Origin of the sequence: Sphingomonas sp. SORGH_AS_0438 (assembly GCF_031453475.1) — a bacterium.
In the GTDB taxonomy this organism is placed as follows: Bacteria; Pseudomonadota; Alphaproteobacteria; order Sphingomonadales; family Sphingomonadaceae; genus Sphingomonas.
In genome coordinates, this window is the sequence record NZ_JAVIZS010000001.1 from 1,999,093 (window position 1) to 2,110,763 (window position 111,671).

General features: G+C 68.6%; 105 protein-coding genes, 1 tRNA gene, 3 pseudogenes and 1 riboswitch (2 of these 110 only partly in view). Of the genes and pseudogenes, 41 read left to right on the plus strand and 68 right to left on the minus strand.

What is annotated here, in order from left to right; translation table 11 throughout:
• The 5 genes from QE452_RS09225 to QE452_RS09245 form a co-directional block, all read left to right on the plus strand.
• A protein-coding gene (locus tag QE452_RS09225) for an HdeA/HdeB family chaperone (protein ID WP_309658065.1) crosses the window boundary here: on the plus strand, nucleotides 1–119 show its 3' portion. Its footprint begins 277 nt before the window's first position; the window shows 119 of its 396 coding nt (coding positions 278–396); its start codon lies off the left edge, out of view; the stop codon is at nucleotides 117–119.
• 110 nt (nucleotides 120–229) lie between these two features.
• Nucleotides 230–583, plus strand: a complete 354-nt coding sequence (locus QE452_RS09230; RefSeq protein WP_309658064.1) for an ArsC/Spx/MgsR family protein — start codon at nucleotides 230–232, stop codon at nucleotides 581–583.
• 178 nt (nucleotides 584–761) lie between these two features.
• Nucleotides 762–1,100: a P-II family nitrogen regulator gene (locus QE452_RS09235; RefSeq protein ID WP_125993047.1), complete on the plus strand. Its 339-nt coding sequence runs from the start codon at nucleotides 762–764 to the stop codon at nucleotides 1,098–1,100.
• Between the two features lie 88 nt (nucleotides 1,101–1,188).
• On the plus strand, nucleotides 1,189–2,601 hold the full coding sequence (gene glnA, locus QE452_RS09240) for a type I glutamate--ammonia ligase (RefSeq protein ID WP_125993048.1): 1,413 nt from the start codon (nucleotides 1,189–1,191) through the stop codon (nucleotides 2,599–2,601).
• A gap of 151 nt (nucleotides 2,602–2,752) precedes the next feature.
• Nucleotides 2,753–2,838, plus strand: a riboswitch (glycine riboswitch).
• A gap of 113 nt (nucleotides 2,839–2,951) precedes the next feature.
• Nucleotides 2,952–4,349, plus strand: a complete 1,398-nt coding sequence (locus QE452_RS09245; protein ID WP_309658063.1) for an L-serine ammonia-lyase — start codon at nucleotides 2,952–2,954, stop codon at nucleotides 4,347–4,349.
• A 30-nt stretch (nucleotides 4,350–4,379) separates the two neighbouring features.
• Here QE452_RS09245 and QE452_RS09250 read toward each other — a convergent pair whose 3' ends face one another.
• The 3 genes from QE452_RS09250 to QE452_RS09260 form a co-directional block, all read right to left on the minus strand.
• Nucleotides 4,380–8,441 carry a translocation/assembly module TamB domain-containing protein gene (locus QE452_RS09250; protein ID WP_309658142.1) on the minus strand — a complete coding sequence of 1,354 codons (4,062 nt, stop codon included), beginning with the start codon at nucleotides 8,439–8,441 and terminating at the stop codon, nucleotides 4,380–4,382.
• A gap of 50 nt (nucleotides 8,442–8,491) precedes the next feature.
• Nucleotides 8,492–10,462 (minus strand): autotransporter assembly complex family protein, encoded by a 1,971-nt coding sequence (locus tag QE452_RS09255; RefSeq protein WP_309658062.1) that lies wholly within the window; start codon nucleotides 10,460–10,462, stop codon nucleotides 8,492–8,494.
• A gap of 71 nt (nucleotides 10,463–10,533) precedes the next feature.
• On the minus strand, nucleotides 10,534–10,770 hold the full coding sequence (locus QE452_RS09260) for a hypothetical protein (protein WP_309658061.1): 237 nt from the start codon (nucleotides 10,768–10,770) through the stop codon (nucleotides 10,534–10,536).
• Nucleotides 10,771–10,937: 167 nt separating this feature from the next.
• Between QE452_RS09260 and QE452_RS09265 the strand changes: the two genes are divergently transcribed.
• Nucleotides 10,938–11,108 (plus strand): hypothetical protein, encoded by a 171-nt coding sequence (locus QE452_RS09265; protein WP_164523494.1) that lies wholly within the window; start codon nucleotides 10,938–10,940, stop codon nucleotides 11,106–11,108.
• Nucleotides 11,109–11,121: 13 nt separating this feature from the next.
• On the opposite strand, the gene QE452_RS09270 is transcribed toward QE452_RS09265, so the two are convergent.
• Entirely contained in the window at nucleotides 11,122–11,745 is a 624-nt protein-coding gene (locus QE452_RS09270; protein ID WP_309658060.1) for a S24 family peptidase, read from the minus strand.
• A gap of 90 nt (nucleotides 11,746–11,835) precedes the next feature.
• Between QE452_RS09270 and QE452_RS09275 the strand changes: the two genes are divergently transcribed.
• The 5 genes from QE452_RS09275 (at nucleotide 11,836) to QE452_RS09295 (ending at nucleotide 17,134) form a co-directional block, all read left to right on the plus strand.
• Nucleotides 11,836–12,012: a hypothetical protein gene (locus tag QE452_RS09275; protein ID WP_164523495.1), complete on the plus strand. Its 177-nt coding sequence runs from the start codon at nucleotides 11,836–11,838 to the stop codon at nucleotides 12,010–12,012.
• Nucleotides 12,009–12,320 (plus strand): hypothetical protein, encoded by a 312-nt coding sequence (locus QE452_RS09280; RefSeq protein ID WP_309658059.1) that lies wholly within the window; start codon nucleotides 12,009–12,011, stop codon nucleotides 12,318–12,320. Before QE452_RS09275 ends, QE452_RS09280 begins: the two co-directional genes overlap by 4 nt.
• A 130-nt stretch (nucleotides 12,321–12,450) precedes the next feature.
• Complete coding sequence (locus QE452_RS09285; RefSeq protein WP_309658058.1) at nucleotides 12,451–14,640, plus strand: TonB-dependent receptor domain-containing protein; 2,190 nt, start codon at nucleotides 12,451–12,453, stop codon at nucleotides 14,638–14,640.
• Nucleotides 14,641–14,795: 155 nt separating this feature from the next.
• Nucleotides 14,796–15,980 carry an acyl-CoA dehydrogenase gene (locus tag QE452_RS09290; protein WP_309658057.1) on the plus strand — a complete coding sequence of 395 codons (1,185 nt, stop codon included), beginning with the start codon at nucleotides 14,796–14,798 and terminating at the stop codon, nucleotides 15,978–15,980.
• Nucleotides 15,980–17,134 (plus strand): CoA transferase, encoded by a 1,155-nt coding sequence (locus tag QE452_RS09295; RefSeq protein WP_309658056.1) that lies wholly within the window; start codon nucleotides 15,980–15,982, stop codon nucleotides 17,132–17,134. Before QE452_RS09290 ends, QE452_RS09295 begins: the two co-directional genes overlap by 1 nt.
• On the opposite strand, the gene QE452_RS09300 is transcribed toward QE452_RS09295, so the two are convergent.
• Nucleotides 17,117–18,409: a sugar MFS transporter gene (locus tag QE452_RS09300; RefSeq protein WP_309658055.1), complete on the minus strand. Its 1,293-nt coding sequence runs from the start codon at nucleotides 18,407–18,409 to the stop codon at nucleotides 17,117–17,119. The genes QE452_RS09295 and QE452_RS09300 overlap by 18 nt on opposite strands.
• A 105-nt stretch (nucleotides 18,410–18,514) precedes the next feature.
• On the opposite strand from QE452_RS09300, the gene QE452_RS09305 reads away from it, so the two are divergent.
• Entirely contained in the window at nucleotides 18,515–19,276 is a 762-nt protein-coding gene (locus tag QE452_RS09305) for a class II aldolase/adducin family protein (RefSeq protein WP_309658054.1), read from the plus strand.
• Between the two features lie 288 nt (nucleotides 19,277–19,564).
• Here QE452_RS09305 and QE452_RS09310 read toward each other — a convergent pair whose 3' ends face one another.
• From QE452_RS09310 to QE452_RS09325, 4 genes are all read right to left on the minus strand, one after another.
• On the minus strand, nucleotides 19,565–21,388 hold the full coding sequence (locus tag QE452_RS09310) for a family 43 glycosylhydrolase (RefSeq protein WP_309658053.1): 1,824 nt from the start codon (nucleotides 21,386–21,388) through the stop codon (nucleotides 19,565–19,567).
• Between the two features lie 66 nt (nucleotides 21,389–21,454).
• Nucleotides 21,455–24,544, minus strand: coding sequence for a TonB-dependent receptor domain-containing protein (locus tag QE452_RS09315; RefSeq protein ID WP_309658052.1), 3,090 nt, complete (start codon nucleotides 24,542–24,544; stop codon nucleotides 21,455–21,457).
• A gap of 321 nt (nucleotides 24,545–24,865) precedes the next feature.
• Entirely contained in the window at nucleotides 24,866–26,275 is a 1,410-nt protein-coding gene (locus QE452_RS09320; RefSeq protein ID WP_309658051.1) for a glucoamylase family protein, read from the minus strand.
• Nucleotides 26,272–27,285 carry a LacI family DNA-binding transcriptional regulator gene (locus QE452_RS09325; protein WP_309658050.1) on the minus strand — a complete coding sequence of 338 codons (1,014 nt, stop codon included), beginning with the start codon at nucleotides 27,283–27,285 and terminating at the stop codon, nucleotides 26,272–26,274. Before QE452_RS09325 ends, QE452_RS09320 begins: the two co-directional genes overlap by 4 nt.
• Before the next feature lie 158 nt (nucleotides 27,286–27,443).
• On the opposite strand from QE452_RS09325, the gene QE452_RS09330 reads away from it, so the two are divergent.
• Nucleotides 27,444–29,768 carry a glycoside hydrolase family 3 N-terminal domain-containing protein gene (locus QE452_RS09330; protein WP_309729964.1) on the plus strand — a complete coding sequence of 775 codons (2,325 nt, stop codon included), beginning with the start codon at nucleotides 27,444–27,446 and terminating at the stop codon, nucleotides 29,766–29,768.
• A 598-nt stretch (nucleotides 29,769–30,366) separates the two neighbouring features.
• On the opposite strand, the gene clpX is transcribed toward QE452_RS09330, so the two are convergent.
• The 5 genes and pseudogenes from clpX to QE452_RS09355 form a co-directional block, all read right to left on the minus strand.
• Entirely contained in the window at nucleotides 30,367–31,632 is a 1,266-nt protein-coding gene (gene clpX / locus QE452_RS09335) for an ATP-dependent Clp protease ATP-binding subunit ClpX (protein WP_125993066.1), read from the minus strand.
• 141 nt (nucleotides 31,633–31,773) lie between these two features.
• Nucleotides 31,774–32,475, minus strand: a complete 702-nt coding sequence (locus QE452_RS09340) for an ATP-dependent Clp protease proteolytic subunit (protein ID WP_309658048.1) — start codon at nucleotides 32,473–32,475, stop codon at nucleotides 31,774–31,776.
• Nucleotides 32,476–32,531: 56 nt separating this feature from the next.
• Nucleotides 32,532–33,465: pseudogene (locus tag QE452_RS09345) on the minus strand (glycosyltransferase family 2 protein).
• 72 nt (nucleotides 33,466–33,537) lie between these two features.
• The gene (gene tig, locus QE452_RS09350; RefSeq protein ID WP_309658046.1) at nucleotides 33,538–35,187 is read right to left on the minus strand and encodes a trigger factor; all 1,650 of its coding nucleotides are present in this window, start codon (nucleotides 35,185–35,187) and stop codon (nucleotides 33,538–33,540) included.
• Nucleotides 35,188–35,243: 56 nt separating this feature from the next.
• Nucleotides 35,244–35,328 (minus strand) — tRNA-Leu (locus QE452_RS09355).
• Between the two features lie 72 nt (nucleotides 35,329–35,400).
• On the opposite strand from QE452_RS09355, the gene QE452_RS09360 reads away from it, so the two are divergent.
• A complete protein-coding gene (locus QE452_RS09360; RefSeq protein ID WP_309729968.1) occupies nucleotides 35,401–35,601 on the plus strand; it encodes a hypothetical protein in 201 nt (66 codons plus the stop codon).
• A 1-nt stretch (nucleotide 35,602) separates the two neighbouring features.
• Nucleotides 35,603–35,860, plus strand: a complete 258-nt coding sequence (locus tag QE452_RS09365) for a hypothetical protein (RefSeq protein ID WP_309658044.1) — start codon at nucleotides 35,603–35,605, stop codon at nucleotides 35,858–35,860.
• Between the two features lie 46 nt (nucleotides 35,861–35,906).
• Here QE452_RS09365 and QE452_RS09370 read toward each other — a convergent pair whose 3' ends face one another.
• The 5 genes from QE452_RS09370 to gatC form a co-directional block, all read right to left on the minus strand.
• Nucleotides 35,907–36,713, minus strand: coding sequence for a hypothetical protein (locus QE452_RS09370; protein ID WP_309658043.1), 807 nt, complete (start codon nucleotides 36,711–36,713; stop codon nucleotides 35,907–35,909).
• Nucleotides 36,714–36,911: 198 nt separating this feature from the next.
• Complete coding sequence (gatB, locus tag QE452_RS09375) at nucleotides 36,912–38,378, minus strand: Asp-tRNA(Asn)/Glu-tRNA(Gln) amidotransferase subunit GatB (RefSeq protein ID WP_125993071.1); 1,467 nt, start codon at nucleotides 38,376–38,378, stop codon at nucleotides 36,912–36,914.
• Between the two features lie 72 nt (nucleotides 38,379–38,450).
• Nucleotides 38,451–38,969: a serine acetyltransferase gene (locus QE452_RS09380; RefSeq protein WP_309658041.1), complete on the minus strand. Its 519-nt coding sequence runs from the start codon at nucleotides 38,967–38,969 to the stop codon at nucleotides 38,451–38,453.
• Nucleotides 38,963–40,447, minus strand: a complete 1,485-nt coding sequence (gene gatA, locus QE452_RS09385; protein ID WP_309658040.1) for an Asp-tRNA(Asn)/Glu-tRNA(Gln) amidotransferase subunit GatA — start codon at nucleotides 40,445–40,447, stop codon at nucleotides 38,963–38,965. The genes QE452_RS09380 and gatA overlap by 7 nt, the downstream gene beginning before the upstream one ends.
• Entirely contained in the window at nucleotides 40,447–40,734 is a 288-nt protein-coding gene (gene gatC, locus QE452_RS09390) for an Asp-tRNA(Asn)/Glu-tRNA(Gln) amidotransferase subunit GatC (protein ID WP_125993074.1), read from the minus strand. Before gatC ends, gatA begins: the two co-directional genes overlap by 1 nt.
• A 105-nt stretch (nucleotides 40,735–40,839) precedes the next feature.
• On the opposite strand from gatC, the gene QE452_RS09395 reads away from it, so the two are divergent.
• From QE452_RS09395 to QE452_RS09405, 3 genes are all read left to right on the plus strand, one after another.
• Complete coding sequence (locus QE452_RS09395) at nucleotides 40,840–41,958, plus strand: DUF3089 domain-containing protein (RefSeq protein WP_309658039.1); 1,119 nt, start codon at nucleotides 40,840–40,842, stop codon at nucleotides 41,956–41,958.
• The gene (gene ruvX, locus QE452_RS09400) at nucleotides 41,955–42,419 is read left to right on the plus strand and encodes a Holliday junction resolvase RuvX (RefSeq protein ID WP_309658038.1); all 465 of its coding nucleotides are present in this window, start codon (nucleotides 41,955–41,957) and stop codon (nucleotides 42,417–42,419) included. Before QE452_RS09395 ends, ruvX begins: the two co-directional genes overlap by 4 nt.
• Before the next feature lie 186 nt (nucleotides 42,420–42,605).
• Nucleotides 42,606–42,842 carry a hypothetical protein gene (locus tag QE452_RS09405; RefSeq protein WP_309658037.1) on the plus strand — a complete coding sequence of 79 codons (237 nt, stop codon included), beginning with the start codon at nucleotides 42,606–42,608 and terminating at the stop codon, nucleotides 42,840–42,842.
• Here the strand turns inward: QE452_RS09405 and QE452_RS09410 are convergent.
• Nucleotides 42,832–43,989 carry a glycosyltransferase gene (locus QE452_RS09410; protein WP_309658036.1) on the minus strand — a complete coding sequence of 386 codons (1,158 nt, stop codon included), beginning with the start codon at nucleotides 43,987–43,989 and terminating at the stop codon, nucleotides 42,832–42,834. The two genes, QE452_RS09405 and QE452_RS09410, sit on opposite strands and share 11 nt — an antisense overlap.
• Complete coding sequence (locus QE452_RS09415) at nucleotides 43,986–44,801, minus strand: polysaccharide deacetylase family protein (RefSeq protein ID WP_309658035.1); 816 nt, start codon at nucleotides 44,799–44,801, stop codon at nucleotides 43,986–43,988. The genes QE452_RS09410 and QE452_RS09415 overlap by 4 nt, the downstream gene beginning before the upstream one ends.
• A gap of 164 nt (nucleotides 44,802–44,965) precedes the next feature.
• On the opposite strand from QE452_RS09415, the gene QE452_RS09420 reads away from it, so the two are divergent.
• Together QE452_RS09420 and QE452_RS09425 are read left to right on the plus strand one after the other, a co-directional pair.
• Nucleotides 44,966–45,880, plus strand: coding sequence for a hypothetical protein (locus QE452_RS09420; RefSeq protein WP_309658034.1), 915 nt, complete (start codon nucleotides 44,966–44,968; stop codon nucleotides 45,878–45,880).
• The gene (locus QE452_RS09425; protein ID WP_309658033.1) at nucleotides 45,877–46,392 is read left to right on the plus strand and encodes a DUF2141 domain-containing protein; all 516 of its coding nucleotides are present in this window, start codon (nucleotides 45,877–45,879) and stop codon (nucleotides 46,390–46,392) included. Before QE452_RS09420 ends, QE452_RS09425 begins: the two co-directional genes overlap by 4 nt.
• On the opposite strand, the gene QE452_RS09430 is transcribed toward QE452_RS09425, so the two are convergent.
• From QE452_RS09430 to QE452_RS09440, 3 genes are all read right to left on the minus strand, one after another.
• Nucleotides 46,393–46,869, minus strand: coding sequence for a hypothetical protein (locus tag QE452_RS09430; protein ID WP_309658032.1), 477 nt, complete (start codon nucleotides 46,867–46,869; stop codon nucleotides 46,393–46,395).
• A gap of 41 nt (nucleotides 46,870–46,910) precedes the next feature.
• Nucleotides 46,911–47,855: an NADP-dependent oxidoreductase gene (locus tag QE452_RS09435; RefSeq protein ID WP_309658031.1), complete on the minus strand. Its 945-nt coding sequence runs from the start codon at nucleotides 47,853–47,855 to the stop codon at nucleotides 46,911–46,913.
• 69 nt (nucleotides 47,856–47,924) lie between these two features.
• Nucleotides 47,925–49,616: a histidine kinase dimerization/phospho-acceptor domain-containing protein gene (locus QE452_RS09440; protein ID WP_309658030.1), complete on the minus strand. Its 1,692-nt coding sequence runs from the start codon at nucleotides 49,614–49,616 to the stop codon at nucleotides 47,925–47,927.
• 235 nt (nucleotides 49,617–49,851) lie between these two features.
• Between QE452_RS09440 and QE452_RS09445 the strand changes: the two genes are divergently transcribed.
• Nucleotides 49,852–50,316, plus strand: a complete 465-nt coding sequence (locus QE452_RS09445; protein ID WP_125993085.1) for an Lrp/AsnC family transcriptional regulator — start codon at nucleotides 49,852–49,854, stop codon at nucleotides 50,314–50,316.
• A gap of 27 nt (nucleotides 50,317–50,343) precedes the next feature.
• Here QE452_RS09445 and QE452_RS09450 read toward each other — a convergent pair whose 3' ends face one another.
• The 5 genes from QE452_RS09450 to QE452_RS09470 form a co-directional block, all read right to left on the minus strand.
• Nucleotides 50,344–50,697, minus strand: a complete 354-nt coding sequence (locus QE452_RS09450; protein ID WP_125993086.1) for a DUF952 domain-containing protein — start codon at nucleotides 50,695–50,697, stop codon at nucleotides 50,344–50,346.
• The gene (gene gyrA / locus QE452_RS09455; protein ID WP_309658029.1) at nucleotides 50,697–53,498 is read right to left on the minus strand and encodes a DNA gyrase subunit A; all 2,802 of its coding nucleotides are present in this window, start codon (nucleotides 53,496–53,498) and stop codon (nucleotides 50,697–50,699) included. The genes QE452_RS09450 and gyrA overlap by 1 nt, the downstream gene beginning before the upstream one ends.
• 137 nt (nucleotides 53,499–53,635) lie before the next feature.
• Nucleotides 53,636–53,899 carry a hypothetical protein gene (locus QE452_RS09460; RefSeq protein WP_125993088.1) on the minus strand — a complete coding sequence of 88 codons (264 nt, stop codon included), beginning with the start codon at nucleotides 53,897–53,899 and terminating at the stop codon, nucleotides 53,636–53,638.
• A 125-nt stretch (nucleotides 53,900–54,024) separates the two neighbouring features.
• Complete coding sequence (locus QE452_RS09465; RefSeq protein ID WP_309658028.1) at nucleotides 54,025–54,720, minus strand: SDR family NAD(P)-dependent oxidoreductase; 696 nt, start codon at nucleotides 54,718–54,720, stop codon at nucleotides 54,025–54,027.
• Nucleotides 54,702–55,442 carry a YaaA family protein gene (locus QE452_RS09470; protein WP_309658027.1) on the minus strand — a complete coding sequence of 247 codons (741 nt, stop codon included), beginning with the start codon at nucleotides 55,440–55,442 and terminating at the stop codon, nucleotides 54,702–54,704. The genes QE452_RS09465 and QE452_RS09470 overlap by 19 nt, the downstream gene beginning before the upstream one ends.
• Before the next feature lie 149 nt (nucleotides 55,443–55,591).
• Between QE452_RS09470 and QE452_RS09475 the strand changes: the two genes are divergently transcribed.
• Nucleotides 55,592–56,884: a hypothetical protein gene (locus QE452_RS09475; protein WP_309658026.1), complete on the plus strand. Its 1,293-nt coding sequence runs from the start codon at nucleotides 55,592–55,594 to the stop codon at nucleotides 56,882–56,884.
• Nucleotides 56,885–57,021: 137 nt separating this feature from the next.
• Here the strand turns inward: QE452_RS09475 and QE452_RS09480 are convergent, their stop codons facing one another.
• Together QE452_RS09480 and QE452_RS09485 are read right to left on the minus strand one after the other, a co-directional pair.
• On the minus strand, nucleotides 57,022–57,366 hold the full coding sequence (locus tag QE452_RS09480; RefSeq protein WP_309658025.1) for a DNA primase: 345 nt from the start codon (nucleotides 57,364–57,366) through the stop codon (nucleotides 57,022–57,024).
• Nucleotides 57,367–57,424: 58 nt separating this feature from the next.
• Entirely contained in the window at nucleotides 57,425–58,669 is a 1,245-nt protein-coding gene (locus QE452_RS09485; protein ID WP_309658024.1) for a multidrug effflux MFS transporter, read from the minus strand.
• A 105-nt stretch (nucleotides 58,670–58,774) separates the two neighbouring features.
• Here QE452_RS09485 and QE452_RS09490 point away from each other — a divergent pair, with 105 nt between their 5' ends.
• From QE452_RS09490 to QE452_RS09500, 3 genes are read left to right on the plus strand one after another with little or no spacing between them, the layout of a single operon-like run.
• On the plus strand, nucleotides 58,775–59,743 hold the full coding sequence (locus QE452_RS09490; RefSeq protein ID WP_309658023.1) for a 2-oxoglutarate and iron-dependent oxygenase domain-containing protein: 969 nt from the start codon (nucleotides 58,775–58,777) through the stop codon (nucleotides 59,741–59,743).
• A gap of 32 nt (nucleotides 59,744–59,775) precedes the next feature.
• Nucleotides 59,776–60,888 (plus strand): MBL fold metallo-hydrolase, encoded by a 1,113-nt coding sequence (locus QE452_RS09495; RefSeq protein WP_309729974.1) that lies wholly within the window; start codon nucleotides 59,776–59,778, stop codon nucleotides 60,886–60,888.
• A 3-nt stretch (nucleotides 60,889–60,891) separates the two neighbouring features.
• Nucleotides 60,892–61,173: a CsbD family protein gene (locus QE452_RS09500; protein WP_125993096.1), complete on the plus strand. Its 282-nt coding sequence runs from the start codon at nucleotides 60,892–60,894 to the stop codon at nucleotides 61,171–61,173.
• A gap of 259 nt (nucleotides 61,174–61,432) precedes the next feature.
• Here the strand turns inward: QE452_RS09500 and QE452_RS09505 are convergent, their stop codons facing one another.
• The 5 genes from QE452_RS09505 to QE452_RS09525 all read right to left on the minus strand — a co-directional run bounded on the left by QE452_RS09505 (nucleotide 61,433) and on the right by QE452_RS09525 (nucleotide 68,079).
• The gene (locus tag QE452_RS09505) at nucleotides 61,433–62,668 is read right to left on the minus strand and encodes a M20 family metallopeptidase (RefSeq protein ID WP_309658021.1); all 1,236 of its coding nucleotides are present in this window, start codon (nucleotides 62,666–62,668) and stop codon (nucleotides 61,433–61,435) included.
• Between the two features lie 11 nt (nucleotides 62,669–62,679).
• Nucleotides 62,680–64,287 (minus strand): helicase HerA-like domain-containing protein, encoded by a 1,608-nt coding sequence (locus QE452_RS09510; RefSeq protein WP_309658020.1) that lies wholly within the window; start codon nucleotides 64,285–64,287, stop codon nucleotides 62,680–62,682.
• A gap of 140 nt (nucleotides 64,288–64,427) precedes the next feature.
• Nucleotides 64,428–65,963: a Do family serine endopeptidase gene (locus QE452_RS09515; protein ID WP_309658019.1), complete on the minus strand. Its 1,536-nt coding sequence runs from the start codon at nucleotides 65,961–65,963 to the stop codon at nucleotides 64,428–64,430.
• Between the two features lie 107 nt (nucleotides 65,964–66,070).
• Nucleotides 66,071–66,934, minus strand: a complete 864-nt coding sequence (locus QE452_RS09520) for a protease modulator HflC (protein WP_309658018.1) — start codon at nucleotides 66,932–66,934, stop codon at nucleotides 66,071–66,073.
• A complete protein-coding gene (locus QE452_RS09525; RefSeq protein ID WP_309658017.1) occupies nucleotides 66,931–68,079 on the minus strand; it encodes a protease modulator HflK in 1,149 nt (382 codons plus the stop codon). Before QE452_RS09525 ends, QE452_RS09520 begins: the two co-directional genes overlap by 4 nt.
• A gap of 71 nt (nucleotides 68,080–68,150) precedes the next feature.
• Between QE452_RS09525 and QE452_RS09530 the strand changes: the two genes are divergently transcribed.
• From QE452_RS09530 to QE452_RS09550, 5 genes are read left to right on the plus strand one after another with little or no spacing between them, the layout of a single operon-like run.
• Complete coding sequence (locus tag QE452_RS09530; RefSeq protein WP_309658016.1) at nucleotides 68,151–69,083, plus strand: Mrp/NBP35 family ATP-binding protein; 933 nt, start codon at nucleotides 68,151–68,153, stop codon at nucleotides 69,081–69,083.
• 57 nt (nucleotides 69,084–69,140) lie between these two features.
• Nucleotides 69,141–69,578, plus strand: a complete 438-nt coding sequence (locus tag QE452_RS09535) for a CoA-binding protein (RefSeq protein WP_309658015.1) — start codon at nucleotides 69,141–69,143, stop codon at nucleotides 69,576–69,578.
• Between the two features lie 39 nt (nucleotides 69,579–69,617).
• The gene (locus QE452_RS09540) at nucleotides 69,618–69,893 is read left to right on the plus strand and encodes a hypothetical protein (protein ID WP_309658014.1); all 276 of its coding nucleotides are present in this window, start codon (nucleotides 69,618–69,620) and stop codon (nucleotides 69,891–69,893) included.
• Nucleotides 69,894–69,935: 42 nt separating this feature from the next.
• Entirely contained in the window at nucleotides 69,936–70,277 is a 342-nt protein-coding gene (locus QE452_RS09545) for a hypothetical protein (RefSeq protein ID WP_309658013.1), read from the plus strand.
• Nucleotides 70,274–70,681, plus strand: coding sequence for a hypothetical protein (locus tag QE452_RS09550; protein WP_309658012.1), 408 nt, complete (start codon nucleotides 70,274–70,276; stop codon nucleotides 70,679–70,681). The genes QE452_RS09545 and QE452_RS09550 overlap by 4 nt, the downstream gene beginning before the upstream one ends.
• An 11-nt stretch (nucleotides 70,682–70,692) precedes the next feature.
• Here the strand turns inward: QE452_RS09550 and QE452_RS09555 are convergent, their stop codons facing one another.
• Both QE452_RS09555 and QE452_RS09560 read right to left on the minus strand, forming a co-directional pair.
• Nucleotides 70,693–70,872: a hypothetical protein gene (locus tag QE452_RS09555; RefSeq protein ID WP_125993106.1), complete on the minus strand. Its 180-nt coding sequence runs from the start codon at nucleotides 70,870–70,872 to the stop codon at nucleotides 70,693–70,695.
• Nucleotides 70,872–71,048 carry a hypothetical protein gene (locus QE452_RS09560; RefSeq protein ID WP_309658011.1) on the minus strand — a complete coding sequence of 59 codons (177 nt, stop codon included), beginning with the start codon at nucleotides 71,046–71,048 and terminating at the stop codon, nucleotides 70,872–70,874. Before QE452_RS09560 ends, QE452_RS09555 begins: the two co-directional genes overlap by 1 nt.
• 612 nt (nucleotides 71,049–71,660) lie before the next feature.
• Between QE452_RS09560 and QE452_RS09565 the strand changes: the two genes are divergently transcribed.
• On the plus strand, nucleotides 71,661–72,215 hold the full coding sequence (locus tag QE452_RS09565; protein WP_309658010.1) for a PEPxxWA-CTERM sorting domain-containing protein: 555 nt from the start codon (nucleotides 71,661–71,663) through the stop codon (nucleotides 72,213–72,215).
• Between the two features lie 41 nt (nucleotides 72,216–72,256).
• Here the strand turns inward: QE452_RS09565 and hflX are convergent, their stop codons facing one another.
• From hflX to dusB, 7 genes are all read right to left on the minus strand, one after another.
• Nucleotides 72,257–73,543, minus strand: coding sequence for a GTPase HflX (gene hflX / locus QE452_RS09570; RefSeq protein ID WP_309658009.1), 1,287 nt, complete (start codon nucleotides 73,541–73,543; stop codon nucleotides 72,257–72,259).
• Nucleotides 73,540–74,031 carry an RNA chaperone Hfq gene (hfq, locus tag QE452_RS09575; protein ID WP_125993111.1) on the minus strand — a complete coding sequence of 164 codons (492 nt, stop codon included), beginning with the start codon at nucleotides 74,029–74,031 and terminating at the stop codon, nucleotides 73,540–73,542. The genes hflX and hfq overlap by 4 nt, the downstream gene beginning before the upstream one ends.
• Nucleotides 74,032–74,155: 124 nt before the next feature.
• The gene (locus QE452_RS09580) at nucleotides 74,156–75,529 is read right to left on the minus strand and encodes a sigma-54 dependent transcriptional regulator (RefSeq protein WP_125993112.1); all 1,374 of its coding nucleotides are present in this window, start codon (nucleotides 75,527–75,529) and stop codon (nucleotides 74,156–74,158) included.
• Nucleotides 75,530–75,533: 4 nt separating this feature from the next.
• A complete protein-coding gene (locus QE452_RS09585; RefSeq protein WP_309658008.1) occupies nucleotides 75,534–77,768 on the minus strand; it encodes an ATP-binding protein in 2,235 nt (744 codons plus the stop codon).
• Nucleotides 77,769–77,822: 54 nt separating this feature from the next.
• Nucleotides 77,823–79,238, minus strand: a complete 1,416-nt coding sequence (ntrC, locus tag QE452_RS09590) for a nitrogen regulation protein NR(I) (RefSeq protein WP_309658007.1) — start codon at nucleotides 79,236–79,238, stop codon at nucleotides 77,823–77,825.
• Complete coding sequence (locus QE452_RS09595) at nucleotides 79,235–80,317, minus strand: nitrogen regulation protein NR(II) (RefSeq protein WP_405052753.1); 1,083 nt, start codon at nucleotides 80,315–80,317, stop codon at nucleotides 79,235–79,237. Before QE452_RS09595 ends, ntrC begins: the two co-directional genes overlap by 4 nt.
• Nucleotides 80,286–81,284 (minus strand): tRNA dihydrouridine synthase DusB, encoded by a 999-nt coding sequence (dusB, locus tag QE452_RS09600; RefSeq protein WP_125993116.1) that lies wholly within the window; start codon nucleotides 81,282–81,284, stop codon nucleotides 80,286–80,288. Before dusB ends, QE452_RS09595 begins: the two co-directional genes overlap by 32 nt.
• An 88-nt stretch (nucleotides 81,285–81,372) precedes the next feature.
• Between dusB and QE452_RS09605 the strand changes: the two genes are divergently transcribed.
• Genes QE452_RS09605 through QE452_RS09615 form a run of 3 tightly spaced genes read left to right on the plus strand, consistent with a single transcriptional unit; the run spans nucleotide 81,373 to nucleotide 83,625 of the window.
• A complete protein-coding gene (locus tag QE452_RS09605) occupies nucleotides 81,373–82,524 on the plus strand; it encodes a bifunctional 2-C-methyl-D-erythritol 4-phosphate cytidylyltransferase/2-C-methyl-D-erythritol 2,4-cyclodiphosphate synthase (RefSeq protein ID WP_309658005.1) in 1,152 nt (383 codons plus the stop codon).
• Nucleotides 82,524–83,066 carry a hypothetical protein gene (locus QE452_RS09610; protein WP_309658004.1) on the plus strand — a complete coding sequence of 181 codons (543 nt, stop codon included), beginning with the start codon at nucleotides 82,524–82,526 and terminating at the stop codon, nucleotides 83,064–83,066. The genes QE452_RS09605 and QE452_RS09610 overlap by 1 nt, the downstream gene beginning before the upstream one ends.
• 7 nt (nucleotides 83,067–83,073) lie before the next feature.
• Nucleotides 83,074–83,625: a CinA family protein gene (locus QE452_RS09615; protein ID WP_405052754.1), complete on the plus strand. Its 552-nt coding sequence runs from the start codon at nucleotides 83,074–83,076 to the stop codon at nucleotides 83,623–83,625.
• On the opposite strand, the gene QE452_RS09620 is transcribed toward QE452_RS09615, so the two are convergent.
• Both QE452_RS09620 and lipA read right to left on the minus strand, forming a co-directional pair.
• A complete protein-coding gene (locus QE452_RS09620; RefSeq protein ID WP_309658003.1) occupies nucleotides 83,541–84,044 on the minus strand; it encodes a type II toxin-antitoxin system RatA family toxin in 504 nt (167 codons plus the stop codon). The genes QE452_RS09615 and QE452_RS09620 overlap by 85 nt on opposite strands.
• A 13-nt stretch (nucleotides 84,045–84,057) precedes the next feature.
• Nucleotides 84,058–85,002: a lipoyl synthase gene (gene lipA, locus QE452_RS09625; RefSeq protein WP_125993245.1), complete on the minus strand. Its 945-nt coding sequence runs from the start codon at nucleotides 85,000–85,002 to the stop codon at nucleotides 84,058–84,060.
• Between the two features lie 110 nt (nucleotides 85,003–85,112).
• Between lipA and QE452_RS09630 the strand changes: the two genes are divergently transcribed.
• From QE452_RS09630 to QE452_RS09640, 3 genes are read left to right on the plus strand one after another with little or no spacing between them, the layout of a single operon-like run.
• On the plus strand, nucleotides 85,113–86,426 hold the full coding sequence (locus QE452_RS09630; protein WP_309658002.1) for a replication-associated recombination protein A: 1,314 nt from the start codon (nucleotides 85,113–85,115) through the stop codon (nucleotides 86,424–86,426).
• Nucleotides 86,427–86,467: 41 nt separating this feature from the next.
• Nucleotides 86,468–87,268 (plus strand): RNA methyltransferase, encoded by an 801-nt coding sequence (locus QE452_RS09635; RefSeq protein ID WP_309658001.1) that lies wholly within the window; start codon nucleotides 86,468–86,470, stop codon nucleotides 87,266–87,268.
• A gap of 16 nt (nucleotides 87,269–87,284) precedes the next feature.
• A complete protein-coding gene (locus QE452_RS09640) occupies nucleotides 87,285–87,665 on the plus strand; it encodes a hypothetical protein (RefSeq protein WP_309658000.1) in 381 nt (126 codons plus the stop codon).
• Nucleotides 87,666–87,946: 281 nt separating this feature from the next.
• On the opposite strand, the gene rmuC is transcribed toward QE452_RS09640, so the two are convergent.
• The 4 genes from rmuC to QE452_RS09660 all read right to left on the minus strand — a co-directional run bounded on the left by rmuC (nucleotide 87,947) and on the right by QE452_RS09660 (nucleotide 90,843).
• Complete coding sequence (rmuC, locus tag QE452_RS09645) at nucleotides 87,947–89,383, minus strand: DNA recombination protein RmuC (RefSeq protein ID WP_309657999.1); 1,437 nt, start codon at nucleotides 89,381–89,383, stop codon at nucleotides 87,947–87,949.
• A 123-nt stretch (nucleotides 89,384–89,506) separates the two neighbouring features.
• Nucleotides 89,507–90,028: a peptide deformylase gene (gene def, locus QE452_RS09650; RefSeq protein ID WP_309657998.1), complete on the minus strand. Its 522-nt coding sequence runs from the start codon at nucleotides 90,026–90,028 to the stop codon at nucleotides 89,507–89,509.
• 32 nt (nucleotides 90,029–90,060) lie between these two features.
• A complete protein-coding gene (locus QE452_RS09655) occupies nucleotides 90,061–90,519 on the minus strand; it encodes a DUF1465 family protein (protein ID WP_309657997.1) in 459 nt (152 codons plus the stop codon).
• A gap of 126 nt (nucleotides 90,520–90,645) precedes the next feature.
• On the minus strand, nucleotides 90,646–90,843 hold the full coding sequence (locus tag QE452_RS09660) for a DUF465 domain-containing protein (RefSeq protein ID WP_309657996.1): 198 nt from the start codon (nucleotides 90,841–90,843) through the stop codon (nucleotides 90,646–90,648).
• A gap of 180 nt (nucleotides 90,844–91,023) precedes the next feature.
• Here QE452_RS09660 and QE452_RS09665 point away from each other — a divergent pair, with 180 nt between their 5' ends.
• Nucleotides 91,024–91,182, plus strand: coding sequence for a YdcH family protein (locus tag QE452_RS09665; protein ID WP_125993127.1), 159 nt, complete (start codon nucleotides 91,024–91,026; stop codon nucleotides 91,180–91,182).
• Nucleotides 91,183–91,268: 86 nt separating this feature from the next.
• Here QE452_RS09665 and QE452_RS09670 read toward each other — a convergent pair whose 3' ends face one another.
• The 3 genes from QE452_RS09670 to QE452_RS09680 form a co-directional block, all read right to left on the minus strand.
• Nucleotides 91,269–91,646 carry a PilZ domain-containing protein gene (locus QE452_RS09670; RefSeq protein WP_125993128.1) on the minus strand — a complete coding sequence of 126 codons (378 nt, stop codon included), beginning with the start codon at nucleotides 91,644–91,646 and terminating at the stop codon, nucleotides 91,269–91,271.
• 234 nt (nucleotides 91,647–91,880) lie between these two features.
• Nucleotides 91,881–92,339 carry an RNA polymerase-binding protein DksA gene (gene dksA, locus QE452_RS09675; protein ID WP_125993129.1) on the minus strand — a complete coding sequence of 153 codons (459 nt, stop codon included), beginning with the start codon at nucleotides 92,337–92,339 and terminating at the stop codon, nucleotides 91,881–91,883.
• Nucleotides 92,340–92,722: 383 nt separating this feature from the next.
• On the minus strand, nucleotides 92,723–93,238 hold the full coding sequence (locus QE452_RS09680; protein WP_309657995.1) for a host attachment family protein: 516 nt from the start codon (nucleotides 93,236–93,238) through the stop codon (nucleotides 92,723–92,725).
• Nucleotides 93,239–93,330: 92 nt separating this feature from the next.
• On the opposite strand from QE452_RS09680, the gene serS reads away from it, so the two are divergent.
• The 3 genes and pseudogenes from serS to QE452_RS09695 all read left to right on the plus strand — a co-directional run bounded on the left by serS (nucleotide 93,331) and on the right by QE452_RS09695 (nucleotide 96,505).
• A complete protein-coding gene (gene serS / locus QE452_RS09685) occupies nucleotides 93,331–94,611 on the plus strand; it encodes a serine--tRNA ligase (RefSeq protein WP_309657994.1) in 1,281 nt (426 codons plus the stop codon).
• Nucleotides 94,611–95,375, plus strand: coding sequence for a 5'/3'-nucleotidase SurE (gene surE / locus QE452_RS09690; protein WP_309657993.1), 765 nt, complete (start codon nucleotides 94,611–94,613; stop codon nucleotides 95,373–95,375). Before serS ends, surE begins: the two co-directional genes overlap by 1 nt.
• Before the next feature lie 10 nt (nucleotides 95,376–95,385).
• Nucleotides 95,386–96,505: pseudogene (locus QE452_RS09695) on the plus strand (peptidoglycan DD-metalloendopeptidase family protein).
• A gap of 7 nt (nucleotides 96,506–96,512) precedes the next feature.
• On the opposite strand, the gene QE452_RS09700 reads toward QE452_RS09695, so the two are convergent.
• The 14 genes and pseudogenes from QE452_RS09700 to uppS all read right to left on the minus strand — a co-directional run.
• Nucleotides 96,513–97,769, minus strand: coding sequence for an MFS transporter (locus QE452_RS09700; RefSeq protein WP_309657991.1), 1,257 nt, complete (start codon nucleotides 97,767–97,769; stop codon nucleotides 96,513–96,515).
• Between the two features lie 37 nt (nucleotides 97,770–97,806).
• The gene (locus QE452_RS09705; protein WP_309657990.1) at nucleotides 97,807–99,060 is read right to left on the minus strand and encodes an arsenic transporter; all 1,254 of its coding nucleotides are present in this window, start codon (nucleotides 99,058–99,060) and stop codon (nucleotides 97,807–97,809) included.
• A 332-nt stretch (nucleotides 99,061–99,392) separates the two neighbouring features.
• Nucleotides 99,393–100,844: an MFS transporter gene (locus QE452_RS09710; protein ID WP_309657989.1), complete on the minus strand. Its 1,452-nt coding sequence runs from the start codon at nucleotides 100,842–100,844 to the stop codon at nucleotides 99,393–99,395.
• A 91-nt stretch (nucleotides 100,845–100,935) separates the two neighbouring features.
• Nucleotides 100,936–101,382 carry a MarR family transcriptional regulator gene (locus QE452_RS09715; protein WP_309657988.1) on the minus strand — a complete coding sequence of 149 codons (447 nt, stop codon included), beginning with the start codon at nucleotides 101,380–101,382 and terminating at the stop codon, nucleotides 100,936–100,938.
• 612 nt (nucleotides 101,383–101,994) lie between these two features.
• Complete coding sequence (locus QE452_RS09720) at nucleotides 101,995–102,645, minus strand: GntR family transcriptional regulator (RefSeq protein ID WP_309657987.1); 651 nt, start codon at nucleotides 102,643–102,645, stop codon at nucleotides 101,995–101,997.
• A 203-nt stretch (nucleotides 102,646–102,848) separates the two neighbouring features.
• Nucleotides 102,849–103,503 (minus strand): annotated as a pseudogene (locus QE452_RS09725) (outer membrane protein).
• 369 nt (nucleotides 103,504–103,872) lie between these two features.
• Nucleotides 103,873–104,103 carry a 50S ribosomal protein L31 gene (rpmE, locus tag QE452_RS09730; protein WP_125993141.1) on the minus strand — a complete coding sequence of 77 codons (231 nt, stop codon included), beginning with the start codon at nucleotides 104,101–104,103 and terminating at the stop codon, nucleotides 103,873–103,875.
• 99 nt (nucleotides 104,104–104,202) lie between these two features.
• A complete protein-coding gene (fabZ, locus tag QE452_RS09735; protein ID WP_309657985.1) occupies nucleotides 104,203–104,679 on the minus strand; it encodes a 3-hydroxyacyl-ACP dehydratase FabZ in 477 nt (158 codons plus the stop codon).
• Nucleotides 104,676–105,323: an OmpH family outer membrane protein gene (locus QE452_RS09740; RefSeq protein ID WP_309657984.1), complete on the minus strand. Its 648-nt coding sequence runs from the start codon at nucleotides 105,321–105,323 to the stop codon at nucleotides 104,676–104,678. Before QE452_RS09740 ends, fabZ begins: the two co-directional genes overlap by 4 nt.
• Nucleotides 105,323–108,043: an outer membrane protein assembly factor BamA gene (gene bamA / locus QE452_RS09745; protein WP_309658141.1), complete on the minus strand. Its 2,721-nt coding sequence runs from the start codon at nucleotides 108,041–108,043 to the stop codon at nucleotides 105,323–105,325. Before bamA ends, QE452_RS09740 begins: the two co-directional genes overlap by 1 nt.
• 119 nt (nucleotides 108,044–108,162) lie before the next feature.
• Nucleotides 108,163–109,305 (minus strand): M50 family metallopeptidase, encoded by a 1,143-nt coding sequence (locus QE452_RS09750; RefSeq protein WP_309657983.1) that lies wholly within the window; start codon nucleotides 109,303–109,305, stop codon nucleotides 108,163–108,165.
• Nucleotides 109,302–110,459, minus strand: coding sequence for a 1-deoxy-D-xylulose-5-phosphate reductoisomerase (locus tag QE452_RS09755; RefSeq protein ID WP_309657982.1), 1,158 nt, complete (start codon nucleotides 110,457–110,459; stop codon nucleotides 109,302–109,304). Before QE452_RS09755 ends, QE452_RS09750 begins: the two co-directional genes overlap by 4 nt.
• A complete protein-coding gene (locus tag QE452_RS09760) occupies nucleotides 110,456–111,211 on the minus strand; it encodes a phosphatidate cytidylyltransferase (RefSeq protein ID WP_309658140.1) in 756 nt (251 codons plus the stop codon). Before QE452_RS09760 ends, QE452_RS09755 begins: the two co-directional genes overlap by 4 nt.
• A gap of 83 nt (nucleotides 111,212–111,294) precedes the next feature.
• A protein-coding gene (gene uppS, locus QE452_RS09765) for a polyprenyl diphosphate synthase (protein WP_309657981.1) crosses the window boundary here: on the minus strand, nucleotides 111,295–111,671 show its 3' portion. The gene runs 346 nt beyond the window's last position; only the last 377 of its 723 coding nucleotides appear in the window; the start codon falls outside the window, past its right edge; it ends in the stop codon at nucleotides 111,295–111,297.

Sequence of the window (111,671 nt, forward strand, 5' to 3'; positions counted from 1 at the left end):
ACGGCGTCGAGAAGATCGTGCCGGTGGTCGTCGACCAGTGCAAGGCACGCCCCGGCAACCACTTCCTCGCCGCAGTGCAGACCGCGCTGAAGCTGGAGCCGCCGGTCGCCAAGCGGTGATCGAACGGCATGGGCGGGCGGGCCATCGGCACCGTCCGCCCATGCGCTTTCCCGCGGCCCGATGGAGTCGCGACCTTGGCATCGCCGTCGCAGCGGCGCATAAGCCCGGCATGGCCGATCTCCACCCTCCGGCGGCGACGCTCTACCATTATCCGCGCTGCTCCAAGTCGCGCGCGGCCCTGGCCCTGTTGCAAGCGGCCGGCGCCCAAGTGACGATCATCGACTATCTCAACGATCCGCCGTCCGCCGCCGAACTGGCCCGTCTCTATGCGAGTGCCGGCATCACGCCGTCCCAAGGCCTGCGCCGCACCGAAGCGGGCGCGGCCGCACTCACCGAGGCGGACGATGCGACGATCCTGGCGGCGATGGCCGCCGACCCGATCCTGATCGAACGTCCGCTGGTCGAGACCGAGCGGGGCGTCGTGCTGGCCCGCCCGCCCGAACGCGTGTCGGAGGTGCTGTGACTGCCGCCAAACAAGGCAGCGCCACGCCGCCTGCCGCTTTATCGGGCAGCAATCGGCCCGGCCATGCTCCATCCGCCCTGTGGGCGCAGTTGGCACGACCCGTGCAATGCGCCCGCACGGGCGAGGGTTCGAACGCTCGAACGAACGAAGCTTCCATGACGATCGAGGACGCGTTTCTGTGAAAAAAATCGAAGCCATCATCAAGCCGTTCAAGCTGGATGAGGTCAAGGAAGCGCTCCATGAGATCGGCGTGTCGGGTATCACCGTCACCGAGGCCAAGGGCTTCGGCCGGCAGAAGGGGCATACGGAGCTCTATCGCGGGGCCGAATATGTCGTGGATTTCCTGCCTAAGGTGAAGCTGGAGATCGTGGTCGAGGACGCCCTGGCCGAACGCGTGGTGGAGGCGATCGCCACCGCCGCGCAGACCGGCCGGATCGGCGACGGCAAGATCTTCGTCATTCCCGTGGAGGCGGCGCTACGCATCCGCACCGGCGAGCGCGACGAAGCGGCGATCTGAACCTCATCCTCCGTCCCGGTCGCGGCCGGGGCAGTATCGTTTTCAAACACGGCCCAAGCACTTCGCTGGGGCCTAGAAGGGAAGAACCATGGCGACGACGGCCAATGACATCCTGAAGAAGATCAAGACGGAGGAGATCGAGTGGGTCGACCTGCGCTTCACCGATCCCAAGGGCAAGTGGCAGCACCTGACCATGGTCGCCAGCATCATGGGCGAGGATGAGTGGACCGACGGCCTGATGTTCGACGGTTCGTCGATCGAGGGCTGGAAGGCGATCAACGAGTCCGACATGGTGCTCAAGCCCGATCTGGACGCGGTCTATACCGATCCCTTCTCGGCGACGCCGATGCTGATCGTGTTCTGCGACGTGGTCGAGCCCTCGACCGGCGAGCTCTATGCCCGCGATCCGCGCTCGACCGCCAAGCGCGCCGAGGCCTATCTGAAGACCACGGGCATCGGCGACACCGTCTATGTCGGCCCCGAGGCCGAGTTCTTCATGTTCGACAACGTGCAGTTCGACACGAACTATGCCGCGTCCTACTTCAAGATCGACGATGTCGAGCTGCCGACCAACACCGGCCGCGAATATGAGGGCGGCAACCTCGCCCACCGTCCGCGCGCCAAGGGCGGTTACTTCCCCGTCGCGCCGGTCGACTCGGCGGTCGACATCCGCGGCGAGATGGTCACCACCATGCTCGAAATGGGCCTGCCCTGCGACAAGCACCATCATGAGGTCGCCGCCGCGCAGCACGAGCTGGGCCTGACCTTCGGCACGCTGACCCAGACCGCCGACCGGATGCAGATCTACAAGTATGTCGTGCATCAGGTCGCCCATGCCTATGGCAAGACCGCGACCTTCATGCCCAAGCCGATCAAGGAAGATAACGGCTCGGGCATGCACACCCACTTCTCGATCTGGAACGGCAAGGAGCCGCTGTTCGCGGGCAATGGCTATGCCGGCCTATCGGACATGTGCCTCTATTTCATCGGCGGCATCATCAAGCATGCCAAGGCGGTCAACGCCTTCACCAACCCGTCGACCAACTCCTACAAGCGTCTGGTCCCGGGCTATGAGGCGCCGGTGCTGCTCGCTTATTCGGCGCGCAACCGTTCGGCCTCGTGCCGCATCCCGTACGGCACGGGTCCGAAGTCCAAGCGCGTCGAGGTCCGTTTCCCCGATGCGCTCGCCAACCCCTATCTCGCCTATGCGGCGCTGATGATGGCGGGCATGGACGGCATCCAGAACAAGATCCATCCCGGCGAGGCGATGGACAAGAACCTGTACGACCTGCCGCCGGCCGAACTGGCGCAGGTGCCGACCGTCGCCGGCTCGCTGCGCGAGGCGCTCGACTGCCTGGAAGCCGATCACGACTTCCTCCTGAAGGGCGACGTGTTCTCCAAGGACCAGATCGAGGCGTTCGTCGAGATCAAGCGCGCCGAAGTCGCGCGTTGGGAAATGACGCCCAGCCCGGTCGAATACGACATGTACTATAGCGGCTGATCCCCGCGCCGGCGGCCGGGCGATCCGGCCGCCGCATCAGGATCGCACGAACCCGGTCGACGCCCCCGCGCGTCGGCCGGGTTCGTCATGTCCGGGCCAGCGCCCGCATGATGCCGCTTGACCCCGCCCCCCGGCCCGGCCGATAGCCCGGTGCGTCGATGTGGGAGAGACCGGGCAACCGGCGCCGAAGGAGCAACCGCCCCGGAAACTCTCAGGCAAAAGGACCACATGGGCGACGGACATCTGGAGAGAGGCATGGGGCGTTCCCCGTGTCCGCCGACGGGATAGCGATCTCAGGCGCAAGGGACAGAAGGGGCATGGAAGGCCGGAACCACCGGCGAGAGGATGCCATGCACGCCGACGTCACCACTGCCGCCCCGCTCGACCGCGACATCCATCGGCCGATCAGCGTCGCCGAACTGTTCACCATCGGCATCGGCCCGTCCAGCTCGCATACGGTCGGCCCGATGCGTGCCGGCTTCGACTTCGCGCAGCGTGCGCTGGGGCAGGATTCGCCGCCGGTACGCGTCACCTGCGACCTGTACGGTTCGCTGGCGCTGACCGGACGCGGCCATGCGACCGACACCGCCACGATCCTGGGGTTGGCGGGCTGGGAACCGGAGCGAATCGATCCCGACGATGCCCCAACGATCCTCGACCGGATCGAGCAGGAGACGCGGATGATGCTCGGCGGCCGGATGCCGATCGCCTTCGCGGCGGGCGACATCGTCTTCCATCCGCGCGAGTTCCTGCCGGAACATCCGAACGGCCTGACCTTCACCGCCACGCTGGCCGACGATACGGCCTATACCGAGACCTATTTCTCGATCGGCGGCGGCGCGATCCTGCGGAAGGGCGCGGGCGTGGCGGCGGTCAACATCGCGGTGCGCCACCCCTTCTCCTCCGGCGCGGACCTGCTCGCGATCGGCGACGCGACCGGCCTCACCGTCGCCGACATCGTCCGCGCCAATGAAGAGGCCTGGCGTTCCCCCGCCGAGACCGACGCCTTTCTCGACGCGGTGCGCCAAGCGATGAGCGCCTGCATCGATCGCGGCATCGCGCAGGACGGCGTGCTGCCCGGCGGCCTGAAGGTGCGCCGCCGCGCCCGGTCGCTCTCCGCCAGCCTGACCGGCGAGCGGCCGGGCGGCAATCCAGCCGAGGTGTTCGAATGGGTCAGCCTCTGGGCGCTGGCGGTCAATGAGGAGAATGCGGCGGGCGGCCGCGTCGTCACCGCCCCGACCAATGGCGCGGCCGGTGTGCTGCCCGCCGTGCTGCGCTTCTACGAGACGTTGATCGCGGGCGCGGATGCGGTGGGTGCGCGCACCTTCCTGCTCACCGCCGCCGCGATCGGGATGCTGTACAAGAAGCGCGCCTCCATCTCGGCGGCGGAGATGGGCTGCCAGGGCGAGGTGGGCGTCGCCTGTTCGATGGCGGCGGGCGCGCTGGCGGCGGTGCTCGGCGGCAGCAACCGCCAGATCGAGAATGCCGCCGAGATCGGCATGGAGCATAATCTGGGCCTCACCTGCGACCCGATCGGCGGGCTGGTGCAGATCCCCTGCATCGAGCGCAACACGATGGGCGCGGTGAAGGCGATCAACGCCGCCTATCTGGCGCTGCGCGGCGACGGCAGCCACATCGTCAGCCTGGACGCGGTGATCGAGACGATGCGTCAGACCGGCGAGGACATGCGCTCGAAATATAAGGAAACCAGCCTGGGCGGGCTGGCGGTCAATGTGGTGGAATGCTGAGCGCGTGACGCCGGGCCGACCGACCGGCCCTCAATAATCCCGCGACACCCGCACGTTGACGCTCTGCCGCCCCAGCGTCGAGATGGACGACAGGATTGACAGCCAGCGAGTCACCTGGAACTCCACCTGGGTCGCGGAATAGCCCTGCCCGTCGGTGATGATCTCGGCATAGAGCCGCCGCGTCACGAATTTGCCCGCCGCCACCGACGTGCCCTGCCCGGTCTGCGGATCGGCGGGCAGGATGCGGAGGCGGTCCAGCCCTGCCGCGCGACGTATCGCGTTGATCGGGTTCAGGCCATTGCCGCCGTCCTGCAACGCCGCCACCGCCGCCGCCAGTTGCAGGGCTTCCGGCGCGGACAGGTTGGTGATCGATGTGCCGAACAGCAGCCGCGACAGCAATTCATCCTCCGGCAGGGCGGGCACGCTGGTGAAGCCGATCTCCGGCTTCAGCGCGGTGCCGGTGACGCGGATCGTCGCGTTCAGCCCGGTGCTGTCGGCATTGGCGGCGATGTCGAGCGCGGGATTGGCGGGGGTCTGCCCGTCGAAGCGGATCACGCCGCGCGCCAGTTCGAAATCGCGCCCGGCAAACTCCACATCGCCGCGGATCAGGTTGGCGCGGCCGGTGATCGAGGGATTGGTCGGCTGCCCCCCGATCTTCAGGTCAGCGGACCATTCGCTGGTCAGGCCCAAGCCGCTGACCATGACGCCGTTCCGGGCGCGGGCGTTCAGCGCCAGCGTCCAGGGCGCGGGCGGCGCGTCGTCGGCCACGTCGCCGCCCGGCAGGTTGATCTCGCGGACGTTGAGCTGCGGCGCGGCGGTGGCGGCGCTCGCCTGGCCCAGACGATAGCGGCTGCGGTTGAGCACCACATCGCCCGAGATGGTGCCGCCCGCCCCGTCCGACTGGAAGCGCAGGGGTCCGGTGACGGTCGCGCCGATATCGTCGCGGGCGATCATCACCGCATTGTCGGCATTGAGCCGCAGGTCGAGCCCCAGCCCCTTGGGCGCGGCGAAGTCGAACAGGCCGCTGCCCGTCACGCGCCCGTCCTTTCCGGCGGCGGCGGCGAAGCGATCGATGACCAGCCGCGATCCGCCGAACCGGCCGGTCGCCTGGACATTGGTCAGCAGCGTGCCGGTGGTCGCGCTCTCGATCCGCGCGCCATTCGCCCGCACCACGCCCCGGATCACCGGCGCGGCCAGCCGCCCGGTCACGTCCGCGCCGATCGCGACGGGGCCGGACAGGTCGAACAACTCCACGCCGGTCAGCCGCCACAGCGTATCGGCCGGGCCGGCATAACGGAGCTGCGCGAACAGCGCCGCATTGCCGATCCGGCTGGCGAGATCGCCCGAGCCGAGCGGCGCGAGCTGCGCCTGCGCCCGCCCGATCGTGCGGCCGCCGGATGCCACCACCGCGCGCAGGCCGGCGCGATCGGCGCGCAGCACGCCCGCCACCCCGATATCGATCGGTGCGGAGGTCAGGACCAGCCCCGACCGCGACACGCCGCGCAGGGTCAGGTCGACCGCGCCGGTCGGCGGTCCGCCCGCCGCCGCCGCATAGCGGAGCGTGCCCGAGGCGCTGCCCGACAAACCCAGCCCCGGAAAGCCGATATCCAGGATCGACATCGGCATACGGGTCAGCGCCGCCTGCGCCTCGATCCCGTCCTCGCCCAACCGGCCCGACACGGTCGCCTCGCCGCCGGCAAAGGCGAGGCCGGTCGGCTGCAACCGCAGCGCCGTGCCCTCGCGCACCAAGGTGGCGGGGGTGGTGAGCTGGATCGGCCGCTTGTCGAGCGTGCCCTGCGCGCGCACCACATAGCGGTCGCGCTCGATCCGGGTCACCGTCTGGAGGTCGAACGCTCGGCCGCGCGAACCGGCGACCCCCGCGCGCACCTCGCCCAGTCCATCGGTCAGCGCGGCGGAACCGGTGAAGCGCGCCAGCGACACCGCGCCATAGCGCAGGCCGATGCCGCTGGCGCTGCCCTGCACATCGGTACCGGCGGGATCGAGCAGCGCCACCGCGTCCAGGCGGCCTTGGCGCACGCTGCCGCCCGCCAGTCGCGCGTCGCGCGCGGTCAGATGTACCTCGACCCGCTGGATGCTGCCGGCCGGCGCGAAACCGATCGTGCCGGCCAGACCGCCACCCGCGACCGTCAGGCGGCCGTCGAAGCCGCCGGTCACGATGCCGAGCGTCCCGCTGGCGCGCGTCCCCGATACGTCGAGCGCGCCGATCACGATGCTCGCCGCACCTCCGCTCGGCAGCAGGATCGCGCCGCTCGCGCGGAACGGCCCCAGCCGCGAGCCGCCATTCGCCGTGAAGCCATAGCCCTGCGGCGTCGGATCGAGATGCGCGACGACGCTCGACAGGCCCAGCGCCGCGTTCGGCCGCTGGAACCGCAGATCGAGCGTCGGGCGCGCGATGTCGCCGTCCAGCACCAACGTCACCGGGCCATAGCTGGCCTGGCGGCCGCCGCCCTCAAAATGGAAGCTGCCGTCGCGGCGGCGATAGCCCTGGCCGGCCAGCGTCAGGCCGGGCGACACCAATCGCAGGTCGTGGAAGTGGAGGATGCCGTCCGGCCCCCGCTCCAGCCCGGCGGTCAGGCGCGGCAGGCCGCCGGTCAGCGAGCGGAAAAAGGCGTTGTCCAGCCGCCGTACCACCGCCTGCCCGCGCCCGACCAGCCGCACGCCATGACCGTTCGCGCCGGGCACCAGCGTCAGTTGCGACTGGACGTCGACCACGCCCAGGCCGGGGATCAGATAGCGCCCCAGCCCGCCGGTCACCGCCACCTCATAGCGGCCGGTGCGCAGGTCGAGCACCAGGCCGATCCGGCCGCTGAGCTTGTCGGAGCGGACGTGCAGCGGATCGCCGATGATCTGGGTCGGGGTGACCCGCAACGCACCGTCGACGCGCAGATTGCGCAGGATGCCGCCCGCCACCGTGCCGACCCCGGTCACCCGCGCCGCCGCCAGCCGGATCGGCACCGTCACCGGCGCGGGCGACAGCCGGCCGCTGCCCGCCGCGCGCACCTGTTCGAAGCCGGTCTGGTCGAAGGCCAGCCGGTCGGCGGCCAGGCGATAGTCGAAGCGGGCGGTGTCGAACGGTCCGTCAAGCACCGCGCGCAGCGTGATCCCGCGTCCGGTCATGTTGGGGAACAGCGCCGCCGGGCGCAGCAGCCGGCCGGCGATCTTCAGATTGCCCCAGCGATTGCCGGCGAGGTCCGCCACGCCCTCCAGATCGAGCGCCAGCGCGGCCGAGCGCAGCGCCAGCCGCCCGTCGAGCCGCCTGTTCTCCAGCGTCGCCGTGCCGTTGACCAGCAGGCGCGGCGCGGTCAGGCGTTGCGCCTTGCCCGTCAGCAGCGAGGCCGGCGCGACCGTTCCGGACATGGTGTAGCGCCCCGCCTCCGCCGCCAGCCCCAGGTCGAGCAGCCTCGTATTCCCGGTCCAGGCCCGCGCCTGTCCGCGCCAGCGTTGCCAGCGGCCGTCACCGCCGACGGTCAGCCGCACCGGGGCCCGCGCGCCGATCGCGCGCGCCAGCACGCCGCCGGTCGCCCCCGCCGCATCGACATCGATATCGAACCGGTCGCGATCGGGCTCGGCATCGATCCGCAGGCGCAGCCGGTCGCTCCCCTGCACCACGCCGTCCAGCCGCACCAGCGCACGGCCGGACCGGATATCGGCCAGCCCGCGCAGCGACCCGACCCGCTCGCGGCCCAGCACCGGCCGCGCCAGCACCAGCCGGTCGACACCCAGCGCGCCGATATGGATGTCGAAATCGGGCAGGATCGGCCCGCGCCGCCCGGTCGGGCGCGTATGCGGCACATGGTGCAGCATCGCCTGCGGGATGGCGAGCCGCCGGATCGCGAGTTCGCCCCCGAACCAGCGCACCGGCGACCAGTCGAGCGCGACATCGGGCGCGTCGAACACCAGCCCGTCCAGGTCGTAGACGCGCAAATTCCTGATCCGCGTGCCCGAATAGAGCGACCCGTCGATCCGCCCGACCGTGAAGCGCAGGCCGTTGGCGGTCCGGATCGCGCCGATCCGCTCGGCGACCTGCGCATGGCCCCAAGGGGTGTCGACCAGCACCAGCGCCGCCAGCATGATCGCCAGCAGCGCGCAGGCCAGCCAGCCGATCCAGCGCGCGGCGCGTCTCAAAACGCCTGTCCCAGCGAGACATAGACGGCGATCCGCGAGTCGCCCGGCTGCGGATTGAGCGGCGTCCCGACATCGAGGCGGATCGGCCCGAAATTCGAGTAATAGCGCACGCCCAGCCCCGCGCCATATTGCAGCCCGGTGAAGCGCGGCAGCGGGCTGGTATAGATATTGCCGGCGTCCAGAAAGGGCACGACCCCGAAATTGCCGAACGCCTTCACCCGCGCCTCGATGGAGAATTCGGTCAGGCTGCGCCCGCCGATCGGTGCGTTATTGGGGTCGCGCGGGCCGATATCCTGATAGCCATAGCCGCGCACCGAGGCGCCGCCGCCGGCATAGAAGCGCCGCGACGGGGCGACCGCATCGCGCGGCGCGCCGGCGATCGTGCCCAGCCGGGTCCGCGCCGCCAGCACCACGCCGGGCCGCACCGTCCGATAGACGCTGGCGTCCAGCTGGGTCCGGGCATAGCCGAACACCGACCCCTGCAACGACGCCTCCGGGCTGAACCGCCCGCCCAGGCGGAAACCCTGGCTGGGATTGAGCAGGTCGTCGGTGCCGTCATAGACCAGGCTGGTCGGCAGCGCACCGATCAGGAAGGTGCGGCGACGCGGCTGGCCCGTCGCCACGATCACGTCGCGCTCGTCCGAGGCGAGCAGTTCCGCGCCCAGCGACCAGGTCCAGGTCTTCTGGAAGAAGATGTTGGTCTGCCGCTCCAGCGCGCCCGACAGCGAAGTGGTGCGCGCCTCATAGGCGGTGCGGTTCTGGTGGGCGAGCGCGACCTGGAGCGTCAGCACCCGGTCGCGGCCCTTATAGTTGTTGCGGCGATAGACCAGCGACGACAATTGCTCCTGCGTGCCCAGCACGCTGCGGATGGTCAGCGCACCCTCGGGCGGGAACAGGTTGCGGTGCGTCCAGCTGCTCTCCAGCCGGGCGCCCTCGCCCGTGCCATAGCCCAGTTCGGCGGCGACGGTCCGGGGCGGCGCGGGATCGAGCTTGACGGCGAGGTCGACGGTGCCGGGCACCCGCCCCTCGACCGGCTTCAGCTCGACGGCCGAGACCAGGCTGGTCTGGATCAATGCGCGGCGCAGATCGTCGACCCGCGTCTGGTCGAACGGCTCGCCCCGATGGAAGCGGGCGATCTCCGCGACATGGTCGGGCCCGAACACCCGATTGCCGGGCAGCGCGACGATATCGCCGAACCGTCGCTCGCCGCCCGGCCGCACCGACAGGTCGAGCGTGGCGGTGCGGGTGGCGTGATCGACCACGATCTCCGGCGCGCCGACGCTCGCGAAGGGGAAGCCGTCCCGCCCGACCGCACCGGTCAGCCGCGTATCGGCGGCGACCACCGCATCGGCGTCGACCGGATCGCCCGGCTTGATGCCGAAGGCCCGGGTCAGCGCATCGGACTTGTCACCGGCATGGTCGACGCCCGCCAGCGTCACCCGGTCGAAGCGATAGAGCCCCCCCGGTTCGGCCGCCAGCACCACCTGCGGCCGGGGCCCTGGCTCGACGGCCACGTTGACGCGCGCATCATAATAGCCCTCGGCCCGCAACAGCGTGACCAGCAGCGCCGAATCCTCCGCCGCGCGTCGGTCGAGCTGGGCGGCGTTGGCAGGCTGGCCGGCATGGGCCTTGAGCGTGGAATTCTGGTCGAAGCGCTGGCGAAGCAGCGGCGAGCCGATGCCATCGATCCCATCCACGCGCCAGCCATAGCGCCGCTCGGCGACGCCGTCGGTGGCGGCGACCGCGCTGGTCGGTGCGCCCGGCGCGGTGGCGAGGTCGGGCCAGGCGACGCCGAGATCGGGCAGCGGGGCGAGCGGCGAATTGGGGTCGAGATCCTCCTCCGGCGTCTGCACCGGCGACGGCGCGGCAGCCGGCGCCGGCGCGCTCTGGCCCCAGGCGAGGGACGGGATCAGGCATAGACACGCGGCGGCCGCCCCGCGACCCGCCCGCCCGGCGCGGAACGACATGCGCCGTTCCTAGCCGCGACCGAACCGGAGCGACAGTCCCGAAAACGGTCGGAACGGCGTGCGATCAATGCTTAATGTACGGTGCCCACCGGGACCGGGTCGCTCAGCAGGCGGGCCAGTCGCTCGACCTGCCGCCAGCGACAGAAATGCAGGTGATTGCCCAGGTCGCGGCTGCGATTGGCCCGGACCCGCGCCTCGCGCGCGGCCTCCAGGCCGAGCTGCTCGATCAGGTCGGTCGCCAGCGCCAGCTCGGCACGATCGGCGATATAGGGAAGAAGGTCGGCGGCAGGTGCTGGCAGGTCGGTCATCGCCACCCGTCACTCATGTTCCGCGCCAGATCGCGCCATCGCGCGGATGCGGCGACGATCGATGGTAAACCGCCCTGTTCCGGCGCCGTCCCTCCCGTCCCACCTGTGCCACAAAGGGACGGATTTCGCCCACTGGCGTCCCGTGCAGGGACATGGCAGGAGGTGGCATGGCCAGCCCGACCCCTTCCCGCGCCGGTGGCGGCATCCTGATCGTCGCCGGAATCTTCTTGGGCGCAATCATCGGCTTTCTCTATGGCCAGGCGACGCCCGGCGTGCTGATCGGCCTCACCATCGGCATCGCCGCCGCCCTGCTGCTGTGGCTGCGCGACCGGCGCTAAAGGCGCGGCCGTTCTAGCGCCAGGCGCGCATCTGCCAGACGACGCGGCCGATCACGGCGACCGCACCGTCCGGCACCGGCAGCGCGTCGGGATGATCGCTCCGCACCACCAGCGATCCGCCCTGCCGTGCCACGCGCTTCACCATCAGCGTGTCGTCGATGCGGATCACGAAGATGGCGGGCTTGCGGTCCGGCTGGCGCTCCTCGGTGTCGATGACGATATGGTCGCCGTCGAGCAGCGCCGGCTCCATCGATGTGCCCCGCACGCGCAGGATAGCGCCCGCCCCCGGCGCCAGCCGCAAGCGGCGCGCCAGTTGCGGGTCCAATGTCTCGGTGCCCTGCGCCACCTCGCTATCGACATAGGCACCGGGCCCGGCCGATGCCGCGAGATCGAGGCGGGGCAGTCGATAGCGCGGCTCCGCCTGGACCGCCGCGCCGCCCAGCATCGTCTCGGCGACGCCGAAGAACTCCGCCAGCCGCCGCCGATCCTCCTCCGCCAGACTGCGGGGCGAGCCGCGCTTAATATATTGCTGGAGATAGGCCGGGTTGCGCCCGAGCATCCGCGACAGCGCGGACAGGCTGACCCCATCCCGCAGGGCAAGCGCGTCGAGCGCGACACGGGCGTCCTGCGGGATCACCCTTGCAAGATAGTCTAGGAAAAATCCTAGACAAGCCGCAACAGCCAGAACAAATAAGGAACATAGGCCAGAATCAGGAGGCTCGCGTCCGTGTCGCTGCTCACCATCATCGATCGCTATCTGCACGCCACGCGGATGCCGGTCACCACCTTCGGCCGGCGCGCGGTCGGCGATCCCCGATTGGTGCTCGACCTGCGACGCGGTCGCCAGCCGGGGCCGGACATGTGCACGCGGATCGAACGCTTCATCGGGGAGCATCAGGCATGACCCGGCCTAGCGATGGGACCGCCCGGCTCCGGCAGGCGATCGTCGCCGATGCCTCGATTGCCGGCTGCGCGATCAAAGGCTTGGAGGCGGACAGCCATGCCTTAGCCTGGTGCAGCGCCGGGTTCGACGGGACCCGTCATCACCTCCACTTCCAGGCACCGCCCAGCCCCAGCCTCGACGACTGGCTCGCCACGCTCGATTCCCGCGAATGGCAGGTGCCGGGCCTGCTGGTCGTCGACCTGGCAGCGACGCGCGACGGCGACCGGCTGATCCTGACCGCGGTCACCCTCGATCCCGATCGCGCCTGACGGCCGGCCTTAGCTGTGGCGAAATGGACACGGTCCGCAGCCCTGTCCCATTTCCGTCATCCAAATTCATTGATATGTTGTAACATGCTCGATAGGCAGCGCCCGAAATCTTCCAGCGGAGCCTATGTTCATGTCCCACCACCGCTTGCTGCTCGGCGTCGCCACGCTCGCCCTCACGCTGCCGGTCGCCCCGGTCCAGGCGCATGGCCCGGCCGACGCGCCGGCCCCGGTCGAGGCGCAGCCGCTCGATACCGCCGATGCAAACCGGGCGACGCCGGGCCGCGATATCGTCGTCACCGCCCCCTTCCGCCAGAGCGAGGCCGATGTCCTCGCCGGCACCACCATCGTCTCGGGCGAGGAATTGGAACGCTCGCTGCGCCCGACGATCGGCGAGACGCTGACCCGTCAGCCCGGCGTGTCGGCGACCTCCTTCGGCCCCAACGCCTCGCGGCCCGTGCTGCGCGGTTTCCAGGGGGAGCGCATCCGCATCCTGACCGACGGCATCGGCTCGATCGACGTGTCCAACACCTCGGTCGACCATGCGGTGGCGATCAACCCGCTGATCGCCGAGCGGGTCGAGGTGCTGCGCGGCCCCTCCGCGCTGCTGTTCGGCTCCTCGGCAGTCGGCGGCGTCGTCAACGTCATCGACACGCGCATCCCGCGTTCCATTCCGGAGAAGGGCTATCGCCTCGCCGGCAACGCCACCTATGGCTCGGCGGCGACCGAACGCTCCGGCTCGGCCGCGACCGATGTGGCGATCGGCGACCTGTTCGTCGTCCATGCCGATGGCTCCTATCTCAAGACCGACAACCTGAAGATCGGCGGCTATGCCCTGTCGCGCGAGCAGCGCGCCCGCGCCTTGGCCAGCGCCGCGCTGCCGCCCCAGCCGGCGGAGGCCGGCGAGGAGTCGATCGACTTCGCCGCCAATGCCGCGATCCGAGGGCGCCTGCCCAACACTGCGTCGGAGACCTGGAATGTCGGCGTCGGCGGCGCGCTGATCACCGAGGGCGGCTCGCTCGGCGTATCCTACAGCCATTATGACAGCCTTTACGGCGTCCCCGTTCGCTACGCGACCGCGCCGGGCCAGGAGCAGGAGGCCCCGCGCATCAAGCTGAAGCAGGACCGGGTCGATCTGCGCGCCGAGGTGAACACCGGCGGCGAGATCTTCGACAAGATCCGCCTCCGCGCCGCCATGGCCGATTACCAGCATGGCGAGCTGGAGGAGAATGGCGAGGTCGGCACGCAATTCTTCAACCAGGGGCTGGAGGGCCGGCTGGAGCTGGTCCAGGCCGATCGCGGCGGCTGGCTGGGCGCGTCGGGCGTGCAGTTCTTCAACCGCCGCTTCGACGTGGAGGGCGAGGAGGCGTTCCTGCCCAAGAACGAGACCAGCCAGGTCGGCCTGTTCACGCTGCAACAGTTCAACCTGGGTGATTTCCGCGCCGAAGCCGGCGCGCGCTACGAGACGACCAATGTCGACGCCCGCACGCTGCAGGGCGATGCCCGCTTCTTCCAGGGCGGGCGGCATTTCGAGGCGGTGTCCGCATCGCTCGGCGCGTCCTATGCGCTGGCGGACGGCATCCGCCTCGGCCTGAACGGCTCGCGCACCGAGCGTGCGCCCGCCGCCGAGGAACTGTTCGCCAACGGCGCCCATGCCGGGACGCAAGCCTATGAACTGGGCAATCCGAACTTCCGGCTGGAGAAGAGCTGGGGGCTGGAGGCGACGCTGCACGCGCATCGTCCGAACTGGAGCTTCGACGCCTCGGCCTATTACAACTGGTTCAGCAACTATATCTATGACAGCCAGGTCGCATCCTCGGTCTGCGAGGCGGCGGCGGCCCCATCGGGTCGCACGGTCGACCTGCCCTGCTTCCAGTACAACCAGGCCGATGCCCGCTATTATGGGCTCGAGGCACAGGGGTCCGCCACGCTAGCGCGGATCGGCGGCACCCGGATCAATGCCGACCTGCTCGGCGATTGGGTCCATGCCACGGTGGTCGACACCAGCCCGGTGCCGCGCATCCCGCCGCTCCGCCTGCTCGGCGGCCTGGAGGCGCAGAGCGACCGCGTCACCGCCCGTGCCGAGGTGGAGCACAGCTTCAAGCAGGATCGCGTCGCGCCCTTCGAGACGGCGACGCGCGGCTTCACCCTGGTCAACGCCAGCGTCGCCTTCAAGCCGTTCGGCGTCGACAATGCCACGTCGCTGATCCTGTCGGCGAACAACATCTTCGACGTGAACGCCCGCCGCCACGCCAGCGTCCTCAAGGACTTCGCCCCGCTCAGCGGCCGCGACCTGCGCGCGACGCTCAGCTTCAAGCTGTGACCCGTGCTCCTGCGGACGCAGGAGCCCAGGATCACAAGCGATAGCGTTCGTGGCTCCGTGCTCCTGCCTTCGCAGGAGCACGGACGCCCCCCTTGCTTACGCCCCGCCAAGCCCGTACCGCGACTTCAAAGACGACGGCAGAGCAGGAGCGGATCATGGCAGGCATGGGCAAGTTCGACTGGGCGGACCCGTTCCTGCTCGACGATCAGCTGACCGAGGACGAGCGGATGATCCGCGACACGGCCCAAGCCTATGCGCAGGACCGGCTCGCCCCCCGCATCGTCGAAGCGTTCCAGAACGAACATACCGATCCCGCGATCTTCCGCGAGATGGGCGAGCTGGGACTGCTCGGCCCGACCGTGTCGGAGGAATATGGCGGCGTCGGCGCGAGCTATGTCGCCTATGGCCTGGTCGCGCGCGAGGTGGAGCGCATCGACAGCGGCTACCGCTCGATGATGAGCGTCCAGTCCAGCCTGGTGATGTACCCCATCTATGCCTATGGGTCGGAGGCGCAGAAGCGCCAATTCCTGCCCAAGCTGGCATCGGGCGAATATATCGGCTGTTTCGGCCTGACCGAGCCGGATGCCGGCTCCGACCCCGGCGGCATGACGACGCGCGCGAAGAAGGTCGATGGCGGTTACGTCCTGTCGGGCGCCAAGACCTGGATCAGCAATGCGCCGATCGCCGACGTCTTCGTCATCTGGGCCAAGTCCGACGCGCATGACGGCAAGATCCGCGGCTTCATCCTGACCAAGGGGATGAAGGGGCTGGAGACGCCGAAGATCGAGGGCAAGCTGTCGCTGCGCGCCTCGATCACCGGCATGGTGATGATGGACGAGGTGGAGGTCGGCGAGGACGCGCTGCTGCCCGATGTCGAGGGGTTGAAGGGTCCGTTCGGCTGCCTCAACCGGGCGCGCTACGGCATCAGCTGGGGCGCGCTGGGCGCGGCGGAGTTCTGCTTCCACGCGGCGCGGCAATATGGCCTCGACCGCAAGCAGTTCGGCACCCCACTCGCCGGGCGGCAGCTCTACCAGAAGAAGCTGGCGGACATGGAGACGGAGATCGCGCTCGGCCTCCAGGCCAGCCTGCGCGTCGGCCGGCTGATGGACGAAGGGCGGTTCGCACCGGAAATGGTCTCCATCGTCAAGCGCAACAATGTCGGCAAGGCGCTGGATATCGCCCGCACCGCGCGCGACATGCATGGCGGCAACGGCATCTCCGGCGAGTATCAGGTCATGCGCCACCTGATGAACCTGGAGACGGTCAACACCTATGAGGGGGCGCATGACGTCCATGCGCTGATCCTGGGCCGCGCGATCACCGGCATCGCCGCTTTTTGATGACCGCCCCCGCTGACGCGGTCCGCCCCGCCCCGCTCGCCGGCCTGAAGGTCGTCGAGCTGGCGCGTATCCTCGCCGGCCCCTGGGCGGGGCAGACGCTCGCCGATCTGGGTGCGGAGGTGGTGAAGGTCGAGGCGCCGGCCGGCGACGACACGCGCGGCTGGGGCCCGCCCTTCATCACCAATCCGGACGGGACGCGCGACGCGGCCTATTTCCATGCCTGCAACCGGGGCAAGCGGTCGATCGTCGCCGATTTCGCCGATCCGGCCGACCTTGCGCGCGTCAAGGCGCTGATCGCCGAGGCGGATGTGGTCATCGAGAATTTCAAGGTCGGCGGCCTCGCCCGCTTCGGCCTCGACCATGCCAGCCTCGCCGCCGATCATCCCCGGCTGATCTATTGCTCGATCACCGGCTTCGGGCAGGACGGCCCCTATGCCCCCCGCGCCGGATACGACTTCATCGTCCAGGGCATGAGCGGGATCATGGACCTGACCGGCGAGCCGGCGGGCGCGCCGCAGAAGATCGGCGTGGCCTTTGCCGATATCATGACCGGCCTCTATGCGGTCATCGCCATCCAGTCGGCGCTGCTGATGCGCGAGCGGACGGGGCGCGGCCAGTGGATCGACCTCGCGCTGCTCGACACGATGACGGGCGTGCTCGCCAACCAGGCGATGAACTGGTTCGCCAGCGGACAGGTGCCGACCCGGGTCGGCAATGCGCATCTGAACGTCTGCCCCTATGCCGTCTTCCCGTGCGCGGACGGCTGGTTCATCCTGGCGGTCGGCAATGACGGGCAATATCGCCGCTTCTGTGCGGCGGTCGGCCTGCCGGCGGACGATCCGCGCTATGCCACCAACGCGCTCCGGCTGGAACATCGCGAACCGCTGTTCGCGGCGATCGAGGCGGCGACGCGCGCCTTCTCCCAGGCCGATCTGCTCGCCCGGCTGGAGGCGGCGGGCGTGCCGGCGGGGCCGATCAACACGGTGGCCCAGGCCTTTGCCGATCCGCAGGTGGTCGCGCGCGCGATGCGGATCGATGCGGCGCGGCCGGACGGGTCGACCGTCCCCGGCGTCCGCACCCCGATCCGCTTTTCGGAGGCGGCGCTGGTCACCAACCGCGCCGCCCCGATGCTGGGATCAGGCGAGGGCGACTGACCGCCGCGCATAGAGGCCATAGGCCGCGATCAACAGATAGCAGACCGCCGGCAGCGTCAGCGCGAAGTGGAGCGAGTTGCTGGCATCGGCCAGGCTGCCGGTCAGGTACGGGATCACCGCGCCGCCGACGATCGCGGTGGCGATCACGCCCGAACCCTCGGCCGCGCGCTTGCCCAGCCCCTCGCTCGCCAGGCTGAAGATGGTCGGGAACATGATCGAGTTCATCAGCCCGATCGCCAGCAGCGACCAGCCGCTGACCGCGCCCTGCGTATTGGCGGAGATCAACAGCAGCGCGATCGCACCCGTCGCCGCACCGGCCAGCACCTTGCCCGGCGACATGCGGGTCAGGATATAGGCACCGATGAACCGGCCGATCAGCGCGCCGCCCCAATAGAAGGGCACATGATCGCCAGCCGCCTTGTCGGTGATCCCGAACACGCTCGGCTGCATCAGGTAATTGACGATCAGCGAACCGATCGCGACTTCCGCGCCGACATAGAGGAAGATGCACGCCGTCCCCATCGCGAAGCGCGGGCGCTTCAGCAGGGTGAAGGCGTGGAACATGCCGCCGCTATGCTCCTGCTCCTCGTTCAGCCGGTTGCGCCGGGTCCAGACGACGCCGGCGATCACCAGCAACGCGATGGCGAGGCCGATATAGGTGTGGACCACCGTCCGCGAGCTTTCGGCCCGATAGGCGTCGAGCGCCGCGCCGGACAGCGTCGCCGGGTCGACCGTCGCCAGCCCGCCCAGGATGATCGCCGAGCCGATCAGCGGGAAGAGCGTGGTGCCGAGCGAGTTGAAGCCCTGCGCGAAGGTCAACCGCCCCGCCGCCGATTCCGGCTTGCCGAGCAGCGAGATCAGTGGATTGGCGACCACCTGCACGATGGTGATGCCCGCCCCCAGGATGAACAGCGCGCCGAGGAACAGCGGGAAGCTGGCATTGGCGGAGGCCGGGATGAAGGCCAGGCAGCCCAGCGTCATCGTCACCAGGCCGATCGAGGCGGTGCGCATATAGCCCGCCTTGCGCACGATCGCCGCCGCGGGGATCGAGAACAGCGCATAGGCGAAGAAGAAGGCCGACTGGACCAGCATCGCCGTCGCGTGATCGAGCGTGAACAGCTCCTTCAGCTTCGGGATGATGATGTCGTTCAGGCTGGTGATGCCACCGAAGATGAAGAACAGCGCGAAGACGAAGACGCGCAGGTCGGGCGCGTCATACCCCGCCTGCGCATCGCCGTGCGCGGCGGTGGATTGGGTGTCGATATGCATGGCCATTTGGGCCGGTCCCCTCGTTATTTGGGCCGCCTATGACGGGCGGCGGTGGTGCTGGCAATGGTATCCGGATCGTGCGAAGCTGCTGGCAAAACAGGAGAGAGTGCCATGGCTACCGCCGTTTCGCATGACGTGCGTCGCACCGCCGCCGAGTGGGAGGCGCGCCAGCAGCTCGCCGCCTGCTACCGCGTCTTCGACCTGCTCGGCTGGTCCGAGATGATCTACAACCACATCACCGTGAAGGTGCCGGACGAAGAGGGTGCGTTCCTGATCAACCCGTTCGGCCTGCACTTTTCGGAAGTGACCGCGTCGAGCCTGGTCAAGATCGATATCGACGGCAACACGCTGGATGACAGCCCCTATCCGGTCAACCGCGCCGGCTTCGTGCAGCACGCGCTGTTCCACCGGCACCTGCCCGATGCGCATTGCATCATGCACACGCACACCACGGCGGGCATGGCGGTCAGCTCGCTGGAGGGCGGGCTGCAGCCGGTCAACTTCTACGCCTGCAACTTCGCCGGGCAGATCGCCTATCACGACTTCGAGGGCGTGACGGTGCGCGACGAAGAGGGCGCGCGGCTGCTGGAGAATCTCGGGTCGAGGCGCGCGATGCTGCTGCGCAACCATGGCATCCTGGTGATGGGCCGCACCCTGCCCGAGGCGTTCATCCGCCATTGGTCGCTGCAGCGCGCCTGCGAGATCCAGCTCGCCACCCTGTCGATGGGCCGGCCCCTGGTCGTGTCGCCCGAAGTGATCGCCACGCACCAGCGCGACATCCACCAGGCCCAGGCCCCCGGCGGCCCCGGCGCGGCCGACTTCGCCGCGATGGTGCGGCTGGTCGACCGGCGCGATCGGAGCTGGCGGGATTGAGACGACCGCACGGTTCGCTCGAACGGGCATAGCTCCGCGCCGGCGGAGGCAAGGCCGTCGCGAAACCCACCGGGCCACTTCTGCAAAGGCCGGGACCTTTGCAGAAGTCGAGCGAACCGGCCGAACAGGCTTGTGCTCCTGCGAAAGCAGGAGCCCAGAGCCGCGCAAAACAACGCCTTATGGGTATCCACAAGCCTGGGCTCCTGCCTCCGCAGGAGCACGGCAGCGACTTTCGCAAAGGTCCCGCCTTCGCCGGGGTGACGCCAGAAGTAGATGAAGGCCCGTCCCTCACATCCGCACGACCTTCGACAGCTTCGACACGCCGGACTGGTCGAACGCCTCGACCGCGACATAATAGCCCTGCCCCTTGGTCAGCGCGCGCAGGTCGAGCGCGCCGCCCCGGGCCAGGCGCGGGTCGTCGGCGAAAAGCTGGTAGGTCAGCGCCAGCCGGTCGGGCCGGATGCCCCAGCGGACATTATAGCCGACCGCCCCGGGCACCAGCGTCCAGCTGATGCGGGCATCGCGCGGATCAGCGGCGCGCACCGCCGCGATCCGGCCGGGCGCGGCCGGCGCGGTGCCGCCGGCGCTGCCGAACACACGCAGGTCGCTGATCGCCAGATACGCGCCGCCGATATGGTCGTGGACATAGCGGATGTAGCGCGCACGGACCGGCGCCGGCAGCTCGAAATAGGCATTGGGCCGGTCGCGCCGCCCCTCGCCCGTTTCCGTCTCGGCGATCGGCGACCAATGCGCGCCGTCGGTGGAGGCTTCCAGCTTGAACGCCGTGTAGATGTCCGGCGCGTCGGCATAGCGGCCGGCCTTATAGTCGGCGAAGTTCACCTGCACCGCGCGCACCGTCTTCTCCGCGCCCAGGTCCAGCGTCAGGGTCTGGCCCGGCCGGGCATCCGCGGCGACCCAGAAGCTGCGGGGGTTCTCGTCCGTCACCCGGTCGGCGGCGAAGTCGCCCAGCGTCGAGGAGGCGGTGGCGCGTGCCCGGTAGGAGAGCAGCATCCAGCCGGTGAACAACGCCTCCGGATCGGCGACCCGGTGGTCGGGCACATAATGCGGAAAGTCGCCGAACCGCGTCGACACCATCATCTGCCCATCGGGCGCGAAGGCGGCCGGCCACAGGCCGACCCGCCGCTCGAAGGTCCAGTTCGCCCCGATCCAGGGCGTCCCGGTGTTCCACCAATTGCCGTGCGCATCCTGGAAGGTAGAGCCGTGCCCCGCCCCCTGCACGAAGCCGCCGGGCTTGTAGCCGACGGGGTTGTAGGGCGCATAGGTGAACGGCCCCAACGGCCTGTCTGACACGTACACGCCGGTGGCATAGGCGTTATGTTCGGTGCCCGGCGCGCCATATTGCAGATAGTAACGGCCGCCGACCTTGTTCATCCACGCCCCCTCCATGAAGGGCGCGATCGGCGTGCCGTTGGGCAGCGTGCCGCTATGGTCCTGCCCGAACCGCTCCCAGCCATGGATGTCGGGATGGAGCGTGAGGAGCGCGTGCGTGTCGCCCTTATAGGCGAAGCGGTTCTTCGCATCGAGCGTCATGCCGTAGAGCGGGAAGACGTTGGACGAGTTCCAGTAAAGATAATGGCCGCCGTCATCGTCGACGAACACGTCCGGGTCCCAGGGGCCGGCGGGCACCTGTCCCGGCTTGATCCGGTCCTCCGATCCGGAAGGCACCGCGCCGGGCAGCGGCGGCGTGCGGCGGAGCAGGTAGCGGATCCTGCCGCTCGCCGGATCGTCGGTGACCAGGATCGGCTGCTGGTGCGTCATCGATGGCCAGACATAGAGGTCCTTGCCCTCCGACCAGACCGCCGGCGCGACCACGCCCTCGGCCGGCCACAGGCTGGCGGGGATGAAGCGCCAGTGGATCAGGTCGGTCGAGCGCCAATAGCCATCGGCCAGCGTCTGGAAGAGGTAATAGGCGCCCTGATGCAGCACGATGACCGGATCGGCCCCCGTGCGGTAGGAGACGCCCTCATATTCCTGTTCGAAGTTGAACTTGTAATCGACGTCGATCGGATTGGCGTAGGTGCGCTGGACGGTCGCCGCCGGCGCCAGCGAGGACGTGGCCGCGAGCCCGAGCAGGATCAGCGAACGAAGCATGGCGACGGCCCTTGGGCAGCAGGAACGGAACGGGCGGGCGCTTCGGCAGCACCCGCCCGGTAGAGGTCAGAAGGAGAAGCCCGTCGACAGCTTGATCGTGCGCGGCGCATTGCCGCCGACCGCGTTGGTCGACCGCTGGCCGAAATTGGGGTCGGCGGGATTGCCGTTGAAATCGACATAGTTGCGGTCGTTCATCACGTTCAGGATATCGACGCGGAAGCGGACGCGCGCCTGTTCGTTGATGAAGCCGATCGGCACATATTTGGTGAAGGCGAAGTCCAGCTGACGCCGGCCCCAGCGATCCCCCAGCCCATAGGCCTCACGCCCGATCAGCTCGCGCGCGAAGGGATTGGAGGTGTCCAGGAACGCCTTGATATAGGAGGGCGACTCGATCTGGAACTTGGCCGACATGGTCACGCCGATCGGCGTGTCGACGCTGCCCGCCGCGACGAAGCGATGGCGCGGCACGCCCGAGGACCGCATGATCGGATAATCGCCGATCTGCGGGAAATCGAGCGAATAGACCTCGCCGAAGGTCCGGTTCTCATTGGCCTGAGTATAGGTGTAGGTGGCGTCTAGGCTCCAGGGCGACGACCGCGACCAGCTCTTGGTCAGCTTGAAATAGGCCGAGTCCGCATCGGTCCGCAGGCCGTTGTCGCCCAGGATGATCGCACCATAGCCGTTCGGCGAGAAGTTGAACGGCGACTGCGGCACGTCGGTGCTGCTGGTCGGATCGTTGAAGAAGAAGCTGCCGTCCGGCCGGCGATTGCCGAGCAGGAAGACGAAGCCGTCGCGGCTCTTGATGTGCGAATAGCCGACCTCCAGCTCGACCGGCGCGAAGCGGCCGCGCAGACCCAGGCTGAACTGGTCCGAATAGGGCATCTTCAGGTCGTTCTTGAGGAAGCGGAACTCGCGCCCGCCGCCGACCGCCGCGGTCTGGAGCAGCTGGCGCCCCTCCGGCGTCAGGTAGATCGGGTTCCAGGCGATGCAGGTCTGCGGATTGGCGACCGGGTCGCAGGGGTTGAGCGAGTCGTTGCCGATGAAGTTGAACGTGCGCGTCTGGAAGACGCCCTGGGTCAGCTCCTGTTGCAGGAAGTCGAACTGGTTGCGGTCATAGGACCGGCCATAGCCGCCGAACACCGAGAAGCGCCCCGCCTCGTCCAGGCGATAGGTGAAGCCCAGCCGCGGCTGCCACGCGCCCTTGAACGTCTTCCGGTTGTTGCCGGTCGAGATATAGTCGTTGATGTTATAGTCGGCGTTGTTGAGGTTCGGATAGTTGGCCAGCGACACGGCGGTGATGTTCTCGGTCGGCGTCACGAAGTCGAGATAGGCGGGCGTCCGCTCGTAATCCCAGCGCAGGCCGATGTTCAGCGTCAGCCGGCTGGTGACGTCCCAATCGTCCTGCGCATAGAGGCCGAGCTGGAAATTGTTCGAGCGGATCTGCGGATTGGCCCCCGCCACCGCCGCGCCGAACTGCACGCGATAGGGCAAGGTGTCGTTGAAGCCGGTCTGGCTGAACGCGTTGACGTCATAGCTATATTGCGGGTTGATCAGGTTCTGCTCGGTGGAGCGGAGCTGCACCCATTTGGTCTTGCCGCCGACCTTGATCGTATGGCCCTCGAACCCGGTCCAGGTGAAGTCGTCCTGGAAGGTCCAACCCTTCTGTCCCTTGTTCTGGAAGTTGCTGCCCGCCCCGTAGCGGAGCAGGTCGGTCCGCACCGCCGAGGTGCCGTTACGCTGCGTCGCCTGCAGGAAATAGGTGGTGCCGTCGTTCGCCGGGGTCGGCGACCAGCGCACATCCTCGTACGACAGGCGCGCGTCGTTGACCCAATTGTCGGCCGTATGCTGCCAGCGCAGCATCCCGCGCTTGTCGATCACCTTGTTCAGCGTCGACGTATCGGACGCGTTGATGCCGGTCGCGATCTGGTTGCCGGACTCGTTGCGGTACTTGCCGGTCAGCTCGATCAGGTCGCGGTCGGTCGGCACGATGTCGATCTTGCCGAAATAGAGATCCTCGTTGAACCGCTGCGAGAAGCTGCCGAAATATTGCTGATAGCGCTGCGGCAGGCTGCTGATCGGCAGGCCGTTGTCCGGCCGCACGTCATAGGGGCTGTCGATCCGCTTGCCTTCATAGGTGAAGAAGAAGTGGGCTTTGTCCTTGATGATCGGGCCACCCAGCGCGCCGCCGAACTGCTTGTTGCTGGTCTTCACCTTGTCGATGGTGGTCGGGAAGATCTCGGTCGGGCGACGGTCGCGCAGATTCTGGTTGGTGAAGTCGAAAAAGCCCTCGCCATGGAACTGGTTGGTGCCCGACTTGGTGACGGCGGTGATCGCGACCGAGCTGACCTGGTCGAACTCCGCCTTGTAGTTGGAAGACAGGACCTGATATTCGCCGATGCCGAGCTGCGGGAACGGATTGCCCGGCGAGCTGTCCTGGCCGGTGATGCCGTTCTTCAGGACATAATCCTTCTGGCTGACGCCATCGATGAAGACGTTGACGGTGCGGCTGTCCTGCGCGCCGCCCTGGATGCGCGACTCGCCGTTCGCGCCCTCGATGAAGCGGACGCCCGGCGCCAGATCGGCAAAGGCCAGGAAGTTGCGGTTGTTCTGCGGCAACTGCTCGATCAGGCGCTGGCTGATATTGCTGCCGACCTGCCCGCCCGACAGCGAGCGGATGCGCGAGCCGGTGACGATGATCTCGCCCACCGGCGCGGCCTGCCCCGCCTCGGTCGCGGTCGGCGCGCCCTCCGCCGTCTCGCCCGTGCCGGCCTGGCCGGATGCGCCCGGCCCGCCCGCCGGGGCGGGCGCGGTCGGCGCGGTCAGGTCGATGTCGAGCCCGGCATTCTGCCCGACCCGCAGCGTGAAATCATCGGAGTTGCGCGTGCCGTTCTGCGCCCGCACCTCCAGCCGATAGGTGCCCGCGCGCAGCGAGGGAAAGTTGTAGCTGCCATCGGCGGCGAGCGGCACGGTGCGGCGATAGCCGGTGCCGACCTCGACGATCGTCACGTCCTGCACCGGATTATCGGCGGCGGCCGTGATGCGACCGCGCAGCGCCGCCTGGCCGACCTGCGCCTGCGCCGCGACCGGCAGCAGCATCGCGCCGGTCGCCAGCGTCGTGGCGGCGATCAGCGCGGCGCGAAACATGGTCTTGCTCATGTCGAAGATTCCCCTGTCCGGCCGATGGCCGTTCTGTTCTGTCGTTCGGGTGACGGAAGCGGCCGACGCGCTAGGGCGCGGGATGCGCGTCGCCATGCGACGCGACGCGAAGACAACGGTGCTGACGCTGCTGCCCTTCATCATCCTCTCCCTCGCGGCCGGGGCGATGCGCTCCCTGACCCTTGCCGCATGTAACCGCTTACATGCCGTAGGAAACCGGTTACATCCGGCCGAGGCGTGGTTCAATCACTCAGATGACAGGATCGTTAAACATGCCGCGATGTGGCTATGCTGCAACAGTTTTGGAATTCGGACCTCGGATCAGCCCAGCCAGCCGCCGCTGAACCCCGCCCGCTTCAGGCCCCGGCGCAGATGCGGCGAGCGCCGCATGACCTTCCAGATGAACTCGCTGCGGTAATTGGCCAGCGCCCCCAGGATCGGACCCTGATCGATACCTAGCCAGTCCGACGCGAACCAGCCCTGCGCCGGATCGACACGCCCGCTGTTCACCGTCGCATCGGTATAGCGGAAGCTGGGATTGAAGCTGTCGCGGAAGCCGTAGCGACCATAGAGGTTGGCGCCATAGCGGCGGTGCATGGCGAGTGCGGCCGGAATGCAGATCTCCGGCGCGAAGGCGAGCGAGCCGAGCGCGGCGGTCGGCGCGATCGTGCCGTCGTCCAGCCCGTCCGGCTGCCCGACCGGCCCCCGCGCCGAATAGCCATGGAACTGGCGCATCTCACCCTTGAACTTGAGGCGGACGTCGCCCGGTCCGTCGCACGCGGTCAGCCCCCAGATATCGCGGCCATAGCCGTCCCAATGCATCGGGTTGGCGATGCAATAGGCGCGGTCGGCATAGGTGGCGCGGCGGCTGTTCTCGAAATAGTCGAGCCCCTCGCGCCGCATCGTCGCGTCCCGGATGCCACGGAAGTCGATCCACATATGGCTGTACTGGTGGCCGAACATCGGCGCGAAGGCGAGGTGCCGGGTCTCGCCCGTGCCGCGCCAGACATTCGGATAGGGTTTGGTCCACGCTTCCCACGCGCCGTCGCGCGCCGGGTGCCCGCCTGATCCGAGCGCGAGGAGATGCACCATCATCCCCTCATTATACCCGTCCCAGGCGCGCTCGATGAAGCCCTTGCCGGGATGCCAGCCCATCGAGAAGGAATGGCTGGCGGTCTGGAACCAGGGCCAGTCGGCGCGGTCGACGATCCGGGTCGCCAGTTGCCGGATCTCCGCCTCGACCGGGTCGGCGCGGTCGTACCACAGGCCGGCGAACAGGATGCCGAGGAACAACAGGCTGGAATCGACGCTCGACAGCTCGACGTCGCGATAGCGGAGCCCGGTGTCCATGTGCAGGAAATGATAGAAGAAGCCCTTATACCCGGCGGTGCCGCTCTCCGCATCGCCCTGCGGCGCGCGGTCGAAGAAGCGCAGGGTCGTCAGCGTCAGGTCGCGCGCCGCCGCCCGGGTGCACCAGCCGCGCGCGATGCCGATCGGATAGGCGGTCAGCGCGAAGCCGACCGAGGCGATGCTGGCGAAGGGCGGATTGGGCCAGCGATCGGGCACTAGGCCGTTGTCGCGGTTCGCCGTCTCCCAGAAGAAATCGAAGGTCCGCTTCTCCAGATCGGTGAACCAGGGGTCCAGCACCGGCCGGGTGGCGGCGGGCAGGCGCGAGGCCGCGGCCGCCAGCGGCAGGCCGGCGAGCAGTTGGCGACGGTCGAGCGCGATCACGCCTGCGGCTCGGTGGCGGTGCCCGTCGTCGCGCGGACGATCAACCGGGGGGTAATCATGTCGATCATCATGTCCGAAGCCTTGCCTTCTATGTCGTCGAACAGCCGCGTCATCGCGCGTCCCCCGATCTCGTCGATGCCGACCTGCACCGTGGTCAGCGACAGGAACCGGGCGAGCGGCACGTCGTCGAAGCCCGCCACCGCGACGCGGCCGGGCACATCGACCCCCGCCTCGCGCAGCACGTGCAGCGCGCCCAGCGCCACCATGTCGTTGGCGGCGACGATCGCGTCGAACACCTCGCCCGAGGCGAGCAGTTCGTGCGCCGCGCCCTCCCCCGCCTCCTGGAAGAAGCTGCCTTGGATAATCCGGGGCGGAGTGCCGGGCAGGTGCCGGGCGAGCGCATCGACGAACGCCTCGCGCCGCTCGGTCGCGTCGATATTGCCCTCCGGCCCCGCGACATGGACCAGGGCGCGGCGGCCGGTCGCGACCAGATGCGCGACCACCGCCTCCACCCCGGCGCGATTGTCGATCGCCACCGCCGACCGCGTGCCGGCATTGGGGCTGGCGATCAGCACCGCCGGGATGCCGACCGGCAGCACCGCCTCCACCGTCTGCGGATCGAGGCCAGGGGCCATCACGATCATGCCGTCGACCCGCCCCCGCATGCTGCGCATCGCCTGCGCCGCCTGTTCCGCATCGGCATGCATGTTGGACAACAGCAGGTGATAGCCGCGCCGCCCCGCCTCCCGGTCCATGCCGCGCACGATCTCCGAGAAAAATTCGCCATGCAGGTCGGGGATGACGACGCCGACCGCATGGGTACGCGCCATGCTGAGGCTGCGCGCGCCGGCATGGGGCACATAGCCCAGCGCCTCGGCGGCGGCGAGCACGCGCTGGCGCGCATCGGGGTGGACATTGGCATGGCCGTTGAACACCCGCGACACCGACGCCACCGACAATTCGGCCCGCGCCGCCACATCGCGGATCGTCGCCCCAGCCTTGCGCATCATCCCTCCATCATGTCCGCACCATCAATGCCGGATCATGGCGCAAAAACGCTGGTGCGGCGATTGCCAGATTGGTCTCTTGGCGTCTAGGTAACCGGTTACACGGGACGGTCAAATGCAAAATGCGACCCGTTCACGACCAGCATGGGAGAGAATGTGGCATGGGCGACAAGCGGAACAGGGCGGGCCACGGGGCGGACATGACGATCACGCGGCGCGGCGCGCTGCTCGGCGCGGGCGCGATCGCCGCCTGGGCGTCCAGCCCGGCACGCGCGCTGCTCGCCGCCGCCGACACGATGGCGACGCCGGCCGCGGTCGCGGCGCTGGTCGGCCGCATGACGCTGGAGGAGAAGGCGGGCCAGCTGACGCTGAACGCGGCGGCGTGGAGCGGCGGCGTCGCCACCGGGCTCAACCCGCCCGCGGCCGGCGGCGTCAGCTTCGACCAGCAGCTCGCCGATGCGGTGGCGGGCAAGTTGACCGGCGTGTTCAACGGCAATGGCGCGGAAATGGCGCGGCGGATGCAGGGCGCGGTGATGAAGGGATCGCGCCTCAAGATCCCGCTGATCTTCGCCGCCGACGTGATCCACGGCCACCGCACCATCTTCCCCGTCCCCGTCGCCGAAGCCGCCAGCTTCGAGCCCTCGCTCGCCGAGCGCACCGCGCGCGTCGCCGCCTATGAGGCCGCCGCCGCCGGCATCGACTGGACCTTCTTCCCGATGGTCGACATCGCACGCGACCAGCGCTGGGGCCGGACGATGGAGGGCGCGGGCGAGGACGTGCTGGTCGGCAACCTGTTCGCCGCCGCCCGCGTGCGCGGCTTCCAGGGCCAGGACCTGATGGCGAACGATGCGATGATGGCCTGCGTCAAGCATTTCGCCGCCTATGGCGCGGTGGAATCGGGGCTGGATTACAATGAGGTCGACCTGTCCGAACGGACTCTGCGCGACGTCTATCTGCCCCCCTACAAGGCCGGCTTCGATGCGGGTGCGCTGTCGGGTATGGCCTCGTTCAACGAGATTTCGGGCATCCCCTCGCACGGCAATCCCTGGCTGCTCCAGACGGTGCTGCGCGACGAGTGGAAGTTCCCGGGCATCATCGTGTCCGACTATACCGGCGACGAGGAGATGATCGCCGCCGGCTTCGCCAAGGACGGGCGCGACGCGGCGCGGATCGCCTTCCTGGCGGGCGTCGACATGTGCATGCAGAGCAACCTCTATATGCAGCATCTGCCCGGCCTGGTCCGCGACGGACTGGTGCCGCAGGAGGTGCTCGACCGGTCGGTGCGGCGCGTGCTGGTGGTCAAGCACCGGCTCGGCCTGTTCGACGACCCCTTCCGCCGCATCGACGTGAAGCGGGAGAAGGCCCGGTCGCGGACCAAGACCAGCCTGGCGCTGGCGCGCGAAGCCGGCCGCAAGTCGATCGTGCTGTTGAAGAATGACGGCGACCTGCTGCCCCTGCCCAAGGCCGGACGCCGGCTGGCGCTGATCGGTCCCTTCGCCAGCGGCCAGCACGACCTGAACGGCCCCTGGGTCGTCTATGGCGACAACAAGCAGGCGGTCGACCTGGCGACGGGCCTCCGCGCCGCGATGGCCGATCCGTCGCTGCTGAGCGTCACCGCCGGCTCGGGCGTCGAGGAGGCACTGCCGGGCGGTATCGACGCCGCCGTCGCGGCGGCGAAGGCGGCCGATATCGTGCTGCTCGCGATCGGCGAGAGCGAGAGTATGTCCGGCGAGGCGCAGTCGCGCACCGAGATCGTCGTGCCCGCGCCCCAGCAGGCGCTGGCCGAGGCGGTGGCGGCGACCGGCAAGCCGATGGTCGTGATCCTGAAGAACGGGCGTGGCCTAGCGCTGCACGGTGCGGTGCGCGACGCGCCAGCGATCCTGATGACCTGGTTCCTGGGCTCGGAAAGCGGCCATGCCACCGCCGACGTGCTGTTCGGCGACTATTCGCCCTCGGCGCGCCTGCCGATCAGCCTGCCCTATGAAAGCGGGCAGGAACCCTATCACTACGACCATAAGGCGACCGGCCGCCCCGCGCCGGCGGGGCCGCGCCAGCCCTACAAGACGCAATATCGCGAAGCGCCCAATGCCGCGCTCTATCCCTTCGGCCATGGCCTGACCTATGGGCGGGTCGACTATTCGGGCCTGACGCTCGGCGGCCCGACCCTGCCCTGGGACGGCATGATCGAGGTCGCCGCCACCGTCCGCAACAGCGGCACGCGCGCGATCGAGGAGGTGGTGCAGCTCTATATCCGCGACCGCGTCGCCAGCATCACCCGCCCGATCCGCCAGCTCAAGGGCTTCCGCAAGGTGGCCCTCGCACCGGGCGCGAGCGAGACGGTGCGCTTCACGCTGCGGCGTTCCGACCTGCTCTTCTACGGTGTCGACAACCAGCCGACGGTGGAGCCCGGCACGTTCGACCTGTGGATCGCCCCCTCGGCCCAGGCGGACGGCGTGCACGGGACGTTCGACCTGACCCAGGCGTAACGCCTGCCCGGCCTGGTGGAGGGGCGGACCAGCTCGGCTCCTCTGCCAAGTACCGGTAGAGGCGCGACTTAGGCAAAGGCCGGACAGGCTCGGACTTCTGCGAATGTAGACGGCAGACGGCAGACGGCAGGCGGCAGGCGGCAGGCGGCAGGCGGCAGGCGGCAGGCGGCAGGCGGCAGGCGGCAGGCGGCTGGCGGCTGGCGGCAGGCGGCAGGCGGCTGGCGGCTGGCGGCTGGCGGCTGGCGGCTGGCGGCTGGCGGCTGGAACCGGATGACACCGGGTCCACCCAAGCCGTCATTGCGAGCGCAGCGAAGCAATCCAGGGGCGTCACGCGCGCGGCTGTAGATTGCTTCGCTGCGCTCGCAATGACGATCCCGAGAACACGGTAACCAACTTCGCGAACGCGCCGCCGTCGCTGGAGCGGCGCGGCGCGGCGCGGCGCGGCGCGGTCCATATTACTGAGGGCTCGTCTTACGCCACCATATCCGTGTGCACAGCAAGACACGCGTCGTGCCTGCGCATCGAGAACCGCCGAAACAGAAAGGGCGCCGGATCGTGACCGACCCGACGCCCTCGTCCAAATTACATCACCCGAAGATTAGGCGGCGTCGCCGGTCTTCTTCTTCTCGGCATAGACGCGGATCGGCTCCTTGCGGCCGTCGACCACGTCCTTGTCGATCATCACCTCGTCGACGCCCGTCATCGACGGCAGGTCGAACATGGTATCGAGCAGGATCGACTCCAGGATCGAACGCAGGCCGCGCGCGCCCGTCTTGCGCTCGATGCCCTTCTTGGCGACCGTCACCAGTGCCTCGTCGGTGAAGTTCAGTTCGACCTGCTCCATGTCGAACAGCTTCTGATACTGTTTCACCAGCGCGTTCTTCGGCTCGGCCAGGATCTTGACCAGGGCGGGAACGTCCAGGTCCTCCAGCGTCGCGATCACCGGCAGACGGCCGACGAACTCTGGGATCAGGCCAAACTTCAGCAGATCCTCGGGCTCGGTCTGGCGCAGCACCTCGCCGGTGCGCTTCTCCTCGGGCGCGGCGACATAGGCACCGAAGCCGATCGACTTGCCCTGCAGGCGATCGCCGATGATCTTCTCCAGGCCGCTGAACGCACCGCCGCAGATGAACAGGATGTTCGTCGTGTCGACCTGCAGGAACTCCTGCTGCGGATGCTTACGACCGCCCTGGGGCGGCACGCTGGCGGTGGTGCCCTCCATCAGCTTGAGCAGCGCCTGCTGCACGCCCTCGCCCGACACGTCGCGCGTGATCGACGGATTCTCCGCCTTGCGGCTGATCTTGTCGATCTCATCGATATAGACGATGCCGCGCTGCGCCCGCTCGACATTATAGTCGGAGGCCTGGAGCAGCTTGAGGATGATGTTCTCGACATCCTCGCCGACATAGCCGGCCTCGGTCAGCGTCGTCGCATCGGCCATGGTGAACGGCACGTCGAGGATGCGCGCCAGCGTCTGCGCCAGCAGCGTCTTGCCGCAGCCGGTCGGACCGACGAGCAGGATGTTCGACTTGGCCAGCTCGACATCGGCGCCCTTGGCGCCGTGGTTGAGCCGCTTATAGTGGTTGTGCACCGCCACCGACAGCACGCGCTTGGCCTGCTTCTGCCCGATGACATAGTCGTCGAGCACGTTGCAGATTTCCTGCGGGGTCGGCACGCCGCCGTCCTTCTTGGAGACCAGCGCCGACTTCGTCTCCTCGCGGATGATGTCGTTGCACAGCTCCACGCACTCATCGCAGATGAAGACCGTGGGACCGGCGATCAGCTTGCGCACCTCGTGCTGCGATTTCCCGCAGAACGAGCAGTAGAGGGTGCTCTTGGAGTCGCCACCGCTCAGTTTCGTCATTCAAACCATCCTTCGCGAGGAAACGCAGTCCTCGAATGTCGGGCCGGGCATGGTAACCCGGCCGTCATGGGCGCGGCAATGTCCAATCGTCCTAAACGCCACCGATTTGTCACGATGGCGGCAGGACGACCGGATGCCACGTCAGGCCGCCGGCGTGGTCGACGTGGCCGTGTCGTCCGACGGGGTCGGCCGCTTGTCGAATACCTGATCGATCAGGCCGAATTCCTTAGCCTCCTCGGCGCTCATGAACTTGTCGCGGTCCATGGCGCGCTCGATCTCCTCCAGCGGCTTGCCCGTATATTTGGCATAGAGCGTGTTGAGGAAATGGCGCATCCGCAGGATCTCGCGCGCCTGGATCTCGATGTCCGAGGCCATGCCCTGCGCACCGCCCGACGGCTGGTGGATCATGATCCGGCTGTTGGTCAGCGCGACGCGCATCGACGGCTCGCCGGAGGCCAGCAGGAAGCTGCCCATCGATGCCGCCTGACCGATGCAGACCGTGCCGACGCGCGGCCGGATATACTGCATCGTGTCGTGGATCGCCATGCCCGCCGTGACGACACCGCCCGGCGAGTTGATGTACATGAAGATGTCCTTCTTCGGGTTCTCGGACTCGAGGAAGAGCAGCTGTGCGGTGATGAGGCTGGCCATGCCGTCCTCGACGCCGCCGGTCACGAACACGATCCGCTCGCGTAGCAGGCGCGAGAAGATGTCGAACGACCGCTCGCCGCGGTTCGACTGTTCGATCACGATCGGCACGAGACCCGCCTGGGTCTGCCGCAGGCCGAGCCCGGCGCTTACCAGCGGGGTCGCGAAGTCACCGGTCTCGAACGGATTGTGCATGAATCACTCTCTTATGCCCTGTAAGGCTCTCTATGTCGCGTGGGCGACGGTGGAGTTCAAGTCCCGGCAAAAGGTGCCGGGTGCGCGAGATAGGCGAGCCGACGCACTTCACGCCGGCCGCGCACCACCGTATCGAGGATCAGGCCTGCGAACAGGCTGAGCGCGGCCAGGATGACCAAGCCGGTCGCCAGCACGGCGGTGGGCATGCGCGGCACCAGCCCGGTATGGAGATAGGTGACGACCAGCGGCGCGGCGAGCACCAGTGCCAGCAGCAGCAGCAGCCCGCCCGCCAGTCCGAAGAACAGCAGCGGCCGTTCGATCCGGTAGAGGGTCAGGATGGTCGACAGGATCCGCCAGCCATCGCCATAGGTGGACAGCTTCGAAGTCGAACCCTCGGGACGGGCGAAATAGGGCGTCTCGATCTCCGCGCAGGGCATCTTCAGCTCCAGCGCATGGACGGAAATCTCCGTCTCGATCTCGAACCCCGCCGACAGCGACGGGAAGCTCTTCACGAAGCGCCGCGAGAAGACGCGGTAGCCGGACAGGATATCGGTGAAGCTGCGCCCGAACAGCCGCGCCAGCATCCCCGTGAGCAGCACATTGCCGAAGCGATGGCCGCGCCGGTAGCTTTCCTGCACCTGGCTGACCCGGCTGCCGACGATCATGTCGAGCTGTTCGCCCAGCAACGCCGCGATCAGCCGGGGTGCGGAGGCGGCGTCATAGGTCGCGTCGCCGTCGGCCATGACATAGACGTCGGCATCGACATCGGCGAACATTCGCCGGACGACCGCGCCCTTGCCCTGGATACGCTCGCGCCGCACGATCGCGCCCGCCGCCCGGGCGACGGCGACCGTGTCGTCGCTGCTGTTGTTGTCATAGACATAGATCGCGGCATTCGGCAGCGCCGCGCGGAACACCGGCGACCGTCTGCGCGATCGCGGCTTCCTCGTTATAGCAGGGCAACAGGACGGCAATCGTCGGTTCGGTCATCGCCAGCCTTGTCGGTTACCCTGATGTCATCGGCGCCCCGACCCGGCATGGGCCGGAGCGCCGGTGCGCCGATCACTCGGCGGTTTCGGCCTTGGCCTTCTTCGCGCGCGGCTTCTTCGCCGGGGCGGCGTCGGCCGCCTCGGTGCCCTCGGCCGCTTCCGCCGCTTCGGGCGAGGACTCGAGCACCTGGGTCTCCTCGCTCACCGGCGCGGCCTTCTTGGCGCGCGGCTTCTTGGCGGCGGGCTTCTTCGGCGCGGCCTCGGCGGCATCGCCGGCCGGCTCGGCCTGCTCTGCGTGGTCGTGCGCGTGGTCGTGGCCGTGATCGCCATGGTCATGGCCATGATGGTCGTGATCATGGTCATGATTGTGGACGTGCGTGCCGGTCGCGAAACCGTCCTCGCTCTCGATGGCGGCTTCCAGCTCCTCGCGGCTGGTCTCGCGGTCGGTCACGGTCGCCTTCTCGAACAGGAAGTCGACGACCTTGTCCTCATAGAGCGGGGCGCGCAGCTGGGCGGCGGCCATCGGCTCCTGCTGGACATATTGGATGAAGCGCTGGCGATCCTCGGGGCCGTACTGCTGCGCGGCCTGCGCGATCAGGCGGTTCATCTCCTGGTTGCTGACCTCGACGCCATTGGCCTGGCCGATCTCCGACAGCAGCAGGCCCAGGCGGACGCGACGCTCGGCGATCTTGCGATAATCGTCGCGCTCCGACTCCATCTCGGCCTTGGCGGCTTCCGGATCGGCCTCGTGCGTCGCCTCATGCTCCAGCTGCGCCCAGATCTGGCCGAACTCGGCCTCGACCATCGACGGCGGCACTTCGAAGTCATGACCCTCGGCGAGCTGGTCGAGCAGCTTGCGCTTCATATGGGTGCGGGTCAGGCCGTTATGCTCCTGCTCGATCTGACCCTTGATCAGGCCGCGCAGCTGCTCCAGGCTTTCCAGGCCCAGGCTCTTGGCCATCTCGTCGTCGATCACGCTCTCGCCCGCGGTCTGCACCGACTTGACGACGATGTCGAAGGTCGCGGGCTGGCCGGCCAGGTTCGCCGCGCCGTAATCCTCAGGGAAGGTGACCTGGAGCTGCTTCTCCTCGCCGACCTTCACGCCGACCAGCTGGTCCTCGAAACCGGGGATCAGGCGGCCCGCGCCCAGCTCGACCGGCATGTCGCTGCCGGTGCCGCCGTCGAAGGCGACGCCGTCGGCGGTCTTGCCGACGAAATCGACGGTGACCTGGTCGCCCATCTCGGCGGCCTTGTCGCCCGCGTCGTTCCAGCGCTTCTGCGAATCGGCGAACTTCTGGAGCTGTTCGTCCACCGCCGAATCGGCGACCGGCACGGTCAGCCGCTCGAGCGTCAGGCTGTCGATCGCCGGGCTCGGCACCTGGGGCAGCACTTCCATCTCGATGGTGACGACGGCGTCCTTGCCGGCCTCATAGCCGTCGTTCAGTGCGACCGAGGGCTGCATCGCGGGGCGCAGGCCCTGCTCGCCGATCAGCTGCTGGATGCCCTGCTGGATCGCGGCGTTCAGCGCGTCCTGCGCCAGCGATTCGCCGTGCATCTTGCGGACGAGATTGACCGGCACCTTGCCGGGACGGAAACCGGGCATCCGCACCTGCGGCGCGACGCGCTTCACCTCGGCGTCGACCTTCTGGTCGATATCCTGGGCGGTGATGGTCAGCGTGTAGGCGCGCTTCAGCCCCTCGTTGAGCGTCTCGACAGTCTGCATTGGGTGCCTTCGATCTGGAGAAAATTCTGTGCGACCCGCCATGCTCCGGGCGGGACTGGTGCGGGCGAAGGGACTCGAACCCCCACATCTTGCGATACTGGAACCTAAATCCAGCGCGTCTACCAGTTCCGCCACGCCCGCATGTCCGGACTCGCCGTAGGGCGCGCGTCTATACCAGTCCAGCGTTACCTAGCAAGCGGGGACGCAACCTGTATGCAAGACAGCGCGTTCGAAGCGGTGAAGGAGACGATCATGGCGACCCAGCCCCCCCTCGAACAGCCGACCCCCTCCAACCAGCCGGTGCAGCCCGACGCCCCGCCGCCGGAGATCACGCCTCCCGGCCCCGATATCGACCAGCCCTCACCCGGTATGCCCGCAGGCGACCCCGGCACGCAGCAGCCGGCGGAGATCTGAGATGGACGCGACGCAGAATTCCGACGTGACGGGTGAGGGTCGGCCGGAGGATCATGTCGGCACCGATCCCGAGACCCCGATCGAGCGGCGCGACGACGACGCCCGCAGCGACCTGGAACAGGCGGTCGCCTCCCGCTCCGACGCGATCGAGCGTGGCGAGGGCGGACCGGAGCCGGAGACCTTCACCGATCCCGGCCGATTCGACGGGCCATCGGGTACGGGCGGCACGGTCCGCAACCAGGACCTGACGCAGCAGTAATCCTCATTGTGGCGGCGCGATCCGGAAGGATCGCGCCGCCACAACTTCACGGAGCCACGGAAAAGTCGAAGACCCGCGTGGTCATGTTGCTCCGGAACATCCCCGGCCCCTCACCCGCATGGATCGAGTAGAGGAAGCCATATTCTCCGGGCGTCAGCGGCGCCTCGGTTGTCGCGCGGAACACACCCGGCGCGACCCGTTCATAGGTGAACGGGATGCGGTCCTTGTCCATGACGCCGGTCTTCGCGCCGGCGATGCTGAAGCTGCCGACCCGCGCCTCGCGATGATCCTTCTTCACCTGAAAGCGGATCAGGCTGAACTCGTTCGGCGACGTGATGGTCGTGGTGTTGCCGGTCAGCCATGACCCGGTGTTGGCGCCGCCCGACAAGCTGCTGTTCGCCTCGTCGAAATAGAAATAGAATTCCGGCTTGAGCCTGGCGGCACGGACCCGGGCCTTGTCGTTGGGAATCACCGATTTCATGGTGATCGGCGCGAGGCCGCCCGACAGCGCATAGCCGAGCATGCCGCCCGTCTTGGTCTGGTTCGCCGTGGTCGGGTCGAGCCGGATCATCCTGGGCTCCGCCGCCCAGTCCGCCAGCAGGTACACGCCGGTCGGATGCGGCACCTTCCAGTCGGGCGAATCCGCCGACAGCATCGCCTTGGAAGAGGCCGCGCCCTCGGCCGATGCGGTCAGCATCGCCGCGATCACCGCCGACGACACGCCGCGATGGCGCAGGTCGATCAACTGGTCCGCGCCGAGCTCGAAGTGATTCGGCGATGCCTTGATCTTCGCGATCACCGCCTCGTCGCCCAGCCCCGCCTGGACCAAGGTGACAATGATCTGATTGTCCAAGACTTCAGCCGAAGCCGGCGCGGCCATGACCAACAGCGCCGCAGCAATCATCGCGTATTGCATCCATCCCCCCGATGCGCGGAAAGCAACCGCGCGCCGATCCTTGTAGATCGGCGGAGAAGGACGCCACAAGCCGGAGCGACCGCCACCCGGTATCTATCCGGATGGCGGTCGCTGGTATTTCACATAGGGGCTATGTCAGGCCAGCGCCTTCTTGAGCAGGTCATTGACCACCGCCGGATTGGCCTTGCCGCCCATGGCCTTCATCGTCTGTCCGACGAAGAAGCCGAACAGCGCATCCTTGCCGCCCTTATACTGCTCGTACTGCTTGGGATTCTTGGCGATCACCTCGGCGATCACCGCCTCGATCGCGCCGGTGTCGCTGGTCTGCTTGAGGCCGCGATCCTCGACCACCTTGGCCGCACCGTCGCCCGTCTCGAGCATGATCTCGAACACCTGCTTGGCCAGGCTGCCCGACAGCGTGCCGTCCGCGACCAGCGCCAGCAGTTCCGCCGCCTGTTCCGGCGACACCGGGCTGTCCTCGATGCTCCGTCCCAGCCGGTTGAGTGCGCCGAACAGCTCCGACGTCACCCAATTGGCGGCGGCGACCGGCTTGGTCCCCGTCTCCAGCAGCGCGTCGAACCAGCGTGCCGCCTCGACCTCCGCGGTCAGCACATTGGCGGCATAGGCGCTGATCCCCAGCCCTTCGTACCGCTTGCGCTTGGCATCGGGCAGTTCGGGGAGCGAGGCGCGGCACGCATCCAGGAACGCCTCGTCCAGTTCCAGCGGCAGCAGGTCGGGATCGGGGAAGTAGCGATAATCATGCGCATCCTCCTTCGACCGCATCGACCGGGTCACGCCCTTGTCCGGATCGAACAGCCGGGTCTCCTGGACGATCGTGCCGCCCTCCTCCAGCACGTCGATCTGGCGCTTCACCTCATAGTCGATCGCCGCCATCACGAAGCGGACGGAGTTGACGTTCTTCGTCTCGGTGCGGGTGCCCAGCGGCTCGCCGGCGCGACGCACGCTGACATTGACGTCCGCGCGCATCGAGCCCTCTTCCATATTGCCGTCGCACGAGCCGACATAGCGCAGGATCGCACGCAGCTTGCGCAGATACGCCCCCGCCTCGGCCGGCGAGGCCATGTCGGGGCGGCTGACGATCTCCATCAGCGCGACGCCCGACCGGTTCAGGTCGACATAGGAGCGGGTCGGATGCTGGTCGTGCATCAGCTTGCCGGCATCCTGCTCGACATGGATGCGCTCGACGCCGATCCGCTTGACCTCGGCATCGGGGTCCTTCTCGTCCAGGCTGATCTCGATCGCGCCCTCGCCGACCAGCGGGTGGTAGAGCTGGCTGATCTGATAGCCCTGCGGCAGATCGGCGTAGAAGTAATTCTTGCGATCGAACCGCGACCAGCGGTTGATCTGTGCGTCGATCGCCATGCCGGTGCGCACCGCCTGGCGGATGCACTCCATGTTCGGCACCGGCAACATGCCGGGCATCGCCGCATCGACCAGGCTGACCTGGGTATTGGGCTCCGCACCGAAGGCGGTGGCGGCGCCCGAGAAGAGCTTGGCGTTGGACGTGACCTGCGCGTGCACCTCCAGGCCGATCACGACCTCCCACTCGCCCGTCGCGCCCTGGACCCGATAGTTGCTCATCACATCGTCCGCTTGTCTGGAATAAAGGGATTGCCGGCGGGCATGACCCGTTGCCCGGCACAATTCAAGCCGTCAGGGCCTCGGCACCGGCCGCTTGTCGGGGATGATGCGCGCCGGGATGCCGACCGCGGTCGCCCCCGCCGGCACGTCCTGCATCACCACCGCATTGGCGCCGACCCGCGCATGGTCGCCGATATGGATGCCGCCGAGCAGCTTGGCGCCCGCGCCGATATCGACATGCGCGCCCAGCGTCGGCGAGCCATTGATCATCCGCGCCAGCGTCACCTGTTGCAGGATCAGGCAGTTCGGCCCAATCGTCGAGGCCGGATGGATGACGATCCCGTTGGGATGCGGGATCATCAGCCCACCACCGATCGGCGCGTTGATCGGGATGTCCGCGCCCGTCACCGCCGACCAGAAACGATGCCGCAGCACCGCCCAGCGTCGGGCGACCGCCGAAACCGGCCCGCCACGCGCCCGATGCCGCTGATAGTCGCGGATCGTCTTCAGCAGCGACCGGTCGGGCGACCAGACCCCGCGCGGGCGATGCTCGCGCGACCAGTCCGGCACCGTCTCCGCGTCGGTTACCACCAGCGCTCCGGCCGCGCCGTGAAGCCCGCACGCTCCTCGATCGCCAGCCCGGCGTTCAGCACGGACTGTTCGTCCAGCGCCTTGCCGATGATCTGGAGCCCGAGCGGCAGCCCGGCCGCGTCCAGCCCGCCCGGCACGCTCATCGCCGGCAGGCCGGCGAGCGACGAGGGCACGGTGAACACGTCGTTGAGGTACATGGCGATCGGATCGGCCGACTTCTCGCCCAGCGCGAACGCCGCCGAGGGCGCGGTCGGCGCGAGCAGTAGGTCGCATTGCTCCCAGGCGCGCTCGAAATCGCGCGCGATCAGCGCCCGCACCTTCTGCGCCTGGGTGTAATAGGCGTCGTAGAAGCCCGCCGACAGCACATAGGTGCCGATCATGATGCGGCGCTTCACCTCCGGCCCGAAGCCGTCGGCGCGAGTCGCGGCATACATCTGCTGGAGGTTCGCACCGTCCGGCAGGTCGCGCAGGCCGTACCGCACGCCGTCATAGCGGGCGAGGTTGGACGAGGCCTCGGCCGGCGCGATGATGTAATAGGCTGGCAGCGCGTATTTGGTGTGCGGCAGCGAGACCTCGACGATCTCCGCGCCGGCGTCGCGCAGCCAGGCGACGCCCTGCTGCCACAGCGCCTCAATCTCGGCCGGCATCCCGTCGACGCGATATTCCTTGGGGATGCCCACGCGCTTGCCGCGCAGGTCGCCCGACAGGCCCGCTTCCCAGGCCGGCACGTCGAGCTGGAGCGAGGTGGAATCCTTGGCGTCGAAGCCCGCCATCGCCTCCAGCATGATCGCGCAGTCGCGCACCGTCCGCGCCATCGGCCCCGCCTGGTCGAGCGACGAGGCGAAGGCGATCGTGCCCCAGCGCGAGCAGCGGCCATAGGTCGGCTTGATGCCCGAGATGCCGGTGAAGGCGGCCGGCTGGCGGATCGAGCCGCCCGTATCGGTGCCGGTCGCGCCCGGGCACAGCCGCGCCGCGACCGCCGAGGAGGAACCGCCCGACGACCCGCCCGGGGCCAGCGCCGCATTGCCGCCGTCGTTCCGCCGCCAGGGCGAGATGACGTTGCCGAAATAGCTGGTCTCGTTCGACGAGCCCATGGCGAACTGGTCGAGGTTGAGCTTGCCCAGCATCCCCGCGCCCGCATTCCACAGATTCTGCGACACGGTCGACTCATAGGTCGGCGTGAAGCCCTCCAGGATATGGCTGGCGGCGGTGGTCTGGACCCCGGCCGTGCAGAACAGGTCCTTCATGCCGATCGGCACGCCGGCCATCGGCTTCGGCGTCTCGCCCGCCGCGCGCGCGGCGTCGGCGGCGTCGGCGGCGGCGAGCGCGTGATCGGGCGTCGCCACCAGGAAGGCGTTGAGCGCGCTCGCCTCGGCGACGCGGGCGTTGAACGCCTCCGCCACCTCGCGCGCCTTGAAGGCGCCGTCGCGCACGCCGTCGCGGATGTCGGCGATCGTCAGGTCGGCAAGTTCGGTCATTATTCAATCACCTTGGGAACCGCGAAGAAGCCGTGTTCGGCCTGCGGCGCGTTCGTCATCAACTGGTCGCGGATGCCGCCATCGGTCACCACATCGTCGCGCAGGCGCAGGTGATTGGGGATGACCGCGGTCATCGGCTCGACGCCGGCGGTATCGACCTCGCCCAGCTGCTCGATCCAGTGCAGGATATTGTCGAGCTCGGGCGCGATGCGCGCCGCCTCGTCCTCGGTAATCGCGAGCCGGGCGAGGCTGGCGATCTTCTTCACGGTGTTGGTGTCCACGGCCATGGCCAGCCCGCTACCACTCGCGCTCCGCCCGGTGCAAGCGCTTGCGTACAGCAAGTCTTGCGCGCGCCGTGCCGTCCTGTAGCAGACGGGAGCAAGGAGACCCCTTTGGCGCGCAAGTTCCTGTACATTTTCGCCGCACTGATCGTGCTGGTGATCGCGGCGGCCCTCGCCTATCGCCTGTTCGGCACCGACCTGATGCGGATGGCGCTGACGCCCGGCGAATCCTTCCGCCGCCAGGCCTCGGTCCAGGCCAGCGCCTATGACGATCCCAAGCTCTGGCTCGCCCGCCCCGAGATTCCCGGCAATCCGGCGCTCTGGACGCCGGACGGTTACGCCCCGCGCACGGCGGACGCCAAGGGGCCGAAGGCGGCGATCTTCTTCATCCACCCGACCTCCTATGTCAGCCGCGACCATTGGAACGCGCCGCTGGACGACCGGGAGACCAACGATCGCAGCGCGCTGTTCCTGCGCGGCCAGGCGAGCGCGTTCAACGCGGTCGGCGATGTCTGGGCGCCGCGCTATCGCCAAGCGACGTTCGGCGCCTTCCTGACCAGCGTCGCCGATTCGGAACAGGCGTTGCAGCTCGCCTATGGGGACGTCGCCGCCGCCTTCGACAGCTTCCTGCGCCAGATCGGGCCGAAGACGCCGATCATCCTGGCGGGGCACAGCCAGGGCGCGCTCCACCTGACCCGGTTGCTGCGCGACCGGGTCGCCACCGATCCCGCCCTGCGCCGCCGGATCGTCGCCGCCTATGTCGTCGGCTGGCCGGTGTCGCGGACCACCGACCTGCCGCGCCTGGGCCTGCCGGAATGCGCGCGCGCCGATCAGGCCAGGTGCCTCTTGTCGTGGCAGAGCTTCGCCGAGCCGGCCGATCCCTCGCTGGTCGTCGACACCTATGACCGGACGATCGGCTTCGACGGCCGGTCGCGCAAGGACACGCCGATGGTCTGCACCAACCCGCTGACCGGCACGCCCGACGCGACCGCCCCGGCCGGCGCCAATCTGGGCACGCTCTATCCGGCCGCCGATCTCGCCACCGCGGCGATCACGCCCGGCCGGGTGCCCGCCGCCTGCGGCCCGCGCGGCCTGCTGATGATCGGGACGCCGCCGGAGGTCGGGCCCTATGTGCTGCCCGGCAACAACTACCATGTCTACGACTACAGCCTGTTCTGGGCCAATGTCCGCGCCGATGCCGCGCGTCGCCTGCAAGGATTCCGCCGATGACCCTCGTCACCACCGGCGCCGCCGCCTTTCGCGCCGCGCTGCCGGACGGGGGCCGGCTGATCGGGCTGGATGTCGGCACCAAGACGATCGGCACCGCCTTGTGCGATGCCGGCTGGTCCTTCGCCAGCCCGGCGACGCTGATCCGCCGTACCAAGTTCACCGCCGACAAGGCGGCGATCGTCGCGATGATCGGCCCGCAATCGGTGCGCGGGCTGGTCATCGGCCTGCCGATCAACCTGGACGGCACGGAAAGCCCCCGCAGCCAGTCGACCCGCGCCTTCGCCCGCAACGTCGCCGATCTCGGCCCCGTCCTGCTCTGGGACGAGCGCTGGTCCACCGTCGCGGTGGAGCGGGCGATGATCGAGCAGGACATCAGCCGCGCCAAGCGCGCCGAGCGGATCGACAATCATGCCGCCGCCCATATCCTGCAAGGCGCCATCGACGCGCTGACCATGGCGTGACGCGGCCGGTACCGCCGCTTCCATGACAGGGGCGTGACTGCGGCATAACGGTAACGTTGCAAGTTGTTCACGAATAATAAACCAGCATATCGCCTATCCCTGGTTAGAAAAATCCGCTAAATGACGCCTGGGACATGTTCCGTCGCCGCTCTCGGCCGCGTGGAAGATGTGGGGAGTAGGTAGGACATGCTGACTCAGCTTGAGCGGATCGACGATCGGGGGACCGTCGAGGAGATTTTGTCGCCGCGCAGCTTCGTGGCGAACGGCGCAGGATCGGTTTCCCTATCGGAGCGATCATCGGCGGCCGTGTCCGCCTGGCGATCGCCCAGCTTCTATATCGGCCTGGTGCTGATGGTGCTGATCCTGGCGGTGACCCAGCTGGTCCGCCTGGCGATGGCGGTGCGGGGCCGGCTCAGCGCGTGATCGTCCGTGCCGGGTCCAACCCGGCATAGGCGTCGAACAGCGCACCGAAATGATCCGCCATCGACCGGGTACGGCCCGGATCGCGCGGGCGCGGCTGCGTCTCGGCGAACTGGCGCAGGGCGCCGCTCAGACTGCGCGCGCTGGCGGACCTGTAGGTCCAGCCCTCATTGGCCCGCGCGCAATCGGCCGCGCCGCCCAGATCGGGGGCGATCACCGTCAGGCCAGACGCCACCGCCTCCGCCGCCACGAAGCAGAAGGTCTCCGCCTCGCAGCCATGGACCAGCGCATCGGCGCTCGCCATCAGCGTCGCCAGTTGCGGCCGGTCGCGGATCGGCGCGACCAGCCGGATATGCGGATTGCCGCCGACCGCGCGGATCACCGAGCGCCGATCATGCCCGTCCCCGACGATCACCAGCCCCATCGGCCGGCTGGCCGCGGCGGCGGTGACGGCGCGCGCGACCATGCCCCAGCGCTTCTCGGGCGAGTGCCGGCCGACCCCGAGCAGCAGCAGCGCATCCTCCCCCAGCCCGCATTCGGCGAGCAGCCGGGCGCGCAGCGCCGGGTCGCGGCGCGCGGGCGAGAAGTGACCCGGCTCGATCCCCATCGGGTTGGTCATCACCTTGGTCAGCCCGCCCTCGATCAGTCGGCGCGACAGGCTGTCGCTAGCGCTGACCACCAGGTCGTATTTGGCGTCCAGCCGGCGCAAGTGCCGCCAATACCAGTCGAACCCGCGATCGATGGCGGCGCGGTCCGCGATCCCGCCGAACCAGCGATAGGCATAGGCGGACAGCGGATCGGCATGGGCGACCAGCACGCGCCGCGCCGTGCCTCTCCAGTCCGCCACCATCGAGGCGCTGCGCCAGGGCGAGGACACCTCGACCACGTCGGGCGCTTCCTCGTCCAGCGCCCGGTACAGCGCCTCGCGATCGGAGAAATAGCGATAGGCGCGGTCGAGCGGGAAGAGCGGCGCGCGCACCCAGCGGATGCGGCCACCGCCCTCGCGCGGCTCGACGCGATCCTCGTCACCCGGCGCGATCACCACCAGGTCGTGCCCCATCGCCGCCGCGACGATCAGCTTCTGGTCGACATAGGTGCGCACGCCGCCGCCCTTGGGCGCGTAGAAGGCGCAGACGTCGACGATCTTCATGCCGCCTTCCGGTCCGGCTCCCCGCGCATCTCGCGGTCCAGATCGGCATAGCGCACCACCTGCCGCACCTCGGCCAGCGCGCGGACGGTGCGGGCGATGCTGGCGACGATCGAGGTCTTGGTCATATCGCCCGGATGCACCGCCAGCCGCACCACCGGCACCATGCGCCGCGCGGTCCGCGCCACGCCCGCGACCGCGAGCGAGCTGGCGGTGCGCGCGGGGCTGCGGCTGGCCCAGGTGATGACCGGCCCGCGCGCCACCGTCTCGCCCGTATGCGGCCGCCACACGCGCCAGTGATCCTCGGCCAGCGTGAAGCCGGTCGCCGCCAGCGCTTGGTGCGCGCCGTCGCCATAGAGCCAGGCCGGCGCGATGAAGCCCGCCACCGGCCGGCCGATCGCCTGTTCGACGATGTCGCGGCCGTCGCGCAGCCGGCGCTCGGCCTCCGCCGCGCTGAGCCCCAGGAACTCGCCCTCGCCCGCCGTCATGTGGCGCGCCTTGAACGCGGCCGCCGCGCCGTCGTGCCGGCTGTCGTCACGGTGCAGCCAGCCGTGCAGGAACATCTCGACCCCCTCATCGGCCCAGCCGCGCAAGCGTCGGGCGAAGGCGGCATCGCCGGCGATCGGTGCGCGGCCCCAATGGTTGGGCACCACCAGCATCGCGAAGCGCGGGCCGCCGAGCAGCGTCCGCAATCGCGCCGCCAGTGCCTCCACCGGCGCGGTGAAGGCGGGCGAGACATCGTGGATCGACACCAGCAGGCGGCGATCCTGCGCTGGCGGAATCAGCGCGGCGGGGCGGAACGGGAGCGAAGGCAAGGACATGTCATTCGCGATGACGGCGCCGGCGGCTTGGTTCCGCATCGCCGCAAAAAAATTTTCGTCGCCGATGCGGGTCCGTCGCCACGGCGTCGTCCTCTGATCGTGACCCAGCCCGAAACCCCGCCCGCGCCCATGCGCCGCCTGGTCCGCTAGAGCCCTTCATGCCCGATACCGCCTTGTTCGCACCCGCCACGGTCGAGCTGCGCCCCTTGATCGAGCGGGGTAGCGGCCTGCGCCGATGGATCACGCCCGTCCTGTCGCTCGCCATTCTGGCGGCGGCGTTGTGGCAGCTGCGCCATCTGGATCTGGGCACGGTGTTCCGCGACCTGCCGGCCTCGCCCGCCTTCTGGCTGGTCTTCGTCGCCGGCTATATGGCGCTGCCGGTCGGCGAGTGGCTGATCTACCGCCGCCTCTGGCAATTGCCGGCCACCGGCCTGGGCGCGCTGCTGCGCAAGCGGATCGCGAACGAGATCGTGCTCGGCTATTCGGGCGAAGTCTATTTCTACGGCTGGGCGCGCCGCCATGCCCGGCTGGCCGCCGCGCCGTTCGGCGTCATCAAGGACGTGACGATCCTGTCGGCCACCGTCGCCAACGCCATCACCGTCGCGCTGATGCTCGTCACATGGCCGCTGCTGTCGGCGCTGAACCTGGGGCTGACCGAATGGGTGATGGCGCTGGCGACCGCGATCATCGCCCTGCCCTCGCTGATCGCATTGCTGATGGGCCGCCGGCTCTTCTCCTGCGAGCGGCGCGAATTGTGGATGATCGCCGGCGTCCATCTCGGCCGCATCGCCGTCGTCATCCTGCTCACCGCCTTGATGTGGCGACTGGCGATGCCGGGCGTGCCGATCCTGTGGTGGCTGGTGCTGGCGACGCTGCGGATGCTGGTGTCGCGCCTGCCGCTGCTGCCCAATCGAGACATCGTCTTCGCCGGGCTGGTCGCCTTCGTGATCGGTGACGCCCCCTCCATGGCGGCGATGCTGGTGATGGTCGCCGGCCTGACGCTGGCCACCCACATCTTCCTGGGCGCGGCGCTGGGCGTCGCCGACCTGGTCCGTTCGGAGAATCGCGCATGATCGCCGCGCTGTTGCTGCTCGCCGCCGCCGACCCCGGCATCCGCTCCTCACCCGAACTGGGTGTCGCCGCCGCACGCTGCCGCGCGGAGGAAAGCGGCCCGGCGCTGATCGTCAACGTGACGGGGCTGAAGGTGCGCAAGGGCCGTGTCCGCGCCGAACTCTATCCGGCGCGCGACGGCGATTTCCTGGGCGACGACAATGTCCTGATTGCGGCCGGCAAGACCTTCCGCCGCGCCAGCGTCGAGGTGCCGGCCAGCGGCCCGGTCCACATCTGCCTGCGGGTGCCCGGTCCCGGCACCTATTCGCTCGCCGTGATCCACAATGTCGATGGCGGCCACAAGTTCAGCCTGTCGCGCGACGGCGCGGGCTTTGGCGGCAATCCGAAGATCGGCCTGTCCAAGCCCTCGGCCCAGGCGGCCAGCGTCTCGGTCGGCAATGGCCCGACCGAGACGAATGTGGTGATGAACTATCGCCGCGGCCTGTTCAGCTTCGGCCCCATCACCACCAACTGATCAGGCGATGGCCGGCCGCCCCTCGATCAACGTGCGGGCGGTGCGATAGCAATCCTCGATATGCGCGTTGCCGGCCAGCTTCATCGCGCCGAAGCTGATCGTCGCCGCCACCGCCTGTCCCAGGAACGGCACGAAGCGCGCCGCCGAACCCGCCGCGATGCGGACGCCCATCCGCCGCAGGATTGCGATCACCAGCTTGCGCGTGACCACCCGGCCGATCGCGTTGTTACCCAGGCTGGTCGCCATCACCAGCACCTGCTGCGCCATGTTCGGGTCCATCTTCTGGACCTGCTCGTGGTCGAGCTGGAACTTGGCGCTGATCGCCGGCAGCAAATTGGTCAGCAGGCCGACATCGGCGACCAGATCGGCCCCCGGGATCGGCACCACCGCCGCCCCGGCGGACAGCAGCGAGCGTTGGGTCACCATCTTGCGACATTCGTCGCGCACCCGGTCCAGTTCGGCCAGCGTAGCAATCATCTCGGTTCCTTGAAATGGGGTCGTCCGGTCATCCGGCGGCATCAGTCCAGCGTCAACACCAGCTTGCCGCGCGGATGCGCGTGGCGGGCGGCATCATAGGCGGCGGCGAAGTCATCGATCGCAAAGCGCTTGGCGACCTCGACCCGGATCGTCCCCGCCGCCAGCAGGTCCGCGACCTGGCCGAGTTGCGCGGCATTGGGCATGGCGTGATAGCGCGGCGCGATCCGCAGCCCGCGCGCGGCCGCCTCGTCCTCCAGCGGCTCCAGCGTCGACACCATCATCCCGCTCGGCTTCAGACAGTCGAACGAACGACGCTGCACCGCGCCACCCTGCGTATCGAAGACCAGGTCGCAATCCGTCGCGATCTCCTCGAAACGCTCGGCGTGATAGTCGATCACCGTATCGGCCCCGATCGACCGGACGAAGTCGCGATCATCGGCGGAGGCGGTGGCGAACACCGTCGCGCCCTTCCACTTGGCCAGTTGCACCGCCAGATGACCGACGCCGCCGGCCCCGCCATGGATCAGCACGCGCTGCCCGGCCTCCAGCCCGCCATGGTCGAACAGCCCCTGCCATGCCGTCATCGACGCCAGGCCCGCGCCCGCTGCTTCGGCGAAATCCAGCCCGGCCGGCATCGCGACCAGTTCGACCGCCCTGACCACGACATAGTCGCTCTGGGCGCCACGATCCTGGCCAATAAAGGCGAAGACGGGGTCGCCATGGCGCAACATGTAATGGGCGCGGGTGCCGACCGCCTCGATCGTACCTGCCAGGTCACGGCCCAGCACCAGCGGCAGCTTGTCCTCACCGACCGGCGGATAGTCGCCCTGCGCGATCTTCCAGTCGACCGGGTTGATGCTGGCGGCGCGGACGCGGACCAGCACCTCGTCATCCACCGGCTGCGGGATCGGCACTTGGCGGTTCTCGATCACCTCGGCCGGGTCGCCGAAGCGGGTGATCTGGATCGCGCGTACAGTTTCGGTCATCACCCGTCCTCGAACAAAGGTCGAGGTCCAAACCCGCGGAAGCCCATCCGGCTCCCGCGCGCCGGATTATCAGTGGGATGCGACCTGATCCGCCGGCCGATCCTCGCCCGCCGGCAGCCGCACGGTCAATCGGCCCGGCAGGATGTCCAGCGCGCCGCCCAGCTCGACCGCCAGGTTGCGGACCAGGCGCAGCGTGAAGCCGGCCCCCAGCAACGGCACGCCCGGCTCATCCTCGCCGACCCGACCGTCCAGCGTAAACAGCGCGTCGCCGTTCAGGTCCGCCAGGGCATCGGGGCGGTCCGCGACGATCTGCACGCGGGCCCCATCGCTCTCGACGCTGACGCCGATCCGCTCGCCCGGCCGCGCCGCCGACAGCAGCGCCGCCAGCATCCGCGCCAGCAGGCGCTCGACCGCCCGGTCGTCGGCCGACACCGCGCCCTCGCCGACGATCACCAGCGTCGCGCCGCGTTCGGCGGCCAGCGGGGTCAGATCGCGCACCACCCGCTCCAGCAGCGGACGGACCGGGACGATCGTCGCGCGGAGATCGAGCGCGCGGCCTTCGATACGGGCGGCGGTGTCGAGATCGTCGATCGCCGACAACAGCCCCGCTGCCTGCGACCGGATCGCCGCCGCACGGGCGCGATAGATGTCGGACACCGGCCCGAGCAGCTGCGACTCGATCAGCTCGGCGAAACCCGCCACCGCATTGGCGGGGGTGCGCAATTCGTGCACCAGCTGGCGCAACTGGTCCGACGCGCTCGACCGTGCCGCCGTCTCATGGCGATAGGGCAGCCGCGCCACGCCGCGATAGCCGACGAAACGGCCGCTGGCGGGGTCGAACATCGGCACGCCGGTGACCCGCCACGAACCGGCGGCGTCGGACAGGCCATCGACCTCCAGCCGCCCCTCGGTGAAGCGCGAGCGCCCCCGCACCGCCGCCGCGACCGAGGCATCGACCTGCGCGCAGCCCTGGCGACTGGCATGGGCGAGCGTCACGCCGACCAGCGCCGCGCGTGACACGCCGTCCACCCAACGGATCTGGCCGTTCGCATCGGTCTCGAAGCGGAAGCCGGGTTCCGGCCGCTCCCGCGATTCGACCTGAAGCTCGGGCACCGACGGCATCGCTTCGGCGGGTTCGTCATCCCGCTGGCGCTGGAACGCGTCGATCCGTGCGACCAGATCCGCGATCTCGAACCGGGGGACCATGCCCTCCGACGCCATCGGCGTCGCGACGGGTGCGGGCTCGATCGATGGGATGTCCATCGACGGAATATCCGTCGGGGCATCCGGGACGGACCAGACATCGATGTCGGCGATCGGCGCGGCAGGCGCCGCCACGGCCATCGGCGGTTCCGGATCGGCAGTCGCGACAGCCGCGGCCGGCCGGGCATCGGTGATGACGAAATCGACCGCGCCGAAGCTTTCCAGGCCCCGCTCGACCTCCGCCGGCAGATCGCGACGCTGGCGCAGCACCGCGCGGCACGCCGGGGTCAGGCGACCGAGCAGGTCGAGCCAGGCGTCGACCGGCAGGGTGACCATGCGCAGCACCGGCGCGGCGACCGCCAGATCGTCCTGCGCGAAGAATTCGACCAGCGCCGGCTCGGGACGGGCGAAGGCCAGCGCGCGGGCGCTCGCCGATCGGACCGCGACCGGCACGATCGCGCGCAGGCGGGCCAGTCGTTCCAGCGTCGTGTCGTTGGTCGGCGCGCGGCCGCGCCCCATCAGGTCGACAAGCTGCCGCCACGCCGTCTGGGCCCCCATGCCGGGACCCATGTCAGCCGAAAGAACGGTGGTCAGGCTGTCGTCGAACCGCACTGGGAATCAGTCTCCGCGCGCACCGCCGGATGGCGCGCCCACCCCCCATACCCGGTCCCGCGCGCCGGAGAAACCATCATTTCCACACCGTTACATTGTGGGACAATTGCGTTTACCCGCAATTATATTATGTGACGGCCCAAGCCATTAGCCAAAGTGAAAAGTGAAAAGGGTCAGCGTAATGACTTTCGACCGGATCGATCGGCAGATTCTGGGTCTGCTGCAGGCCGACGGACGGATGACGAATGTCGATCTCGCGGAGCGCGTCGGCCTGACCGCCCCGCCCTGCCTGCGCCGTGTCCGCGCGCTGGAGGAAGCGGGAGCGATCCGCGGCTATCATGCCGATCTGGACGCGGGCCGACTGGGCTATCCGATCACCGTCTTCGCGATGGTCAGCCTGCGCAGCCAGGCCGAGCATGACCTCAACGCGTTCGAGGAGCATGTCGCCCGCATTCCGGAGGTGCGCGAGGTCCATATGCTGAACGGCGAGATCGACTTCATCCTGAAGATCGTCGCCACCGACCTGAAGAGCTTCCAGGAAATCTTGACCACGCACCTGACGCCCGCGCCCAATGTCGCAAGCGTCAAGACCTCGCTGACGATCCGCACCGCTAAGTCGCAGACCGGCGTGCCGGTGGGGGATTGAGGCGGGACGGAGGAGCCTTTCCGCTCCTCACCCCGTGACCGGCAGCCTCACCCGACCATCCTCGTTCCGCTCCAGCGGGCCATAGGCGACCACCGTCTCCAGCAGTAACGGGCCATAGAGGTGCGGGAAGAGCTGGCCACCCCGGCTCTCCTCCCATTTGAGCGATTCGCCGAAGCTGCCGAGATCGACCGCCGCGACGTGCAGGTCGGACTGCCCGGCGAAATGCTTGTCCACCGTCTCGGTCAATTGGTCGGCGGTCGAGAGGTGGACATAGCCGTCCGCCAGATCGACCGGTGCCCCCTGGAAACGGCCGTCGCGCTCCAGCGTCGCCATCTGCTCGGCCGTCAGCACCTTATAGGCGGTCAGGGGGCGCTCGCTCATCATTCGTCTCCGCTCTCGTCGACCTGCTCGTCCATCGTCTGCGGGCCGGTGCCGTCGTCGACGGTGAGCGTGTCGGCGGCGTCAACGGGCGGGGCCGCGCCAAGCTCCGTCGCGACCAGCGCCTCCGCCTCGTTCTCCGGCGCATCCTCCTCGTCGATCCGCGCGGCGGAGACGACATGCTCGCCCTTCGCCACGTCGAACAGGCGCACGCCCGCCGACCCGCGACCGATCACGCGCAGGCTTTCCAGCGGCATCCGGATCAGCTTGGCCTGGTCGGTGACCAGCATCAGCTGGTCCGCCTTGCTGGCCGGGAAGCTGGCGACGACCGGCCCGTTGCGGCCGATATTGTCGATATTGGTGATGCCCTGGCCGCCGCGCCCGGTGCGGCGATATTCATAGGCGCTCGACAGCTTGCCATAGCCATTGGCGCAGATCGTCAGGATGAACTGCTCGCGCTCGCGCAGATACGCATAGCGGATATCGTCCATCCGGCGCGGCTGGCGATCGGCATCCTCGCCCTTCCAGGGGGCGTGGCGGAGATAGTCGTCGCGCTCGTCCTGGTCGTTGACGCCGACCTTGTGCAGGATCGACAGCGAAATGACCTCGTCGCCCTCGCCCAGGCGCATCCCGCGCACGCCGGTGGAGTTGCGGCTCTGGAACTCGCGCACCTCCTCGCCCGCGAAGCGGATCGCCTTGCCCTGGCGGGTGGCGAGCAGCACGTCGTCGCCCTCCTCCAGCAGCTTGACGCCGATCAGCCGGTCGTCGGCATCCTCGCCCTCGAACTTCATCGCGATCTTGCCGTTGGTCGGCACGTTGGTGAAGGCGTCCATCGCATTGCGGCGGACATTGCCCTTCGCCGTCGCGAACATGACGTGCAGGTCGCCCCAGCGCAGTTCGTCCTCGGGCAGCGGCAGCACGGTCGAGATCGTCTCGCCGGGCGCCAGCGGCAGCAGGTTGACCATCGGCCGCCCGCGCGTCGCCGGCCCGCCCTCGGGCAGGCGCCAGACCTTCATGCGATAGACCTTGCCGGCCGTGGAGAAGAACAGCACCGGCGTGTGCGTGCTCGTCACGAACAGGCTGGTGATCGCATCCTCGTCCTTGGTCGCCATGCCGGCGCGGCCCTTGCCGCCCCGCTTCTGCGCGCGGAAGGCATCGAGCGGCGTGCGCTTGATATAGCCCTCGACCGTGACGGTCACGACCATGTCCTCGCGCTCGATCAGATCCTCGTCGTCGATCCCGTCGGCGGCGGCGGCGATCTCGGTGCGGCGCGGCGTCGCGAACTGGTCGCGGATCGCGCGCAGCTCGCCGCGCATCACCTCATAGAGCTTCACGCGATTGGCCAGGATCTCCAGCAGATCGGCGATCGAATCGGCCAGCGTCTTGAGCTCGTCGCCGATCTCGTCCCGGCCGAGCGCGGTCAGGCGATGCAGGCGCAGGTCGAGGATCGCGCGCACCTGCGCGTCGGACAGGCGATAGGTATCGCCGGTCACCTCGGTCTCCACCGCCTCGACCAGTTGCAGATAGGCGGCGATCTCCGACACCGGCCATTCGCGCGCGAGCAGCGCGGCGCGCGCCGCGGCAGGGCTAGCCGAGCCGCGGATGATCCGCACCACCTCGTCCAGATTGGTGACCGCGATCACCAGGCCGAGCAACAGATGCGCCCGCTCGCGCGCCTTGTTCAGCTCGAACTTGGAGCGGCGGGTGATGACCTGCTCGCGGAACTGGATGAAGGCCTGGATGATCTCGCGCAGGTTGAGCAGCTCGGGCCGCCCGCCCCGGATCGCCAGCATGTTCGCCGGGAACGACCCCTGTGCGGGCGTGTGCCGCCAGAGCTGGTTCAGCACCACCTCGGCCGTGGCGTCGCGCTTCAGGTCGATGACGATGCGAACGCCCTCGCGGTTCGACTCGTCGCGGATGTCGCTGATCCCCTCGATCCGCTTTTCCTTGGCGGCGTCGGCGATCTTCTCGACCAGCGCGTTCTTGCCCTGCTGGTACGGGATTTCGGTCAGCACGATCGACTGGCGGTCGCCGCGATGATTCTCGATCGTGTGGCGCGAGCGGACGATGATCGATCCGCGCCCGGTGCTATAGGCCGACCGGGCCCCCGCCCGGCCCAGGATGATCGCGCCGGTCGGGAAATCCGGACCGGGCACGATCTCGGTCAGTTCCTCGGACGTGATCGCGCCATTGTCCAGATAGGCGAAACAGGCGTCGATCACCTCGCCCAGATTGTGCGGCGGGATGTTGGTCGCCATGCCGACCGCGATGCCGCCCGCACCGTTGACCAGCAGGTTCGGGAACTGCGCCGGCAGGACCGAGGGCTCGCGCTCCGACCCGTCATAATTGGGCGTGAAGTCGACCGTGTCCTTGTCCAGGCCGTCGAGCAGCGAATTGGCGACCTTGGCCAGCCGCGCCTCGGTATAGCGCATCGCGGCCGGCGGATCGGGGTCCATCGAGCCGAAATTGCCCTGACCGTCGATCAGCGGCACGCGCATCGACCAGTCCTGCGCCATGCGGGCCAGGGCGTCGTAGATCGCGCTGTCGCCGTGCGGGTGATATTTACCCATCACGTCACCGACGATGCGGGCAGACTTGCGATAGGGCCGGCCGGCGACGAAGCCGCTTTCATAGGCCGAATAGAGGATGCGCCGATGCACCGGCTTCAACCCGTCGCGCACGTCGGGCAGCGCGCGGGCGACGATCACGCTCATCGCATAGTCGAGATAGCTCGACTTCATTTCATCGACGATGGAGATCGTCGAAATGTCGGAGGGTTCGGCGAGGCTGGTCTCGTCGGCCAAGGTGTCTGTCTTCCAGGTGGTTTCAGGAGTGCCCCACCCCTGTAAGACGTCCGGCCGCTGTTGTCACGCGCACGCGCGTACGCGAGGGAACGGGCCGGCCCGCCGCCTTATGGGCGCGGCGGGGCCGGCTGACGCGCCTACTTCTTGCAGGCCGTCTTGCTGGCGTTGCCCGCCTTGGAGCAGTCATAGGTCACGGTCTTGCCGGTGCTGGTCTTGGTGGTCACCATCCGGGGCCCGGTGCCGCGACGCGTGGTGGTGACGTGCGTCGTCTTGACCATATGGGTGGCGGTGGTCGCCTTGGCGGTGGAGGCCTGGCCGGCGGCCTGGGGCGCGGCGAAGGCGGCGGTGGCCGACAGCAGCGATCCGGCGGCGAGCAGCGCGAAGGGAAGCGACTTGGTCATGGGCAGCATCCTCGATACGGGGCGACGTCGGAAGCGTCGCCATCCGCGATCGACCTGCACCCGCCGGCCTGTACGGCGCGTCGCGAATGGATGAATTTTCCTTCATCCACAGCGACTTCGGCCGGTCAGGGCTGGATCTCCACCCCGTCCCAGGCGAACAGCCTGCCGCTGTCGGTCACCTTCAACCCGTCGATCACGTCGAGCAGCTGCACCGCCGCCCGGTCCGGGGCGAACAGCTGGTCCGCCGCCACGCCGGTCTGGAAGGGAGCGGAGAGCGCGGTGCGGACGGTGCCAGGATGCAGGCCGACGACGATCGTGCGATCGTTGCGCCGCCGCTCCTCGATCGCCAGCGTGCGGACCAGCTGGTTCGCCGCCGCCTTCGCCATCCGGTATCCGTACCAGCCGCCCAGCCGGTTGTCGGAGATGCTGCCGATCCGCGCCGACAGGATCGCAAAGACCGCCCGACCGGTCTTGGGCATCCGGGACAGGAAATGCTTGGCGACCAGGGCGGGCAGGATCGCATTCACTGCATATTGCCGCGCCAGCCAGGCGGCATCGAGCGCCGCCATGCTCTTTTCCGGCCGATGCTCGCCCTCGTGCAGCAGGCCGGTGGCGACCACCACCAGCGTCGGCGGCGCGGACAGGCTGGCGGCGGCGGCGGCGATGCTCGCCTCGTCGTCCAGATCGAGATGATCGGCCCCGCTAAAGCTGCGGGCGAAACCGCGCACCGGCACCGCTTCCTCGCGCAGCGCCTCGACCAGCGCCGCGCCGATCCCGCCGGACGCGCCGATGACGACCGCGCTCATCGCGCGAACCGCCATAGCGTCTCGGTGCTTTCCCCTGCGTCGAAGCGATAGCCGTCCGTGTCGAAGCCCTTCATGCCGTCGGTGTCGGTGACCCGATGCTCGACCAGCCAGCGCGCCATCATCCCCCGCGCCTTCTTCGCATGGAAGCTGACGAAACGGCCGCCATCGCGGAAATCGATGCCGATGACGCGGACCGAGGCGGGCAATCGCCCCTCGACCGCCGCCCAATATTCCTGGCTGGCGAGGTTCAGGATCGTGCCCGATCCCTCCTGCCCGATATCGGCGAGCAGCCGGTCGGCGATGCGCCCCTGCCACCATTCGGTCAGCTTCTCGCCGCGCGGGGCCCAGCGCGTGCCCATCTCCAGCCGATAGGGCCGCATCGCGTCGAGCGGGCGGAGCAGGCCGTACAGGCCGGACAGGATGCGGAGGTGATCCTGGGCGAAGGCGATCGCCGGCTCCTCCAGCGTCTTCGCGTCCAGCCCGGTATAGACGTCGCCGGCAAAGGCGAACAGCGCCGGCCGCTCCGGCGCGTCGGCGAAGTCGCGGAACCGCTCGGCATTCAGCTTGGCGAGCGCGGGGGAAATCCGCATCAGCTCCGACAGGCGCTTCTGCGACAGGCGCGCGGCGGCGCGGGCCAGCGTGCCGGCCTCGTCCTCGAAACGCGGGCGCGTCGGGGTCACGGCAGGCAGCGCACTGTCATAGTCGAGCGTCTTGGCGGGTGAAATCAGGGCGATCATCCGCTCGCCCTAGGCCGGCGCCGATCGTCATTCAATCGCGGTTCAGCCCCGCTTCGTCATGGAACCAAGCCGCTGCGCCTCGCTTGATGGCGCGCGTCCGCCTCTATAGACGGCCGTCATGGGCGTCGATGCCCAACAGGAGAGATCCATTGAAGACTTTCTCGAAGCTTGCGCTGGCTCTGGCGCTGACGACCGGTGTGTCCGGGCTGGCGCTGACCCCGCCTGCGATCGCCAAGAAGAAGGAAGAACCCGCCGGTCCCAAGCTGAGCCCGGACTTCCTGAAGGCCGCGAAGCCCGCCCAGGATGCGATCAAGGCCAAGGATTATGCGACGGCGGAGACCAACCTCGCCGCCGCCACCGCCGCCGCGAAGAACGACGACGAGAAATATATCGTCGCGGCGCTGAACTACGACCTCGCCAACCAGAAGCTGGCCGACCAGCAGGCGGCCAACCCCAATGCGCCGCTGAACGAGACGTCGCTGGCGCCGGCGCTCGACGCGCTGATCGCCAATCCGGCGACCCCGCCCGCCGATCGCGGTAAATATGCCTATCGACGCGGCGCGCTGGCCTATAACGGCAAGCAGTGGCCGGTCGCGATCCAGTATTTCAACCAGGCCAAGCAGCTCGGCTATGCGCCGCCGGAGGTCAACCTCCAGATCGCGCAGGCCAAGGTGGCGAGCGGCGACGTGGCCGGCGGCCTTTCCGACCTGGAGGCGCAGGTCGCGGCCGATGCGGCGGCGGGCAAGCCGGCGTCGGAGGATTATTATCGCTACGGCATCGCGCGCGCCAATGCCGCGAAGCTGGGGCCGCAGACGGTCAGCTGGATCGCCAAGTACGTCACCGCCTATCCGACGCCCAAGAACTGGCGTGACGCGATCGTCACCTACGGCATGGCGGGCAATTCGGTCGCCAAGCTGGACGAGGCGCAGAAGATCGACCTGTTCCGCCTGATGCGCGCCACCCGCGCGCTGGCCGACCAGACCGATTATCTGGAATATGCCGACGACGTGTCGCGCAAGGGTCTGCCGGCGGAAGCGGCGGCGGTGCTGAAGGAAGGCATGGCCGCGGGCAAGATCCCGGCAGGCAATGCGATGGCCAAGGCCCTGCTCGCCGATTCGACCACCAAGGCGAAGCAGGAAGGCTCGCTGGCCCCGATCGAGGCGAAGGCGAGCGCCGCCGCCAATGGTCGCCTCGCCGCCAGCACCGCCGAGGCCTATCTGGGCATGGACAACTTCCCCAAGGCGATCGCCCTCTATCGGCTCGCCTTGCAGAAGGGCGGCGTCGACGCGGACGAGGTGAACACCCGCCTCGGCATCGCGCTGGCCCGTTCGGGCGACAAGGCCGGCGCCAAGGCCGCCTTCGCCGAGGTGAAGGGCGCGCCGCGCTCGGGCATCGCGGCCCTGTGGACCGCCTATGTGGACGCGCCCGCCACCGCGGCGTGATCCAATAGAAATCGGGGACGACCGGCCGGTCGTCCCCGATGTTTCCCGGCTGTCCGGGGAGCCTAGCCCCACACCCGAAAGCCGGATGGTCCTAGGAGCGTGGCGAAACCCACGCCCATCAGCGCCAGTCCGGTGATCTACGGCCGCAGGGCCGCATCGTCCGCGTCGCTCAGATCCTCGTCCTCGTCGATCGAGCCGTCATCCAGTTCTTCCTGGACATCGTCCTCGGCGATATCGGCCTCGTCCGGCTCCGCATTGGGATCGGCCTCGCCCACTTCCTCGGAATCCATGTCGAGATCGTCGATCGCCTCGTCCTCGGCATCGTCGTCGCCCAGGTCCGGGTTCAGGTCGGTCAGCACCAGGCCATCGGTCGGTCCGTCGCGCGTCGCCTCCAGGATCTCCGCACGCTGGCTCTCGTCATAGCCTTCCTCGTCCCAGCCATCGTCGCCGGTGCCCTGTCCGGGAATCTGGTGTCCGCCCATGTCGCTCTCCATCATCAATAACGATGGATCGAACGGCGCGGGCGGCGGCCGGGTTCCGTCAGGCGCCGAACAGCCGGCCGCGTTCGGTCAGGGCGACGCAGGCCAGCGCGATCAACCCGGTCACCACGAACCCCGCCACCATCGGCGCGGTGGAGCCGTCGAACGCCTGCCCGATCACCGCGCCGATCAACACGCCGCCGGTGATCATGATGAAGCCCTGCACGCTCGACGCGGTGCCGGCGATCGCGCCCATATTCTCCATCGCCATGGCCGAGAAATTCGAGTTGGCGAGACCGAAGCTCGCCATGGTCAGCGCCTGGAGCACCGAGAAGGTCACGATCGACTCATGGCCCAGCTCGACCAGCGCGAGGTGCAGGCCGGACAACAGGATCAGCGTCACCGTCGCCGAATGGGCGATGCGCCGCGTGCCCAGCCGCATCACGATCCGCGCGTTGAGCAGGTTCGCCGCCGCCATCGTCGCCGCCGTGCCCGCGAACACCGCCGCCAGCAGCGCGGGATGGCGGAACACGTCGAACATGATCTGCTGCACCGAGTTGAGATAGCCGTAGAGGCTACCGGTCAGCATCGTCGCCGCCAGCGTATAGCCGATCGAGGCCCGGTCGGTCAGCGCGATCCGCCAGCCCGACAGGATGCGGCGCGGATGGATCGGCAGCGTCGCCTCCGCCGTCAGTGTCTCGGGCAGGCGCAGCGCGATCCAGGCGAGCAGCGCCGCCGCCGTCCCCGCGATCACCCAGAAGATCGTCCGCCAGTTGCCGAACAGCAGCACCGCCTGCCCGACCGTCGGGGCCAGGATCGGCACCACCATGAAGACCATGAAGGCGATCGACATGACCCGCGCCATCGCCCGCCCCTGATAGCAGTCGCGCACCAGCGCCACGGTCGCGATCCGCGTCGCCGCCACCGTCGCGCCGCCCGCCAGCCGCGCCGCGATCAGCAGCGGATAGCTGGCCGACACCGCCGCCAGCGCATTGGCGACGATATAGGCGCTGATCGCCCAGAGCAGCACGCGCCGCCGGCCATAGCGATCGACCAGCGGCCCGTGGATCAGATGCGCCACGCCGAACCCGCCCAGGAACGCCGACACCACGAACTGCCGGTCGTTCTCGCTCGCCACGTGCAACGCCTCGCCGATCGCGGGCAGCGCGGGCAGCATCGCGTCGGTGCCGAGCGCGCCGAGCGCCATCAGCGCGGCGACCAGCGCCACGAACTCGACGAAGCCGATCGGTGCGCCGGGCAGGTCCGGGGCGGTTTGGGTCGGCGCGGGTTGGTCCGGGGCGGTCATGATCCGTGGCCCTAGCGGCTTCGTCCCATGCGCGCCATCGCGGGCCACGCTCTTTCGCCGGTCCCGTCAAGGCGATATGTTATCGTAATAGAAGAGGACATTGTAATGCTGGATACCCCCTCCACCGCCGGATCGGCGGCGGTGCCGACCTTGAGCCTTGCCGACCAGGCGCGCGACCCGCAGGGCTTCGCCACCGCGTTCGGCGAGTCGTTCAAGCGCTTCGGCTTCGCGATCGTCGCGAATCATGGCGTGCCACAGCCGCTGATCGACCGCGCCTGGGCCGAGACCGGGGCGCTGTTCGCGCTGCCCGACGCGGAGAAGCGCGGCTATCACCAGCCGGGCGGCGGCGGCGCGCGCGGCTATACGCCCTTCAAGACCGAGATCGCCAAGGACGCGAAGCATGTCGATCTGAAGGAATTCTGGCATGTCGGCCGCGAACTGCCCGCCGGGCATCGCTATGCCGATGTCATGGCCCCGAACATCTGGCCGACCCGGCCCGAGGGGTTCAAGGACACGTTCGTCGAGCTTTTCGCCGCTTTCGATCAGGCGGGCGACCGGCTGCTCTCGGCCATCGCGCTCTATCTCGGCCTTGCCCCCGACTGGTTCGACCCGGCGGTGAAGGACGGCAACAGTGTGCTGCGCCTGCTCCACTATCCCCCCATCCCCGTCGATGCCGAGGGGGTGCGTGCCGGGGCGCATGAGGACATCAACCTCATCACCCTGCTGCTCGGCGCGGAAGAGGCCGGGCTGGAACTGCTCGACCGCGACACGGGGCGCTGGTTGGCGATCAAGCCGCCGGAGGGTGCGATGGTCGTCAATGTCGGCGACATGCTGCAACGGCTGACCAACCATGTCCTGCCCTCGACCACGCACCGCGTCGTCAACCCGCCGCCGGAGCGGCGCGGCCATTCGCGCTATTCCATGCCCTTCTTCCTGCACCCCGCGCCCGACTTCCTGATCGAGACGCTGCCGCAGACGATCACGGCGGAGAATCCGAACCGCTATCCGAACCCGATCACCGCGCACGACTATCTGTACGAGCGACTGGTCGAGATCGGGCTGATCAAGAAGTGACGGGGCCGGCCGGCCGGACGTGGCTCACCCTGTTGCCACTCCTGGCCGGCGGCTGCGCATCGATCGACCTGTCGAAGGTCGCGCGCAGCGACCATTTCAACGGGCAGCGCTTCGTCAATCCCGACGGTGTCCATGGCAAGGTCGGCGAACGCAACCAGGGGCCCTTGGCGCTGCTCGAACATCTGCTGGAGCCGCCCTATCGCAGCTGGCCGGCCAGCGTGCCGGTCACGCCGGCCGTGCCCGCACCCCGCGTCGAGGGGCAGGCGATGCAGGTCACCTGGATCGGCCATGCCAGCGTGCTGGTCCAGACCCAGGGCCTCAACATCCTGACCGACCCGGTCTGGGCGGAGCGCGCCTCGCCGGTGCGGTTCGCCGGGGTGAAGCGGGTGCGCGCGCCGGGCATCCGGCTGGCCGATCTGCCGAAGATCGACCTGATCCTGCTCAGCCACGATCATTTCGACCATCTCGACATCGGCACGCTCGGCCATCTCTGGCGACGCGACCGCCCGCTGATCGTGACCGGCCTGGGCAACGACCAGATCCTGCGCCGCTACGGCATCCGCTCGGCGGCGCGCGACTGGGGCGGCCGGGTGGCGGTGCGGCCGGGGATCGAGGTCCGGCTCGACCGCGCGCACCACTGGAGCCAGTATCGCCCCGGCGACCGCAACAGGACGCTATGGACCGGCTTCACCGTGACGCTGCCCGGCGGCAACCTCTATTATGCCGGCGATACCGGCGAGGGCGACATGCGCTGGGCGGTCGAGGCGCGACGGCACGGGCCGGTCCGGCTCGCGCTGCTGCCGATCGGGGCCTATCATTTCAGCGGTGGCGCGACCGACAATCATATCGGCCCGGTCCAGGCGGTCACCGCCTTCCAGCAACTGGGCGCGGCCTGGGCGCTGGGCGTGCATTGGGGCACGTTCGAGCTGACCTCGGAGGGGATCGACCAGCCGCGCGAGGTGCTGCGCGCGACGCTGGCGGAACGGCGGATCGCCGCCGACCGCTTCCGCGCGACGGAGGCGGGCGCGACCTGGGCGATCGGTGACATGTCCGTCACCGATACGACCGCCATGGCACCAAATCGCATCCGATACGTTCCCGCACCGCAACAGCCTTCCGTTCCGAAGGCGCAATCAGGAGCGTAAGCGATGAACACCACCACCTTGTCCGGTCAGGCGCAGGATCTCGGCGGCAACGTCAAGGAAGCCATCGGCAGCGCCACCGGCGACCAGTCGCTGAAGCACGAAGGTCTGGCTGATCAGCTCACCGGCAATGCCAAGCAGCTCGCCGGCACCGCCAAGGACGCGATCGCCAATCCCGGACCGCTGGTCGACAAGGCGAAGGGCTTCGCCCAGGCCCGCCCCTGGGCGACGGCGGCGCTGGCCGGCGTGGTCGGCCTCGCGGTGCTGAACACGCTGCGCGGCAAGTAAGCGGCTCCCGGCCGGGCCTTGGTTCGGCCGATCGCTGACGACGCCGGCCGGTTCCCGAGGGAGCCGGCCGGCGTTGTCCGTTTACGGGCCGGATGTTCGGTCCTTGGACCGAGCCGGCTTTCCGGGGGTGACGGCGTAACCCGTCTCTGTCCCTCCGCCGGGATGGTACGCAGACGGACAGAGAAACGCACCGCACGGCGTAGACCGACGGACGCCCCTCTGCATTCCGGCCCTCCACGGCTTCCCGTGAGATCGAGGCTCAGTCGAACCCCCGCTCCAGGAATCGCGTCGCCGTCGCGCAGTGCATCGCGACCCCCCGCGCCATCACCCGCTCGTCGAGCGTCATGCGCGTATTGTGCAGTGGCGGGTTGGTCGCCGGATCGCTTCCCTCCGGTGCCGCGCCGATAAAGGCGAACGCCCCCGGCACCGCGCGCAGCACATAGGAGAAGTCCTCCGCGCCCATCATCGGCTTGGGCATGGTCTGCCAGCCACCCTCGCCGAACAGCTCGGTCGCCACCGCCTGTTGCAACGTGCTGCCACGCGGATCGTTGGCGGTCACCGGATAGCCGGCATCGATCCACGCCTCGGCCGTGCAGCCATGGGCGGCGGCGATATTCTCGACGATCCGCTTGAACGCCGCCTGGCACTGCATCCGCGTCGCCTCCGACAGCGTGCGCAACGTGCCGAGCAACGTCGCCTCGCCGGGCACGACATTATGCGCGGTGCCCGCCTGGATCTTCGTGATCGACAGCACCGCCGGGTCGGTCACCGCCACCTGGCGGGCGATATAGACCTGGAGCGCGGTCACGATCTCGCAGGCGACGGGGATCGGGTCCAGCCCCTCATGCGGCATGGCGGCATGGCCGCCGCGTCCGATAATCCGCGCGTGGAGCGTGTCCGCCGAGGCCATGATCGTCCCGGGACGCCCGACGACCAAGCCGGACGGCGCATTGGGCGAGATGTGCAGCGCGAAGGCCGCGTCGGGTGCGGGATCGGCGAGCAGCCCGTCCTCGATCATGAAGCGCGCGCCGTGATAGCCCTCCTCGCCCGGCTGGAACATGAAGACGACCGTGCCGGCGAGTTCGTCCCGCCGCGCCGACAGGGCCTTGGCCGCACCGACCAGCATGGCGGTGTGCGTGTCGTGGCCACAGGCGTGCATTCGCCCGTCGATCGTGCTGGCGAAGGGCAGCCCGGTCTCCTCGGTCATCGGCAGTGCGTCCATGTCGCCGCGCAGCAGCACGGTGCGCGCATTGCTGCCCGCACCGGCCGCAGCCGCACCGCCGCGCAGGATCGCGACGAAGCCCGTGGTCGACGTCCCCTCGCGCAACTCCAGCGGCAGGCCGGCGAGCGCCGCCTTGATCTTGGCGCTGGTCAGCGGACATTGGAGGCCGATTTCCGGTTCGGCATGGATGGCGCGACGCAGCGCGACGACCTCCTCGAACACCGCCTCCGCCGCCTCGTCCCATCCGCCCCGGATCTCACCGTCCAACATCATCGCCTCCATGCTTACCCGCGGAACAATCCGCCCAATACACCGCGCGCGATCTGCCCGATCAAGCCGCCCGCGTCACCTTTCCGGCCGCGCCGGCTGCCGAACACCTGCCGGCCGATCTCATTGGCCACCTGTCGCCCGATCGAGGAGGAGGCGGAGCGCATCGCCGAATTGGCCGCCTTGGCCCAGGGCGAATCCGCCGACTCCCGGTCCGCCGCGCGCTGTGCCTGCGCCGCCTCGCGCGCCGCACGCGCGGCATCGCGCTGGCGGACGGCTTCGGCCTTGGCCTCTTCGCCCTGCGCCTTGGCGGCAGCGGCGGAAGCGGCGGCTTCCTCGGTCTTCGCCGCGAGCATCTCCTCCGCCGACTCTCGGTCGACCAGGACGTCATAGCGGTCGCCGATCGCGTCGGTCTCGATCAGTAGCTTACGCTCCGACGGCGTCACCGGCCCCACCCGGCTGGATGGCGGGCGGACCAGCGTCCGTTCCACCGGCGACGGGGAGCCATCCGCCTGGAGCAGCGACACCAACGCCTCGCCGACCTTCAACTCGGTGATCGCGCTCGCCACGTCGACACCGGGATTGGCGCGGAAGGTGGTCGCCGCCGCACGCACCGCCGCCTGGTCGCGCGGGGTGAAGGCACGCAGCGCATGTTGCACGCGATTGCCGAGCTGCCCCGCCACGCTGTCGGGAACGTCGATCGGGTTCTGGGTGATGAAATAGATACCGACGCCCTTGGAGCGGATCAGGCGGACGACCTGCTCGATCTTGTCGAGCAACGCCTTGGGCGCATCGTCGAACAGCAGATGCGCCTCGTCGAAGAAGAAGGCGAGCACCGGCTTGTCGGGGTCGCCCACTTCCGGCAGCTGCTCGAACAACTCGCTCATCAGCCAGAGCAGGAAGGTGGAATAGAGTTTCGGGCTGGCCATCAGCTTGTCGGCGGCCAGGATGTTGACCACCCCCTGCCCCCGGTCGTCCAGCGCGATCAGGTCGGTCAGCGCCAGCGCCGGCTCGCCGAAGAAATGCTCCGCACCCTGCGACCGCAATTGCAGCAGCGCGCGCTGGATGGCCCCGATCGACTGTTTGCTGACATTGCCATAGCGGGTCGACAGTTCCGCCGCCCGCTCGGCGCAATGCGCCAGCATCGCCTGGAGATCGTCCAGGTCGAGCAGTAATAGCCCCTCTTCGTCGGCGACGTGGAAGGCGATGGTCATCACCCCCTCCTGCACGTCGTTCAGGTCCATCAGCCGCGACAGGAGCAACGGTCCCATCTCGCTGACCGTGGTGCGGACGGGATGGCCCTGCTGCCCGAACAGGTCCCAGAACTGCACCGGCATGGCGCGGTAAGCCCAGTCGGTGAAGCCGATCTCCGCCGCGCGGGCCGCGAACGCCTCATGCGTCTTCGCGGTCGCCGAACCGGCCATGGCGAGGCCGGACAGGTCCCCCTTCACATCCGCGACGAAGCACGGCACGCCCGCCGCCGAGAAGCCCTCGACGATGCCTTGCAGGGTCACGGTCTTGCCGGTGCCGGTCGCACCCGCGATCAGCCCGTGACGATTGGCACGCTTCAGGTCGAGCCGCTGCGGCTGGCCGCCGCCCAGACCGATGAAGATGCCGTCCGTCATGCGTGATCCCTTCTCATGGGGTGCTCAAGGGGATGACCCTAGACCGTCTGGCGAGCAAGTTGAAGCATCACGGGAATCGAACGGGGCCGCCGCCCCGGTCGGACGACGGCCCCGTCAGGATCACCCGCAGGCGGGCGCGATCAGCTCTTCAGCTTGACCGGGATGAAGTTGCTCAGCCGCTGGCGCGCGATCTGCAACAGCACGGTGTTGCGCCCCGCCGCCTTCGCAGCCGTGACCGCCGCCGCGACCTCGGCGACTGTACGGACCGGCGTGCCGTTGATCGACTGGATCACGTCACCACGCTTCAGCTTCTGCCCGGCGTCGCTCGACGGATCGACCGCCGCCACAACCACGCCCTGCACCGTCGACTCGACACCCACGGCACGGGCGATCCCCGGCGTCAGCGGCTGCACCGCCAGACCCAGCGGATTGCCGCTGGCCGGCGCGGTCGTCGCCGAATCGTCGTCGTCATCGTCGCTGCCGAAACCGTCCGCGCCACCGTTGATCTCGGCGGCGAGTTGCTCCTGCGTCGGCCGCGCGGCGACCGCGACATTGACGCTGACCGGCTTGCCACTGCGGATCACGCTCAGACGCGCGGTCTGGCCGGGATCGATATTGGCGACCAGATAGGACAAGGTCTGGTCGGGCGTCACCGCCTGGCCGTTGACCTCGGTCACCACGTCGCCCGCGCGCAAGCCGCCCTTCGCCGCCGGCCCGCCGGCCGTCACGCCCGCGATCACCTGGCCCCGGTTCTTCGGCAGGCCGAGCGCCGCCGCGACGTCACCATTCACCTCCGGCCCGAGCTGCACGCCCAAATAGCCGCGCTTGATCGGCTCGCCCTTCATCAGCGTGGCGATGATCGGCTTGGCCTCTTCCGCCGGAATGGCGAAGCCGATGCCGATATTGCCGCCGCCCTGCGAGCCCAAGATCTGCGAGTTGATGCCGATGACGTTGCCGTTCAGGTCGAACATCGGGCCGCCGCTATTGCCCTGATTGATCGCGGCGTCGGTCTGGATGAACCGATCGTTGGCTCCGCCCTGGCCGGTCACGCGGTGCACGGCGGAAACGATGCCGGCGGTCACGGTGCCGCCCAGGCCGAACGGATTGCCGATCGCCACCACCCAGTCGCCGACGCGGGTCCGCGAGCTGTCGCCCCATTTCACGAAGGGCAGGTTGGTGGCGTTGATCTTGAGCAGCGCCAGGTCCGAATCCGGATCTCGGCCGATCAGCTTGGCGGTATATTCCTTGCGGTCCGGCAGGATGACCGTGATCGAATCCACCTGCGCACCGCGCGCGCCGGGTGCGACGACGTGATTGTTGGTCACGACATAGCCATCGGGCGAAATGATGAAGCCGGAACCGAGCGACTGGCCCTCGCGCTTCACCGGCGCGCCGCTGCCGCCACCGCCGCCGAACAGATCGGCGAAGGGCGTGCCGGCGAACGGATTGGCCTGGGTCTGCTGGACGATCGTCTGCTTGGTCGAGATGTTGACCACCGCCGGTTGCAGCTTCGCGACCAGGTCGGCGAAACTCATCGGCGCGCCCGCACGGGGCGCGGACGCCTGGATCGTGCCCGGCTCGTTCTGCGCGGTCTGCGCGACGGTCGGCTGCAAGGCCAGGGTGGCGGTCGCACCGCCGAGCAGAAGCGCACTGGTAATGGCGTAGGCGTAGCGCACTGAAGCTAGTTCCTCTCGTTCGTCGTTCGAACCGGGCGATTTATCGCCCAAATCGGCTGAACGACGGTTGAATATGAACGGACCGCAAGATCATGGCCGTGACAGGATCAGCGGCCTCGTCCCTCGAACTCCCGAAGATAGGAATTGTTCGGCGACAGGATGAAGTTGGTCGAACCCTTCTGATCCGGCGTACCATCCGCCCCGAAAGTGCGGCGGTAGGACTGCATCGCCCGATAGAAGTCATAGAATCCAGCATCCTGGCCGAAGCTCTGCGCGTAGATGCGCGATGCTTCCGCATCGGCATCGGCGCGGACCACCTGCGCCTGGCGCTGGCCCTCGGCGGCGATGGTGATCGCCTCCTGCTGGCGGGCGGTGCGCATCCGGTCGAGCGCGCTTTGCAGCGGCGTACCATCGGGCAGCTCCGCCTGCTTGATGCGGACGTCCACGATCTCGACGCCATATTGGCGCGCACGGCGATCGAGTCCGGTCTGGATCGCTTCCATCAATTCGGTCCGCTCCGGGGTGAGCAGCGAGGCGAAGGACACCTTGCCCAGTTCGTTGCGCAGCGTCGAGGCGAAGAGCGGGCGAAGCTGGTTCTCGACACCCTCCTCGTCGCCGGCGGTCGCCAGCATCAGCCGGGGATCGACCACCCGGTAACGGGCATAGGCATCGACGTTGAGACGGCGCTGGTCGGTGGACAGGACCTGCGAATTCTCCAGGTCCAGGTTGCGGACGCGCTTGTCGACCCGGACGATCCGGTCGAGGAAGGGCACGCGGACGACCAGACCGGCCTCATCCGTCGCCGGCCGGCCGGGCAGCGCCGCGCGGTTCACGACGCGGATCGGCTGGGCAAGTCGATAGACGACCGCCTGCTCCGTCTCCGGCACGATCGCGAAGGTCGCGGCCGCCAGGATCACCAGCACCAGCGCGGCGATGCCGAGCGCGATCGGGTTCTTCCACATCGCGTTCATTGGCCGCCTCCCGACTGGGTCTGGCCCTGCGCCGCAGCCGCCGCCGAACCCTGGGTGGATGAAGCGGGCGCGGCCTCGGTCAGGCGACGCGCATTGGGAATGGGCAGATAGGGCATGACGCCGGGGGCCTCGATGATCGTCTTGTCGGACTTGGCCAGCACGGCCTCCATGGTCTCGTAATACATGCGGCGACGCGTCACCTCGGGAGCGAGGCGATACTGGCTGTAGACGCGATCGAACTGCGCGGCCTCGCCCTGTGCGCGGGCGATGACCTGCTGCGCATAGGATTTGGCGCGGTTCACCTCGGCCACCGCCTCCTGCTGCGCCACCGTCACCTTGTTGAAGTCGTCGACGATCTGCGCCGGCGGGGTGACGCGGTTGAGCGACACGCTCTGAATGCGCACGCCGGAATGATAGCTGTTCAGGATCGCCTGAGTCAGCTCGGCCACCCGCTGCTCGATCCCGGTACGGCCGCCGCCCAGCGCCTGGTCGAGCGTGGTCGTGGCGATGACAGCGCGCATTGCGCTTTCCGCCGCGGCGCGCACCGTCTCCTCGGGCTGGGCGAGCTGGAAGACATAGTCACGGGGATTGGCGACGTTCCAGCGCACCGAATAGGTCAGGTCAACGATATTCTGGTCGCCGGTCAGCGCCAGGTTGACACCGTCGCCGCGCGGGAAGTTCTCGGTGCGGAAACGCTGGACATCGACTTCCTGCACCCGGGCGAAGGGGGCGGGCGGCGTGACCTGGACGCCGGGCGACAGAGTGCCGGCATAGCGGCCCAGATAGGTGACGATGCCACGCTGCTGCGGGCCGATCTGATGGATGCAGGTGAAGAGCAGCCACAGCACGACCAGGATGCCGACGCCGATCGCCCACAGCACCCGCGCATTGGCGCCGGGCGGCAGGCTGGGAAAGCCGCTTCCACCGCCGCCGCCGCCACCGCCGCCGCGCGCGCGCTTCAGGAAATCGTCCAGCGCGGTCGGACGGGCCGAACCGCCGGCCGGCTTGCGACCGCCCGGCGGCACCGACCAGGGATTGCGCGGGCCGCCGCCGCCGGGGGTTCCGCCATCGCCTCCCCACGGTCCCTTGGAGTTGTCGGCAGCAAGGATAATCGGACGCTTGGACCAGCGTGGGAGGATGCTCATATCCTCTCTATAGGAAGGCCGTTCGACGAAAAACAGTGCCAAGGCGGGGATGCCGGCTTAAGGCCGGCCGCATGACCAGTGAAGCAAGCAGGGCGGCGGTGCTTTCCGTCGCGGGTTCGCGGGCGACGATCCGCATGGATGGCGAGCGGATGGGCGTGGTGCTCGACGCCACCGGCCTCGCCCCCGCCGAACGCGAGCGGCTGGAGGCGGAGGTCCGCGCCGCCGCTCCCGCCGCGCGCGTGATCGTCACCGCCGAGCGCGTCAACCGCGCCCTGATCGCCGTCGCCAGCGGCAAGGGCGGCGTCGGCAAGTCGACCGTCTCCGCCAACCTCGCCATCGCGCTCGCCCGTGCCGGCCGCCGCGTCGGCCTGATCGACGCCGATATCTATGGCCCGTCCCAGCCGCGCCTGATGGCGGCCGAGGGTGTTCGGCCCGAGGCGATCGAGAAACAGCTGATCCCCGTCCCCACCCGCTATGGCGTGCCGTTGCTGTCGATGGGCCAGCTGGTCGAGCCCGGTCGCGCGATTGCCTGGCGTGGACCGATGGCGGCGGGGGCGCTGGGGCAGCTGGTCGAGGGGGCCTGGGGCACGGCCGACACGCTGGTCATGGACCTGCCGCCCGGCACCGGCGACGTGCAGCTGACCATGGTGCAGAAATACCGGCCGGCGGGCGCGGTGATCGTGTCCACGCCGCAGGACCTGGCGCTGATCGACGCGACCCGCGCGATCGACTTCTTCAACAAGGCGGGCGTGCCGATCATCGGCCTGATCGAGAACATGGCCGGCTATGCCTGTCCGAGCTGCGGCGTGATCTCCGATCCGTTCGGGCGCGGCGGCGCCGAAGCGACGGCGGCGGAACTCGGCCTGCCCTTTCTCGGCCGGGTGCCACTGGCGATCGATATCCGCGAGGCGTCGGACGCGGGACAGCCACCGGCGGCGCGGGACGACGACCGTATCTTCGCCCCCCTCGCCGCGCAGGTGGCCGACTGGCTCGCCCGGCGCTGAGACCGCGCAACCGGGCGTGACGGACGGGCGTTATCCGGGTCCCATCGGAGATACGCCATGCCCCTGACCAGCGACGACGACATTGCCGACCTGTTGCGATCGGCCCGCACCATCGCGCTGGTCGGCGCATCGGATCGCCCCGACCGGCCGTCCAATCGCGTGATGGCCGCGCTGCAACGGCATGGCTACCGCGTCATCCCGGTCAATCCGCAGATCACCGGCGAACATATCCATGGCGAGTTCGTGTTCCGTGAGCTGGCGCAGCTCGGCGACCCGATCGACATCGTCGACATCTTCCGCAACTCGGCCGCCGCCGGGGCGGTGGTCGATGAAGCGATCGCAATCGGGGCCAAGGCCGTATGGATGCAGCTCGGCGTCATCGACCAGGCCGCCGCCGCCCGCGCCGAGGCAGCCGGTCTAAAGGTGGTGATGGACCGCTGTCCGGCGATCGACATTCCCCGTCTCGGCCTGACGCCGATCGAGGCAACATCTTAACCGGAGTCGCGTTATCCATGCCCTCGACAGGAGGGACCGATGCTCGCCTTGTTTCTAATGACCGCCGCGCCCCAGGACGCGGCACACCTGCTCCAGGCGGCCCGGGGTCGCCTCAATCCCGGTTGCGCGACGACCACCTGCGGCGAGCCGCCCCGCCGATCGCGGTATCGCATCGACTCCGAACCCATGGCCCAGGTCGACATGAAGGCGCGCGCCTTTGGCGACACCGGCATCGATTGCCGCACCGTCGGCGGCAAGCTCTGTACCAGCCGGCCACGCACGATCTTGCGGACGGACTTCACGGACTGGCCCTGATCGACTAGCGTCGTCGCGACAATCCTCCGGCGGGAGATGTGGATGCTGTCCGTGTTGCTGTTGCTCGCCCAGACCGACGACACGCTGTTGCGCACCGCACTGGAGAAAACCGCGGCCGAGCAGCGCTGTAGCGACTCCGCGACCGCCCGGACGATCACTGTCTGCGGTCGCCGCACCGCCGACCGTTATCGAGTCCCCCTGACCGTCGTCGAACTCGGCGACCCCGCGCACCGATCGGTCAGCGAAGAGCGCCAGGCATTGCTCCACCGGACGACACCGATCCAGGACCAGAGCCTGTTCCTGGTCGGCGGAGGCATGGCCGGTGCGACGATGACGACCGGCGGCCGCAATGGCAGCACCAGCCTGCGGCCCCTCGCCGAATGATCGCCGCGCTGCTCCTTGGTCTTCAGGCCGCGCCTGCCGTGCCGCAAAGCTTTTCGATCCTGGCGGACGATTGCGCGGCGGCCCGCTCGGCGGACGATCAGATCGTCGTCTGTGGCCGAAACGGCGCCCCGCCCCCTCGCCTGCCGCTCCCCGACGAGCGTCCGCCGCCCGATATCCCGCGTCAGCCGACCGGCGATCCGCGTGCGGGTCTGGAGAATGCCGGCGTTGGCGCCTGTGCCTTTCAGGGCTGTCAGGTCGGCGTAATGCTGCCGATCATCCCCGTCGCCAAGGCGGGGGTGGATGCGATCCGCCGCGCCCTGGCGCCGAAGGTGGATAAGTCGAAGCGCGTCGCGATCGACCTGGACGCCGCGCCGTCATCGCTGGAAGGCCGGCTGCAACCCTAAGCCGGACAGGATCAGCCCTGCGCCGCGACCCGCATCAGGTCGCGAAGCTGCCGCGTCAGGCTACCGCCCGAAATCTGCGCATGGACGCTGTCATAGCCTTCGCGGATCAGGGTCCGGCGCAGATCGCCCAACGTCCGGCATTGTCCGGCCCGCGCGACCTGAAAAGCGCGCTCCATCGTCGTCGCGGCCATCAAGCGAAATCCCCCATGTCTTCGGCAGAAGGCCGATCGGACGACTTGTCTGCGTCACCGTCCTCCATCGCCTGATCATAGGCGGCGCTCTCATCGGCAATCCCGGCCTCGACGCTACGATCGGCCGTATCTTTGAACGCCTCCGGAACCTGATCCTTCTTCTGTTCGTCCGACATCACTCGCTCCTCGCTGAATGTCTTTAACGCATGAGCAGAAATTTCGGGCCAATGGTGGTCGAGTGACCGGCGCACGAGAGAGCGGCCGATCGCGGCACGGGACATGTTGGAAAGACCCGTCCTGCGTTGCCGGCACGTCGATCACAGGTTCGATGACGCGGTGGGCGGCCATGGTCGATCCAATCTCGGCCACCGCAAGCAGCGATCAACGTGCCCGAGCCCGACGACACGACCGTAACCGGGAATCGTCCTTGCGAGCCCAGCGAAGCAATTCAGGGCGTCACGCGCGCAATCGTGGATTGCTTCGCTGCGCTCGCAAGGACGACTTGGGTCGACCCGATGTCATCTTGCTCTAACCGTCTTGGTCCGGGGCAAAGCCAGCGAGGGTCGACTGCCGATAATCGAACTCCGCCGAGGTCTTACCCCACCCAGCCAGCGCCTTCGCCAGCAGTACCTAATTCATGCCTTTGGCATTAAGCCGTTGCCACCTAACACATAAAGCATTGATGCAATCACCATCTACGCAAATATACCATCCGCGTTCCTACGGATTGCGCATTATCCACTTTCTGACCAACAGAGCCCCTGAAATTATTCAACGGGGTGTTTACCATGAAGAAGATCGCAGTACTTGCTATCTTTTCTCTAATTGCAAGTGGGCAAGCCCATGCCGAAGGCCTACTGGGAAAACGTATTGGAACACGCTATATATTTCCTAGCGAAGACGGGAGCATATACTATCCCGACGCCATCGTTACCGTCGATGGCCAGACCCCGATTAACATAGAAGGAAATTTTACAAAAAGTTTCTTGATGACATTTACCAATACAGGTCTCGACATCACCTTTATTCGAGACTCGTTTTGGAAACCGGCGTCTTTCAACGGTTTCAAAATCTGGGACGTGGACGGAACGCTTGGTGATTTTACCGCCAGCATCGCTTCGAGCAACATGGCGGGACTGACGGCGTCGAACATCCGCTATGACCAGAACAATATCTGGGTGAACTGGCAGGGCCTGTCGTTCAACACCGCGACACGCGTGTCCTTCAACATCACGGCAGCGGCCGTGCCGGAACCGGCGACCTGGGCGCTGATGCTGACCGGCCTGGGCCTCGCCGGCCTTTCACTGCGGCGGCGCGCACGCGGGGCCAGCGCTCTCGCTTGAGTGGATGGCGGGACGGCGTATCGTCCGTCCCGCCACTGATTTCAGCGCTGGAGAAAGCGCTCATAATCCGCCGGGTCGAGGCGGACCTCGACATGGCTTTCCAACTCCTCCGTCTCCTGCCGCACCACCTCGCCATGCGCGTGGAGCCAGGCCAGCCCCGCCCCGTCGCCCGCATCGAGCGTCAGGTGATAGCGGCGGTGTCCGGCGGTCAGCCGGGCGGCGATCTTGACGGACAGATCGTCGATCCCCTCGCCGGTCAGTGCGGAGATGGCAAGCACATCGGTGCGCCGCTCCGCCGCCGCCAGCAGCTCGGCACGGCGTTCGTCGTCCAGCAGGTCGAGCTTGTTCCACGCCTCGAACCGGGGCGTGGCGGGGTCGACGCCGATCTCCTCCAGCACCGACTCGACATCGGCGCGCTGCGCCTCCGTATCGGGATGGGCGACGTCGCGGACATGGACGAGCAGGTCGGCGGATACCACCTCCTCCAGCGTCGCCTTGAACGCCGCGACCAGCTGGGTCGGCAGGTCGGAGACGAAGCCCACCGTGTCCGACAGGATGGCCTTGTCCAACCCCGGCAGCGAGATCTGCCGCAATGTCGGGTCCAGCGTCGCGAACAGCAGATTCTCGGCCATGACATGCGCGCCGGTCAACCGGTTGAACAGCGTCGACTTGCCGGCATTGGTATAGCCGACCAGCGCGATCACCGGCCAGGGCGCGCGCTGTCGACGGTCGCGGTGCAGGCCGCGCGTGCGGGACACCTGGTCCAGCTCGCGCCGCAGCCGCGCCATACGGTCGCGGATCATCCGCCGGTCCGCCTCGATCTGCGTCTCGCCGGGCCCGCCCAGGAAGCCGAAGCCACCACGCTGCCGCTCCAAATGGGTCCAGCTCCGCACGAGGCGGCCGGCCTGATAGTCGAGATGGGCGAGCTCGACCTGCAACCGTCCCTCGGCGGTCGCCGCCCGCTCGCCGAAAATCTCCAGGATCAGGCCGGTGCGGTCGATCACCTTCGCGCCCAGCCCCGTCTCCAGGTTGCGTTGCTGCACCGGGGTCAGGGCGGCGTCGACGATCACCAGCGACGCCTCCTCCATGCGGACGCGCGTCGCCAGTTCCTCGACCTGCCCGCTGCCGATCAGCGTCGCCGGGCGCGGCTGGCGCACCTTGAGCGCGACGCGGTCGACCACCTCCAGCCCGATCGCGGCGGCCAGGCCGGCGCTTTCCTCCAGCCGCGCCTCGGCGTCGCGCGACGAATCGCCCCGGTCAGGCAGCAGCACGACGGCGCGCGCGCCGCGCGCGAATTCATCGCGGTCGCGATCGAAACCGTTGCTCAATCTTCCTGCGCCTCGGCCTGTTCCTCGGCCAGGTTCAGCGGCTTGGCCGGCTGGATGGTGGAGACGGCGTGCTTGTAGACCAACTGCACCATGCCCTCGCGCTGGAGCAGCATGCAGAACAGGTCGAAGCCAGCGATCTGGCCCTGCAGCATCACGCCGTTGATCAGGAACATGGTCACGCTGTCTTCGGACTTGCGCACCGCACTCAGGAACAGTTCCTGGAGCAGCGGCGACTTGCGCTGGTTCTCGCCGACCGCCTCGATGATCGGATCGACGTCGAACGCGCCGCCGGGCATGATCGTGGAGATGGCGTGCTTGTAGATCAGCTGCGACTGGCCGTCGCGCCGCAGCAGAACGGAGAAATTGTCGAACCAGGTGACGATGCCCTGCAGCTTCACGCCCTTGACCAGGAACATCGTCACCGGAGTCTTGGAGCGGCGCAGCGCGTTGAGGAACAGGTCCTGCAGCGAGGATTGCTTTTCGGCCATGAACAAGCCCTTCTTGTTGGCGGGCCGTGGCCCGCAGGAGTGCGCCGTTGTCCGGCGTCGGACGCCCGGCCTTGGCGGCCGGACCCTTCTTCTTAGCGTTGTAGCGGCCGAATCGTCCAGCCGGTCACTCTTCGCGCGTATCGGTGATGCCGAGCAGCTTGAGCTTCCGATGGAGCGCCGACCGTTCCATGCCGATGAAGCTTGCGGTGCGCGAAATGTTCCCGGAGAAGCGGCGAATCTGGACGCGCAGATATTCCCGCTCGAAGCTTTCGCGCGCCTCGCGCAGCGGCGCGCCCATGATCGCGGAGGGGCCATGGTCGCCACCCCGGTCGCTGCCCAGCACTTCGGCCGGCAGCAGGTCCAGGTCGATGCGGCCGATCCGGTCACCCGGCGCCATGATGATCGTGCGCTCGACGACATTACGCAACTGGCGGACATTGCCCGGCCATTCGTAGGATTGCAGCGCGACCATCGCGTCGGGTGCGACCTCCGGCGTCGGCACGCGGCGCTCGCCGGCATAATGGGTGAGGAAGTGATGGACGAGCGGCGGAATGTCCTCGCGCCGGTCGGCCAGCGGCGGGATCACCACCGGCACCACGTTTAACCGGTAATAGAGATCCTCGCGGAACCGGCCGCCGGCGATCTCCTCGGTCAGGTCGCGCGCGGTGGCGGAGACGACGCGGACGTCGACCTTGACCACCCGGCTGCCGCCGACGCGGGTGAAGCTCTGGTCGGTCAGTACCCGCAGGATGCGCGCCTGGGTGGTGATCGGCATGTCGGCGATCTCGTCCAGGAACAGCGTGCCGCCATGCGCCTGTTCGAGCAGGCCGGGGCGGACCAGGTCGCCGCCCTCCTCCACGCCGAACAATTCCTCCTCGACCCGCTCCGGCGTCATGTTCGCGGCGCTGACGATCACGAAGGGACCGGTCGCCCGCTGGCTCCAGCCGTGCAGCAGCCGCGCCGCCACCTCCTTGCCGACGCCGGCCGGGCCCATGATCAGCACGCGGCTGCCGGTGCCCGCCACGCGCTTCAGCGTCGCGCGGACGCCGTTGATCGCGCCCGAGCTGCCGGTCAGGTCGGTGTCGCGCGCGGCCAGGCTGCGCAGCGACGCGACCTCGCGCCGCAACCGCTCCGTCTCGGTCGCGCGCGCAACCATCAGCAACAGTCGCTCCGCCTCGAACGGCTTCTCGATGAAGTCGGCCGCGCCCTTGCGGATCGCCGCCACCGCCGTATCCAGGCTGCCATGGCCGGAAATAACCAGCACCGGGATCGACGGGTCGCGCCGCTTGATCTCGTCGAGCAGCTCCAGCCCGTCGAGCCGCGAGCCCTGCAACCATACGTCGAGCAGCACCAGCGACGGCCGGCGCTGAGCGATCGCCTCCAGCGCGGAGTCGCTGTCGCCGGCACCGCGCGTGCCATATCCCTCGTCCTCCAGCACGCCGGCGACCAGTTCGCGAATGTCCAGTTCGTCGTCGACGACGAGAATATCGATTGGCATCAGATCATGTCCGGTTGGTGGTCAAGGCGGCGAGTGGTCCCTCGCCGGTCGGTTCGGGCGCGGCATCGCCCTGGTCGAGCATCGCCAGATGCCCGGCGTCGAACATCAGCGTCACGACGGTGCCGCCGCCGTCGCGGTCGGCGAATCCGATCGTGCCCATATGCTCCTCGACGATCTTCTTGACGATCGCGAGGCCCAGGCCGGTGCCGCGCGCCCGCGTCGTCATATAGGGTTCGACGATTCGCTCGCGCGCGGGCGGAAGGCCGATGCCGTTGTCGGCCACCGTCACGCTTACCTCGCCGCGCGGTTCGCGCGCCAGCGTCATGGTGACCGCGCCATCGGTCGCGCCCTCGCGCCCCTCGATCGCCTCGACCGCGTTCTTGACGATGTTGGTGAGCGCCTGGCCGATCTGGCGGCGGTCGCAGACCAGAATCATCGGATCGTCCGCGTCGTGCAGCAGCGTGAAGCGGATGGCGGGATGCGCGACCTCGTGCAGGAACATCACCTCCTGCGCGGCGGCGACCAGCGTTTCCTCGCGGAACACCGGCTTGGGCATCCGCGCGAAGGAGGAGAATTCGTCGACCATCCGCCGCAGGTCGCCGACCTGACGGACGATCGTCTGGGTCAGCCGCTCGAACGTGCCGTCATCCGCCTCGATCCGGCTGCCATACCGGCGCTGGAGCCGCTCGGCGGCGAGCTGGATGGGGGTGAGCGGATTCTTGATCTCGTGCGCGATCCGTCGCGCCACGTCGGACCAGGCGGCGCGGCGCTGGTCGACCAGCTGCTGCGTCACGTCGTCGAAGGTCAGGATCGGCCCGGTTGCGGTGCGCGCGATGCGGACGGCCAGGGTGCGGGGCGGCCCGTCCTGTCCGACCTGCACCACCGCCTCGCGCACGGCGCCATCGACCAGCGCGTCGAGCTCGGGCGCGACATCGCGCAAGGGACGGCCGAGCACCCCGTCCGCATCGCGCCCCAACAGCGCGATGGCGGAGGCGTTGGCGATGCGGATCACCCGGTCCGCGCCGGTCGACACGACGCCGGCCGACACGCCCGCCATCACCGCCTCGATCAGCGAGCGGCGCGATTCGAGCTGGTCGTTGGCGGTGCGAAGCTCGGTATTCTGCTCCTCCAACCGCCCGGTCATCTGGTTGAACGCGCTGGCCAGCGTGCCGACCTCGTCGCGGTCGTGCGGGCCGGGCACGCGGGCGCTGAGATCGCCCCCCTCTACCCGCCGCGCCGCATCGACCAGCGCGCCGACCGGGCGGACCAGCCGGTCGGCGATGCTGAGCGCAATCCACACCGCCAGCCCGACGATCAGCAGCGATAGGATCAGTAGCGCCGCGTTGAAGCGCAGTTGCAGCGCGCGCGACCGAGATTGCAACGCCTGGTAATCCGCCACGATCGCGTCGCCGCGGCGCAACTGGGTGGCCAGTTGCTGGTCGAACACGCGCGCCGCGTAGAGATAGGTATGCTTGCCATAGTCGATCGGCACCAGGGCGGCGGCACGATCGGCGAACTGCTCGGTGGCGACGGGCGCGCCCCGGTCGATCTGCTGCATCATCGCCGGCGTAACGATATTCTCCATCGGCCGGCCATAGGGGTTGAGGACGATCAGCGGGTCCTTCTCGTCGCGGCGGACGATCATCGCCTCCGACAATTCGCGCTGGAAGGTCTGCACCGCCAGGCCTTCGGAGAAGCGCTTGCTGTCGATCGGCATCTGGCGAAGGTAGAGCGCGAGATCGAGGCTCATCGCCCGCGTCTCGTCGGCGACGCGCTGGATTTCCTTCTCGTAATTCTCGCGGACCAGGCTGGCGGCGTTGTTCAGCATCGACTGGGCGCGCTGCGACGACCAGAATTCGACGCCATATTGGAACAGCAGGGAGGCGACGATCGTCACCAGCAGCATCGGGATGGCGGCCGCGGCGGAGAACAGCGCGACCAGGCGGACGTGCAACTGCCCCGACCCGCCGATCAGCGAACGTGCCGCCCGCCGCCGGGCGATCCGCCGGCCGATCAGCATCAGGATGCCGATGCCGGGCACCAGATTGGCGACGAGCAGCAGCGCGAGGAGCGGCGGCGCGATGAATTGCTGCGAGGCGCCGGCGCGCGAGACGATGAAATAGCTGGCGATACCGATCGCGACCGCCACCGCCAGCACCGCGAGTTCGATCGCGGGCGTCACCGTAAACCGCCGCGCGGGCGCTTCGTCGGTCAGGTCTGGCGTCGCGGCAGCGATCATCCTGGCCGCCCTACAGCGTCAGATGTTGCATGAAAACCACATAATTGCCGACAATCACGATTTGGGTAAATCCATGCCCCAATCGTCCAGCCGCTTGCGCAGCGTATTGCGGTTGATGCCGAGCGCCCGGGCCGCCCGCAGCTGGTTGCCGCCATGGCGCGCCAGCATCGCTGCGATCAGCGGCCGTTCCACCTCGGCGATCACCAAGTCATAGAGCGTGCCGTCATCCAGCCGCGCCGGAGCCTCGCGCGCCAGCCGGTCGAGCAAGGCGCGCACCGCCGGCTCGAACCCGGCCTCGACCGGTTCGCTGGGGGTGCGGGGCGCGCCCATCAGGCCCCGGATCGCCTCGGCATCGATCACCGCATCGCGCGCCAGCACCGCCAGCCGACGCATCAGATTCTCCAGCTCGCGGACATTGCCGGGCCAGTCATGCGCGATCAGCAGCGCCACCGCATCGTCCGACAGGCGCCGGCGCGGCAGACCCTGGGCCGCCGCCTGGTCGAGGAAATGCCGGGCGAGCAGCGCGACATCCTCGCCCCGCTCCCGCAGCGAAGGGAGGGCGAGCGGCACGACGTTCAGGCGGTAGAACAGGTCCTCGCGGAACAGCCCGGCCGACACCTGGCCCTCCAGGTCGCGGTTGGTGGCGGCGACGATGCGGACGTCGGCGCGGATCGTGCGCGCGCCGCCGACCGTGGTGAACTCGCCGGTCTGGAGCACGCGCAACAGCCGCGTCTGCGCGTCGATCGGCATGTCGCCGATCTCGTCCAGGAACAGCGTGCCGCCCGCCGCCTGCTCGAACCGGCCGGCATTGCGCTGCCCCGCGCCGGTGAACGCGCCGCGCTCATGCCCGAACAGCTCCGCTTCGATCAGGTCGCGCGGGATGGCGGCCATGTTGATCGCAACGAAGGGCGCGGCGCGCCGCCCGCCCAGATCGTGGATCGCGCGGGCGACCAGTTCCTTGCCGGTCCCCGACTCGCCCGACACCAGCACGGTCAGGTCGTTGGAGACGACGCGGGCGATCACGCGATAGACATGCTGCATCGCCGGCGACCGGCCGATGAGGGGAAGCGCCGGGTCCTCGGGCGGCTGGCTGTTCTCCGCCGCCGTCCCGCCCCGCGCCAGCGCGCCAGCCACCGCGCGCGCCAGCACGTCGAGGTCGAACGGCTTGGGCAGATATTCATAAGCGCCCAGCTCCGCCGCGCGCACCGCCGTGGTCAGCGTGTTGCGCGCCGACAGCACGATGATCGGCAGGTTCGGCAGGCGCGCCGCCACCTCCTTCATCCGGTCGATGCCGTCGCCGTCGGGCAGGACGACATCGGTCAGCAGCACGTCCGGCGTGCCCCGCGCCAGCGCCCGGTCGAGTTGGGTCAGGCTGTCGACGGTGGAGACGACATGCCCCTCGCGGCGCAGCGCCTGCGCGATCACGGTGCGGATCGCGGCATCGTCGTCGCAGACCAGGACATGGCTCATCGCACGGCTCTCGGCAGCAGGAGGCGGAAGACGGTGGCGGCGGGCGCCCCCTCCCGCGCATATTGGACGATGCCGCCCATGTCGCGCACCAGCTTGTCGACCAGCGCCAGGCCCAGCCCCTGCCCCTCCGGCCGGCTGGAGACGAAGGGGTCGAACAGATGCTCAGCGATGTCGGCGGGCGCGCCGGGGCCGTTGTCGATCACGCAGATCTCGATCGGCAGCGGCACGCGCGGCTGGCCCGGCGCGCCGGCGCGGGTCACGCCGTGGCGATAGGCGGTGGTCATGGTGATGCACGGCGTCCGCTCGCCGCGCACCGCCTCCCGCGCATTCTTCAGCAGGTTGATCAGGATCTGGGTCAGCGCGTCGCGGTTGATCGCGGCGGGCGGCAGCGACGGGTCGTAGCGTTCCTCGATCCGCACGCCGCGCGCGAAGCCGGCCTGCGCCACCCCGCGCGCATGGGCGAGCAGCGGGTAGATATTCTCCCCCGCGATCGGCAGCGGGCGGGTGTCACTGAAATCCTGCATCCGGTCGATCAGCCCGGCGATCCGGTCGACCTCGGTGGTGATGAGCTGGGTCAGCTCGCCCGCGCCCAGCAGTTGCGCCGCGCCGCGGATGCCCGACAGCGGGTTCTTGATCTCATGCGCCAGCATCGCCGCCGCCCCCACCGCCGCGCGCGCGCCCGGCCCCCGCTCGCCCGCCGTGGCGAAGCGGCGCGCGCCGGCGGCATTGTGCAGCGTCACGGTGCGCCAGCCGGGATGGTCGGGGACCATCGCCTCGACGAAATCGACGCGCATCCGCACGCCCCGCGCGGTCGCGATCTCGGTATCGTAGATGGCGAAGCCATGGCCGTCATGCGCCTGCGCCGCCTCGGGCGGGGGCAGGATCGCGGCGAGCGGCTGGCCCAGCATCACCCGTTCGGACAGGTTGAGCAACTGCTCGGCCAGCGCATTGGCATGGGCGATCCGATCATCCGGATCGACCACCAGCACCGCGACCGGCAATGCGGCGAACAGTTCGGCGAATCCCGGACGGCCCCGGACGCCGGGTTCAGGCAGCCGCACGCCGCCGCCACGGCGCATAGAATTCGGCCAGCATCCGCTTCACCACCTCGGCGTCCGGCTGCTGGTTGACGGTGTTGCGGAACTCTGCCGAGCCGGTCAGCCCCTTGGTGTACCAGCCGATATGCTTGCGCGCCATGTTGACGCCCGTCACCGTGCCATAATGCGAGAGCATGGCGTCATAATGCTCCGCCACCACGTCATATTGCTCGTCCAGATCGGGGTCCGGCCGCCGCTCGCCGGTCGACAGGAAATGCATCACCTGCCCGAGCAGCCAGGGCCGGCCATAGGCGCCGCGCCCGATCATCACCCCGTCCGCGCCCGACTGTTCCAGCGCCGCGATCGAATCGTCGATCGTCAGGATGTCGCCATTGACCAGCACCGGCAGGTCGACCGCCTGCTTCACCTTGGACACGAAGCGCCAGTCGGCCTGGCCCTTGTACATCTGGTTGCGGGTGCGGCCATGGACGGTGATCATCCGCGCGCCCAGGTCCTGCGCGATGCGCGCCAGTTCGGGGGCGTTCAGGCTGTCATGGCACCAGCCCATCCGCATCTTGAGCGTGACGGGGGCGGACACCGCCTTCACCACCGCGTCGATCAGCTGCGCCGCCAGCTTCAGGTCGCGCATCAGGGCGGAGCCGGCATCGCCATTGGTCACCTTGCGCACCGGGCAGCCCATGTTGATGTCGATGATCGCCGCGCCGCGATCCTCGGCCAGCTTCGCCGCCTCGCCCATCTCATAGGGGGTGCAGCCGACGAGCTGCATCGACACCGGCTCCTCGGACAGGTGCCAGGCCGCCTTCTGGATCGACTGGCGCGTCTCGCGGATCGCCGCCTGCGACGCGATCATCTCGGTGACGTTGAGGCCCGAGCCGTAGCGGCGGACCAGGGTGCGGAACGGCATGTCGGTGACGCCCGTCATCGGCGCGAGCACGACGGGGCAATCGATCCGGACGGGGCCGATCTGGATGGGTTTGAAATTGTGCATAAGGCTGAGAACCGTCGGCTCCCTAGCGCAATTCCGGCCCTGCAACAAGCTATGGCCCCGGCCGCCCCGGTCCGCTAACCGGCGCGCCATGGCATCGCCCCGCACCCTGGCCCTGATCCTCGCCGCCGGCAGCGGCAGCCGCGCCGGCGGCCGCCGGCCCAAGCAGTTCGCCACCGTCGCCGGCAAGCCGATGCTGGTCCATGCCGTCGAGCTGCTCGGCCGCCATCCGGCGATCCACGGCGTCGTCGTGGTCGCCGCGCCCGAGCGGCTGGCGCAGGTCCGCGCGCTGATCGGCGACGTGACGCTGGTCGAGGGCGGCGCGACCCGGCGCGAGTCGGTCGCCGCCGGCCTCGCCGCGCTGCCCCCAGATACCGAGCGGGTGCTGGTGCATGACGCCGCCCGCCCCTTCGTCCCCTATGCGGTGATCGACCGGGTGGTCGCCGCGCTGGACGATCATGACGGCGCGACGCCGGTGCTGGCGGTGGCCGACACGCTGGTGCGGGGCGACGACTCGATGCTGGGCGACGTGGTGCCCCGCGCCGGCCTGCACCGCGTGCAGACGCCGCAGGGTTTCCGCCTTGCCGCGCTCCGCGCCGCCCATGCCGCCTGGCCCAAGGGGGACGAGGCGACCGACGACACGCAGATGGTGCGCCGGCTTGGCGGCGGCGTCGCATTGGTGCAGGGCGATCCGATGCTGGAGAAAGTCACCTATCCCGAAGACTTCGCCGCCGCGGAGTCGCGTGTTTCCTGGGAAAGCCGCTCGGCCAGCGGCTTCGACGTGCATCGGCTGGAGGCCGGCGAGGAATTGTGGCTGGGCGGCGTACTGATCCCGCACGACAAGGGGCTGTCCGGCCATTCCGACGCCGATGTCGCGCTCCATGCGCTGACCGATGCGCTGCTCGGCACGATCGCGGCGGGCGATATCGGCACGCATTTCCCGCCCAGCGACCCGCAATGGCGCGGCGCCGCGTCCGACCAGTTCCTGGCCCATGCCGCCAAGCTGATCGCCGACACGGGCGGGCGGATCGACTTCGTCGACCTGACGATCATCTGCGAAGCGCCCAAGATCGGCCCGCATCGCGCCGCGATGGTCGCGCGGATCGGCGAGATCCTGAACCTGCCCGCCGATCGAATCAGCCTGAAGGCGACGACCACCGAACGGCTGGGCTTCACCGGCCGGGGCGAGGGCATCGCGACCCAGGCGATGGCCACCATCAGCCTGCCCCGGACGCCACGCTGATGCGGATCGCCTTCCGCCTCGCCGTGCTGCTGGTGGTGCCGGCGCTGCTCGCCAGCCCCGCCGCCGCGCAGCGCCCCTGCCTGACCGACGCGGAGGCCGAGTCGCTCGCCACCGTCGCCCTGCCCGACGTGATCCGCGAAACCGGCCGCGTCTGCGCGCAGCGCCTGCCCGCGACCAGCCTGATCCGCAGCGGGGGCGGCCCGCTGATCGCCAAATACCAGGCCGCCGCCGACCGCGCCTGGCCCGCCGCGCAAGGCGCGATCGCCAAGCTCAGCGACCCGGCTGTCACCCTGCTGCTGCAATCCGAATATGCCCGGCCGGTGCTGACCAGCCTGATCGCGCCCCTGGTCGTCGGTCGCGTCGCGATCGAGGATTGCGGCACCGTCGACCGGCTGGTCACGTTGCTCGAACCCCTGCCGCCCGCCAACACGGCAGGCGTGATCGTCACCACCTTGCGCTATCTGAAGGCGGACCATGCCCGGTCCGGGGCCAAGTCCGGCAAGACCGGCCTGCCCGAAATCCCGCTCTGCCCGCAGCCGTGAAGAGGCTATGATGACCGACACCCTTCTCCCCCCTCCGCTGGTCGAGGCCGCGCGCCGCGTGATCGACGCCAACCGCGCCGCCGGCCGCACCATCGCGGTCGCCGAAAGCTGCACCGGCGGCCTGGTCGCGGCGGCGCTGACCGAGATCCCCGGATCGTCGGACGTGTTCATCGCCTCGTTCGTGACCTATTCCGACCAGGCCAAGCGCAATTTGCTGAAGGTCGGCGGCGACATATTGGAGACGTTCGGCGCGGTGTCGGTGGCGGTCGCCTGGAGCATGGCGCGCGGCGCATTGGAAAAGAGCGGCGCGGACATCGCCGTGTCGATTACCGGCGTCGCCGGGCCGGGTGGCGGGTCGGAGCGCAAGCCCGTCGGCACGGTGGTCTTCGCGCGCGCGGACAAGGGCGGCGACGCGGCCGAGATCCATGCCGATCGCAAGCTGTTCCCCGACACCGGCCGGGGCGGCATCCGGCTTCAGGCGGCGCTGTGCGCGCTGGAACTGCTGCTGCCGTCCGAAGTGCCGCCGGTCGTCGAGGCGGAGGCCGATCCCGCGCCGTAAAGCGCGGCGGCGCGCGTCTCGAACGCGCCGATCATGCGGCGGAGCGCGGTGCCGAACACCTGCCCCGCCAGCATCTCGAACACCCGGTTCTTGAACGCGAAGTCGACCGAGAAGTCGACCGCGCAACCGCCCTGTTCCGGCCGGAAGCGCCAGTCGTTGCGCAGATATTTCAGCGGACCGTCGACATATTCCACGCTGATCCGCTCCGGCCGGCTCTTCTCGACCCGGCTGGTGAAGGTCTCGCGCAGCCCCTTGAAGCCGACGATCATGTCGGCCACCGTCTCCGTCTCCCCGTCCTGGCGCACGCGCATCGCGCTGACCCAGGGCAGGAACTCCGGATAACGACGCACATCGGCGACCAGGTCGAACATCTGTTCGGCCGTATAGGGCAGATGGCGGGTTTCGCTATGCTTGGGCATCGGAGCTTGGGCCTCAGGCGCCGATCACGGCCCGTCCGGCTTTTGCCGCGAGCTGCGCATCGCGCGCCGCCTTCATCTTCGCGAAATCGTCACCGGCATGATAGCTGGAGCGGGTCAGCGGCGAGGACGCGACCAGCAGGAAGCCCTTGGCCCGCGCGATCGCGGCATAGGCGTCGAACGCCTTGGGCGTCACGAACTCCGCCACCTTGGCATGGCGCGGCGTCGGCTGGAGATACTGGCCCATGGTCAGGAAATCGATGCCGGCGGAGCGCATGTCGTCCATCACCTGATGCACCTCCAGCCGCTCCTCGCCCAGTCCCAGCATGATGCCGGACTTGGTGAAGATCGACGGATCGAGCTTCTTGACGCTCTCCAGCAGGCGGATCGACGCGTAATAGCGCGCGCCCGGCCGGATCGTCGGATAGAGCCTCGGCACCGTCTCCAGATTATGGTTGTACACGTCCGGCCGCGCGGCGACGATCGCCTCCACCGCCGCTTCGTGCTTGTTGCGGAAATCGGGGGTCAGGATCTCGATCGTGGTGACCGGGTTCGACTTGCGGATCGCCTCGATCACCTTGACGAACTGCTTGGCGCCGCCGTCCGGCAGGTCGTCGCGGTCAACCGAGGTAATGACGATATGCTGCAGGCCCATCTGCGCGGCGGCATCGGCGACGTTCTGCGGCTCCATCGGATCGACCGCGCGCGGCATCCCCGTCTTCACGTTGCAGAAGGCGCAGGCGCGCGTGCAGGTGTCGCCCAGGATCATGACGGTCGCATGCTTCTTCGACCAGCATTCGCCGATGTTCGGGCAGGCCGCCTCTTCGCAGACGGTGGTCAGGCTCTTCGAGCGCATCAACTCGCGCGTCGCGGCGAAGCCGGCCGAGGTCGGCGCCTTCACCCGGATCCAGTCGGGCTTGCGGACCCGTTCCGGACGGGCGAGCGGAGTCATCTCGTTCATCCCCGCCAGATAGGGCCGCCACGCGCGATTGTCATCCACCCGCATCGCCTCGGAACCGCGATTCGTGCTTGGTGCGTGACGAGCGGCGACACACGACCTACATCGCGCAGATGGCCGACCTGTTCGCCGGTATCGATCCGCCCCCCGCCCCGCCCGCCGATCCCGCCCCCGATGCGCCGCTGGCCGATCGGCTGCGCCCGCAGACGCTCGCCGACGTGGTCGGGCAGACGCATCTGACCGGGCCGGACGGCGCGATCGGCCGGATGGTCGCGGCGGGGCGGCTGTCGTCGATGATCCTGTGGGGGCCGCCCGGCACCGGCAAGACCACGACCGCGCGGCTGCTGGCGGATGCGGTGGGCCTGCGCTTCGTCGCCATCTCCGCCGTCTTCTCCGGGGTCGCCGACCTGAAGAAGGCGTTCGCCGAGGCGCGCGACCACACCCGGCTCGGCAAGCGCACCCTGTTGTTCGTGGACGAGATCCACCGCTTCAACCGCGCGCAGCAGGACGGTTTCCTGCCCTATGTCGAGGACGGCACCGTCACCCTGGTCGGCGCCACGACCGAGAACCCGTCCTTCGAACTCAACGCCGCTCTGCTCAGCCGCGCGCAGGTGCTGATCCTCCATCGGCTCGACCGCGACGCGCTGGAGCTGCTGTTGACCCGCGCCGAGGCGGTGATGGACCGCCCGCTGCCGGTGACGGACGCCGCGCGCGACGCGCTGGTCGCCAGCGCCGATGGCGATGGCCGCTTCCTCCTCAACCAGGCGGAGACGTTGTTCTCCGTCGACCTGCCCGAGCCGCTCGACCCGGCGGGCCTGTCCGCCTTCCTGCAACGCCGCGTCGCCGTCTATGACAAGGATCGCGAGGGGCATTACAACCTCATCTCGGCGCTCCACAAATCGATCCGCGGCTCGGACCCGCAGGCGGCGCTCTATTACCTGGCACGGATGCTGACGGCGGGCGAGGACCCGCTGTTCCTGCTCCGCCGGCTGGTCCGCGCGGCGGTGGAGGATATCGGCCTCGCCGACCCGCAGGCGCTGACCCAGTGCATCGCCGCCAAGGACAGCTACGACTTTCTCGGCTCGCCGGAGGGGGAACTCGCGATCGCCCAGGCCTGCGTCTATCTGGCGACCGCGCCCAAATCGAACGCGGTCTACAAGGCGCAGAAGGCCGCGTGGAAGACCGCGCGCGAGACCGGCTCGCTGATGCCGCCCGACAATATCCTGAACGCGCCGACCAAGCTGATGAAGCAGATCGGCTATGGCCAGGGGTATGAATATGACCATGACGCGGAGGGCGGCTTTTCCGGCGCCAATTACTGGCCGGACGCGCTGGGGCCGCAGCGCTTCTACGAGCCGACCGAGCGCGGCTTCGAAAAGCGCATCGCGGAGCGGTTGGCCTGGTGGGACGAACGCCGCCGACGCTGACCGCGCTTGCGGTCGGACGCGGGGGGCGGCAGGACGATCCCATGCCCCGTCAGATCACCGCCTATTCCAATCCATTGGTCAAAAGCGTCCGCGACCTGCGCGACAAGCGCCATCGCCGCGAACAAGGCCGCTTCCTGGCCGAGGGCCTGCGCATCCTGACCGAGGCGCGGGAGGGCGGCCGCCTGCCCTCGCTGCTGTTCTTCGCCGCCGCCAGCGCGCAGCATCCGCTGGTCATGCGCCTGATCGACGCGGTCGAGGCGGCGGGCGGCGAGGCGATCGAGACGGTGCCCGACATCCTCTCCAAGCTGTCCGGCAAGGACAATCCGCAGGCGGTGGTCGGCGTGTTCGAGGAGTTCGAGACCTCGCTCGACGACCTCGACCGGTCGAGCGCCGGCATCTGGCTGGTCGCCGAGCGGCTGCGCGATCCAGGCAATCTCGGCACGATCCTGCGCACCGGCGATGCGGTCGGGGCCGGCGGGCTGATCCTGGTCGGCGAGTGCGTCGATCCCTTCTCGGTCGAGGCCGTGCGCGCCAGCATGGGTGCGCTGTTCACGGTGCCGGTGGTGCGGACCGAGTGGCAGCCCTTTCTCGACTGGCTGCGCCGGGGGCCGGGGCAGTTGGTCGGGCTCAGCCTCGATACCGAACATGATTATCGGGCCGCCCGCTATGCCGCCCCCACCTTCCTCCTGACCGGCAACGAGGCGCAGGGGATGCCGACCGATTATGCCGCGGCCTGCGACCTGCTGGTCAAGATCCCGATGCTGGGCAAGGCGGACAGCCTGAACGCGGCGGTGGCGACGGCGGTGATGGCCTATGAAGTGCTGGCGCAACAGCGCGGCTGATCCAGGGAGAGCGACGATGCGGACGATGGTGACGATTGCGGCGATGGCGATGCTGGCGGCCTGTTCCGGCGCGCCCGACACACCGGCGCCCGCCGATCCGGTGGCCCTGGCCAAGACATCCGCCGCGCAAATCCTGGCTACCGTGCCCAAGTCGCTGGGCGGCGGCGTCCGCATCACCGGCGCGGCGGCCGAGGGGCGAACACTGACCATCGCGCTCGACGGCATGGACGACTGGCGCGGGCAATATAGCGATGCCAGCATGGCGACGACGATGAAGCGCGGCATCTGCTTCGAACCGGGCATCGATGCGCTGACCAAGGCCAAGGGGCTGGTCCGCCTGCAGAGCCGCGACACCAGGGGGGTGGCGCTGCCGCCCCTGCTGATCGATGCGTGTTGATGGGGTCGCGCGGAGATCTGTCGGGTGATCCAGCCGTATCGACGCTGTACCGTCAGCCGGATGTGACCCTATCTTCCTACCTTCTGGTTCCCCGGCGAAGGCCGGGGCCCAGTTGGAAAGGTTGCAGTAACGGACCGCTGCCCCTCGTTATCGACGCCCCCCAACTGGGCCCCGGCCTTCGCCGGGGAACACGGCGTCAGGAAACGACAAGCCTCTCCCGATAACACCACCGCTCGGCGTCTCCGCGGCTTCGCGTCAACATCATCGCCCCATTTCCGCCCTTACTCCGCCGCCGTCACCAGCTTGGTCAAAGGCCGCGCCGACTGTTCGCCGACGGGCAGCGGCTCGATCGTCTTGCCGGCGGTGTCGATCTTGAGCTGTTCGAAGCGGCGCGCCTGGGTCAGCACCTGGCTTTCCAGCGACCCGACGAACTGGTTGTAGGCGGACATCGCCGTGTCGAGATTGCGGCCGAGCTTGGATACATGCCCGCCCATCGTCGCGAGCCGGGCGTACAGCTCCTTGCCCAGCATCCCGATCTCGCGCGCCTGTTCCGCCAGCATCTCCTGCCGCCATACCGCCGCCACCGTCCGCGCGATCGCGATCAGGTTGGTCGGCGTCGCCAGCAGCACCCGCTTGTCGAAGGCATAGTCCCACAGCGTCGAGTCCTGCTCCAGTGCGGCGGAGAGGAAATGCTCGCCCGGCACGAACATGACGACATAATCCGGCGTATCGTCGAACTGCGTCCAATAGCTCTTGGCGCCCAGGCCATTCACATGCGCCCGCATCGAGGCAGCGTGGCGGGCCAGGCCGACCTGCCGCGCATCGTCGTCGATCGCGCCGAACGCGTCCTGATAGTCGTTGAGCGACACCTTGGCATCGATGACCAGCGACTTGCCGCCCGGCACGCGCACGATCGCGTCGGGGCGCAACCGCCCGCCCTCGCCGTCCGACACGCTGACCTCGGTCGCGAAATCGGTATGTTCGGACAGGCCGCAATTCTCCAGCACGTTGCGGAGCTGCTGCTCGCCCCAGCGGCCGCGCGCCTTGGGGGCGTTGCGCAGCGCATTGACCAGCTTGGCGGCTTCGCTGCGCACCGTCTCCTGCCCGACGCGCATCGATTCCATCAGGCCTTGCAGATTGCCGAACGCGTCGCGCCGCTCCTTCTCGACCTGCGCGACGCCCTCCTCATAACGCTGGAGCCGGTCGTTCACCGGCTGGAGCAGCGCGCTGAGCTTGGCGCCCTGCGCGGCCTCGGAAGCGGCGAAGCGGGCATTGGCCTGTTCGAGGAACTGGGTCTGCGCCGATTCGAGCGCCTTGGCGGCCGCCGCGCCGAACTGCGCGGTCATCGTCTCGCGCGCCTCATGCAACTGGCGCAAAGTCTGCTGATGCGCGGCCTCGCGCTCGGCGGATTGCGCGCGCAGACCGGCAAGCTCCTGCGCGGCCGACCGCAGCGCCTGCAACTCGGCGGTCAGCGCCTGATGGGCGGCATGGCGTTCATCGACCTGCGCACGAAGCGTCGCCACATCCTGCATCGCTTGGTTGCGCTCGCGCTCGACCGAGTCGCGCGCCTGTCGCACCAGATCGGCATCCGCCACCCGCTGCTTCGCGAGCGCCAGATCGGCGGCCAGTCCGGCCGACTTGCGTCCCGCCAGCAGCCAGCCAAGCGCCAGGCCCGCCACCAGCGCGAACAGCGAGGCGACGATCATCGCGACCGTCATCGGCCGCCCCCGATCACGGGAGAGACGGAAACGGCGACGGGCGGGGAAGCATCAGACATGGCTGGGAACGTACAGCGAACGCACCCGGCCGAAAAGGGGCTTTCTCCCGCCGCCCCGGCCGGGTCAGTTGCGCCGCTGCTTGGCCAGCTTCTTCAGCAGCATGTCGCGCTTCAGCCGCGACACATGGTCGATGAACAGCACGCCGTTCAGATGGTCGATCTCATGCTGCATGCAGGTGGCGAGCAGGCCGTCCAGTTCCTCCTCATGCGACGCCCCCGTCTCGTCCAGCCAGCGGACGCGGCAGCGCGCCGGGCGGCGGACCTCGGCATATTGATCCGGGATCGACAGGCAGCCCTCATTGTACGTGGACAGTTCGTCGGACGCCGACAGGATCTCGGGATTGATATAGGCCTTGGGCGCGCGGATCGGCTTGCCCTCCTCATCCTCCTCCGCCTGGAGGTCGATGACCAGGATGCGCTGGTCGACGCCGACCTGGATCGCGGCGAGACCGATGCCATTCGCGGCATACATGGTGTCGAACATGTCGGCGACGAACTGGCGGACCCCGTCGTCCACCTCGTCGACGGGCTTGGAGACGAGGCGCAGGCGCGGATCGGGGATTTCGACGATGGGAAGTACGGACATGGCGGCGGGGCTAAGTCCCCCCGCCCGCAGCGTCAAGCGGCGACGCCGCCCCGCCCCAGCCGCGCCAGCAGATCATGCTGCATCGCGCGTACCGGGCTGCCCGCCGCTTCAGCCGCCTCGCGCGCCCCGTCCCCGGCCAGCGCCCGGTCGAGCACGGCGGCACGGCGGAACAGCGCCTGGCTCGCCTCGACCAAATGCCGCGCCTCATCCGGCAGGCGCGACAGCACGTCATCCTCGCTGGTGATTTCGTCGCTCAAGCGGCGATTGGCGGTCAGCGCCTCGGCCGGCGTCAGCTCGCCCGCCGCCACGGCGCGGCGGACCAGCAGCCAGGCGATGACGTGCATCAGCCGCGTCGTCACCTTCAGCGACTCGCAACTGAACGCCACCCGCGCCACGGGCGGCAAAGTGTCGCGATCGCGACGGCTGCGATCGTCGAAATAGCTGCGCGCCTCGTCGGCGAGGAGCATGGCATCGGTATAAAGCGCGCTCACGAGACGCGTCTGGAAGCCCGCAGGTGACATCGAGCCGATCATGCGCGGCTGCATGGCACAGGCCGCGGCACCTGCCCAGAGCCTATCCGACGCCGCCCCGTCCCGAATCGGGGCGCAGAGGCGTGGTCAAGCAATGATATCGGGCAGCAACTGATCCTCCAGCATCGAGATTTCGTCGCGGAGACGCAGCTTGCGCTTCTTCAGGCGGGCAAGCTGCAACTGATCCGGCGCGCCATGCGACTGGAGCGCCGCCAGTGCCACGTCCAGATCGCGATGCTCGGTGCGCAGCCCCTGCAACCGGGCGTTGATCTCGCTGTCGTCCATCCTGTCCCCGCGCCCCTTATGATCCCCGCGCCGTACCGGTTTTCCGGCCGGCGCGCAGGAACGCCGTACAGGACGCCGCCGCAAAAGTGCAACGGACGGTCGCAGTCGCGGTTTTTACCGGGCGACAAAGGGCGCGTCCTATGTTCTATTCACCCTCGCTAGCTGAAGGAGAATCTGCCCATGCAGTCCACCGCTCACCAGTCCGCACTGGAGGCCAAGCACGCGTCGATCGACCGACGCCTCGCCGAGGAGAGCCACCGGCCGCTCCCCGACACCGCGCTGATCGCGGCACTGAAGAAGCAGAAGCTACGACTGAAGGACGAGATCGTCAGCCACTGAACGTCGTACTAGACGTCCATGGTCGACGCCGGCCCCGCCACCCTGGCAGGGCCGGCGTTTTGTTTATGGGCCGTGACGCGGACCGATCAGCGACGCGGCGCGCCGAGCAGCGACTTGGCATAGGTCGGCGTCGTGGTGCCGCCCCCCACGGGCAGCCGCGCCTTTTTCGGGTCGATCGGCGAGTCGAGCGCGATGCCGATCCGGCCCTCCGCGCACCAGGCGACGCGGCCCGGACATTCGCCGATATTGCGCAGGTCGACCGTCACCCGCGCGCCGATCCCGACGATGCGCGGATATTCCGCCATCATACCGCCCTCGGACAGGTTGCGGATCCGCACGTCATAGGTCTTGTCGACCCCGTCGAAACGAAGCTGCGCGGTCAGGAACAGGCTGTCGCGGCGATTGCTCCGCTTGCCGGCGCCCTCGGCTTCGTTCCTGCTGTCATCGCCGGTTGCGCCGTTCATATCCGATCCCGCTTCGTCCACTATTCGCCCGCACGCGATTGGGGCTGAATTCCTGAACAAAGCCCTAAAGGAAAGCCGGCCTTCCGTCCATGCGTCCCGCGACGGGACAGGCCATGCGGAACGAACGAACAAACCTTTGAGCGATCACGACAGGGGCGGCGAAACCCATAGGTCGCCGCCCCGATATGGGAGGTAGAAGGCCGGCGGCTCGCAAACAGCCGCACTCGGCCGATCTCAATCTTCGCGCGACACCTTCTCGTGACGCTCGTGACGCTCCTGCGCCTCGACGGTCATGGTCGCGATCGGCCGGGCCTCCAGCCGTGCCAGGCTGATCGGCTCACCGGTCACCTCGCAATAGCCATATTCGCCCTCGTCGATCCGCCGCAGCGCCGCCTCGATCTTGCTGATCAGCTTGCGCTGGCGATCGCGGGTGCGCAGTTCGATCGACCAGTCGGTTTCGCTCGACGCCCGGTCGGTCAGGTCGGATTCGCGCAGCGAGTCGAGTTGAAGCTGCGACAGCGTTCCCTGCGACTCCATCAGGATCGCCTCTTTCCACTGGTTCAGCTTCTTGCGGAAATAGGCTTGCTGTCGGGGATTCATGAACGGCTCGTCCGCCGTCGGGCGATAGCCGTCGTCATTGGCCACCATGTGGCCAGTGGAATGGTCGTCAACGCGATTCAACACCGTCGCCATACCGATCTCCCTACGGCCCTGAAGCGGAGCGGATTGTCACCGTCTCTTACCCGCCGGGCCACCCCCAGATGATGCGGCCTATAGCTTCGTGAAGGTCGTGTCACAAGCAACCGTTCCACTGTCCCCGATATGGTTTTGACAGGATTGTTGCGTAGAAACCACGCTTTACCGGAATGAAGCGTCCATTCCGCCCGAATTTGGCACATCCGTATCCGAAATGGATCGACGGGGAGCGTCCAGGTTATTGATCCTGATCGATGATCGCCCGCGCCGGGACCATTGCGAGCCTTGCCGGCCCGGCGTCACATCATGCCGACAACAAGAGACCGCCGGGGCATGGGCAGCCCCGGCGGTCCCTCACGATCGGTCCAATGAGGATGATGTCAGGCGTTCATCAGCGCTTGCTCGATCTGGTCGACCGGATGGCCGGTCAGATCCTTGGCCAGTTCGCCGACCAGCCGGCCGCTAACCTCCTTGTGGTAATGTTTGCGCAATTCGCCCAGCGTCTTGGGCGGTGCGACCACGATCAGCGACTCGAACTTGTTGGCGAGCGCCCGGCGCCGCAGCATGTCGGCGGTTTCGGCGGCGAACCGGTCCTCCTCCTGCTGGTGATAGTCGGTCTCCTCCAACGACCCGCGCGAAGGCGCGAATTGTGCGCCCTGCCCGCCGCCGCCGGCCTGATTCGATCCGCCCTGCGCGATCGGCGGCGCACCCGCACCACTTTGGGTCGAACGCGCGCTGCCGGCCGCATCGGTCTTCTGCTCGCCGTCGCGCGGATTGACGTGTTCCTCCGCATGCTCGACCTTCAGGTTCGGGTGCTCCGCATCCCCCTCGTTACGGAAGAACAGGCTCTTGCGGCCATCCACCACCAGCACGAACGCGTTATGGGGAACCTGCATCGCTATCTCCTCTATCGGCTTGTTGTCGGTCGGGTAACGCGCGCGCGGCGGCACGGGTTGCGCGGTCCGGCCCCGCCCGCCATAGCCCGGCCATGCACGACATCCGCCTGATCCGCGACGACCCCGCTGCCTTCGACGCCGCGCTGGCGCGCCGCTCCCTCGCCCCCGCCGCCGCCGAACTGCTCGCGCTCGACGAGCGCCGCCGCGCCACCATCGCCGCCGCGCAGGAGGCGCAGACCCGCCGCAACGACCTGTCCAAGCAGATCGGCCAGGCCAAGGCGCAGAAGGACGAGGCGCGGGCGCAAGGCCTGATGGCCGAGGTCGCCGCGCTCAAGGACCGCCTGCCGCAACTGGAGGAGGAGGAACGCGCCACCGCCGCCGAACTGGACGCGCGACTCGCCGCCATCCCCAACCTGCCCGCCGCCGACGTGCCCGAGGGCGCGGACGAGGACGGCAATGTCGAGGAGAAGAACTGGGGCAGCCCGCGCGCGTTCGACTTTCCGGTGCGCGAACATGACGCGATCGGCCCGGCGCTGGGCATGGACTTCGATACCGGCGTTGCACTGGCCGGCGCGCGCTTCACGCTGCTGCGCGGCCCGATGGCGCGGCTCAGCCGGGCGCTCGGCCAGTTCATGCTCGACCGACTGGTCAACGACTTCGGCTTCGAGGAGGTCGCGCCGCCGCTTCTGGTGCGCGACGAGGTGGCGTTCGGCACCGGACAATTGCCCAAGTTCGCCGAGGACCTGTTCCGCACCACTGATGGCCGCTGGCTGATCTCCACCGCCGAGATGTCGCTGACCAACATCGTCCGCGAGCAGATCCTGAGCGAGGCGGAACTGCCCCTACGCTTCGCCGCGCTCACCGCCTGTTTCCGTTCGGAGGCCGGTGCGGCGGGCCGCGACACGCGCGGCCTGATCCGCCAGCACCAGTTCGAGAAGGTCGAGATGGTGGCGATCACCCCGCCCGACGCCTCGGATGCCGAGCATGAGCGGATGACCCGCGCGGCCGAGGGCGTGCTGGAGGCGCTCGATCTGCCCTATCGCCGGATGAAGCTGTGCACCGGCGACATGGGCTTCACCTCGCTGCGGACCTACGACCTGGAGGTGTGGCTGCCGGGCCAGCAGCGCTATCGCGAGATTTCGAGCTGTTCGACCTGCGGCGATTTCCAGGCGCGGCGGATGAACGCGCGCTTCCGGGCGGAGGGTGAGAAGGCCCCCCGCTTCGTCCATACGCTCAATGGCTCCGGCCTGGCGGTCGGCCGCACCCTGGTCGCGGTGGTCGAGAACTACCAGCAGGCGGACGGCTCGGTCGTCGTGCCCGTGGCCCTGCGCCCCTATATGGGCGGCCTCGAACTGCTGGAGCCGGCCCACTGATGCGCATCCTGCTGACCAATGACGACGGCATCCACGCGCCCGGCATGGCGGTGCTGGAGGCGATCGCCGCCACCCTTTCCGACGATGTCACCGTGGTCGCTCCGATCGAGGAACAGTCGGGCACCGGCCGCTCGCTGACGCTGACCCGGCCGATGCGCCTGAAGCGCTTCGGCGAGAAGCGGTTCGCGGTGACCGGCACGCCGACCGACGCGGTGATGATGGCGCTGACCGAGGTGATGAAGGACGGCCGGCCCGACCTGATCCTGTCGGGCGTCAATCGTGGCGCGAACCTGGGCGAAGACGTGCATTATTCGGGCACCGTCTCCGCCGCGATGGAGGGGGCGCTGGCCGGCATCCGCTCGGTCGCGCTCAGCCAGCGCTATCCCGACCATGCCCCCGGCGAGCGCGTGTCCTTCGCCACCGCCGAGGCCTGGGGCGAGCGGGTGCTGCGGCCGCTGCTCGACGCCGAATGGTCCCCCCGGACGATGGTCAACATCAACTTCCCGCCGGTCGCCCCCGATCAGGTCCGGGGCGTGCGCATCGTGCCGCAGGGCCTGCGCGACTATGGCCGGGCGCGGATGGAGAAGCGCAGCGATCCGCGCGGCTTTCCCTATTACTGGCTGGCGATGGACCGCGTGCCGCTGACCGTCACCGGCGAGACGGACCTGGACGCCTCGGCCGAGGGCTATGTGTCGGTGACGCCGCTGCAGGTGGACATGACGCATCGCGCCTCGCTCGATATGCTGCGCGCGGTGTACGCGTAGGAGGATGGCGATGCGGCGAGCGGTGGTGGCGGCGACGGCGCTGATGCTGGGCGGCTGCATCCCCCGGATGGAACCGCCCAACGATTATGGTCGGCCCGCCCCGCCGCCGCCGGTCGACCGGACCCCGCCGACCACCGACTTCACCCCGCATGACGAGGCCGTCGCGGCGCAAGGCCGATCGCCGACCCGGCCCGTCACCCGCGTCGCGGTGCCGGGCGCGGCCGTCCGCCCGCTTTGGGAAGCGCGGCCGGTCGAGGCGGATGCGCGGATCGTCGAGGCCTCCACCTATGTCGTCCGGCCGGGCGACACGTTGCGTGGCATCGCCGAACGGACGGGTGCCGGCGTGGATGCGATCGCACGCGCCAACGGCATCGCCGCGCCCGCCTATGTCGTTCGGGTCGGGCAGAGGCTGACCATTCCCGCCGGCCGTTACCATCTGGTCCGCACCGGCCAGACCGGCATCGCCATCGCCCGCGCCTATGGCGTCGAATGGTCGCGCATCGTCGCCGCCAAACGCGCTGGAGGAACCTTATGTGCTGCGCGCGGGCCAGCGCATCCTGATCCCGGAGGCCGCCGCCGCGCCGGGCAGCCGCGCCGCCGAGCGCGCCGCCGCCTTCCAGCTCGATGTCGACGACATCCTGACCGGCGGTGAGCCGGCGCTGGCGAAGAATGCCGCGCCTGCCAAGCCCGTCGCCCGGCCCAAAAAGCCCCTGCCCGCCACCGTGCCCGTCGCGCCGCCCAAGCAACTCGCCGGCGGCGGCTTCCTCTGGCCGGTCGACGGGCGGGTCGTCCGCCGCTTCGGGCCGGGACGCAGCGGCGAACGCAACGACGGCATCAAGATCGCGGTGCCGCTGAGCACGCCGATCCGTGCCACCGCGGCCGGGGTCGTCGCCTATGCCGGCGACGGCATCGCGGCGCTGGGCGGCCTGATCATCATCAAGCATGGCGATGGCTGGACCAGCGTCTATGGCCATGCCGCCAAGCTGCTGGTCACGCGCGGGCAGAGCGTGACTCGGGGACAGGTGATCGGCCTGTCGGGCGATACCGGCTTCGCCGACCAGCCCGAGCTGCATTTCGAACTGCGCAAGGGCCGCACCCCGGTCGACCCGCAAAGCCAGCTTCGCCGCTGACCGGCGCCTATTTCCGCTTCGTCTCCGGCATCGCCACCAGATAGAGGAGCAGGCCAGCCCCGGCGATGGCGGCGAGCGTCAGGAAGCTGGCGGTATAGCCCGCCGCGACGATGATCGACCCGGCCAGCGTCGCCGATAAGGCCGCACCCAGCCCCTGGGTCGTCGCCACCGCCCCCTGCGCGACGTTGAACCGGCCCGATCCCTTGGTCAGGTCGGCGATCACCACCGGGAACAGCGCGCCGAAAATGCCCGCGCCCACCCCGTCCAGCGCCTGCACGCCGACCAGCCACCAGGCGTCGTTCGAAACCGTATAGAGCGCGCCGCGCGCCGCAAGGAAGGCGAAGCCGGTGAGGAAGATCGGCTTGGTCCCCCAGCGTTCGGCATAGCGGCCGACCAGGACCGCGACCGGCACCATCACCGCCTGCGCCGCGACGATGCAGGCGGCGGTCAGGGACGTGGCCTGATCCTTGCCGACGGTGCGCGACAATAGCTGGCTGACCGAGGTCAGCATCGCCGCATTGGCGAGGTGGAAAAGGAAGGCGATGACCGCGAAGATCAGCAGCGGCCGGTTCTCCAGCACGACCCGCCAGCCGCTGGGCTCCTCGCACCCCTCCTCCGGCTCGCAGTCCAGGCCGCGCGCGACCGCATTGTCGATATCTGCGTTGCGCAACCGCATCGCCGTGAACACGCTCGCCACGGTCAGCCCCGCCATCAGCCAGAAGACGACCACGGGCCCGAACTTCCACGCCAGCAGCCCGGCGAGCGCCGCCGACACCGCATTGCCGGCATGGTTGAACGCCTCGTTGCGGCCGACCCGCTTAGCGAACATCTTGGGGCCGACCAGGCCCAGCGTGATGGCGGAAATGGCCGGCGCGAACACCGCGCCCGCCACCGCCGCGACCGACTGGCCGATGGTGACGGCGGTGAAGCCGGAGACGATGGGCAGGGACAGGCTGCTCAATGTCACCAGCAGGGCGGCGGCGATGACGATGCGCGGCTTGTTGCGGCTGCGGTCGATCAGCCCGCCGGCGGGGGTCTGCGCGATCAGCCCGACCAGCCCGGCGATGGTCAGCACCATGCCGACCGTCGCCTCGTTCCAGCCATGCGCCGGCCCCCGCACCGCGAGCAGGTAGATGGCCAGATACGGCCCCAGGCCATCGCGCACATCGGCCAGGAAGAAGTTGAGCGCGTCGAGCGTACGGCCCGGCGGCCTGGGATGGGGGGCCGCGCCGCCGGGGCGGAGCGTTGCGGAAGCGGTCGCCATCACAAATCCTTTGAACAGGGGGAGAAATCGGAACCGGTCAGCCGATCAGCAGTCGCGCGGCAAAGGCGGCGGCCAGCGCCGGGATCATCGTCACCGCGCCCACCTTCAGGAAGCGGAGAAAGTCGACATCCTCCCCTTCGCGCCGGATCGCCTGCAGCCACAGGATCGTGGCGAGCGAGCCGGTAATCGACAGGTTCGGCCCCAGATCGACCGCGATCAGCAGCATGTCGACGACCAGCCGGGGCGGATGTGCCTGTGCCACAGCGGTACTGGCGATCAGCCCGGCGGGCAGGTTGTTGACCAGGTTCGACCCGAAGGCGAGGATCGTGCCCGAGGTGACCGCCGCGCGGGCCGGGTCCGCCGTCGCCGCATCGCGCAGGGCGGCGGCGATCATGCCGATCACCCCGGTCCGGTCCAGCGCCTCGACCAGCACGAATAGGCCCGCGACCAGCGGCAGCACGCTCCACGACACGTCGCGGACCACGCCGAGCGGCGAACGCCGCGCCAGCATCGCCACCGCCAGCGTCGTCGCGACGCCGGCCAGGGCGGTCGGCAGGCCGAGCGGTCGGTCGAGCGCCGACACCAGCAGCAGCAGCCCCGCCGTGCCGACGATCCCCGCCAGCGCTGCGCGCCCGCCGCCGGTCAGCGGCGTCCGCTCGACATCCGACGTACAGTCGCCCGCGATCCGCGACCGCTCCGCCCAGCGCAACGCCAGGAAGGTCACGACGATCGCCGCCAGCGACGGTAGCGCGAACGACCCGAACCACGCGCCCAGCGCCGGCATATGCCCGCCATAGAGCACCAGATTGGCCGGGTTGGAGATGGGCAGCACGAAGCTGGCGGCATTGGCGATCAGCGCGCAGGCGAACAGCAGCGGCAGCGGATCGGCCTTGGCCTTGCGCGCGGCCGCATAGACGGCGGGGGTCAGCACCACGGCGGTCGCGTCGTTGGACAGGAAGCTGGTGGTGACGATGCCGGTCGCATAGACCAGCAGGAACAGGCGCGGTGTCGACCCGCGCGCATGGATCGCCGCCGTCGCCGCCACCCAGTCGAACAGCCCCTGTTGCCGCGCCGTCTCGCTCAGCAGCATCATGCCGATCAGGAAGAGATAGACGTCCATCCCCTCGCCCACCGCATGGAGCGCGGCACCGGGCGGCATCAGCCCCAGCAGCAGCAGGAGCGCGGCTCCCGCCACCGCCCAGATCGCCTCCGGCCAGCGGAACGGTCGCGCGATCACGCCGGCTGTCGACAGGGCGCAGATGCCCCAGGTCGCCCCCGTTGCCAGGATCATGCGACGGTCGCCGCGTGGGCGCGGGATCGAGCGGTACGAATGGCACAGTCCTCCGTTCAGTTCGGCCGATCACCGGCCTGAGCCGCCGGTTCCTTGCCGAGCGACGCGCGCAAGGCAAATGCAAGCAGGCGACCGAAGATGGCGCGACGCACGGGTCTTGGCAGGCAAGGGAACGCATCGGCACCGTCATCCCATCGGGTGGGTGCAGAACCCGGTGCCGACGACATCGCTCCCATCATTTGCATGAAGAATATGTCATGTCGCGAGAACATGGACGATTCTTGCCGGCAAGGCCCGGTTATTACGTCATCATTGCTGACTATACTGACGCGTTACTGCCGGCCGCTCATTTCCGCACCCGCATCGGGGGCGAAACGGCGATTGACGAAGAGCGCCGTGAGCGAGATCGCCGTGACCACCAGGAAGGCAGTGGTGAAATCCGGAAAGGCCGGCCGCACATGGCCCCGCGCCAGCATCGACAGGTGGAGCACCAGCGCCGCGACGCAGATGCCCAGCGACAGCATCAGTTGCTGGAAGGTGGCGTAGAAGCTGGTCGCCACGCTCATCCGCCGCTTGTCGATCTGGTCATAGGCGATCGTGTTATAGGCGGTGAACTGAAAGGACATGAGGAAGCCGGATACCACCAGCACCGCGAACATCCCCGCCACCGGCCAATCCGGCCGGAACAGGCCGCACAGCGCATAGCTGCACGCCGACAGCACGCCGATCACGATCAGGCTGGAGCGGAAGCCGAAGCGGCGCAGGATGCGCCGGGCGACGCCCTTCATCCCGAACGATCCGATCGCCGTCGCCACGGTGATCAGGCCACTCTGCGCCGCGCTCATGCCGAAGCCGATCTGCATCATCAGCGGCAACAGGAACGGTTGCGCGCCTTGGGTGATCCGGGTCAGCGATCCGCCCATCACCGACAGGCGGAAGGTCGGCACGCGCAGCAGCGACAGGTCGAGGATCGGATGCGCGACGCGGCGGGCATGGCGCAGATAGAACCATCCGGCGACCAGCCCGACCACGACCAGTGGCGCCGCCACCACGCCGCCGCCCGTCCGGCTCGCCATCTCGAAGCCGAACAACAGGCAACCGAGCGCGATGCCCGACAGCAGGAAGCCGGCCGGGTCGAAGGGATGCGCCTCCGTCTCCCGGATGTCGGCGATAAAGCGCCCGACCAGGATCACGCCCAGTACGCCGATCGGCAGGTTGAGCCAGAAGATCCAGCGCCAGTCGAGATAGGTGACGATGAAACCGCCCACTGGCGGTCCGACGATCGGTCCGATCAGCGCGGGCATGATCAGCCAGGACATGGCCGACACCATGTCGCGCTTGGCAACCGACCGAAGCAGCACCAGCCGCCCGACCGGCATCATCATCGCGCCGCCGATCCCCTGGACGAAGCGCGCCGCCGCCATCATCGGCAGCGTCGGCGACAGGCCGCAGGCCAGCGAGCCGCACATGAACAGGACGATCGCCAGCCGGAACACCAGCTTCGCGCCATAGCGGTCCGCCATCGTGCCCGAAGCCGGGATGAACACGGCCAGCGCCAGCAGATAGGAGGTGAGCGCGATGCTCATCTCCGGCGCGCGCACGCCGAAATCGCGCGCCATGGTCGGCAGCGCGGTCGCCAGCACGGTGGCGTCGAGATTCTCCATGAACATCGCACAGGCGATGATCAGCGCGACGGTGCGATAGTTGCGGCTGGGCGGCTCGACCGGATCATGTTCGGGGGTCTGGGCGACGCCATTGGCGGCGGGCACGATGCCGTCGCGCATCTCGGCATGGACAGAGGCGATCCCGCGCCGGCGCGGGCGTAGACGATCGATCAGGTTCAGCGCTCGGACTCCTTTGCCACTTGGCGGCCGCTCATGCCTGGTCCGCCATATCCAGCACCTGTTGCAGCCGCTCGATCACCTGGATGGCGGCGTCGAGCGCCGCATCGTCGATGCCGGCGAAGACCCGCGCGCGAACTGCGACCGACCGTTCCTCCGCCCGCAAGGCCAGGTCGCGCCCGGCCGGGGTCAGATGCAGCGTCTTGGCGCGCCGATCGGCGGGATCGGGCCGTCGCTCGACCAGCCCGGCCCGCTCGATCCGTTCGATCAGCGGCACCATGGTCGGCCCCTCGACGCCGAGCCGCTCGGCCAGCGCGCCCTGACGCACGCCGTCCGCCATCCGGCCGAGCAGCATCACCGCCAGCGCGGTCGAATGGGACAGCGACAGGCCCGCCAGTTCGCGGTCGAGATGCTGGCGGTAGGCGCGCGCCACCGGCACCAGGCCAGTCGCGAGCCGCCGCTCTTTGGCGGATCGCCTCATCGTCATCGCGGATAGATAGGACGCTAAGCAATGCCGGGCAAGCCGCACGCCATGCGACTTCTGCATGTTCCTGCCGCAGCTTGAGCAGGGTGACATCGGGTCGGCCCAAGCCGTCATTGCGAGCGCAGCGAAGCAATCTAGAGCGTCACGCGCGCGGTCGTGGATTGCTTCGCTGCGCTCGCGATGACGATCTCAAGCCCGGATCATCTTATCGGGTTCTCGTTTCGCGGACGCCCGGGTCCACGGCCACATCGATTACCCGCTGGGCCGCATCCTGCTCGACGGAAGCAGCGCAGGGCCGCTCGGTCACCTCTCTTGCCGCCGCCTGTCGATCGATACCGGCCATGGCCCGCGCGACGTCGCGCAACCGCATCGCCATCCTGACCCGCGCATTATCCGCTGGCGCCTGATGCTCGACATCCGCCGGCATGAGCGCGAAACGGCGATCCAGCAGGTAGAGGCTGAGTATGATTTCGATGCGACGCAGCGGCTGCGCAACGAGGAACGGCTGCGGCGGCTATCGATCGAAGGACGGGGCGCAGTGACGGGCACCGTCACCCATAAACTGGTCGAACGCGATCGCTGCCCGGCGCGTCAGCTGCCCCGACGCGATCAGGCGGCGGCGAATTGCTGGCGCAGGTCGGTCAGCGTCGCGGCGATATGCTGGGCCAGCATCGCCTCCAGCCCCGCCGCGTCGCGCGCCAGCCACAGATCGAGCAGCGCGCGATGCTCCTGATGCGCGCGCGACTCCCGTCCGGCGGGCTGGAGATGCGCGATGACATAGCGTTCGGCGAGGATCGACAGCCGCTCGATCATCTGCGTGGTCAGCGGCCGATTGGCGGGCCTCACCATCGCGATATGGAAGTCGCGGTTGCGCACCGCCATCTCGCCAAGGTCCGATCCGAAGGCGCGGTCCAGCCGGTCGAACGCCGCCTCCGCCTCCGCCTGCGCCGGGGCATCAGCGACCAGCGCGGCATGGGCGGCGGCGGCGGGTTCGATCGCCAGGCGCATGGCATAGATTTCGTCGGCCTGCTCGGCGGACATGGGCTGGATGAAATAGCCGCGATTGGCCTGGCTGACGAGCAGCCCCTCCTGTTCCAGCCGACCCAGCGCCTCCCGCAGCGGAATCTTGCTGACGCCGAGCTGGGCCGCCAGCGCATCCTGCCGGATCGGCAGGCCCGTCGCCAGCCGTCCGGTCACGATCTGCTCCCGGACGATCTCGAACACCCGCTCGGACAGGGTGCGGACGACGATACTGGACATGAAAAGGCTACTCCGATGACGATAAGGGCGTCGGACTGGCCAGGGCCGTCCCGCGATACGTCGCAGCGGAACCTTTTCAGAATGATGCCTCGCAATCAATCGCATTATCCGATTTTTGGTAACGATAGCATCGACTTACCGTATACGATGCAGGAGGCGGAGCGGTCGTTCGACCGCCCCGCCCCCCTCATCCGAGCCTCAGATCAGAAGCGGAAGCCGTAGCTCGCGACGACCTGATGACGGTCGGTGTCCACGTCGAACGCGCCGCTGGTGCCGCCGTCCGAATAATTGACCCGGCCGCTGCCATAGTTCGAATAGCGATACTCGACCTTGGCATAGCTGTTGCTGCTCAGCGCGTGCTCGGCACCCGCGCCCACGCGCCAGCCGTCCAGCTTGAAGCTGGTGTCGGTCGAGGTGTTGGTGTTGCCCGCCAGCACGTTCAGCTTGGCATTGGTATAGCCGCCCTTGACATAGAGCAACGTCGTCGGGCTGGCGAGGATACCGGCGCGGACACCGGCATAGAGGTCACGACCCGCCTTCACCCGGCCATAGCCGAAATCCTGGGTATAGTCGTAGCGGTCGCTCTTCGCGGTCGAGCCGGTGATCTCGCCCTCGGCACCCAGCACCACGCCGCCCGCGGTCGCGATGTCGTAGCCGATGCCACCGCCATAGACGAGGCCGTCGATGTTGCGGTGCGACTCGCCGGTGCCCTGCGCGTTGCTGCCGGCGGCGACGTGATCCCAAGCCCAGCGTCGCCTCGACGCGCGGACCGGTGAAGGTCGGATTGACCTCCTGAGCAAACGCCGGGGCAGCCACGAGAACACAGGCGACACTCGCCACGGCAAGACGCTTACGCATAATAAAACTCCATATACCTCGAGACCCGCTGTCGGGCTCGCCAGGCTCAATGGCCGAAAAGCCAAGTCGCTGCATGAACCTCAGATAAACGTCTAAAGGTGTTGCATCGACGCAACAGAAGTTTTGATCACACCGTGAGCTTTACGAGAACTGAATATTTTCAGGCAGAATTATGGCAAGCATCCGACATCGCGGACGATCAAGCGACACTGGCCTCGCTGCGCATCCCGTAACTAGATATCGAAATTTTCATGCCGACGTCATCTTGCGGCACTGATCGAAGACGAACGAAAACGGCCGGCGTCACGGGGACGCCGGCCGTTCTCTGTTCGACAAGGTCCGATCCGCCGAAACGGATCGGTCGCGCGCTTACTTGCGCAGCGTGAGACCGCCGCCGAAACGCTTGTTGAAGCGTGCGACCTGGCCGCCCGCGTCCAGCATCTGGCCACGACCACCGGTCCAGGCCGGGTGCGCCAGCGGATCGATTTCCAGCGTCATCGTGTCGCCTTCCTTGCCCCAGGTGGAGCGGGTCTCGTACACGGTGCCGTCGGTCATCTGGACCTTGATCATGTGATAGTCGGGGTGGGTATCGGCCTTCATCGTCTATGCTCCTGGCATGGCTGGTTCCGACCAGCCTGAAAGAGAAGGGCGCGCCCTACACGGACGCGCCCGAATTGGCAATGGATGGATCGTCCGGCCTCAGGCGGCGGGCGGATCGGCGATCATCGCGGTGAAGTTCGCCTCCGCCACGACCGCGCCGTCGATCTTGGCGACGCCGGCGAACTTGCAGGCGCGCGTCCGCTTCTGGACGAATTCCACCTCCAGATGGAGGAGGACGCCGGGCTCCACGGGCTTGCGGAACTTCACGCCGTCGATCGTCATGAAATAGACGAGCTTGCCCGAATTGGCCAAGCCCAGGCTCTCCACCGCCAGGACGCCGGCGGCCTGCGCCAGCGCCTCGACGATCAGCACGCCCGGCATGATCGGACGGCCGGGATAATGACCCTGGAAGAAGCCCTCGTTGATCGTCACCGCCTTCACCGCGCGGATCGACGTGTCGAGGACCAGTGCCTCGACACGATCGACCAGCAGCATCGGGTAGCGATGCGGGATCGCCGCCATGACCCGCGTGACGTCCAGCGGGCCGAGCACGGCGGCCGTCTCCGTCTCGCTCATCGGCCGGCGGGTTGCGCCGGACGCGCGGCCGGAGCGGCGGCGGGGGCGGCAGCGGCGGACGCGCCCTGCTGCTGGCCCGGCTGCCAGTTGGCGGGCGGCGTGACGCTGACGGTCGGGACCAGGCGATCCAGCTCGGTGGTGATCGCGCTGGTCACGTCGGCGGTCGGACCGGCGAACAGCACCGCGTCCGGACGGACCAGCATCGACACGTTGCGCGCGCGCACCACGGCCTGCACCGCGTCGGGCAGCTTGGCGGAGATCTGCTCGATCGCATAGGCCTGGGCGCGCTGCGCCGGCAGGGTGATGCGCTGGATCTCGGCTTGGGCCGCCTGCTCGCGGGTCTGGATCGTAGTGGCCTGCTGCTGCAGCGAGGCCTGGTTGGCGTTGGGCGCGGCGCGCGCGGTGTTGAACGCGGTCACCAGCGGCTGCAGTTCCTTGCCCACCGCCTGGCGGCGCGCCTCGGCCTGGTCGAGCTGCGCCTTGTAGGTCGTCTCGATCTGGGTGCGGGCGGTGGCCCAGGCGCGCGATGCGCCGATCGCCTGCTCGGGATTGGCGACCGCCACGGTCTGCGCCTGCGCCGCCACCGGGGCCGCAACGGGAGCGACCAGCGCGGCCGCGAGAAGAAGCGTCTTGAAACGGGTCATCAGAACTGCGTCCCTACGTTGAAGGTGATAAGCTTGTTGTCGTCGCCCTTCTGCTTGATCAGCGCCTTGGCGATATCGATGCGCAAGGGGCCGAAAGGCGAAGTCCAGTTGACGCCGAAGCCGACCGTCAGGCGCGGCTTGGCAGAATTGCCGAGGAACTCCTCCACATAGGGAGTGCCGCGAATTGGCTGGTTCGGCGTGGTCCCGATGCAGGTTCCCGGGGTATTGGTATCGGGCAGGCCAGCGGCACAGGTCGTGGTGATCGTCGTCGGCGCACCGTTCGTACCCGTGGTGGTGGCGATGTAACTTCCCGTCAGCGGCCCGAGGAACGTCGGCGAGCCATCGGCATTGACGCCCGGCTGCCCCGTCTTGGGATCGATATAGCGATCGAACGTCTGGTTGATGATCGGCCGCGTGATGCCGAACAGACTGCCGACCTGCGCGTAGATGGACGGCCGCAGGCCGAGCTCGCGCGCACCCGAACCCAACGGAATCTCGAGTTCCGCGCGCGCCAGATAATAGGCGCGCCCGCCCAGCGCATCGTCGAACCCGTCATTCCGCTGGGTCGACAGAAGCTGCGCGCCCGACGCCGGGTCGCCCGTGGTCAGGTTGGTCCGGCGGATGCGCGGACCCACGCCGCGAATGTCGAAGCCGCGGAAGTTCGGCTCGCCCAGATAGAAGCGGTCGATGATCCGCACCGGGTCGATGCCCGGGCCCCGGCTCTTCTCCAGCGAGTGGATGTAACCGCCCTCGCCCAGCGTCGAGAAGACGAAGCCCTTGCCCAGGCCCCAATATTTCGCGCCCTTGAACTGGCCACGGATATATTTGACGTCGCCGCCCAGGCCCGCGAAGTCGACGCTGAACGACAGGCTATGCCCGGCGGTCGGGCGGAGGCCCGAGTTGAGGCTGTTGTAGAGCAGCGAGGTGCCGATCGACGAGGTCCAGCGGTTGCCGAGCTGCTCGCACAGATAGCGCCCGACCTGCGCCGGATTGCACTGCCCGTTGGTGAGCAGGCTCGAGTCCAGGCCCACCTCGTCATAGGACAGGCCATAGCGCCCCGACAGTGACCAATATTCCGTCAGCGGCACGCCCGACCGGACCTGGAAGCCGGTCGACACCTGATTGTAGGTGGTGTTCCGGTCGCCATTGTTCGTGAAGTTGAACGCGTTGTAGTCGCGCCGGAACACATCGACGCCGACCGCGATGTTCTTGTCGAACAGATAGGGTTCGGTGAAGCCCGCCTCGATCGACTTGGAATAGGCGGAGTAATTGACGCCCAGCCGCAGCTCCTGGCCCTTGCCACGGAAATTCTGCTGCGAGATGTTCGCCTGGATGATGAACCGCTCAAGGCTGGAATAGCCGGCCGACAGCTGGAGCTGCCCGGTCGGCTTCTCCTCCACCGGCGCTTCGAGCAGGATGCGGTCGGGCGCGGAGCCGGGGCTGCGCTTGATCTCGAACTTGTCCTGGAAGAAGCCGAGCGAGTTGATGCGGTCCTGCGAGCGCTTGATCTGGAAGTCGTTGAACGCGTCGCCCTCGGCCAGACGCATCTCGCGACGGATCACCTTGTCCTGCGTCTGCGTGTTGCCGTTGATGTCGATCCGCTCGACATAGGTGCGCTGCGCCTGGCCGATGTGGAAGTTGATCCCCATCGTCAGCGTCTCGGGATCGCGCTGGAACTCCGGCTCCACGTCGGTGAAGGCATAGCCGAACAGGCCGGCGGTCTGGCTCAGCTTGTCGACCGAATCCTCGACCATCTTGGCATTGTACCAGTCGCCCTTCTTCATCGGCAGGCCGGCGGCCAGCGCCTTGTTGTCGAAGTCGCGGATCTCGCTGTCGACGGTCACGTCGCCGAATTTGTAGCGCTTCCCCTCTTCGACCACATAGGTGATGATGAAGTCGCGCTTATCCGGGGTCAGCTCCGCCACCGCCGAGGTGACGCGGAAGTCTGCATAGCCCTGGGTCAGGTAAAATTGCCGCAGCTTCTGCTGGTCGTAGTTCAGCCGGTCCTGGTCGTAGCTGGTGTTCGACGAGAGAAGGCGGAACCAGCGCGATTGCTTGGTCGCCATCTGCCCGCGCAGCTCGTCGTCGCTGAACTTCTCATTGCCCAGAATGTTGATCTGGCGAACCTTGGACTTCGCGCCCTCGGTAATCTCGAACACGATATCGACGCGGTTCTGGTCGAGGCTGACCATCTTCGGCTCGACCACGGCGGCGAAGCGGCCCTGGCGACGATACAGCTCGATGATCCGCGACACATCGGCGCGCACCGCCGTCCGCGTGAAGATCTGGCGGGGGGCGAGCTTGATCTCCTTCTGGATCTTGTCGCTCTTGATCGCCTTGTTGCCCTCCAGGATCACCCGGTTGATGATCGGGTTCTCGCGGATGCGCAGGACGATATTGCCCGTCTCGACGCCCGAGATGGAGAAGTCGGCGAACAGCTCGGACGCCTGCAGATCCTTCAGCGCCTGGTCGAGCGTCTCCGCCGTATAGGGGATGCCGACGCGCAGCTTGGTGTAGGACAGCACCGTTTCCGGCTCGATCCGCTGCGAACCCTCGACACGCAGCGACTTGATGGTGCCGGCGGCGTTGGGAGCCACCGCCTGCGGCGCGGCGGGCGTGCCCTGCGGGATCGAGACCCGCGGCCCCTGCGCCTCGCGGGCGGCAGCGCCACGCGGCTGGGCCGGGGCCCGTTGCGCCAGCACCGGCGTGCCGGCCAGCATGGTCGTCGCCAGCAGCGTCGCGCCGATCGCTGCGACCTTGGAACCGTTATTCGTCACGCACCCACCCCGAGAAAACAGAAAAGCGACCCCCGGCCGTTGCGGCCCCTGCCCGAGTCCGGTCACCCGATCAAGCCGGCGATACCGCGCCACAGGCCGAACTTGCCCAGATCGTTGAAGGTCACGAGGACCATCAGGGCCAATAGCGCCGCCAGACCGCCGCGAAACGCCCATTCCTGCGCCGCCGGACCGACCGGGCGTCGCCGCACCGCCTCGATCGCATAGAAGAACAGATGGCCGCCATCCAGCATCGGCACTGGCAGAAGATTGATGAACCCCAGATTGATCGACACCATCGCGATCAGCCAGACGAAGGCGGGCCAGCCGAGCGACATCTGCTCGCCCGATACCTTGGCGATCTGGAGCGGGCCGCCCAGTTCGTCGACCGAGCGGCGGCCGGTGATGATCTGGCCCAGCGTATCGATGGTCGAGCGGACGATCGCCACCACCTGCGACGCGCCCTCGACGGGCGCCCGCAGCAGCGACACCGGTTCGTAGTGCGCGGGCGGGCTGGCGATGCCGAGTCGGCCGATGCGGAATTGGTTGCCGAACCGGTCGCTCTGCCGGGTCTCGCCGATCCTGAGCGTTAACGGCCGTGCCGCCGCCTCGCCGCCGCCCCGCACCACCATGGCGGTGACGGTCGCGCCGGGCCGCAGGATCGCATATTGGGCCAGGTCGCTGAAATCGTCCATCTGCCGGCCATTGATCGACAGAATGCGATCACCGGGAGCGAGGCCGGCGGCGGCGGCCGGGCTGCCCTGCACCACCGCGCCCACCACCGGCGGCGCGGTGCGCACGCCGTAGAGATAGGCGAAGCCCGCCAGGATCAGGATCGCCGCCAGGAAATTGACCACCGGCCCCGCCGCGACCACGATCGCGCGCTGCCACACCGGCTTGGCCTGGAAGGTGCGGCTCCGCTCCTCGGGTGGCAGCGACAGCCATTCGACGCTCGGCTGGCTGGCCGGATTCATGTCACCCGCGAACTTCACATAGCCGCCGAGCGGCAGCCAGCCGAGCTTCCAGCGGGTCCCGCGCCGATCGGTCCAGCCCGCCACCTCGCGGCCGAACCCAATCGAGAAGGCCTCCGCCTTGATCCCGAACCAACGGCCGGCGAGATAATGACCCATTTCGTGGATGAACACGAGCGGGCCGATCACCGCCACGAAGGCGATCAAGGTCAGGGGGATACCAGGGGCATCGATCAAGCTGCAGCATCCTTCAGGCCTGCCGTCGCCTGCCTTCTCGCCTCGGCATCGATCGCGAGCACCGCGTCGAGCGTCGCCGGCGCGGGCGGGTCGTAGCGATCCAGCGTATCCGATACGATTGCGGCAATTTCGAGGAAGCCGATCTGCCCGGCCAGGAAGGCCGCCACCGCCACCTCGTTCGCGGCGTTCAGGATCGCCGGTCGCGCCCCGCCCGCATCGAGCGCCGCGCGCGCCAGCGCCAGCGCCGGGAAGCGGACCGGATCGGGCGCCTCGAACTCCAGCCGGCCGATCGCCACCAGGTCGAGCGGCGCCATCGGCGTCGCCATCCGCTTGGGCCAGGCCAGGCAATGCGCGATCGGTACCCGCATGTCCGAGGGGCCGAGCTGCGCCAGCGTCGAGCCGTCGCGATACTCGACCAGGCTGTGGATCACCGATTGGGGATGGACGACGATCTCGATCCGGTCGGGATCGATCGGGAACAGGCGCGCCGCCTCGATCAGCTCCAGCCCCTTGTTCATCATCGTCGCGCTGTCGACGGAGATCTTCGCGCCCATCGACCAATTGGGATGCGCCACCGCCTGGGCCGGCGTCACCGCGCGCATCGCGTCGAGCGTGGCGGTGCGGAACGGCCCGCCACTGGCGGTCAGGATGATGCGGCGGACATCGGCCATGTCCTGTCCCGCCAGGCATTGGAAGATCGCATTATGCTCGCTGTCGCAGGGCAGCAGCGTCGCCCCGTGCGCGGCGGCATGGGCCAGGATCACCTCGCCCGCCGACACCAGGGGTTCCTTGTTGGCGAGCACCACCGTCGTACCCTGCGCCACCGAGGCCATGACCGGCTCCAGCCCCGCACAGCCGACGATCGCCGCCATGGTCCAGTCGACCGGCCGCGCCGCCGCCTCGATCACCGCCGCGCGACCGCCCGCGACTTCGATATCGGTATCGGCCAGCGCCTCGCGCAGGGCGGGCAGGCAGCGTTCGTCCGCGACCACCGCCAGCTCGGCGCGGGTGCGCCGGGCGGCGGCGGCCAGCTTGACGACGTCGCAATTGGCGGTGAGCGCACGGACGCGGAACCGGTCCGGCTCACGCTCGACCAGATCGAGCGTCGAGGTGCCGATCGAGCCGGTCGCACCCAGGATGGAGACGGTCTTCATGACAGCAACTGCGGCAGGATCACGAGCAGCGCCGCAACCGGCGCGGTCGGCACCACGCCGTCCAGCCGGTCCATCACGCCGCCATGGCCGGGCAGGATATGCCCCGAATCCTTGACGCCCGCACGACGCTTGAGCGCGCTTTCATACAGGTCCCCCATCTGCGCCAGCACCGCCAGCACCGGGGTCGCCGCGACCAGCCGCCAGGGCAGGTCATAGGCCCCGTGCATCGCCGCCGCGAACAGGGTCGCCAGCGTGACGCCGCCGATCAGGCCCGACCAGGTCTTGGCCGGGCTGATCCGTGGCGCAAGCTTGGGGCCGCCGATCGTGCGCCCCGCGAAGAACGCGCCGATATCGGTCGCCCAGACCAGCGCCATCGCCCAGAGCGCATAGACCAGCCCGTCCTCCTGCCGCCGGAGCGCGACCAGCGCCAGCACCGGCAATCCGCAATAGAGGATGCCTAGCGCCAGTTGGCGCTTGCCGGTGATGATCACCAGGAAGAAGGCCGCGCCGAACAGCAGCCCGAGCGAGAAGAAATCATGGACCTCCAGCACCAGGGAGGCCGGCGCCATCACGGCCAGCGGCACGCTGAGCGCGAACTGGCCCATGCGCTTGGCCCGGGCATCGACGCCGGTCAGATCGGCCCATTCGGCCATCATGAACAGCGCGACCACCACGGTCAGCAGCCAGAAGGCGACCCCACCCAGCACCAACGCGAGCATCGCCACCGCGATCATCGCGACGCTGGCGATCATGCGCAGCCGCAGATTGGAGGGGGTCCGCAGCTTCGAATCGGGGGTGTCGGGCAGCAGGCCTGGGGGCAGATCGGGGATCGGGGTCACAAGCCTCCAAAACGGCGTTGGCGTCGGCCGAACACCGCTACCGCCTCCGCCAACGCCTCGCCATCGAAATCCGGCCAGAGCGTTTCGACGAACAGGAGTTCGGCATAAGCCGCTTGCCACAAAAGGAAATTGGACAAGCGCTGCTCGCCAGAAGTGCGGATGATCAGGTCGAGCGGCGGCAGTTCCGCCGTCTCCAGCTCGGCCGCAATCGCGGCCTCGTCGATCTGATCGGCCGGCAGCTTCGCCGCCGCGCGCCGGGCCGCCGCCGCCAGTTCGGCCTGCGCGCCGTAATTGAGCGCGATCACTAGCAGCGGGCCGCTATTGTCCGCCGTCCGCGCGATGGCGTCATCGACCAGCTTCACCAGGTCGGGTG

What these genes read in the sequence shown, in the direction of transcription:
- QE452_RS09230 (WP_309658064.1), top strand. Translation starts at nt 230, where the DNA reads ATGGCCGATCTCCACCCTCCGGCGGCGACGCTCTACCATTATCCGCGC.
- glnA (WP_125993048.1), top strand. Translation starts at nt 1,189, where the DNA reads ATGGCGACGACGGCCAATGACATCCTGAAGAAGATCAAGACGGAGGAG.
- QE452_RS09245 (WP_309658063.1), top strand. Translation starts at nt 2,952, where the DNA reads ATGCACGCCGACGTCACCACTGCCGCCCCGCTCGACCGCGACATCCAT.
- QE452_RS09250 (WP_309658142.1), bottom strand. Translation starts at nt 8,441, where the DNA reads ATGCTGGCGGCGCTGGTGCTGGTCGACACCCCTTGGGGCCATGCGCAG.
- QE452_RS09255 (WP_309658062.1), bottom strand. Translation starts at nt 10,462, where the DNA reads ATGTCGTTCCGCGCCGGGCGGGCGGGTCGCGGGGCGGCCGCCGCGTGT.
- QE452_RS09260 (WP_309658061.1), bottom strand. Translation starts at nt 10,770, where the DNA reads ATGACCGACCTGCCAGCACCTGCCGCCGACCTTCTTCCCTATATCGCC.
- QE452_RS09265 (WP_164523494.1), top strand. Translation starts at nt 10,938, where the DNA reads ATGGCCAGCCCGACCCCTTCCCGCGCCGGTGGCGGCATCCTGATCGTC.
- QE452_RS09280 (WP_309658059.1), top strand. Translation starts at nt 12,009, where the DNA reads ATGACCCGGCCTAGCGATGGGACCGCCCGGCTCCGGCAGGCGATCGTC.
- QE452_RS09285 (WP_309658058.1), top strand. Translation starts at nt 12,451, where the DNA reads ATGTCCCACCACCGCTTGCTGCTCGGCGTCGCCACGCTCGCCCTCACG.
- QE452_RS09290 (WP_309658057.1), top strand. Translation starts at nt 14,796, where the DNA reads ATGGCAGGCATGGGCAAGTTCGACTGGGCGGACCCGTTCCTGCTCGAC.
- QE452_RS09295 (WP_309658056.1), top strand. Translation starts at nt 15,980, where the DNA reads ATGACCGCCCCCGCTGACGCGGTCCGCCCCGCCCCGCTCGCCGGCCTG.
- QE452_RS09300 (WP_309658055.1), bottom strand. Translation starts at nt 18,409, where the DNA reads ATGGCCATGCATATCGACACCCAATCCACCGCCGCGCACGGCGATGCG.
- QE452_RS09305 (WP_309658054.1), top strand. Translation starts at nt 18,515, where the DNA reads ATGGCTACCGCCGTTTCGCATGACGTGCGTCGCACCGCCGCCGAGTGG.
- QE452_RS09310 (WP_309658053.1), bottom strand. Translation starts at nt 21,388, where the DNA reads ATGCTTCGTTCGCTGATCCTGCTCGGGCTCGCGGCCACGTCCTCGCTG.
- QE452_RS09315 (WP_309658052.1), bottom strand. Translation starts at nt 24,544, where the DNA reads ATGAGCAAGACCATGTTTCGCGCCGCGCTGATCGCCGCCACGACGCTG.
- QE452_RS09325 (WP_309658050.1), bottom strand. Translation starts at nt 27,285, where the DNA reads ATGATGCGCAAGGCTGGGGCGACGATCCGCGATGTGGCGGCGCGGGCC.
- QE452_RS09330 (WP_309729964.1), top strand. Translation starts at nt 27,444, where the DNA reads ATGGGCGACAAGCGGAACAGGGCGGGCCACGGGGCGGACATGACGATC.
- clpX (WP_125993066.1), bottom strand. Translation starts at nt 31,632, where the DNA reads ATGACGAAACTGAGCGGTGGCGACTCCAAGAGCACCCTCTACTGCTCG.
- QE452_RS09340 (WP_309658048.1), bottom strand. Translation starts at nt 32,475, where the DNA reads ATGCACAATCCGTTCGAGACCGGTGACTTCGCGACCCCGCTGGTAAGC.
- tig (WP_309658046.1), bottom strand. Translation starts at nt 35,187, where the DNA reads ATGCAGACTGTCGAGACGCTCAACGAGGGGCTGAAGCGCGCCTACACG.
- QE452_RS09360 (WP_309729968.1), top strand. Translation starts at nt 35,401, where the DNA reads ATGCAAGACAGCGCGTTCGAAGCGGTGAAGGAGACGATCATGGCGACC.
- QE452_RS09365 (WP_309658044.1), top strand. Translation starts at nt 35,603, where the DNA reads ATGGACGCGACGCAGAATTCCGACGTGACGGGTGAGGGTCGGCCGGAG.
- gatB (WP_125993071.1), bottom strand. Translation starts at nt 38,378, where the DNA reads ATGAGCAACTATCGGGTCCAGGGCGCGACGGGCGAGTGGGAGGTCGTG.
- gatA (WP_309658040.1), bottom strand. Translation starts at nt 40,447, where the DNA reads ATGACCGAACTTGCCGACCTGACGATCGCCGACATCCGCGACGGCGTG.
- gatC (WP_125993074.1), bottom strand. Translation starts at nt 40,734, where the DNA reads ATGGCCGTGGACACCAACACCGTGAAGAAGATCGCCAGCCTCGCCCGG.
- ruvX (WP_309658038.1), top strand. Translation starts at nt 41,955, where the DNA reads ATGACCCTCGTCACCACCGGCGCCGCCGCCTTTCGCGCCGCGCTGCCG.
- QE452_RS09405 (WP_309658037.1), top strand. Translation starts at nt 42,606, where the DNA reads ATGCTGACTCAGCTTGAGCGGATCGACGATCGGGGGACCGTCGAGGAG.
- QE452_RS09410 (WP_309658036.1), bottom strand. Translation starts at nt 43,989, where the DNA reads ATGAAGATCGTCGACGTCTGCGCCTTCTACGCGCCCAAGGGCGGCGGC.
- QE452_RS09420 (WP_309658034.1), top strand. Translation starts at nt 44,966, where the DNA reads ATGCCCGATACCGCCTTGTTCGCACCCGCCACGGTCGAGCTGCGCCCC.
- QE452_RS09425 (WP_309658033.1), top strand. Translation starts at nt 45,877, where the DNA reads ATGATCGCCGCGCTGTTGCTGCTCGCCGCCGCCGACCCCGGCATCCGC.
- QE452_RS09430 (WP_309658032.1), bottom strand. Translation starts at nt 46,869, where the DNA reads ATGATTGCTACGCTGGCCGAACTGGACCGGGTGCGCGACGAATGTCGC.
- QE452_RS09435 (WP_309658031.1), bottom strand. Translation starts at nt 47,855, where the DNA reads ATGACCGAAACTGTACGCGCGATCCAGATCACCCGCTTCGGCGACCCG.
- QE452_RS09440 (WP_309658030.1), bottom strand. Translation starts at nt 49,616, where the DNA reads ATGGGGGCCCAGACGGCGTGGCGGCAGCTTGTCGACCTGATGGGGCGC.
- QE452_RS09445 (WP_125993085.1), top strand. Translation starts at nt 49,852, where the DNA reads ATGACTTTCGACCGGATCGATCGGCAGATTCTGGGTCTGCTGCAGGCC.
- QE452_RS09450 (WP_125993086.1), bottom strand. Translation starts at nt 50,697, where the DNA reads ATGAGCGAGCGCCCCCTGACCGCCTATAAGGTGCTGACGGCCGAGCAG.
- QE452_RS09460 (WP_125993088.1), bottom strand. Translation starts at nt 53,899, where the DNA reads ATGACCAAGTCGCTTCCCTTCGCGCTGCTCGCCGCCGGATCGCTGCTG.
- QE452_RS09465 (WP_309658028.1), bottom strand. Translation starts at nt 54,720, where the DNA reads ATGGCGGTTCGCGCGATGAGCGCGGTCGTCATCGGCGCGTCCGGCGGG.
- QE452_RS09470 (WP_309658027.1), bottom strand. Translation starts at nt 55,442, where the DNA reads ATGATCGCCCTGATTTCACCCGCCAAGACGCTCGACTATGACAGTGCG.
- QE452_RS09480 (WP_309658025.1), bottom strand. Translation starts at nt 57,366, where the DNA reads ATGGGCGGACACCAGATTCCCGGACAGGGCACCGGCGACGATGGCTGG.
- QE452_RS09485 (WP_309658024.1), bottom strand. Translation starts at nt 58,669, where the DNA reads ATGACCGCCCCGGACCAACCCGCGCCGACCCAAACCGCCCCGGACCTG.
- QE452_RS09490 (WP_309658023.1), top strand. Translation starts at nt 58,775, where the DNA reads ATGCTGGATACCCCCTCCACCGCCGGATCGGCGGCGGTGCCGACCTTG.
- QE452_RS09500 (WP_125993096.1), top strand. Translation starts at nt 60,892, where the DNA reads ATGAACACCACCACCTTGTCCGGTCAGGCGCAGGATCTCGGCGGCAAC.
- QE452_RS09505 (WP_309658021.1), bottom strand. Translation starts at nt 62,668, where the DNA reads ATGATGTTGGACGGTGAGATCCGGGGCGGATGGGACGAGGCGGCGGAG.
- QE452_RS09510 (WP_309658020.1), bottom strand. Translation starts at nt 64,287, where the DNA reads ATGACGGACGGCATCTTCATCGGTCTGGGCGGCGGCCAGCCGCAGCGG.
- QE452_RS09520 (WP_309658018.1), bottom strand. Translation starts at nt 66,934, where the DNA reads ATGAACGCGATGTGGAAGAACCCGATCGCGCTCGGCATCGCCGCGCTG.
- QE452_RS09525 (WP_309658017.1), bottom strand. Translation starts at nt 68,079, where the DNA reads ATGAGCATCCTCCCACGCTGGTCCAAGCGTCCGATTATCCTTGCTGCC.
- QE452_RS09530 (WP_309658016.1), top strand. Translation starts at nt 68,151, where the DNA reads ATGACCAGTGAAGCAAGCAGGGCGGCGGTGCTTTCCGTCGCGGGTTCG.
- QE452_RS09535 (WP_309658015.1), top strand. Translation starts at nt 69,141, where the DNA reads ATGCCCCTGACCAGCGACGACGACATTGCCGACCTGTTGCGATCGGCC.
- QE452_RS09540 (WP_309658014.1), top strand. Translation starts at nt 69,618, where the DNA reads ATGCTCGCCTTGTTTCTAATGACCGCCGCGCCCCAGGACGCGGCACAC.
- QE452_RS09545 (WP_309658013.1), top strand. Translation starts at nt 69,936, where the DNA reads ATGCTGTCCGTGTTGCTGTTGCTCGCCCAGACCGACGACACGCTGTTG.
- QE452_RS09550 (WP_309658012.1), top strand. Translation starts at nt 70,274, where the DNA reads ATGATCGCCGCGCTGCTCCTTGGTCTTCAGGCCGCGCCTGCCGTGCCG.
- QE452_RS09555 (WP_125993106.1), bottom strand. Translation starts at nt 70,872, where the DNA reads ATGGCCGCGACGACGATGGAGCGCGCTTTTCAGGTCGCGCGGGCCGGA.
- QE452_RS09560 (WP_309658011.1), bottom strand. Translation starts at nt 71,048, where the DNA reads ATGTCGGACGAACAGAAGAAGGATCAGGTTCCGGAGGCGTTCAAAGAT.
- QE452_RS09565 (WP_309658010.1), top strand. Translation starts at nt 71,661, where the DNA reads ATGAAGAAGATCGCAGTACTTGCTATCTTTTCTCTAATTGCAAGTGGG.
- hfq (WP_125993111.1), bottom strand. Translation starts at nt 74,031, where the DNA reads ATGGCCGAAAAGCAATCCTCGCTGCAGGACCTGTTCCTCAACGCGCTG.
- QE452_RS09580 (WP_125993112.1), bottom strand. Translation starts at nt 75,529, where the DNA reads ATGCCAATCGATATTCTCGTCGTCGACGACGAACTGGACATTCGCGAA.
- QE452_RS09585 (WP_309658008.1), bottom strand. Translation starts at nt 77,768, where the DNA reads ATGATCGCTGCCGCGACGCCAGACCTGACCGACGAAGCGCCCGCGCGG.
- ntrC (WP_309658007.1), bottom strand. Translation starts at nt 79,238, where the DNA reads ATGAGCCATGTCCTGGTCTGCGACGACGATGCCGCGATCCGCACCGTG.
- QE452_RS09595 (WP_405052753.1), bottom strand. Translation starts at nt 80,317, where the DNA reads ATGCGCCGTGGCGGCGGCGTGCGGCTGCCTGAACCCGGCGTCCGGGGC.
- dusB (WP_125993116.1), bottom strand. Translation starts at nt 81,284, where the DNA reads ATGCACAATTTCAAACCCATCCAGATCGGCCCCGTCCGGATCGATTGC.
- QE452_RS09605 (WP_309658005.1), top strand. Translation starts at nt 81,373, where the DNA reads ATGGCATCGCCCCGCACCCTGGCCCTGATCCTCGCCGCCGGCAGCGGC.
- QE452_RS09610 (WP_309658004.1), top strand. Translation starts at nt 82,524, where the DNA reads ATGCGGATCGCCTTCCGCCTCGCCGTGCTGCTGGTGGTGCCGGCGCTG.
- QE452_RS09615 (WP_405052754.1), top strand. Translation starts at nt 83,074, where the DNA reads ATGATGACCGACACCCTTCTCCCCCCTCCGCTGGTCGAGGCCGCGCGC.
- QE452_RS09620 (WP_309658003.1), bottom strand. Translation starts at nt 84,044, where the DNA reads ATGCCCAAGCATAGCGAAACCCGCCATCTGCCCTATACGGCCGAACAG.
- lipA (WP_125993245.1), bottom strand. Translation starts at nt 85,002, where the DNA reads ATGAACGAGATGACTCCGCTCGCCCGTCCGGAACGGGTCCGCAAGCCC.
- QE452_RS09630 (WP_309658002.1), top strand. Translation starts at nt 85,113, where the DNA reads ATGGCCGACCTGTTCGCCGGTATCGATCCGCCCCCCGCCCCGCCCGCC.
- QE452_RS09635 (WP_309658001.1), top strand. Translation starts at nt 86,468, where the DNA reads ATGCCCCGTCAGATCACCGCCTATTCCAATCCATTGGTCAAAAGCGTC.
- QE452_RS09640 (WP_309658000.1), top strand. Translation starts at nt 87,285, where the DNA reads ATGCGGACGATGGTGACGATTGCGGCGATGGCGATGCTGGCGGCCTGT.
- rmuC (WP_309657999.1), bottom strand. Translation starts at nt 89,383, where the DNA reads ATGACGGTCGCGATGATCGTCGCCTCGCTGTTCGCGCTGGTGGCGGGC.
- def (WP_309657998.1), bottom strand. Translation starts at nt 90,028, where the DNA reads ATGTCCGTACTTCCCATCGTCGAAATCCCCGATCCGCGCCTGCGCCTC.
- QE452_RS09660 (WP_309657996.1), bottom strand. Translation starts at nt 90,843, where the DNA reads ATGGACGACAGCGAGATCAACGCCCGGTTGCAGGGGCTGCGCACCGAG.
- QE452_RS09665 (WP_125993127.1), top strand. Translation starts at nt 91,024, where the DNA reads ATGCAGTCCACCGCTCACCAGTCCGCACTGGAGGCCAAGCACGCGTCG.
- QE452_RS09670 (WP_125993128.1), bottom strand. Translation starts at nt 91,646, where the DNA reads ATGAACGGCGCAACCGGCGATGACAGCAGGAACGAAGCCGAGGGCGCC.
- dksA (WP_125993129.1), bottom strand. Translation starts at nt 92,339, where the DNA reads ATGGCGACGGTGTTGAATCGCGTTGACGACCATTCCACTGGCCACATG.
- QE452_RS09680 (WP_309657995.1), bottom strand. Translation starts at nt 93,238, where the DNA reads ATGCAGGTTCCCCATAACGCGTTCGTGCTGGTGGTGGATGGCCGCAAG.
- serS (WP_309657994.1), top strand. Translation starts at nt 93,331, where the DNA reads ATGCACGACATCCGCCTGATCCGCGACGACCCCGCTGCCTTCGACGCC.
- surE (WP_309657993.1), top strand. Translation starts at nt 94,611, where the DNA reads ATGCGCATCCTGCTGACCAATGACGACGGCATCCACGCGCCCGGCATG.
- QE452_RS09700 (WP_309657991.1), bottom strand. Translation starts at nt 97,769, where the DNA reads ATGGCGACCGCTTCCGCAACGCTCCGCCCCGGCGGCGCGGCCCCCCAT.
- QE452_RS09705 (WP_309657990.1), bottom strand. Translation starts at nt 99,060, where the DNA reads ATGATCCTGGCAACGGGGGCGACCTGGGGCATCTGCGCCCTGTCGACA.
- QE452_RS09710 (WP_309657989.1), bottom strand. Translation starts at nt 100,844, where the DNA reads ATGCGCGACGGCATCGTGCCCGCCGCCAATGGCGTCGCCCAGACCCCC.
- QE452_RS09715 (WP_309657988.1), bottom strand. Translation starts at nt 101,382, where the DNA reads ATGAGGCGATCCGCCAAAGAGCGGCGGCTCGCGACTGGCCTGGTGCCG.
- QE452_RS09720 (WP_309657987.1), bottom strand. Translation starts at nt 102,645, where the DNA reads ATGTCCAGTATCGTCGTCCGCACCCTGTCCGAGCGGGTGTTCGAGATC.
- rpmE (WP_125993141.1), bottom strand. Translation starts at nt 104,103, where the DNA reads ATGAAGGCCGATACCCACCCCGACTATCACATGATCAAGGTCCAGATG.
- fabZ (WP_309657985.1), bottom strand. Translation starts at nt 104,679, where the DNA reads ATGAGCGAGACGGAGACGGCCGCCGTGCTCGGCCCGCTGGACGTCACG.
- QE452_RS09740 (WP_309657984.1), bottom strand. Translation starts at nt 105,323, where the DNA reads ATGACCCGTTTCAAGACGCTTCTTCTCGCGGCCGCGCTGGTCGCTCCC.
- bamA (WP_309658141.1), bottom strand. Translation starts at nt 108,043, where the DNA reads ATGCTGGCCGGCACGCCGGTGCTGGCGCAACGGGCCCCGGCCCAGCCG.
- QE452_RS09755 (WP_309657982.1), bottom strand. Translation starts at nt 110,459, where the DNA reads ATGAAGACCGTCTCCATCCTGGGTGCGACCGGCTCGATCGGCACCTCG.
- QE452_RS09760 (WP_309658140.1), bottom strand. Translation starts at nt 111,211, where the DNA reads ATGATCGCCAGCGTCGCGATGATCGCGGTGGCGATGCTCGCGTTGGTG.